This is a genomic window from Roseibium sp. HPY-6 (genome assembly GCF_040530035.1).
Taxonomy (GTDB): Bacteria; Pseudomonadota; Alphaproteobacteria; order Rhizobiales; family Stappiaceae; genus Roseibium.
Genome location: NZ_JBEWCD010000003.1, coordinates 1 through 113,050, shown reverse-complemented (window position 1 = coordinate 113,050; position 113,050 = coordinate 1). Strand labels below are relative to the sequence as shown.

106 protein-coding genes and 1 tRNA gene (1 of these 107 cut by a window edge) are annotated in these 113,050 nt (G+C 57.4%); 42 read left to right on the top strand and 65 right to left on the bottom strand.

What is annotated here, in order from left to right; translation table 11 throughout:
- Nucleotides 1–411, bottom strand: partial view of a hypothetical protein gene (locus ABVF61_RS26440; protein WP_353996606.1) — the 5' portion only. 81 nt of this gene lie to the left of the window's left edge; only the first 411 of its 492 coding nucleotides appear in the window; the start codon lies at nucleotides 409–411; the stop codon falls past the left edge of the window.
- A gap of 211 nt (nucleotides 412–622) precedes the next feature.
- Between ABVF61_RS26440 and ABVF61_RS26435 the strand changes: the two genes are divergently transcribed.
- Entirely contained in the window at nucleotides 623–1,036 is a 414-nt protein-coding gene (locus ABVF61_RS26435) for an SH3 domain-containing protein (protein WP_353996605.1), read from the top strand.
- Nucleotides 1,037–1,046: 10 nt separating this feature from the next.
- Here ABVF61_RS26435 and ABVF61_RS26430 read toward each other — a convergent pair whose 3' ends face one another.
- Nucleotides 1,047–1,583: a CAP domain-containing protein gene (locus ABVF61_RS26430; protein WP_353996604.1), complete on the bottom strand. Its 537-nt coding sequence runs from the start codon at nucleotides 1,581–1,583 to the stop codon at nucleotides 1,047–1,049.
- 190 nt (nucleotides 1,584–1,773) lie between these two features.
- The gene (ccrA, locus tag ABVF61_RS26425) at nucleotides 1,774–3,069 is read right to left on the bottom strand and encodes a crotonyl-CoA carboxylase/reductase (protein WP_353996603.1); all 1,296 of its coding nucleotides are present in this window, start codon (nucleotides 3,067–3,069) and stop codon (nucleotides 1,774–1,776) included.
- Nucleotides 3,070–3,357: 288 nt separating this feature from the next.
- Between ccrA and ABVF61_RS26420 the strand changes: the two genes are divergently transcribed.
- The 6 genes from ABVF61_RS26420 to ABVF61_RS26395 all read left to right on the top strand — a co-directional run bounded on the left by ABVF61_RS26420 (nucleotide 3,358) and on the right by ABVF61_RS26395 (nucleotide 8,778).
- Nucleotides 3,358–5,355, top strand: coding sequence for a methylmalonyl-CoA mutase family protein (locus ABVF61_RS26420; protein ID WP_353996602.1), 1,998 nt, complete (start codon nucleotides 3,358–3,360; stop codon nucleotides 5,353–5,355).
- 147 nt (nucleotides 5,356–5,502) lie between these two features.
- Entirely contained in the window at nucleotides 5,503–5,883 is a 381-nt protein-coding gene (locus ABVF61_RS26415) for a hypothetical protein (protein ID WP_353996601.1), read from the top strand.
- A gap of 249 nt (nucleotides 5,884–6,132) precedes the next feature.
- Complete coding sequence (locus ABVF61_RS26410) at nucleotides 6,133–7,128, top strand: sodium-dependent bicarbonate transport family permease (protein WP_353996600.1); 996 nt, start codon at nucleotides 6,133–6,135, stop codon at nucleotides 7,126–7,128.
- Between the two features lie 4 nt (nucleotides 7,129–7,132).
- A complete protein-coding gene (locus tag ABVF61_RS26405; RefSeq protein ID WP_353996599.1) occupies nucleotides 7,133–7,444 on the top strand; it encodes a DUF3240 family protein in 312 nt (103 codons plus the stop codon).
- Between the two features lie 134 nt (nucleotides 7,445–7,578).
- Nucleotides 7,579–8,238 carry a carbonic anhydrase gene (locus ABVF61_RS26400; protein ID WP_353996598.1) on the top strand — a complete coding sequence of 220 codons (660 nt, stop codon included), beginning with the start codon at nucleotides 7,579–7,581 and terminating at the stop codon, nucleotides 8,236–8,238.
- Between the two features lie 21 nt (nucleotides 8,239–8,259).
- A complete protein-coding gene (locus tag ABVF61_RS26395; protein WP_353996597.1) occupies nucleotides 8,260–8,778 on the top strand; it encodes a DinB family protein in 519 nt (172 codons plus the stop codon).
- 45 nt (nucleotides 8,779–8,823) lie between these two features.
- Here ABVF61_RS26395 and ABVF61_RS26390 read toward each other — a convergent pair whose 3' ends face one another.
- The 3 genes from ABVF61_RS26390 to ABVF61_RS26380 all read right to left on the bottom strand — a co-directional run bounded on the left by ABVF61_RS26390 (nucleotide 8,824) and on the right by ABVF61_RS26380 (nucleotide 13,317).
- A complete protein-coding gene (locus ABVF61_RS26390) occupies nucleotides 8,824–10,902 on the bottom strand; it encodes a M10 family metallopeptidase C-terminal domain-containing protein (protein WP_353996596.1) in 2,079 nt (692 codons plus the stop codon).
- A 285-nt stretch (nucleotides 10,903–11,187) separates the two neighbouring features.
- Nucleotides 11,188–12,309, bottom strand: a complete 1,122-nt coding sequence (locus tag ABVF61_RS26385; RefSeq protein WP_353996595.1) for a mandelate racemase/muconate lactonizing enzyme family protein — start codon at nucleotides 12,307–12,309, stop codon at nucleotides 11,188–11,190.
- Between the two features lie 3 nt (nucleotides 12,310–12,312).
- Complete coding sequence (locus ABVF61_RS26380; protein WP_353996594.1) at nucleotides 12,313–13,317, bottom strand: isopenicillin N synthase family dioxygenase; 1,005 nt, start codon at nucleotides 13,315–13,317, stop codon at nucleotides 12,313–12,315.
- Nucleotides 13,318–13,480: 163 nt separating this feature from the next.
- Here ABVF61_RS26380 and ABVF61_RS26375 point away from each other — a divergent pair, with 163 nt between their 5' ends.
- Complete coding sequence (locus ABVF61_RS26375; RefSeq protein ID WP_353996593.1) at nucleotides 13,481–14,401, top strand: LysR substrate-binding domain-containing protein; 921 nt, start codon at nucleotides 13,481–13,483, stop codon at nucleotides 14,399–14,401.
- A 62-nt stretch (nucleotides 14,402–14,463) separates the two neighbouring features.
- On the opposite strand, the gene ABVF61_RS26370 is transcribed toward ABVF61_RS26375, so the two are convergent.
- The 8 genes from ABVF61_RS26370 to ABVF61_RS26335 form a co-directional block, all read right to left on the bottom strand.
- Nucleotides 14,464–16,179 carry a methyl-accepting chemotaxis protein gene (locus ABVF61_RS26370; RefSeq protein WP_353996592.1) on the bottom strand — a complete coding sequence of 572 codons (1,716 nt, stop codon included), beginning with the start codon at nucleotides 16,177–16,179 and terminating at the stop codon, nucleotides 14,464–14,466.
- Nucleotides 16,180–16,372: 193 nt separating this feature from the next.
- The gene (locus ABVF61_RS26365; RefSeq protein WP_353996591.1) at nucleotides 16,373–17,266 is read right to left on the bottom strand and encodes a DMT family transporter; all 894 of its coding nucleotides are present in this window, start codon (nucleotides 17,264–17,266) and stop codon (nucleotides 16,373–16,375) included.
- A gap of 3 nt (nucleotides 17,267–17,269) precedes the next feature.
- The gene (locus ABVF61_RS26360) at nucleotides 17,270–18,010 is read right to left on the bottom strand and encodes a TenA family protein (protein ID WP_353996590.1); all 741 of its coding nucleotides are present in this window, start codon (nucleotides 18,008–18,010) and stop codon (nucleotides 17,270–17,272) included.
- 67 nt (nucleotides 18,011–18,077) lie between these two features.
- Nucleotides 18,078–19,112 (bottom strand): aspartate-semialdehyde dehydrogenase, encoded by a 1,035-nt coding sequence (locus tag ABVF61_RS26355; RefSeq protein WP_353996589.1) that lies wholly within the window; start codon nucleotides 19,110–19,112, stop codon nucleotides 18,078–18,080.
- A 106-nt stretch (nucleotides 19,113–19,218) separates the two neighbouring features.
- Nucleotides 19,219–19,356 carry a hypothetical protein gene (locus ABVF61_RS26350; protein WP_353996588.1) on the bottom strand — a complete coding sequence of 46 codons (138 nt, stop codon included), beginning with the start codon at nucleotides 19,354–19,356 and terminating at the stop codon, nucleotides 19,219–19,221.
- Between the two features lie 128 nt (nucleotides 19,357–19,484).
- Entirely contained in the window at nucleotides 19,485–20,234 is a 750-nt protein-coding gene (locus ABVF61_RS26345) for a maleate cis-trans isomerase family protein (RefSeq protein WP_353996587.1), read from the bottom strand.
- A gap of 11 nt (nucleotides 20,235–20,245) precedes the next feature.
- On the bottom strand, nucleotides 20,246–21,388 hold the full coding sequence (locus ABVF61_RS26340; RefSeq protein WP_353996586.1) for a M24 family metallopeptidase: 1,143 nt from the start codon (nucleotides 21,386–21,388) through the stop codon (nucleotides 20,246–20,248).
- Entirely contained in the window at nucleotides 21,381–22,463 is a 1,083-nt protein-coding gene (locus ABVF61_RS26335) for a pyridoxal-phosphate dependent enzyme (protein ID WP_353996585.1), read from the bottom strand. Before ABVF61_RS26335 ends, ABVF61_RS26340 begins: the two co-directional genes overlap by 8 nt.
- 154 nt (nucleotides 22,464–22,617) lie before the next feature.
- Here ABVF61_RS26335 and ABVF61_RS26330 point away from each other — a divergent pair, with 154 nt between their 5' ends.
- Both ABVF61_RS26330 and ABVF61_RS26325 read left to right on the top strand, forming a co-directional pair.
- Nucleotides 22,618–22,950 (top strand): ArsR/SmtB family transcription factor, encoded by a 333-nt coding sequence (locus ABVF61_RS26330; protein WP_353996584.1) that lies wholly within the window; start codon nucleotides 22,618–22,620, stop codon nucleotides 22,948–22,950.
- Between the two features lie 22 nt (nucleotides 22,951–22,972).
- Nucleotides 22,973–23,473, top strand: coding sequence for an arsenate reductase ArsC (locus ABVF61_RS26325; RefSeq protein ID WP_353996583.1), 501 nt, complete (start codon nucleotides 22,973–22,975; stop codon nucleotides 23,471–23,473).
- A gap of 7 nt (nucleotides 23,474–23,480) precedes the next feature.
- Here ABVF61_RS26325 and ABVF61_RS26320 read toward each other — a convergent pair whose 3' ends face one another.
- Nucleotides 23,481–24,680 (bottom strand): multidrug effflux MFS transporter, encoded by a 1,200-nt coding sequence (locus ABVF61_RS26320; RefSeq protein WP_353996582.1) that lies wholly within the window; start codon nucleotides 24,678–24,680, stop codon nucleotides 23,481–23,483.
- A gap of 229 nt (nucleotides 24,681–24,909) precedes the next feature.
- On the opposite strand from ABVF61_RS26320, the gene ABVF61_RS26315 reads away from it, so the two are divergent.
- Nucleotides 24,910–27,129, top strand: a complete 2,220-nt coding sequence (locus tag ABVF61_RS26315; protein ID WP_353996581.1) for an esterase-like activity of phytase family protein — start codon at nucleotides 24,910–24,912, stop codon at nucleotides 27,127–27,129.
- An 85-nt stretch (nucleotides 27,130–27,214) separates the two neighbouring features.
- Here the strand turns inward: ABVF61_RS26315 and ABVF61_RS26310 are convergent, their stop codons facing one another.
- Entirely contained in the window at nucleotides 27,215–28,090 is an 876-nt protein-coding gene (locus tag ABVF61_RS26310; protein WP_353996580.1) for a LysR family transcriptional regulator, read from the bottom strand.
- A 148-nt stretch (nucleotides 28,091–28,238) separates the two neighbouring features.
- On the opposite strand from ABVF61_RS26310, the gene ABVF61_RS26305 reads away from it, so the two are divergent.
- Both ABVF61_RS26305 and ABVF61_RS26300 read left to right on the top strand, forming a co-directional pair.
- On the top strand, nucleotides 28,239–28,808 hold the full coding sequence (locus ABVF61_RS26305) for an NADPH-dependent FMN reductase (RefSeq protein WP_353996579.1): 570 nt from the start codon (nucleotides 28,239–28,241) through the stop codon (nucleotides 28,806–28,808).
- A complete protein-coding gene (locus tag ABVF61_RS26300) occupies nucleotides 28,805–29,266 on the top strand; it encodes a hypothetical protein (RefSeq protein ID WP_353996578.1) in 462 nt (153 codons plus the stop codon). The genes ABVF61_RS26305 and ABVF61_RS26300 overlap by 4 nt, the downstream gene beginning before the upstream one ends.
- A 30-nt stretch (nucleotides 29,267–29,296) precedes the next feature.
- Here ABVF61_RS26300 and ABVF61_RS26295 read toward each other — a convergent pair whose 3' ends face one another.
- Nucleotides 29,297–29,791 carry a cytochrome b gene (locus tag ABVF61_RS26295; protein WP_353996577.1) on the bottom strand — a complete coding sequence of 165 codons (495 nt, stop codon included), beginning with the start codon at nucleotides 29,789–29,791 and terminating at the stop codon, nucleotides 29,297–29,299.
- The gene (locus ABVF61_RS26290; protein ID WP_353996576.1) at nucleotides 29,788–30,198 is read right to left on the bottom strand and encodes an antibiotic biosynthesis monooxygenase family protein; all 411 of its coding nucleotides are present in this window, start codon (nucleotides 30,196–30,198) and stop codon (nucleotides 29,788–29,790) included. Before ABVF61_RS26290 ends, ABVF61_RS26295 begins: the two co-directional genes overlap by 4 nt.
- Nucleotides 30,199–30,265: 67 nt before the next feature.
- On the opposite strand from ABVF61_RS26290, the gene ABVF61_RS26285 reads away from it, so the two are divergent.
- Nucleotides 30,266–30,715 (top strand): MarR family winged helix-turn-helix transcriptional regulator, encoded by a 450-nt coding sequence (locus ABVF61_RS26285; RefSeq protein ID WP_353996575.1) that lies wholly within the window; start codon nucleotides 30,266–30,268, stop codon nucleotides 30,713–30,715.
- Between the two features lie 81 nt (nucleotides 30,716–30,796).
- Nucleotides 30,797–32,692, top strand: a complete 1,896-nt coding sequence (locus ABVF61_RS26280; protein WP_353996574.1) for a methyl-accepting chemotaxis protein — start codon at nucleotides 30,797–30,799, stop codon at nucleotides 32,690–32,692.
- A 27-nt stretch (nucleotides 32,693–32,719) separates the two neighbouring features.
- On the opposite strand, the gene ABVF61_RS26275 is transcribed toward ABVF61_RS26280, so the two are convergent.
- Together ABVF61_RS26275 and cysK are read right to left on the bottom strand one after the other, a co-directional pair.
- The gene (locus ABVF61_RS26275) at nucleotides 32,720–34,831 is read right to left on the bottom strand and encodes a winged helix-turn-helix domain-containing protein (protein WP_353996573.1); all 2,112 of its coding nucleotides are present in this window, start codon (nucleotides 34,829–34,831) and stop codon (nucleotides 32,720–32,722) included.
- A gap of 195 nt (nucleotides 34,832–35,026) precedes the next feature.
- Nucleotides 35,027–36,013: a cysteine synthase A gene (gene cysK, locus ABVF61_RS26270; RefSeq protein ID WP_353996572.1), complete on the bottom strand. Its 987-nt coding sequence runs from the start codon at nucleotides 36,011–36,013 to the stop codon at nucleotides 35,027–35,029.
- 302 nt (nucleotides 36,014–36,315) lie between these two features.
- Here cysK and ABVF61_RS26265 point away from each other — a divergent pair, with 302 nt between their 5' ends.
- Nucleotides 36,316–37,209: a DMT family transporter gene (locus ABVF61_RS26265; protein WP_353996571.1), complete on the top strand. Its 894-nt coding sequence runs from the start codon at nucleotides 36,316–36,318 to the stop codon at nucleotides 37,207–37,209.
- Between the two features lie 29 nt (nucleotides 37,210–37,238).
- Here the strand turns inward: ABVF61_RS26265 and ABVF61_RS26260 are convergent, their stop codons facing one another.
- From ABVF61_RS26260 to tsaD, 12 genes are all read right to left on the bottom strand, one after another.
- Nucleotides 37,239–37,628 (bottom strand): VOC family protein, encoded by a 390-nt coding sequence (locus ABVF61_RS26260; RefSeq protein ID WP_353997323.1) that lies wholly within the window; start codon nucleotides 37,626–37,628, stop codon nucleotides 37,239–37,241.
- A gap of 5 nt (nucleotides 37,629–37,633) precedes the next feature.
- On the bottom strand, nucleotides 37,634–38,053 hold the full coding sequence (locus tag ABVF61_RS26255) for a hypothetical protein (protein WP_353996570.1): 420 nt from the start codon (nucleotides 38,051–38,053) through the stop codon (nucleotides 37,634–37,636).
- A 237-nt stretch (nucleotides 38,054–38,290) separates the two neighbouring features.
- A complete protein-coding gene (leuB, locus tag ABVF61_RS26250; protein WP_353996569.1) occupies nucleotides 38,291–39,403 on the bottom strand; it encodes a 3-isopropylmalate dehydrogenase in 1,113 nt (370 codons plus the stop codon).
- A gap of 139 nt (nucleotides 39,404–39,542) precedes the next feature.
- Entirely contained in the window at nucleotides 39,543–40,307 is a 765-nt protein-coding gene (locus tag ABVF61_RS26245; protein ID WP_353996568.1) for a sulfite exporter TauE/SafE family protein, read from the bottom strand.
- A 5-nt stretch (nucleotides 40,308–40,312) separates the two neighbouring features.
- Entirely contained in the window at nucleotides 40,313–41,107 is a 795-nt protein-coding gene (locus ABVF61_RS26240; RefSeq protein WP_353996567.1) for an AlbA family DNA-binding domain-containing protein, read from the bottom strand.
- 265 nt (nucleotides 41,108–41,372) lie between these two features.
- The gene (locus ABVF61_RS26235) at nucleotides 41,373–42,548 is read right to left on the bottom strand and encodes a M20 aminoacylase family protein (protein WP_353996566.1); all 1,176 of its coding nucleotides are present in this window, start codon (nucleotides 42,546–42,548) and stop codon (nucleotides 41,373–41,375) included.
- Nucleotides 42,549–42,689: 141 nt separating this feature from the next.
- Nucleotides 42,690–43,349 (bottom strand): class I SAM-dependent methyltransferase, encoded by a 660-nt coding sequence (locus tag ABVF61_RS26230; protein WP_353997322.1) that lies wholly within the window; start codon nucleotides 43,347–43,349, stop codon nucleotides 42,690–42,692.
- Between the two features lie 18 nt (nucleotides 43,350–43,367).
- Nucleotides 43,368–43,793, bottom strand: a complete 426-nt coding sequence (locus tag ABVF61_RS26225) for an EVE domain-containing protein (RefSeq protein ID WP_353996565.1) — start codon at nucleotides 43,791–43,793, stop codon at nucleotides 43,368–43,370.
- Nucleotides 43,794–44,084, bottom strand: a complete 291-nt coding sequence (locus ABVF61_RS26220) for a YciI-like protein (RefSeq protein WP_353996564.1) — start codon at nucleotides 44,082–44,084, stop codon at nucleotides 43,794–43,796.
- A 77-nt stretch (nucleotides 44,085–44,161) separates the two neighbouring features.
- Nucleotides 44,162–45,169, bottom strand: coding sequence for an NAD(P)H-dependent glycerol-3-phosphate dehydrogenase (locus ABVF61_RS26215; protein ID WP_353996563.1), 1,008 nt, complete (start codon nucleotides 45,167–45,169; stop codon nucleotides 44,162–44,164).
- A complete protein-coding gene (locus tag ABVF61_RS26210) occupies nucleotides 45,156–45,632 on the bottom strand; it encodes an NUDIX hydrolase (RefSeq protein WP_353996562.1) in 477 nt (158 codons plus the stop codon). The genes ABVF61_RS26215 and ABVF61_RS26210 overlap by 14 nt, the downstream gene beginning before the upstream one ends.
- A 139-nt stretch (nucleotides 45,633–45,771) precedes the next feature.
- Nucleotides 45,772–46,842 (bottom strand): tRNA (adenosine(37)-N6)-threonylcarbamoyltransferase complex transferase subunit TsaD, encoded by a 1,071-nt coding sequence (gene tsaD, locus ABVF61_RS26205; RefSeq protein WP_353997321.1) that lies wholly within the window; start codon nucleotides 46,840–46,842, stop codon nucleotides 45,772–45,774.
- 132 nt (nucleotides 46,843–46,974) lie between these two features.
- Between tsaD and hemC the strand changes: the two genes are divergently transcribed.
- Nucleotides 46,975–47,901, top strand: coding sequence for a hydroxymethylbilane synthase (hemC, locus tag ABVF61_RS26200; RefSeq protein ID WP_353996561.1), 927 nt, complete (start codon nucleotides 46,975–46,977; stop codon nucleotides 47,899–47,901).
- 4 nt (nucleotides 47,902–47,905) lie between these two features.
- The gene (locus tag ABVF61_RS26195) at nucleotides 47,906–48,622 is read left to right on the top strand and encodes a uroporphyrinogen-III synthase (protein WP_353996560.1); all 717 of its coding nucleotides are present in this window, start codon (nucleotides 47,906–47,908) and stop codon (nucleotides 48,620–48,622) included.
- A gap of 108 nt (nucleotides 48,623–48,730) precedes the next feature.
- Here the strand turns inward: ABVF61_RS26195 and ABVF61_RS26190 are convergent, their stop codons facing one another.
- A complete protein-coding gene (locus ABVF61_RS26190) occupies nucleotides 48,731–49,360 on the bottom strand; it encodes a hypothetical protein (protein WP_353996559.1) in 630 nt (209 codons plus the stop codon).
- On the opposite strand from ABVF61_RS26190, the gene ABVF61_RS26185 reads away from it, so the two are divergent.
- The 3 genes from ABVF61_RS26185 (at nucleotide 49,344) to ABVF61_RS26175 (ending at nucleotide 53,002) form a co-directional block, all read left to right on the top strand.
- Nucleotides 49,344–50,693, top strand: coding sequence for a COG4223 family protein (locus tag ABVF61_RS26185; protein ID WP_353996558.1), 1,350 nt, complete (start codon nucleotides 49,344–49,346; stop codon nucleotides 50,691–50,693). The genes ABVF61_RS26190 and ABVF61_RS26185 overlap by 17 nt on opposite strands.
- A 77-nt stretch (nucleotides 50,694–50,770) precedes the next feature.
- Nucleotides 50,771–52,732, top strand: a complete 1,962-nt coding sequence (locus ABVF61_RS26180; protein ID WP_353996557.1) for a heme biosynthesis protein HemY — start codon at nucleotides 50,771–50,773, stop codon at nucleotides 52,730–52,732.
- 194 nt (nucleotides 52,733–52,926) lie between these two features.
- A tRNA-Thr gene (locus ABVF61_RS26175) sits at nucleotides 52,927–53,002 on the top strand.
- Nucleotides 53,003–53,119: 117 nt separating this feature from the next.
- On the opposite strand, the gene ABVF61_RS26170 is transcribed toward ABVF61_RS26175, so the two are convergent.
- From ABVF61_RS26170 to ABVF61_RS26155, 4 genes are all read right to left on the bottom strand, one after another.
- Nucleotides 53,120–53,608, bottom strand: coding sequence for a universal stress protein (locus ABVF61_RS26170; RefSeq protein ID WP_353996556.1), 489 nt, complete (start codon nucleotides 53,606–53,608; stop codon nucleotides 53,120–53,122).
- Between the two features lie 204 nt (nucleotides 53,609–53,812).
- Nucleotides 53,813–54,127 (bottom strand): non-heme iron oxygenase ferredoxin subunit, encoded by a 315-nt coding sequence (locus tag ABVF61_RS26165; RefSeq protein WP_353996555.1) that lies wholly within the window; start codon nucleotides 54,125–54,127, stop codon nucleotides 53,813–53,815.
- A 53-nt stretch (nucleotides 54,128–54,180) separates the two neighbouring features.
- Entirely contained in the window at nucleotides 54,181–55,212 is a 1,032-nt protein-coding gene (locus ABVF61_RS26160; RefSeq protein ID WP_353996554.1) for a fatty acid desaturase, read from the bottom strand.
- 2 nt (nucleotides 55,213–55,214) lie between these two features.
- Nucleotides 55,215–55,970, bottom strand: a complete 756-nt coding sequence (locus ABVF61_RS26155; RefSeq protein WP_353996553.1) for a class II aldolase and adducin N-terminal domain-containing protein — start codon at nucleotides 55,968–55,970, stop codon at nucleotides 55,215–55,217.
- A gap of 111 nt (nucleotides 55,971–56,081) precedes the next feature.
- On the opposite strand from ABVF61_RS26155, the gene ABVF61_RS26150 reads away from it, so the two are divergent.
- Together ABVF61_RS26150 and ABVF61_RS26145 are read left to right on the top strand one after the other, a co-directional pair.
- Entirely contained in the window at nucleotides 56,082–56,975 is an 894-nt protein-coding gene (locus ABVF61_RS26150; protein WP_353996552.1) for a LysR family transcriptional regulator, read from the top strand.
- Nucleotides 56,976–57,380: 405 nt separating this feature from the next.
- Nucleotides 57,381–58,049 (top strand): hypothetical protein, encoded by a 669-nt coding sequence (locus ABVF61_RS26145; protein ID WP_353996551.1) that lies wholly within the window; start codon nucleotides 57,381–57,383, stop codon nucleotides 58,047–58,049.
- On the opposite strand, the gene ABVF61_RS26140 is transcribed toward ABVF61_RS26145, so the two are convergent.
- The 8 genes from ABVF61_RS26140 to ABVF61_RS26105 all read right to left on the bottom strand — a co-directional run bounded on the left by ABVF61_RS26140 (nucleotide 58,050) and on the right by ABVF61_RS26105 (nucleotide 66,676).
- Nucleotides 58,050–58,838 (bottom strand): crotonase/enoyl-CoA hydratase family protein, encoded by a 789-nt coding sequence (locus ABVF61_RS26140; RefSeq protein WP_353996550.1) that lies wholly within the window; start codon nucleotides 58,836–58,838, stop codon nucleotides 58,050–58,052.
- On the bottom strand, nucleotides 58,835–59,695 hold the full coding sequence (locus tag ABVF61_RS26135) for a hydroxymethylglutaryl-CoA lyase (RefSeq protein WP_353996549.1): 861 nt from the start codon (nucleotides 59,693–59,695) through the stop codon (nucleotides 58,835–58,837). Before ABVF61_RS26135 ends, ABVF61_RS26140 begins: the two co-directional genes overlap by 4 nt.
- 177 nt (nucleotides 59,696–59,872) lie before the next feature.
- Complete coding sequence (locus tag ABVF61_RS26130; RefSeq protein WP_353996548.1) at nucleotides 59,873–61,504, bottom strand: acyl-CoA synthetase; 1,632 nt, start codon at nucleotides 61,502–61,504, stop codon at nucleotides 59,873–59,875.
- A complete protein-coding gene (locus ABVF61_RS26125) occupies nucleotides 61,491–63,485 on the bottom strand; it encodes an acetyl/propionyl/methylcrotonyl-CoA carboxylase subunit alpha (RefSeq protein ID WP_353996547.1) in 1,995 nt (664 codons plus the stop codon). The genes ABVF61_RS26130 and ABVF61_RS26125 overlap by 14 nt, the downstream gene beginning before the upstream one ends.
- A complete protein-coding gene (locus ABVF61_RS26120; RefSeq protein ID WP_353996546.1) occupies nucleotides 63,485–64,000 on the bottom strand; it encodes an O-acetyl-ADP-ribose deacetylase in 516 nt (171 codons plus the stop codon). Before ABVF61_RS26120 ends, ABVF61_RS26125 begins: the two co-directional genes overlap by 1 nt.
- Before the next feature lie 3 nt (nucleotides 64,001–64,003).
- Entirely contained in the window at nucleotides 64,004–64,432 is a 429-nt protein-coding gene (locus tag ABVF61_RS26115; protein WP_353996545.1) for an ASCH domain-containing protein, read from the bottom strand.
- Nucleotides 64,433–64,437: 5 nt separating this feature from the next.
- Nucleotides 64,438–66,045, bottom strand: a complete 1,608-nt coding sequence (locus tag ABVF61_RS26110; protein ID WP_353996544.1) for a carboxyl transferase domain-containing protein — start codon at nucleotides 66,043–66,045, stop codon at nucleotides 64,438–64,440.
- A 1-nt stretch (nucleotide 66,046) separates the two neighbouring features.
- Entirely contained in the window at nucleotides 66,047–66,676 is a 630-nt protein-coding gene (locus ABVF61_RS26105) for a TetR/AcrR family transcriptional regulator (protein WP_353996543.1), read from the bottom strand.
- A 184-nt stretch (nucleotides 66,677–66,860) separates the two neighbouring features.
- On the opposite strand from ABVF61_RS26105, the gene ppk2 reads away from it, so the two are divergent.
- Nucleotides 66,861–67,769: a polyphosphate kinase 2 gene (gene ppk2 / locus ABVF61_RS26100; RefSeq protein ID WP_353996542.1), complete on the top strand. Its 909-nt coding sequence runs from the start codon at nucleotides 66,861–66,863 to the stop codon at nucleotides 67,767–67,769.
- Between the two features lie 105 nt (nucleotides 67,770–67,874).
- Entirely contained in the window at nucleotides 67,875–68,882 is a 1,008-nt protein-coding gene (locus ABVF61_RS26095; RefSeq protein WP_353996541.1) for a Gfo/Idh/MocA family protein, read from the top strand.
- Between the two features lie 70 nt (nucleotides 68,883–68,952).
- Here ABVF61_RS26095 and ABVF61_RS26090 read toward each other — a convergent pair whose 3' ends face one another.
- From ABVF61_RS26090 to infC, 3 genes are all read right to left on the bottom strand, one after another.
- Nucleotides 68,953–69,750 carry a calcium-binding protein gene (locus ABVF61_RS26090; RefSeq protein WP_353997320.1) on the bottom strand — a complete coding sequence of 266 codons (798 nt, stop codon included), beginning with the start codon at nucleotides 69,748–69,750 and terminating at the stop codon, nucleotides 68,953–68,955.
- A 217-nt stretch (nucleotides 69,751–69,967) separates the two neighbouring features.
- A complete protein-coding gene (locus tag ABVF61_RS26085) occupies nucleotides 69,968–70,291 on the bottom strand; it encodes a hypothetical protein (RefSeq protein ID WP_353996540.1) in 324 nt (107 codons plus the stop codon).
- 90 nt (nucleotides 70,292–70,381) lie between these two features.
- On the bottom strand, nucleotides 70,382–70,921 hold the full coding sequence (gene infC, locus ABVF61_RS26080) for a translation initiation factor IF-3 (protein ID WP_353997319.1): 540 nt from the start codon (nucleotides 70,919–70,921) through the stop codon (nucleotides 70,382–70,384).
- Between the two features lie 301 nt (nucleotides 70,922–71,222).
- Between infC and ABVF61_RS26075 the strand changes: the two genes are divergently transcribed.
- Nucleotides 71,223–71,666, top strand: coding sequence for a translation initiation factor IF-3 (locus ABVF61_RS26075; protein ID WP_353996539.1), 444 nt, complete (start codon nucleotides 71,223–71,225; stop codon nucleotides 71,664–71,666).
- Here the strand turns inward: ABVF61_RS26075 and ABVF61_RS26070 are convergent.
- The 4 genes from ABVF61_RS26070 to ABVF61_RS26055 form a co-directional block, all read right to left on the bottom strand.
- Nucleotides 71,663–72,037, bottom strand: a complete 375-nt coding sequence (locus ABVF61_RS26070; RefSeq protein WP_353996538.1) for a YkvA family protein — start codon at nucleotides 72,035–72,037, stop codon at nucleotides 71,663–71,665. The genes ABVF61_RS26075 and ABVF61_RS26070 overlap by 4 nt on opposite strands.
- A 249-nt stretch (nucleotides 72,038–72,286) precedes the next feature.
- Complete coding sequence (locus ABVF61_RS26065; RefSeq protein WP_353996537.1) at nucleotides 72,287–73,447, bottom strand: glycerate kinase; 1,161 nt, start codon at nucleotides 73,445–73,447, stop codon at nucleotides 72,287–72,289.
- A gap of 150 nt (nucleotides 73,448–73,597) precedes the next feature.
- Nucleotides 73,598–75,475 (bottom strand): SLC13 family permease, encoded by a 1,878-nt coding sequence (locus tag ABVF61_RS26060; protein WP_353996536.1) that lies wholly within the window; start codon nucleotides 75,473–75,475, stop codon nucleotides 73,598–73,600.
- A gap of 130 nt (nucleotides 75,476–75,605) precedes the next feature.
- Entirely contained in the window at nucleotides 75,606–77,294 is a 1,689-nt protein-coding gene (locus tag ABVF61_RS26055; protein WP_353996535.1) for an acyl-CoA dehydrogenase family protein, read from the bottom strand.
- 163 nt (nucleotides 77,295–77,457) lie between these two features.
- Between ABVF61_RS26055 and ABVF61_RS26050 the strand changes: the two genes are divergently transcribed.
- Nucleotides 77,458–78,357, top strand: coding sequence for a YihY/virulence factor BrkB family protein (locus ABVF61_RS26050; RefSeq protein ID WP_353996534.1), 900 nt, complete (start codon nucleotides 77,458–77,460; stop codon nucleotides 78,355–78,357).
- A 3-nt stretch (nucleotides 78,358–78,360) separates the two neighbouring features.
- Here ABVF61_RS26050 and ABVF61_RS26045 read toward each other — a convergent pair whose 3' ends face one another.
- Nucleotides 78,361–79,236, bottom strand: a complete 876-nt coding sequence (locus tag ABVF61_RS26045; RefSeq protein WP_353996533.1) for a DMT family transporter — start codon at nucleotides 79,234–79,236, stop codon at nucleotides 78,361–78,363.
- 439 nt (nucleotides 79,237–79,675) lie between these two features.
- Between ABVF61_RS26045 and ABVF61_RS26040 the strand changes: the two genes are divergently transcribed.
- Nucleotides 79,676–80,860, top strand: coding sequence for an NAD(P)/FAD-dependent oxidoreductase (locus ABVF61_RS26040; protein ID WP_353996532.1), 1,185 nt, complete (start codon nucleotides 79,676–79,678; stop codon nucleotides 80,858–80,860).
- 46 nt (nucleotides 80,861–80,906) lie between these two features.
- Here the strand turns inward: ABVF61_RS26040 and ABVF61_RS26035 are convergent, their stop codons facing one another.
- From ABVF61_RS26035 to secA, 7 genes are all read right to left on the bottom strand, one after another.
- On the bottom strand, nucleotides 80,907–81,704 hold the full coding sequence (locus ABVF61_RS26035) for an alpha/beta fold hydrolase (protein WP_353996531.1): 798 nt from the start codon (nucleotides 81,702–81,704) through the stop codon (nucleotides 80,907–80,909).
- 72 nt (nucleotides 81,705–81,776) lie between these two features.
- Entirely contained in the window at nucleotides 81,777–82,958 is a 1,182-nt protein-coding gene (locus tag ABVF61_RS26030) for an adenylate/guanylate cyclase domain-containing protein (RefSeq protein WP_353996530.1), read from the bottom strand.
- 68 nt (nucleotides 82,959–83,026) lie between these two features.
- Complete coding sequence (locus ABVF61_RS26025) at nucleotides 83,027–84,532, bottom strand: glycosyltransferase family 39 protein (protein ID WP_353996529.1); 1,506 nt, start codon at nucleotides 84,530–84,532, stop codon at nucleotides 83,027–83,029.
- A gap of 38 nt (nucleotides 84,533–84,570) precedes the next feature.
- Nucleotides 84,571–85,002 carry a GtrA family protein gene (locus ABVF61_RS26020; RefSeq protein ID WP_353996528.1) on the bottom strand — a complete coding sequence of 144 codons (432 nt, stop codon included), beginning with the start codon at nucleotides 85,000–85,002 and terminating at the stop codon, nucleotides 84,571–84,573.
- The gene (locus ABVF61_RS26015; protein WP_353996527.1) at nucleotides 84,992–86,023 is read right to left on the bottom strand and encodes a glycosyltransferase family 2 protein; all 1,032 of its coding nucleotides are present in this window, start codon (nucleotides 86,021–86,023) and stop codon (nucleotides 84,992–84,994) included. The genes ABVF61_RS26020 and ABVF61_RS26015 overlap by 11 nt, the downstream gene beginning before the upstream one ends.
- 135 nt (nucleotides 86,024–86,158) lie before the next feature.
- Complete coding sequence (locus ABVF61_RS26010) at nucleotides 86,159–87,928, bottom strand: B12-binding domain-containing radical SAM protein (RefSeq protein WP_353996526.1); 1,770 nt, start codon at nucleotides 87,926–87,928, stop codon at nucleotides 86,159–86,161.
- A gap of 424 nt (nucleotides 87,929–88,352) precedes the next feature.
- Nucleotides 88,353–91,127 carry a preprotein translocase subunit SecA gene (gene secA, locus ABVF61_RS26005; RefSeq protein ID WP_353996525.1) on the bottom strand — a complete coding sequence of 925 codons (2,775 nt, stop codon included), beginning with the start codon at nucleotides 91,125–91,127 and terminating at the stop codon, nucleotides 88,353–88,355.
- 266 nt (nucleotides 91,128–91,393) lie between these two features.
- Between secA and ABVF61_RS26000 the strand changes: the two genes are divergently transcribed.
- The 4 genes from ABVF61_RS26000 to ABVF61_RS25985 all read left to right on the top strand — a co-directional run bounded on the left by ABVF61_RS26000 (nucleotide 91,394) and on the right by ABVF61_RS25985 (nucleotide 94,387).
- On the top strand, nucleotides 91,394–92,257 hold the full coding sequence (locus ABVF61_RS26000) for a peptidylprolyl isomerase (RefSeq protein WP_353996524.1): 864 nt from the start codon (nucleotides 91,394–91,396) through the stop codon (nucleotides 92,255–92,257).
- 149 nt (nucleotides 92,258–92,406) lie between these two features.
- Nucleotides 92,407–93,648 (top strand): bifunctional glutamate N-acetyltransferase/amino-acid acetyltransferase ArgJ, encoded by a 1,242-nt coding sequence (argJ, locus tag ABVF61_RS25995; RefSeq protein WP_353996523.1) that lies wholly within the window; start codon nucleotides 92,407–92,409, stop codon nucleotides 93,646–93,648.
- Nucleotides 93,649–93,730: 82 nt separating this feature from the next.
- Entirely contained in the window at nucleotides 93,731–94,132 is a 402-nt protein-coding gene (locus ABVF61_RS25990; RefSeq protein WP_353996522.1) for a (deoxy)nucleoside triphosphate pyrophosphohydrolase, read from the top strand.
- 42 nt (nucleotides 94,133–94,174) lie between these two features.
- On the top strand, nucleotides 94,175–94,387 hold the full coding sequence (locus ABVF61_RS25985) for a Flp family type IVb pilin (RefSeq protein ID WP_353996521.1): 213 nt from the start codon (nucleotides 94,175–94,177) through the stop codon (nucleotides 94,385–94,387).
- A 50-nt stretch (nucleotides 94,388–94,437) separates the two neighbouring features.
- Here ABVF61_RS25985 and ABVF61_RS25980 read toward each other — a convergent pair whose 3' ends face one another.
- Entirely contained in the window at nucleotides 94,438–95,325 is an 888-nt protein-coding gene (locus ABVF61_RS25980) for a class I SAM-dependent methyltransferase (protein ID WP_502950020.1), read from the bottom strand.
- A 150-nt stretch (nucleotides 95,326–95,475) separates the two neighbouring features.
- Between ABVF61_RS25980 and ABVF61_RS25975 the strand changes: the two genes are divergently transcribed.
- From ABVF61_RS25975 to ABVF61_RS25960, 4 genes are all read left to right on the top strand, one after another.
- Nucleotides 95,476–96,261, top strand: a complete 786-nt coding sequence (locus ABVF61_RS25975; RefSeq protein ID WP_353996519.1) for a ComF family protein — start codon at nucleotides 95,476–95,478, stop codon at nucleotides 96,259–96,261.
- Between the two features lie 107 nt (nucleotides 96,262–96,368).
- Nucleotides 96,369–96,626 carry a glutaredoxin 3 gene (gene grxC / locus ABVF61_RS25970; RefSeq protein ID WP_353996518.1) on the top strand — a complete coding sequence of 86 codons (258 nt, stop codon included), beginning with the start codon at nucleotides 96,369–96,371 and terminating at the stop codon, nucleotides 96,624–96,626.
- 48 nt (nucleotides 96,627–96,674) lie between these two features.
- Nucleotides 96,675–97,529 carry a carbon-nitrogen hydrolase family protein gene (locus ABVF61_RS25965; protein ID WP_353996517.1) on the top strand — a complete coding sequence of 285 codons (855 nt, stop codon included), beginning with the start codon at nucleotides 96,675–96,677 and terminating at the stop codon, nucleotides 97,527–97,529.
- Nucleotides 97,526–98,053 (top strand): DUF1178 family protein, encoded by a 528-nt coding sequence (locus tag ABVF61_RS25960; RefSeq protein WP_353996516.1) that lies wholly within the window; start codon nucleotides 97,526–97,528, stop codon nucleotides 98,051–98,053. The genes ABVF61_RS25965 and ABVF61_RS25960 overlap by 4 nt, the downstream gene beginning before the upstream one ends.
- A 69-nt stretch (nucleotides 98,054–98,122) precedes the next feature.
- On the opposite strand, the gene ABVF61_RS25955 is transcribed toward ABVF61_RS25960, so the two are convergent.
- From ABVF61_RS25955 to ubiG, 3 genes are all read right to left on the bottom strand, one after another.
- Nucleotides 98,123–98,629, bottom strand: a complete 507-nt coding sequence (locus tag ABVF61_RS25955; protein ID WP_353996515.1) for a hypothetical protein — start codon at nucleotides 98,627–98,629, stop codon at nucleotides 98,123–98,125.
- Nucleotides 98,630–98,850: 221 nt separating this feature from the next.
- Nucleotides 98,851–99,549 (bottom strand): alpha/beta fold hydrolase, encoded by a 699-nt coding sequence (locus ABVF61_RS25950; RefSeq protein ID WP_353996514.1) that lies wholly within the window; start codon nucleotides 99,547–99,549, stop codon nucleotides 98,851–98,853.
- Nucleotides 99,546–100,307: a bifunctional 2-polyprenyl-6-hydroxyphenol methylase/3-demethylubiquinol 3-O-methyltransferase UbiG gene (gene ubiG / locus ABVF61_RS25945; protein ID WP_353996513.1), complete on the bottom strand. Its 762-nt coding sequence runs from the start codon at nucleotides 100,305–100,307 to the stop codon at nucleotides 99,546–99,548. The genes ABVF61_RS25950 and ubiG overlap by 4 nt, the downstream gene beginning before the upstream one ends.
- A 199-nt stretch (nucleotides 100,308–100,506) precedes the next feature.
- On the opposite strand from ubiG, the gene ABVF61_RS25940 reads away from it, so the two are divergent.
- From ABVF61_RS25940 to clpB, 6 genes are all read left to right on the top strand, one after another.
- Nucleotides 100,507–101,757, top strand: a complete 1,251-nt coding sequence (locus tag ABVF61_RS25940) for an aspartate kinase (RefSeq protein WP_353996512.1) — start codon at nucleotides 100,507–100,509, stop codon at nucleotides 101,755–101,757.
- Nucleotides 101,758–101,828: 71 nt separating this feature from the next.
- A complete protein-coding gene (gene ptsP, locus ABVF61_RS25935) occupies nucleotides 101,829–104,096 on the top strand; it encodes a phosphoenolpyruvate--protein phosphotransferase (protein ID WP_353996511.1) in 2,268 nt (755 codons plus the stop codon).
- Nucleotides 104,097–104,305: 209 nt separating this feature from the next.
- The gene (gene prfA, locus ABVF61_RS25930; protein WP_353996510.1) at nucleotides 104,306–105,379 is read left to right on the top strand and encodes a peptide chain release factor 1; all 1,074 of its coding nucleotides are present in this window, start codon (nucleotides 104,306–104,308) and stop codon (nucleotides 105,377–105,379) included.
- Nucleotides 105,380–105,381: 2 nt separating this feature from the next.
- On the top strand, nucleotides 105,382–106,236 hold the full coding sequence (gene prmC, locus ABVF61_RS25925) for a peptide chain release factor N(5)-glutamine methyltransferase (protein WP_353996509.1): 855 nt from the start codon (nucleotides 105,382–105,384) through the stop codon (nucleotides 106,234–106,236).
- A 312-nt stretch (nucleotides 106,237–106,548) separates the two neighbouring features.
- Nucleotides 106,549–107,319, top strand: a complete 771-nt coding sequence (locus ABVF61_RS25920) for a DUF4167 domain-containing protein (protein WP_353996508.1) — start codon at nucleotides 106,549–106,551, stop codon at nucleotides 107,317–107,319.
- A 209-nt stretch (nucleotides 107,320–107,528) separates the two neighbouring features.
- Nucleotides 107,529–110,126, top strand: a complete 2,598-nt coding sequence (clpB, locus tag ABVF61_RS25915) for an ATP-dependent chaperone ClpB (protein ID WP_353996507.1) — start codon at nucleotides 107,529–107,531, stop codon at nucleotides 110,124–110,126.
- Between the two features lie 100 nt (nucleotides 110,127–110,226).
- Here clpB and ABVF61_RS25910 read toward each other — a convergent pair whose 3' ends face one another.
- Complete coding sequence (locus ABVF61_RS25910; RefSeq protein ID WP_353996506.1) at nucleotides 110,227–112,206, bottom strand: peptidoglycan DD-metalloendopeptidase family protein; 1,980 nt, start codon at nucleotides 112,204–112,206, stop codon at nucleotides 110,227–110,229.
- Nucleotides 112,207–113,050 lie beyond the last annotated feature (844 nt).

The window sequence follows — 113,050 nt, the reverse complement described above, 5'->3', positions numbered from 1 at the left end:
GAGAAAATTCAGTTCATGCGGATGATTGGATCGGGCAAAAAGCTCCGTTGACCTTGCAAGTGAGGTCAGGGACGCCAAAAGCGCCCGCAGACGGTACAGCGTGTCATACTGCCCGTCGCCGGTGGCTACGATAATCAGCTTTTCAAGTTCCCCCCCTTTTGCAAACAGATGATATCCCGAGGCATGGCTTTGTTTTGAATGCTGGCTTGCCAAACCGATTACAAAAGCTGCGCGCGACCTCTTCCTGGCATCGCGTGAAACGGGGAGCTCCGAAATATAGACTTCCCGGGTCTGTGGTTCGGGATAGTAGTAGCCAGCATGCGCGTCAAACGCTCTTGCCGTCGGTAAATACATCAGTAGCGTGGCGGCGGACACCGCGAGTGCGAATGCAAGCTTTTGAAAAAACGCCATCTTGAGCTCCCCCCGCTTTGTCACTCGCTCATAGTGAAGCCGATAGAGACGTTCAAGGGCAAGGAGAAACTGATCCCGCTGCCACGAAGAACGCTGACTTCGGATGGAAGCGCTATATTTTCGCCATGTTGTCTACCCACATCTGAAGCGTGTGTGGGCTTGGAGCCCGGCAACACTCATGTTCCGGGCACAGGTTATTCGGAGATAAAATATGATAATCCGCTTGCCGCTGGCGCTGGCCGCCGTGGCTATGATGGCGATTCCGGCCGCTGCTCAATCCGGCCCCGCAATCGCCTATACGACGGCAAACCTGAACATGCGTGCTGGCCCGGGAACGAACTACCCCGTGATTACGACGGTGCCACAGGGTGGTGGCGTTACGGTGTTCGGATGTACGGCGAATTTTTCGTGGTGCGATGCTGCATTTGCCAACGTGAAGGGCTGGGTGTCCGGTAAATACCTGAGCTACGGCGTTCAGGGGAGCTATTACGGCCGTCCGATTCCGAGCGCTGGTGTTTATATCGGCGTGCCGCGCTACCAAAACAATTATCCGATCTACAGGCGCCCGCCGCCGGTTGTCCGGCCTGTCCAGCCAATCTACCCCCGCTACCCGCGCCGCTACTGACAGCGCAGATTTAGCTGCCCGGTTTTGGTGCTGCCAAGACCAGTGACCAGAACACCTTATGCTTGGCATTGGGCGAATACGCCGTGGCGATGCCAAGCCGGGTCGCGTCGCCTGTCAGCAGCACCTGGTTGTGGTTCGGAGACTCCCTCCAGCCGGAAAAGGCTTCCGCGAATGTGCGGTACCCCGCACTGACATTCTCTGCAGCGGCGGTCTTGGGTTCGCCGATAGATGACATGCGCGTTGCCAAAAGCTGGTCGGAGGCCAATGATGCCTGAACCGACCCGGCCGCTGCCATGGCTTCCGCCTGAGATCTGGCGATCGCGTTGAGCTGGGGATCCGGGCTGACGGCTGAAAGCCCGTTATTCACCCGATATTGCGATATCATCTGTGCCGCGGTTGCTGCATCGACCTGCCCGTCCGCGCGCGCAAGATCCTTGTAGAAGGGCGGTGTCTGAAAACGTTCGCTCTGGCAAGCGACAACGGAAAGCACCGCCACGGCGGCAAGTGCGTATTTTGCGGCATGGAGACCGGACTTGGCGGCGATCAACAGAGGAATTTCCCCGTGACAAGTGATTCGGACAGGTCCCATTGGTAATGCGGTCACATCGAAGCAGAAATGGGGCAGAGGCGAACTGATCTGTGGTCAACGAAAATGGCCAGTCCCGTGTCGGGGACTGGCCAGGCTGTACAAGACGTCGAGAGGCATTGCCCTCGCGCCTTTCGGGGAGCTTCTTAAGTCAGCGCTTTCCTGCGTCGATAACGTCCTCAAGGGTGCGCAGGCCGGTCGTGGGTGCCGACACAAGGACCGACATGTTTCCCGGGGCGTGCTGGTTCTTCCACATTTTCGTGTGTGCCTTCGGGATCTGGTCCCAAGGGAACACTTCCGACATGTAAGGATCGATACGCCGCTCGATCATCAGCTTGTTCGCGGCTGCAGCCTGTTTCAGGTGCGCAAAGTGTGAGCCTTGCAGACGCTTCTGGTGCATCCACATGTAGCGAACATCGAACGTGCAGTTGAACCCGGAGGTTCCCGCACAGATCACCACCATGCCACCCTTTTTGCAAACAAAGGTCGAGATTGGGAACGTCGCTTCGCCGGGATGTTCAAAGACAATATCGACATTGTTGCCCTTGCCGGTGAATTCCCAGATTGCCTTGCCAAACTTTCTGGCTTCCTTGAACCACTCGGCATATTCGGTTGAGCCGACCTTCGGCAACTGACCCCAGCAACTGAAGTCCTTGCGGTTGATCACACCCTTCGCGCCAAGATCGAGAACGAACTGCCGCTTGTCTTCATCCGAGATAACGCCGATCGCGTTCGCGCCGGCCGCCGTAATGAGCTGGATCGCGTAGGACCCGAGACCGCCCGAAGCGCCCCAGACCAGAACGTTCTGTCCCGGCTTGAGTTCGTGCGGGTGGTGGCCGAACAGCATCCGGTAAGCTGTTGCAAGCGTGAGCGTATAACAGGCGCTTTCTTCCCAGGTGAGGTGCTTTGGCCGCGGCATAAGCTGCTGTGCCTGCGCACGCGTGAACTGGGCAAATGAGCCGTCTGGCGTTTCGTAACCCCAGATGCGCTGCGTGTTTGAGAACATCGGGTCGCCGCCGTTGCACTCCTCGTCGTCGCCGTCGTCCTGATTGCAGTGGATAACAACCTCGTCGCCCACTTTCCAGCGCTTGACCTTGTCTCCGACCGCCCAGACGATCCCGGAGGCGTCCGATCCGGCAATGTGATACGGCGCGCCGTGACCATCGAACGGACTGATCGGTTCTCCGAGACCGGCCCAGATGCCGTTGTAGTTGACCCCGGCAGCCATCACCAGGACCAGGACCTCATGGCTGTCGAGTTCCCAGGTCGGTACGACTTCCAACTGCATTGCATCTTCAGGAGCCCCGTGACGCTCACGGCGGATCGCCCATGCATACATGTTTTTCGGGACGTGACCGAGTGGCGGGATTTCACCGATTTCATAAAGGTCTTTCACCGGAGCATCCTCACGCGTTCGGTTGTCATTGGCTTCGGCTGTAGCTGTCATTCATCCCCTCCCAGGGCTTTAAAGAAGTGCGCGCTTGATTTCGCAACTGCACAAGGCTCGAACGTCTCGAAACCCTGTTTTGCGCAACTATTGTTCAAAAACGAGCTTCGATCTATACGACTATTGCTTAACTTGCGTTTTAATGCCAAGCATATTTTGCATTGCACAGAAGGATTTCGCATGCGCGTAATTTTGTGCACACTACTGCCGGACAGGGAGATCCGGGTGTTTCTGGAACTGCGAAAACGAATAAGGCAGGCAGAATAAGGTCTTAGGAGGACTATCGGTATGAGCCATGCAGGTGAGAAGGCAACGGAACGGGATCGGCCCTGGATTTTCCGTACCTACGCAGGACATTCCACAGCCGCGGAATCAAACAAGCTTTACCGCGGAAATCTCGCCAAAGGGCAAACGGGATTGTCCGTCGCCTTCGATCTTCCAACCCAGACCGGTTACGATCCGGATGACATGCTGTCCCGGGGTGAAGTCGGCAAAGTCGGGGTGCCTGTCACGCATCTTGGCGACATGCGGACGCTTTTCGACGAGATCCCGCTTGAACGCATGAACACGTCAATGACGATCAATGCAACGGCCCCGTGGCTGCTTTCGCTTTACATCGCGGCAGCCGATGAACAGGGCGCCGACCGAAAACTGCTCTCCGGAACGACCCAGAACGATATCATCAAGGAATACCTTTCCAGGGGGACTTACGTGTTTCCGCCGGCGCCGTCACTGAAGCTGACAACCGACGTCATCGCCTGGACCTACTCCAACATGCCCAAGTGGAATCCGATGAACGTCTGCTCCTACCATCTGCAGGAGGCGGGAGCCACGCCGGTCCAGGAACTCTCCTTCGCGCTGGCAACGGCCGTTGCGATCCTTGATTCCATGAAAGCAAGCGGCGCCATCCCCGAAGAAGACTTTCCGAAAGCCGTCGGCCGGATCTCATTCTTCGTGAACGCAGGCATGCGGTTCGTGACCGAAATGTGCAAAATGCGGGCGTTTACCGAACTTTGGGACGAAATCTGCCGGGAGCGCTACGGTGTCGAAGACGAACGCTATCGCCGGTTCCGATACGGTGTGCAGGTCAATTCACTCGGCCTGACCGAACAACAGCCGGAAAACAACGTTTACCGGATACTTGTTGAAATGCTCGCGGTGGTGCTGTCGAAAAACGCGCGCGCGCGCGCGGTCCAGCTGCCTGCCTGGAACGAAGCGCTCGGTTTGCCGCGCCCGTTCGACCAGCAATGGTCGCTCAGGATGCAGCAGATCATGGCCTACGAGACAGATCTGCTCGAATATGCCGATATTTTCGACGGTTCCGCTGAAATCACGAAAAAAGTCGATGCGCTAAAGGATGAGGCGCGGGAAGAACTGGCCCGGATCGATGCCATGGGCGGCGCTGTTGCGGCGGTTGATTCCAGTTACATGAAGCGTCAGCTCGTCGAAGCCAACTCAGCGCGCCTTGCCGCTATCGAAGCAGGCGAGCAGGTCGTCGTTGGCGTCAACAAATGGACAGAAAGCGAACCGTCGCCGCTTGCTACGGGAGAAGACGGCGCGATCCTGACCGTTCCTGAACACGTGGAACAAGAGGCGGTCGAAAAGGTGAAAGCCTGGCGCGAAACACGCGATAGCGCGGCAGTTGCGGCCGCCTTGTCGGATCTCAAGGCGGCCGCGCAGGAAGGCCGCAACGTTATGGAACCATCCATCGCCGCCGCGAAGGCCGGTGTCACAACAGGCGAGTGGGGGCGGACCTTGCGTGAGGTGTTTGGAGAATACCGAGCACCCACTGGCGTCGGGCAAGCCGTTCGCGATGATGCTGGTGATCTTGCGACAGTGCGCGAAGATGTCGACGCCGTTTCGGAAAAGCTGGGCAGACGGCTGAAGTTTCTTGTCGGTAAGCCGGGTCTGGATGGGCATTCCAACGGCGCGGAGCAGATTGCCGTTCGCGCACGCGATTGCGGCATGGAGGTCGTCTACGAGGGTATCCGGCTGACGCCGGCTCAGATCGTCAATGCAGCGGTTGAAGAAGATGTTCATGTCATCGGTCTTTCAATCCTCTCAGGGTCTCACCTGGCGCTGGTTCGCGATGTTATGGATCGTTTGCGTGCGTCTGGAGCCGACGATATTCCCGTTGTTGTCGGCGGGATCATTCCGGATGAGGATGCAGCGCAACTGAAGGCAATGGGTGTTGCCGCCGTCTATACGCCAAAGGATTTCCAGCTGACCGATATCATGGCGGACGTCGTCAAGATCGTCGGTAGCGCAGGAGAACAGGCCGCCTGAAAACCGACTCGCCAAGCAAAGGATCAGAACACTTTTCTCGCATGCGGGACAATGAGTTAACCTAGCGTAAAGAATTGTTAACGCTTTGTTGAGACACTGTGCCAGTTCCGCCAGAAGGCGGAGTTCTCTGACGGCCAGGAGGCCACAATGGCGACGACGATCGACAGGCCGCAATCGGCCCAGGTCGTGGCGCATGCGACAGAGTATCCTACGGACAAGGACGGCGACGGGACCGGCTATGACCGTAGAGGCAAGCGTAACAGTGCGCAGCGACACGATACCGACACCGGCAGCTCCGCAGACGGGCCAGCCGTTCTGATAGATGCCCGGCAGCACAACAATCACACTCTGGACGGCGTGGCGGCTTATCGCGCTGCTGCCCTGCAGGCAATGGAGCCTGACATTGACCGCGGTCCGGTTCATCCTATGCGGATTTCATTGGAAGGCATTGCGCCCTCCGACATTCGCCATGCCTATGAAGATCATGCGGAAGCCGATGAACCGCATGCGGTGAACGTCGCAACGTAAGCCTGGGCAGCGCGTCAATTGCGGTTTCCCGGTGCCGGGAAATCGCCTCTGACCGAATGGTCGCTGTTGCGGGCAAAGCCGCTTTTGCGTCTATCGCCTGAATACCTCGTTTGGACTATGACGTCTCACTTCGATTTCGCTTGAAGTGCCTGACAAAACGTACCATATCCGGCCAAATACGTATTCTTACGTAGCGCGCTTACCAAAACACGACAGCGCGATGCGAGTGGGTTAAGGGCACGACGGATCTTGGTTGAGACAATTCTTTCCTTGGCGGCGGAAAACCTGCTGTCGCCGATCATCCTCTTCTTTGCGCTCGGGCTCGGGGCAGCACTTGTACGATCGGATCTGTCGGTTCCGGAAGCGGCGGCAAAAGCTATTTCGATTTATCTGCTCTTTGCCATCGGTTTCAAAGGGGGGGTCAGTGTCAGCGCGCATGGCGTCGACTCGACCCTCTTGCTCGCCCTTTTGGCGGGTGTGATTCTGTCTTTCGCCATTCCGTTTGCCGCATTCGGTCTCTTGCGTGTCATGACACGGCTCAGTGCGGTGGACGCTGCCGCCGTTGCGGGTCACTACGGCTCGATATCGATTGTGACCTTCGTCGCCGCGACTTCGGTGCTGCAAAGTCAAGGCATTGCCAGCGAAGGATATCTCGTTGCTGTAGCGGCAGCGATGGAAGCGCCGGCCATATTGACCGCTCTTTGGCTCGCAGCCCGATTCTCCACTGCCGATGCAAATGCCGAGCGCGCAAAGGGAAGCAAGGGACTTCTCCGGGAAATTCTTCTCAACGGCTCGATCGTGCTTCTGGTCGGATCGTTTTTCATCGGGTTTCTGTCCGGTCCGAAGGGTCTTGCCGAGATTGAAAGTTTCATCGTTTCACCATTCAAAGGCGTTCTGTGTCTCTTCTTGCTCGACATGGGCCTGGTCGCGGGACGCGGATTGCGCAGCAGCGCGGGACTACTGCGCCCGGGTCTGATCCTCTTTGGTGTTCTGATGCCAGTTATCGGGGCTGTTGCCGGATTGCTCGCGGGAAGCATGATCGGCCTTTCCGTTGGTGGCACCATGCTGCTGATGACGTTGAGCGCGTCAGCGTCCTACATCGCAGTTCCGGCAGCGATGCGCGTTGCGCTGCCTGAGGCCAACCCGTCAATCTATCTGACAATGTCGCTCGGGGTTACATTCCCCTTCAATCTGACAATAGGAATTCCGCTTTATTTGAGCATCGCCCAGGCAACGGGAGGATAAGTCCATGGAGATGAAAGACGCTAAACGAGTGGAAATCATCATCGAGGCGCCGATGGAAAACCGGCTGACCGATACTTTGGAGGAGGCAGGCGTGACCGGCTTCACCATTCTTCCGGTCATGGGCGGCAGCGGCCGCTCAGGGCGGTGGAGCCGTGAAGGCCAGGTCTCACGCGCAGGCGGGATGGTCGCGATCATTTGCATCATCCGGGCTGAGCGCCTTGATGAGTTGCTGGATGCGGCGTTTGCTGTGGTCGAGCGGCATATCGGCGTCGTGACGGTTTCGGACTGTTCGGTGCTGCGCGCAGAGCGATTTTAGCTACACATAGGCGGCACGAGCCGACAGGCGGCACGGTCCATAGTCCTGTTGGCCGATTTGCAATCGCTCGGGCAGGTGATTAAGAAGCTCCTCGTGAGGGTACGCGCATCTTGCGTTGCCAAGGAGGACTTTCGTTGACATTTCCTGCCCCCCTTCTGGAAGGCTATGGCCGGTATCTGAACAAGGGTTTTGTGCGCTACAAGGAGACCCATGAGCGTCTCGCGGTCTATGGTCAGAAGCCCGATGTCCTCGTGATTTCGTGTTGCGACAGCCGTGTTACGCCGGAAGGAATCTTTCACGCCGGGCCGGGTGAGCTGTTTGTTGTTCGAAACGTTGCCAATCTCGTACCTCCATATGAAGACGCTCAAGGTCAACACGGCACGAGTGCCGCCATCGAATTTGCGGTCAACGGACTGAAGGTCAAACACATTGTTGTCATGGGGCATGGCCAGTGCGGGGGTGTGAAAGCGTTTCGTGAGAACGCGAATGATCCTATGGCGACAGGAGAGTTCATCGGGCGCTGGATCAAACTCCTTGAGCCCGCCGCCATCGCGATGGCCTGCATGCCCGTGGACAAGTCGGATGATCCGCAGCTTGCCATGGAGTATGCCGGTATCCGGCAGTCCCTTAAGAACCTGATGACTTTTCCGTTTGTCGAAAGATCTGTTCAATCCAAAGCACTCACGCTGCATGGTGCGTGGTTCGATATCGGTTCCGGCGAATTGCGGCTGATGGATCCGGAAAGCGAGAGGTTCGAGCAGGCATTGCCCGACGCCCTGAAGGCCGGAGCCTGACAAACTATCGGGAGATTACGCATGTCTCAGGATCCCGTTCTTTTTCAGCGCATGGCCAAATACAATGCCTGGATGACGGAAAAGGCCTACGTCGCGGCCGGCAAGATGAGTGATGAGGACCGCAAGGCGGATCAGGGTGCTTTCTTCAAATCCGTTCACTCAACGCTCAATCACATCCTCTTTGCAGATCGGGTCTGGATGAGCCGGTTCTCGGAAACGTCCTATGCGACCAACGGCATGGGCGTTGACATTTACGATGCGTTTCCCGAATTGCGGTCGGCGCATCTGGAGATGAGCAGGGATATTCTCGCGTTTGCCGATCAGCTCACACCGGACTGGCTTGACCAGAATATGACCTGGACCAGAAGCACCGATGGTGTTTCCCGTCAGCGTCCCCGCTGGCTGCTTGTCTTGCACATGTTCAACCACCAGACACACCATCGCGGCCAGCTGTCGACACTCCTCACCCAGGCGGGCATCGATATCGGCGTAACAGATTTGCCGTTCATGCCCGATCTGATCGATGAGTTTGGTGGCTAAGGTTTATCCATGTGTGTCTGCTGATCCGTCAAACGCGCAGATGATTCATGTGAACTCGAAATCACCGGCCGAGAATTCCGAGCCGTCGGCGAACTCATACCGCTCGATTTGGTTTCCGAGATCATTGATGGTGACCTTGCCGGTCCCGTTGTCCCATGTCAGAAGAAGTTCCGATCCGTTGACAATCGATGCGTCAATGTCTTCGGGCGTGAGGTCATCGAAGACCAGGTTATCCGCACCTTCGTTGATCAGTTCTTCAACATAGGTCCGTCCGCTGCCTGACGAAATGTGGTAGGTATCGTTGCCTTTGCCGCCATAAAGCAATTGTTCGCCGGTCGTAGAAAGGCCGGGGTCGAGCAGATCGTCCCCCGCTTTTCCAAACAGGATATCGGTGCCTTCGCGACCGAATAGCTGATCGTTCCCGCCACTTCCGCGCAGGTCGTCACTGCCGCCGCCGCCGTCCAGACGATAGTCGACCGTCGGATCGTTCCCATATACGCGGTCGTTTTTCCAAGCGCCCACAAACGCTTCGAAGCCATACCAGGAAAGCCCGACGGTGTTGAACTTCGAGCCGTACTCAATCATCAGAGTGTCGAAACCGGGGCCGCCAATGTCGCGTGGTTTGTGGTCGTCCCAAAAGACCTTGCCGCTGGCATAGTAGATCGTATCGTCACCCTCCTGTCCGAAGAGCTGGTCGTGGCCCCAGATGCCACCCCGCAGCAGGTCGTTTCCTGCTCCTCCCGTCAGAATATCATGGCCGATTCCGCCAAGAAGCGTGTCATCTCCGGCATCCCCAGTGAGAATGTCATTGCCGTATCTGCCTTCCAGGATGTAGTCGACGGTCGGGTCGTCGCCGATCGCCTGATCGTCACCACCGCCGCCCCAGAAATGCTCGATACCGAATTGAGACAGACTGTCGGTCTGAAAGCTGGAATCGAGCCATATTATCAGCCGGTCGTAGCCTGGTCCGCCGAGATCGACCGGGGCGCCGTCCTTGAAGAAAACGTCGTTGCTCCGGCCCATGATGGTGTCGTTGCCCGGCCCGCCCATCATGAGGTCCGAACCGGTCCAGCCACTCAGGAAGTCGTCGCCCCTGCCGCCGATCAGGATGTCGTCGCCGTCATAGCCTACCAGGAAGTTATCAGCCGAATTGCCAATGATTTCATCGTTTCCGTTGCCGCCGTAGGCCCGTTCGATGATGGTACCCCGGGCGATCGTCAAATTGCTCTTGCCACCGGCAAAATCCGATGTGGCCTCTTCATTGAGGTCGATGCGCTGGTCGCCCTCATAGCCGAGAAAGCGAATGAGATCGTCGTCACCGGCATCATATATTGTGGCCGTCGCATCCGGGCTTATTTCGTAAAAGCCTCTTTCGCGGTAGTCGCCATACACGTTTGCACCATAAATCCGATAGTCGAGTTCGTATTCGTATTCCGGTTTTCCGTAAAGGTTCTGCACCGCCAGAATGTCGGCGATCATCGGTGTTACGGGAAAGGCGAAACTGGCATCTATTGCCGTGTTGTCCGTCTGGCTGAACGCGGACATCACGGAAGTTTGCCAGGAGTCGTTGGCGTAGTGATTGTCTAGTCCATAGGTGGCTGCATCGCCGTAGTTTCCTGCATGCCCGAGACCGAGTGCCTGTCCGACCTCGCGCAGAAAGGTGAAGTAGCCGAAGCCGGGGATCTCCGTGCCATGCGTTTCCAGAAAGGATTGCGGAATGTTGATTTCGGACGACAGAATTTTTCCGCCATTGACCTCGGATGTGGTCGAAACATCGGTGCTTACATTGCTGAATGAGATTTGAGCACCGCCAGTAACAAACGCAAAATCCAGATCGGCTACCTTCGACCATTCCGTGAATGCTCGCTGGGCCAGGGCCTGTCCATCTTCAGTCAGGCTGGTGACGTCAACGGTCAGTAAATTGTCACTTTCTGTGTCGAACGCGCGCCGAGCGCCGCCTTCGAACTCCCAGTAGCCATCTGTTAGTTGAGCCGCGATCTGGTCAAGGGTGAAGTCTGGCAGAGAATTGGCGCTGTCGCTTTGCTGGTGGCTCGATTGGTGCGGCAGGTCGTCCATCATTTCAGCTTGGGGAGCCCGTTCAGATCCAACAGAAAGTGTTGACATGGTGCGCGATGTCCTGTGGTCATGAAACGTTCTTCCGCCGCGAAACTGAGTCAATGTCAGCTTCGAGGAAGATTTTGCGCCGCGATAGGAGTGACAATTATTTGTATATTTATTTTTTTACTATTTTAAGGCTTAATCAAGTGGGAATTTTTAAAGTAATCATTCCGTATTATCGAGGCAATAATTATTTAATTTTGAAGTAAATTGAAAAAATATTCTGTGCTTCCGTTCAAAGTGCTGCGCATTCTGAAGCTTCTCAAAAAGCGTGGCTGCTCGCGGCGTGTCTCAGTTCCAGCTCATGACCGGGTCGCCAAGTGAGGTGCGATCAACCGTCACTCCGAGACCTGGCGCACCGGGTGCCAAAACGCCGCCGTTTTCAATCGGTGCGTCGAATTCGGCCAAGTGACGTGTCACCATCACTCTGCAATCGAGAATACAGCGCAGGTTCTTTTCCGGTACGGTCTGGCCAAGTTGCGCAATTGCAGCAAAGGCGACTGCCGATCCAACGGTGTCCTGCACGCTGATTGTCATTCCGGCTGCGCGCGCCATGTCCCTATGGCGCCGGCCAGGGGTCAGGCCGCCTGCCTTTGTGATTTTCAATCCGATACCGTCGCACAGATCCAGCGAGAGTGCCTGAATGATATCTGCGTCGGTCTGTGCAAGCTCATCCAGAATGATCGGCACTTCGCACCTCGCGCGAAGTGATTGCGTCTCACGCAAGGTCGCGCAGGGAGCTTCCAGCACAAAATCCAATCCGGCTGGCAACAGGCTGAGCATCCGCAAGGCCGATTCGGGTGTCAGGCCACCATTGGCATCAACGAGAAAGAATTCACCCGGTTGTCTGTCTGCCAGCGAAGCCTCGATCCGCGCGGCATCAAGGGCAGGACCGCCAACGCGGTCGGCAGAACCGATCTTTATCGAGTGCCCCAGAAACCCTCTGGACCGGTGCTCAGCGACATGCGCGCGCATGTCTTCCGGCAGTGCGGCCGGAATTGACGAAATCACCGGCATGCGCCGCGCCGTGGAGCCTCCCAGCAGCATCCAGCACGGCATTCCCGTTGCCTTTCCCAGAATATCCCAGGCAGCGACATCGAGTGCGGCCTTGGCATGTGCATGGCCCGACAGTGCCCCGTCCATAACATCGTAAAGACGATCGACCTGACGACAGTCCTGTCCAATCAGGTGCGGGGCAATTTCGGCTATGCCGGCGCGAGCGCCCAGGGCGTGTGCCGCAATGTAAGTTGCACCGAACGGGGTGGATTCTCCCCAGCCTTCGAGCCCGCATTCGGTCTCCATCCGGACGATGGTCGCGTCAAAGACTTTGTATTCTCGGCCAGCAGACAAACGGTAGGTGCCGCCCGAATAGGGGAGATCGGCCTGAAACACATCGATGCGCTTGATCTCCATTTATCACGCAGGGATCTTCTGGAGGTGCGGATAGCTTTGGACGAAACGTCCGAATTTGTGAGCTCCGCAGGTTACGGCCTGGTATCGGGCGGGATTGTCCTTGGACACACATGACGGCAACGGCGCGAATTCGGCGTCATAATCCGCGTCAATGAAAAACGGGATAGAGTATCGCTCGCGTCCACTCGTGTTGACCACCCGGTGCAGGTTGGCAAGGTATCTGTCGTTCGTCAGACGCTGCAACAGATCGCCGATGTTGATGACGAATGTGCCGGGGATCGGCGTGCCCTCAACCCATTGGCCATCCCGGTTCATGACCTGAAGTCCGCCGACATCATCCTGAGCCAATATTGTGAGGTTGCCGTAATCCGTGTGGGCTCCGATGCCGATAATACTCTCGTCAACGATGCCGGTCTGGGGAGGATAGTGCAGCAGACGTTGAATGCTGATCGGGCGCCGCATCTTTTCTTCGAAGAAATCCGGCGCAAGATCAAGACTGCGTGCGATGCCGGACAGGATGATCATCGACAGGCGTTTCATTTCCTCGTGGTAGAGATAGACCGCGTCACGAAAACCTGGTGCGCTGGCTTCCGCCGGCCATGGATTGGCTCCGAAGAAAGGGCAGTCCGGTTCCGACTCCGGCCCAATGTCAAAACACTCCTTGAGGTCCTTGGTCTTTTCAGGGTCCGTGTTTTCACCAAAGGGCTCGATATAGCCGCGCAGCGTCTGACCCGATCGGGAGACATGCAGTTTCTTCTTTTCGCTTTCGGGCTGGTCAAAAAACGCCTTGGCCTTCAAAAACGCGTTCTCGACCACCGTTTCCGCGACGCCGTGGTTTTTGACATACATAAAGCCCGCATTTGCGAGCGCCCAGCCAATTTCCCTGGCCACCTTGTCGGGGTCGCTGCCATCCAAAAGCGGGGCGATGTTAACGACAGGGATCTTGTCAAAGGACTGGCGCGTGGCGCGCAATGCGTCATCAAGCATTGCGATTTCTGATGTCGACATTTGGCTTCCTGTCTGTCTCCGGTTTGGTGCTGCCTTCAATTCTCCGTTTTCCGGAGATCCTGGCAATGACAAAAAAATTTTTGATGACTTAGAAAAAATAAGCCAAGTTCATGGAAACTCGCCTAAGTTTTGGAATGTCCGACAAGAATGGAATGAGTTGAATTTGCCTCAGAGACCATACGAACTTCCCCCGTTAAACGCGCTTGTGAGCTTCGAGGCGGCGGCACGTCATGTCAGTTTCAAATCGGCAGCGACCGAACTTAACGTGACACCCGCAGCCGTCAGCCATCAGGTGAAAGCCCTGGAGCAGCACTTGAACTGTGTGCTGTTCCGCCGTCACCATCGGGGTGTAGAGCTTACTGAGACCGGGGCGTATCTGTTTGTCTCCCTGCAGCGCGGATTTGAAGAAATCAGTGATGCGCTGGGTCAGCTCAGGGCGCGCGCTTCCAAAACATCTGTCACCGTCCGGGCAACCACGGCAATGAGCGCACTCTGGTTGACACCCAGGCTGGCGCAATTCTGGAAATCGCATCCGCGCATATCCGTTTCCCAGATCGTCAGCGATACGGGCAGTGACAGCAGCGATTGCGATATCAGCATTCACTATGGCGATATGTCCGGCGAAACAGGGTTTTGCCGTTCGCTCTTTCATGACCGGATTTTCGCGTTGGGCAGTCCGCGATTTGCAAGGCAAAACAAGATTGACAGCGTTGAAGATCTGGCGGGCCTGCCTTTGATCCATCTGGATTCCGCCGGTACAGACTGGACCGACTGGCAGGACTGGTTTTCAGCGCTTGGATTTCACGGTTCGCTGCGGAATTCGCATCGGGTGAACAACTACGTGATTGCTCTTCAGGCCGCCCAGGACGACATGGGCGCCGTGCTGGGCTGGGACGGGCTAACCCGTTCGTTTGTGGAAAGCGGTAGACTGGTGGAGCTGGTGCCCGAAGCGGTTCCGTCACCACGTGACTACTATGTCAAACTGCACCCGCGTGCATCGGAACAAGCCAGACTGGTGTTCGACTGGCTGGCCGCTTCATCCAATCGTGGAGACCGGAAAACGGTTGGCAACGAGCCGGGATAGGCCTTTTTCGTGCGCGGAAGCTAAACGCTCCCGCGCATTATGGATCGCGACAAAACTGCCCGTCAGGCGGCGGCCACGTTGCGGAGGAACGTTTCGACTTCCTGCTTCAGCTCATCGGTGCGTGACGACAGCAGTTCGGATGCATCCAGTACCGATTGAGAGGACTCTGATGTCTCGTTCACGGTGCCCGACAGGTCGGACATTCTGGAAGACACAAATGTCGTGCCTTCGGCTGCTTTCTGAGCGTTCTGGGAAATCTCGCCTGTTGCGGATCCCTGTTCACCGACCGCCGAAGCGATCGTGCTGGTGTAGGAATTCACTTCTTCCATGATCGTCGTGATCTCCGCGATCGCACTCACCGACTCCTTCGTTGCATCCTGGATAGCGGTGATCTGGGCTCCGATTTCCTCGGTCGCCTTTGACGTCTGAGTGGCGAGTTCCTTGACTTCGGCTGCAACGACCGCAAAGCCTTTACCGGCTTCACCCGCGCGCGCGGCTTCAATCGTGGCGTTGAGGGCCAACAGATTCGTCTGTTCGGCAATCGCCTGGATCAAAGTTACGACCTCACCGATTTTCGAAGCCGAAGAGGCAAGCCCTTCGACCTTCTCGTTGGTGACGCGTGTCCCTTCCGTTGCACGGCTGACAACTTCGGTTGTCTGGGCGACCTGACGGGAGATTTCGCCGATGGATGCGGACAGTTCCTCGGCAGCGCTGGCGACCGTCTGAACGCTGGACGTCGCATCATCGGCTGAGTTGAGGGTTTCGACCGCGCTGGAGGCGCTTTGACCTGACAAGTCGGACAGGCGTCCGGCGGTGCTGCCCAGGCTCTGGACAGTGTCGTCGACCGAATTCAGTACATTCGACACATTGTTGCGGAAGGTTTCAATGAGTGACTGAACAGCGTTTTGTCTGTCGACGGTTGCCGTTTCCGTGTCCCTTTGCTGTTCGGCAAGGGACAGTCGTTCCACTGCCCTGCTTTTCAAAGCGTTCACGGCTTGCGCTAGGGTGCCGATCTGATCTGTGCGTTCTTTAAATGGTACCTCGCCGTCAAGGTTGTCCTTGGCGATCTGTGCGGTGATCTCAGCAAGTTCGGTGACAGGACTCAGCTGGCGGCGGATAGCGAAAATCAGCAGAAGGACGGAAATAACGACAACGGGCAACGCCAACATCGCATAGCCGCTCATCAGTTCCCATACGTTCGCCTGAACAGCAGCCTTTTCAACGCCGGCATAGAGAATGCCTATGATTGCGCCCGAGTTGGAGAAGATCGGCTGGTAGACAGTGAAATAGTCCTTGCCAAGGATCGTTGCCTGACCGTGAAATGTCTTGCCGCTGGTCACGACGGGGTAGACTGCACCGTTCTTGCCGAGCGGTGTTCCAACAGCGCGTTTACCGTCACCCTTGATGATGTTTGTCGTTTTTCTCCAGAAATCTTTCGTCTCGGGATCCCATGCGAAAACGGTTGCCGTTTCACCGGTCATTCTGCCGATCGAATCGATCATGTCATGGTTTTCAAAGGTAGGTATCTCGGCCAGTTCGATCCGGGTGACACTGCCTTCCGAACTCCAGTTGACGCTCGCTTCGTTCACGCGTTCCTGAAAGATCGTCGCCGCGACGCGCAGATTCACGTCCTGTTTTTTCAGTGCCGCCGTCTGGGCCTGGCCAAGTGCGACCTGGTAAAGAATAATGCCAACCACGACCATGGAAATCGTCAGCACGCCACCCGAGACGATCGCCAGTGTGGACGTCACGCTCAAACGAGCAAAAAGATTTGTCATGAAGTACCCCTATTGCCTCTGGTAGGGGTTTTCACTGATTCGCGTAAATTTTGAGCAAACTCATTCTATCTATTCGTGTTATTTGTAAGTACACACCTAAAAATAATAAATACTTGATTTTGCTTGGATGATTTGCCTTTCTCTCGTCGTCATTTGCCGCAAGGATGAAAATCCTCCGCGATTTTCTTCGAGCCTAGACGATGAACAGCAATGCACTGCCTGACACGACCAGTGCTGCCCCCGCCCAGGCGCCGGCGGCCGGGACTTCCTTCGTGCGCCACCACATCATTGGCAACATCACTGCAGGGGTCGTCGCGGATAGAGTGGCAACGATGCCGACCTCGCCGCCGGACAAGGCAAAGAGTATCAACGTCATACCGATCCCCATGCCGAGCAGGCCCGATATCGCGATGATGCCGACGACCCGAAAGGTAAATTGACCTGCAGGCTTGACCCAGCTGACCGGCAGCCTCGTCAGCAGCACAAGACAGAACGCCGCCACGCCAACACGGATGCTGGAAGCTGCGACCGGATCAGCGCCGGTTTCCATAACCGGACGTGCGATCAGGGAGCCGACCGACTGCGATAATGCTGCTGCCAGTCCGAGGATGACACCGATCCAAAGCGGTCCCTTGATGCTTTCCCACTTGTGCAACTGGGATTTACGCTTGCCGAAACGAATGGCCAGCAACACGCCCAGAAAGATCAGCAGGATGCCGATTGTCTGAAGGCCGGTCAGATCTTCATCCAGGATGATCCAACCCAAAATGGCGGACATGGGTGCGTTCAGCGAAAAGAGCATTGCGGTCCGGCGCGGGCCCATCCGGTTCAGGGTCAGAAAGAGGGCGGTGTCGCCCATGAAGATGCCAATGACGCCGGACAGGATCAAAGGGATCAGATGCGCACTTCCAATTGTGTCCCACCCGCCGGCTATGCCCACCCAGACGCAAAGCATGATCGTAACCATGACCATGCGGGTGCAGTTGAACGCGATCGCACCGAGATGCTGCGCGGGTGCGGCGGACAAGAGACCGGTCAAAGCCCAAAGCGTAGCGGCTCCAAGAGCAGCGGCTTCATAGACGTACATGCCCTAGTCCCGCGGGAGCCTGCCGGTGATCTCCGGTCCGGCGCCCGTCCAGGCCGCTTCGAAAAATGCGTCTTCCAGGATACACATCTGGCGGAAGAGGCCAGCGAGCGTTTTCTGCTTCTCCTGGGAGAGGGCCGGGCCGATTTCGTCCAATTCGGAGCGGATCCAGTTCACGAAGGCTTCGAAGCCTGGAACAGCGTGAAGATCGATCCATTCCGTGAGGTAGAATTTCACTGAGCGGGGTTTTTCAGCCTCGCGTTTGCCCCATGTGAGATAGCACCATTCCGCACAGAGCAGGCAAGTCAGACCTTCGGCATAGGAGCCTTCGCCGGAGGACGTCAAAAGGAGATCCGCAAACGCCTTGGTGACCGGACCCTGCGCCGCCTGTTCGTAGACATCGGGGGACACACCAAGCGCATCGAAAGAGCGCAGGAAATAATCGTTTTCTTCCGATGTCAGCAGTGCCAGAAAGGCTGACAGCCGTGACTTGGACCGCATGCTGGGTGCCTTGGCAACAAGATACCCCAGCGTAGAGGCCAGATCCGTGATGAAGGTGTAGTCTTCGATCAGGTATCGGACATAGGCGTCGTCCGGCATGGTGCCGTCGCCGATGGCGTGGGTGAAGGCGTGACCCGTCGCGCTGGACCAATAGGGCTCAGCGCCTGCTGCCAACCAGTCGGTGAAGGACGCTTCCGGCGAAGACGTCAGGAAGTCCTGATAGGACCCATTGAATGGCGAGGGCATAGCGGAGCCATGCTTTCTTGAAGAGGAAGAGAAGATGCGGACGCCGGACGACGTCCGCAGAAAGATATCAGGCGGCCGCCTTTTTCGGCGTGATCAGACCGCGATTGACCAGCACTTCGGCAATCTGGATGGTGTTCAAAGCGGCGCCCTTGCGCAGGTTGTCGGATACGACCCAGATGTTCAGGCCGTTCTCGACGGTCGCGTCTTCGCGGATGCGCGAGATGTAGGTCGCGTCTTCACCGGCGGCTTCATACGGCGTCATGTAGCCGCCGTCTTCATGCTTGTCGATCACCAGGCAGCCTGGTGCTTCGCGCAGGACGCTGCGCGCCTCGTCAGCGGAAATCTCGTTTTCGAACTCGATGTTGACGCTTTCGGAGTGACCGATGAAGACCGGAACGCGCACGGCCGTGCAGGTGACCTTGATGCTCGGATCGAGCATCTTCTTGGTTTCCGCCAGAACCTTCCATTCCTCCTTGGTGTAACCGTCTTCCATGAAGACATCACAGTGGGGAATGACGTTGAAGGCGATCCGCTTCGGATATTTGTTCGGCTCGATCGGGTCGTTGACGAAGACGGCGCGGGTCTGGTTGAACAGCTCCTCCATCGCCTCTTTGCCGGTGCCGGAGACAGCCTGGTAGGTGGACACGACGATACGCTTGATTTTGGCATGCTCGTGAAGCGGCTTCAGGGCCACGACCAGCTGCGCCGTCGAGCAGTTCGGATTTGCGATGATGTTCTTCTTGGTGAAACCGGAAATGGCATCGGCATTCACTTCCGGAACGATCAGCGGCACGTCGGCGTCGTAGCGCCAGGCGGAAGAGTTGTCGATCACGACGCAGCCCTTGGCCGCGATCCGAGGCGCCCATTCCTTGGAGACGGAGCCGCCAGCGGACATCAGGCAGATGTCGGTGTCGGAGAAGTCGAAATTCTCCATCGCCTGAACCTTCAGCGTCTTGTCGCCGAAAGATACTTCCGTACCCTGGGAACGGCGGGAAGCGAGTGCGATGACGTCATCGGCCGGAAAGCCGCGCTCGTCCAGAATGTCCAGCAGTTCACGGCCGACATTGCCCGTGGCGCCTGCAATTGCGATCTTGAAACCCATTTTCGGTCTAGTCCTTGTCCGTCTCCCCGCTTCACCGGCTGCCCCGAAGAAGGCTTGCCGGCTCTGGGCGCCTCCCATCCCCGGGGAGGCGGGATGAGCGGCACCGTCAAGCGGTGGTCTTGGTTGTCTTTGTTGTGCGTTTGAAAGCGGTTACGGCAGCCGAACGGGTCTCGCCGCGCAGGAATGTTGCGCTGGCAAGAGCCTTGGACATCATATCCAGAATGTCGGCGCTGAGCCGGTTCATCGGGTGCTCGCAATCGTCAAAACTTGAGACGGCGGTGTTTTTGCCCGGAATTCCTTGGAAGTCAACAAGGAATGCGGTGAAAATCTGTTTTGCGGCTTCTGCCGCCAAACACTGTCATCTCGCTGCGATCATGTTTCGCGGTTGAAGAGCCGTCCTAGCGCCTTGCCGCGGGTGTCGATACCGGCCAGCGTCATCATGTGCCAGGCAAGGGCCACGTTCGAACTGATAACCGGTTTGTTCAGAGCACGTTCGCATGCCTCGATAACGGGAAATGTGCGCAAATTGGTACAGGAAGCGAAGACGGCATCGACTTTTGGATCGTCTCCAATTGCACAGATTGCGTCTTGTACGGATCGCGCTTCGATACGTGCAACCACAGCCTCTTCGGACTGGCCGAATGAGCCGATCTTTGCCGGTTCAAGTCCTTCCCGCCTTAGCAATCCGCATACGGCCTCGGTGACGTTGGCTATATAGGGCGAGACAACGCCGATCCGTTCGACTCCAAATGCCTTCAAAGCGGCGACGACAGCAACAGCCGGGTTTGTCACGGATGCGCCCGGATGAGCCTTCCGGATTGCGGCTTCCACAGCCCCGGACCCGATCACGGTCGAGGCAGATGTGCAGGCATATCCGATAACGTCCAGCGGGCGATGACCAGGCAAAAGTGCCGCCGCGCCAGTCAGGTTTTCCTTCATTCGCATGAGAGTTTCTTCGGTGACTTCCGGATCGCTGGCAATGCGGGAATGGTAGAGAACCACCCCGTCCTGATCGAACAGCGGGCGGAATTCCTTTTCGATCGTTTCATCGGCCTGCAAGACGATCAGACCGAGAGCGGCCTTTTTCCCCAGACCCGTGTCACAGTCGAAATCCAGCCGCACATCGCTCTCCTTCAATCCGGGATCACGGGAATTTCTGCAGAGGCGGGCGTGCTCAAGAACTCGGGCGCACCGGCTCGAATGACAATATTTTCCTCGTGCACCATCATCTTGTCGTCGCGAAGACCAATGCCCGGTTCCAGCGTAAGAACCATGTTCTCCCTGAGTTCCGTGCTGTCAAACGCTGTGATCGACGGCGTCTCAGTCAGCTGCATTCCGAGCCCGTGTCCCAGGCGCCCGACGTTGCCGGGATCTTGGGCAAGAACATCGGTCATTGCCTTGAAGAGATCCGCACAGGTCTTTCCAGGACGCGCGATTGCGGCGGCGGCAGCGACGGCCTGAACCAGTTTTTCGTGCGCTGCTCGAACGTCGTCGGTGGCATGGCCGATTGCGAAGTTCCGGTCGAAGTCGCAGAAATACCCATTCCTGGTCGCGCCGGTATCGAGCATCAAAACGTTACCTTCCGCAAGAGGACGGTCGGTCGGGGGTGAAATAACGTCGTAATAACCCCCCGGACCGGCCCCGCCCACCAGATAGGGCACATCGTCGGCTCCCTGCTGCAGGAGCTCGATTTTGAACTTTCGAAAGGCTTCCCTGAGCGGTTGTCCTTCATGAAACAGGCTTCCGGCATTGGCGAATGCGGCCGAACCGATCCTGCAGATCCGGCGCAGGAGATCGATTTCCTTGTCCGATTTGACCATGCGCAGTTGCATCATCAACGGCGATGCATCTGCAAAAGACGTTTCGGCAAGTTCGGACTGCAACTCTTCAAAGTCCTGCATCGGCATGCGCAGCGAGCTTTCCCGTCCCATCGGCAAGCCGATGCGCCGGTAAGTTTTAAGACTGCTCGCCAGAACCGAGATACCTTCGTCAACAGGATGAGGCGCTGAAAACGTCCGGATATCGTCAATCCAGGTGGACGCCATCAGCGGAGCGCCGATCTCGGGGATGATTGCAATGGGCTTTCCGTCTTGCGGAACGATCAGGAACCATGGCCGGGTCGGGCTTTGCCAGAACAGGGTCCTGAAGCCGGTGAAATAACGCATTTCAGGCTCTGTCGTGAAAAAGAGCGCGTCAAATCCCTCTTTCCGCATTGCATGCTGCGCGCGCTCCAGCCGTCCCTCATATTCGCTTTCTGGGAAGTCCGGTTCAGCCATCTTCCGGCCCTTCCGAGAGATAGCAGAGCACCCTGGAGTCTGCTGTCAGGCCCAGCTCTTCAAAATGACTGCGTGCGTGATGAACAGCGCAGAGACTGGCAGCGCCAGACGGGGTCGTCTTTAGTCCGTTGCCGTCAAGCCAGGCAACAGTCTCTTCCGCTTCGGCGTCCGTGACTGTTGAGAAAATATTTGCTTCTAACGCGAGGTAGCGCAACGCCAGATGAGAGGGTTCCTTGCAATCCAACCGGCCCATGTTTGAAACAGGGCCCGGTGCCAGGACAGGCTTGCCCGCGGATATGCTCGCCAGCAAGGCGGGAGCTGCCTCGGGTTCGACAACGACGATCGTTACGTCCTCGCCCCAGCTCGTGCGTGCGCTCGAAGCACAGGCAGCAGCAAGCCCGCCGACGCCAGCCTGCAGAAAGACGTGGGTTGGTGGTTCGGGGATCTGGCGCGCGATTTCTTCGCCCATTTTCAGGTAGCCCTCCATGACATCGCGTCCCGGCTCCGTCATGCCGGGCCATGTGCTGTCGGATAGAAGGTGCCAGCCGTTTTCGGATGCCTGGCGCTCGGCTTCCGCCATGCTCTCTTCGTAGATCTCGCCCGCGCGGGCGACCCTTGCACCTTTCGCCCGCAGCCTTTCAGCGAAGGCTTCGGGGACTGTATTGGCGACAAAAACAACAGCATCGGCGCCGAAAATGCGGGCTCCTTCCGCAAGCGACAGACCATGATTGCCCGCGCTGGCGCAGACGAAGGTCATGCCTTCCAACGCGGTGTTGGGATCGGTCACTTCGCCGGACTGGATCCTGGTGAATGCCTGTTTTGCAATCGCGTAGGCGGCCCCAAGCGCCTTGAAGCTGCCGAGCCCGAGTCGCGCGCGTTCGTCCTTAATAAACAGCTTATCGATGCCGAGCTCATTTGCGAGTTCGGGGCGGTTCAGAAGTGGAGAGGTTTGAAGGCCGGTAACCTCGGCAAAGAACCCGGATTGCGGACCGAGCGATCTCGAAATGTCTCCGGAAGCGAACTCAGGTTGATCTTCAAGGCCTGTTCCGAGCCATTCATTTTTGATTGTTTTCATTGCGCCCCCTTCACCGTCTCAAGCGGCAGATCAACAGGTTGGAACAAGGAACACAAGGCAAACCGTGCGGATGCCGGTTTCTGAACAAGGATTGTTTTGGCCTGAAGTCGAATCTCATCTTGCAGTGTGTTAATTAATCAATATATCATGATTTATGGATATAAATGATGCTCTCAGCTCGTTCAGTGCGCTGAGTCAGAAAACGCGGCTCGAGGTTTTCCGGTTGTTGATCAATGCGGGGCCGGAAGGAATGAGCGCGGGTGACATCGGAGAAGCACTGAACGTGCGTCAGAATACGATGTCGGCCAACCTGTCGGTGCTCTTGCAAGCCGGTTTGGTGCGCAACGAACGGGAAGGGCGATCGATCAGATACTTTGCGAATCTGGAAGGTATCAGGGATCTACTGACCTATCTCATGGCCGATTGTTGCGGCGGTCATCCGGAACTCTGCGCCCAGGTAATTGAAGCCATCACCTGCAGAAAATAGCAGACAGCACGAGGAGGAAACGATGTCCGAGGGTGTTTACAACGTTCTTTTCCTTTGTACTGGAAACTCGGCCCGGTCGATCATGGCCGAAGCGATCCTCAACAGAGAGGGACAGGGGCGGTTCAAGGCTTTTTCGGCCGGGTCCAATCCTTCTGGCGAGGTGCGTCCGGAAGTGATCGCATTGCTCAAGAAACTGAATTTCAAAACAGACGAGGTGCGTTCGAAAGACTGGAGCGAATTTGCCGACCCGGGCGCACCAGAAATGGATTTCGTATTCACGGTCTGCGACAACGCTGCAAAAGAATCCTGCCCGGTGTGGCCCGGTCAACCTATGTCTGCACACTGGGGTGTTCCGGACCCCGTCAGCGCGGAAGGCAACGAAACAGAGCATCAGGTTGCCTATAACGAAGCCTTCCGGATGCTCAATAACCGGATTTCGATCTTTATGAACCTGCCGATGTCTTCCCTCGACAAGCTCTCACTTCAGGAGAAATTGGAAGAGATCGGCAAGTCGCAGGGCTAAATCTAACTTAGGCGGGCGCCTTCGCCTGCGGTTCAGGACGCAGCGTCAGGAGTGCGAGGACAAAGGCGATCAAGGCACAAGCTGCCACGGCACCGACCAGCGGCAGGGCTGTCCGGTCGAAAAACGGGCTGCAAATGAGGATCATCAGCCCGCCTGCAACCATTTGTAGCGTGCCGCCAAGCGAAGACGCCATGCCGGCATGTTCGCCGTGTTCCTCGAGCGCCATCACCATGGTTGGAGCAATCACAAGGCCAAGGCACGAGTTGCCAAGAAAAAACAGGGCCATCAGGACCAGCAGGTCGTCGAACCCGAGCCAGACCAGCCCGAAGAGTGATGACGTGGCCAACGCAAACCCGCAAACGGCCCAGAAGGCAACGCGGCCCATGCCGTATTTCTGGCCGAGACCGGCGGCAAATTGCGAGGCTGCGAAAAAGCCCACGGCATTGACGGCAAACACCAGCGAGAACCCGGTCGGTGAGAGCGCATACTGGGTCATGTAGACCATCGGTGCCGAGGCGATGAAGACGAAGAAGCTCGCAAGCGCAAAGCCGCCAATCATGGTCAGACCCATGAACCTTGCGTCCTTGATGAGGTAGATTGAGCTGCGGAGAAGCGCTGCCGCATTGATGCGGCTACGCCGGTCGGCAGGCAGCGTTTCCGGCAGCCGCAGCGCGGTCAGGATCATCGCAAGCAGTGCGATCAGGGCCAGGGCGCCGAAGATCATGCGCCAGCTGGCAAGAGATATGATTGCGCTTCCCGTGATTGGCGCCAGCAGGGGCGAAATGCTGATCACGAGCATGACAAGGGCCATCAGCCGCGTCGCTTGAGTGCCGGTGTGCAGGTCCCTGACGACGGCCCGCACAATCACCATTGGGGCCGCGGCACCGAGTGCCTGCACAAACCGGCCGAGCATCATCATTGTGATATCCGTCGCAAAAGCGCAGATCAGCGAACCGGCGATAAAGACCAGAAGTCCCATAAAGATCGGAGGTCTGCGCCCAAGCCAGTCGGCAATGGGGCCATATATGAGCTGCGCAACGCCGAACGCGATGAAGTAGACCGTGAAGGTCATGTGGGCGCCGGCATCATCCGTTCTCAAATCCTCAACGATCTGCGGTGTCGCCGGAAGATAAAGATCGATAGCGAATGGGCCAACGGCAGCCAGCAGTCCAAGGACCAGGGCCGCGCGAACGAATCCGATCTGCATGAGTACATCCAAGAGTGAGGGACGCGCGGTGCGCGCAAGCAATCCAAGCCTGCAACCTGAGAGGAATCACCGATGTTGTCCAGTGTTTTTTAGGGAAACCGCCTGATATCCGGCCGCATTATTTATTCGTGGGGGTGTCATCTAAGCTTCATGGAAATGTCACCGTTCTTGTAATGTGGCCCACTAGCTTGCGCGCACCTCAACCCAAAAAACTGTGGGAGCTAGTGCAATGTCAGACCTTCGCGGACGTTTTTTGAAAAGCGTCAGCCTTTCCGTTCTGGTCGGTCTTGGAGCCGTTTCGGCGGCACAGGCGGATTATTTCGAACGCATCAACACCTACCCCGTCTACAAGACCCTTCCGGACGGTGCGGACAAGGCGACCGAAACCGTTGCAGAAATCATTTATGCCTCCAAAGACGGACGGACGCTGGCATTCACGGACAGCCCGGGCGATTCAATCGTGTTCGTCAATGCTGCTAATCCGCTCAACATTCAGCCGATGGCCCGTGTTGACCTCGGCGGCGAACCGACATCGGTTGCCGTTGGCGACAAGGCGGCCTATGCCGGTGTGAACACCAGCGAAGACTTCATCAATGCGTCCGGTCATCTTGCCGTTATCGCCCTGAACGAAATGGGCGTGACGGCCAAATGCGACGCGAAGGGTCAACCGGACAGCGTTGCTATCTCACCAGACAGAAAATTCGTTGCGATTGCGATCGAAAATGAACGGGACGAGGACCTGAACGACGGTGTCATCCCGCAAATGCCCGCCGGTCATCTCGCCGTATTCGACCTTGACGAAAATGGCGTGCCGACCAATTGCGATGCCGTGCGCATCGTCGACCTGACCGGCCTTGCCGAAGTCGCACCGACCGACCCGGAGCCTGAGTTCGTTTCCATCAATTCCCAGAACCAGGCGGTTGTTACGCTTCAGGAAAACAATCACATCGCCGTTGTTGATCTGGCGAGTGGTGAAGTTGTCGCAAACTTTTCGGCCGGTGCGGCAACCGCCGAAAATGTTCCGGTGAAAAAGGCGCGCATGAGTGATGCTTCCGGGAGCAGTGAGAATGTGCTGCGCGAGCCGGATGCCGTTGCCTGGATCGACGACGAGCGCTTCGTAACCGCCAACGAAGGTGACTACGAGGGCGGTTCTCGCGGTTTCACCATCTGGAGCGCCAAAGGCGACGTCCTTTTCGACAGCGGCAACCAGATGGAACATCTGGGCATGTCCCACGGCCACTACCCCGCCAAACGTGCGCACAAGAAAGGCACTGAACCGGAAGGTGTCGCGGTCGGGTCGTTTGGCGGTGAAACGCTGATCTTCGTCAATTCGGAGCGCGGTAATTTCGTTGCCGTTTACAAGGATACCGGCGGCGCGCCTGAGTTCGTCCAGTTCCTGCCGACCCATGTCGGTCCGGAAGGTCTGCTGGCAATCCCGAGCCGCGACCTCTTCGTCGTCGCCAACGAGGTCGACAGTGCAGAAGACAATGTCCGCTCGCACATTTCGCTCTACAAGTTCGGCGCCGAGACACCTTCCTATCCGTCTGTTGTTTCCGACATGGATCCGGAAAAGGGCGCGCCGATTGGCTGGGGCGCCATTTCCGCGCTGGCGGCTGATCCGTCCGATGCAAACAAGCTCTATGCTGTCAGCGACAGCTTCTATGATGATGCCCGGATCTACACCATGGACATTTCGTCCAAGCCGGCAAAGATCACATCCTACGTGACGGTCACCGGCTTTGATCAGGAGAGGCTCGACCTTGAAGGGATCGCGGTTGCCAGGGACGGCGGCTTCTGGCTGGCTTCCGAAGGCCATCCGAAAAACGAGCGCGAGCATCTGCTTCTGAAAGTCGGAACGGATGGTGTCATCTCGGAACAGGTCACGCTTCCGCAGAGCCTGATCGATCAGGCGAAGCGCTTTTCCTTCGAAGGTGTTACCGAATTCGAGATGAACGGCCAAACCCTGGTGGCTGTTGCCGTTCAGCGCGAGTGGAACGACGACCCGAAGGGGTACACCAAAATCGCGATCTACAACCCGGCGGACAAGTCCTGGGGCTTTGTGCACTATCCGCTCGACGCTCCGAAGAGCGCTGCTGGTGGCTGGGTAGGTCTTTCGGAAATCGTTTCACTGGGCGAGGGTGACTTCGCCGTTCTGGAACGCGACAACAAGGGCGGCGAGAATGCGGCGATCAAGCAGATCACCGTCATCTCTCTGAAGGACGTCGTTCCGGCGGAGCATGGCGAAACGCTTCCGGTTCTGAAGAAGCGCTATGCGATGGACATTCTGCCGGCGATGGCCGAGGGCAAGGGCTGGATACTGGACAAGCCTGAAGGACTGGCTGTCACAGCGGACGGCAAGCTCATCCTCGTGACCGACAACGATGGTGTCGATGATGCTCCGGGCGAAACACAGCTGATCAATCTCGGCCCGGCATCGCGCCTGAACTAAGCCGGCTTCCGGCTCACGAAACTACTACAGAGACCCGGCAGCAATATTCTGCCGGGTCTTTTTGCCTCTTGGAAAGTCAAGCCTCTCAATTGGAGTTTTGGCTGTTGTCTTTTCTGACAAAGCGCAGAAATGCCTGGATTTTCGCGGTTCGGTGAAGATCGACATGCGTTACGATCCAGACATTTGCCGCCCACCTTATCCTGGGCGGCAGGATTTCAACGAGCTCCGACCGGTTCTGAGCTTCGTGTTCAGGCAGGAAACCGAGGCCAAGACCCGCGCACACGGCCTCAAACTGCACCGGTACTTCGCTCGTTTGCAGTGACAGTGAAGTTTGCGGAACGTGCGTGCGCATCCATTTCGAATAGGGGTGCGCCGTCGGACGGCTGACCGTTCCGACGAACTCATGGCCCTCGAATGCCCCGTTCTCCGGATATCCGAAGCGTTCGATATAGTCCCGGCTCGCGTAAAGACCGAAACGGATCTGATAAAACGGAAGAACGACGTAATCGGTGACATCAGGCTTCGGTCCGGCGCGGAACGCGATATGCGCTTCACCGTGTTCGAGCTTTGCAAGTCGTTCTTCCGCGACGAATTCCACGGCTATTTTCGGGTGCGCAATGTGGAATTTCCTGATGGCCGGAATGATCAGTGACGCAATGCCACCGAGAGCTGTAATCGTCAATTCACCTGACAGGAGACCGGCGCGGCTCCGGTTGCGGCCCTCAAGATCTTTGAACATGTCTTCGGCCCGGCTCGCCACTTCAAGCATGTCACGACCCGCGTCGGTGAGGGCGTAGCCGCGGGCATGACGGTGGAAGAGCGTTGTCCCGAGTGCATGTTCCAGCGCTTCAATGTGACGGTTGACAGTCGCGCGATGGACCCCGAGTTCGCTTGCAGCGGCGCTGACGGTGCCTGTTTGAGCAACCAGCATTGCCGTTCGAAGTTCGGTCCAGTGTTTCATCGTCGCAGCCTTTTACTTGTGCGCGCTGATCGCTCATTTGGTGCGCGAAAGCCGCTATTGCGCGCAGCGATGCAGCATAACACCTTATCGCACGGGACAGAACCAGAGCACGTCTTGGGACGTTGCTTAAGGGCGATGAGGTCTAGGAATGCGATTGCTGGCATTTGCGGCGACAAACAGCCGTCAGTCGATAAACCGGCAGCTCGTCGAACTGGCCGCCCTTCAGTTCAAGCGGGATATGCGCACCGATGCGCAGATCGAGTTTCTTGACTTGAATGATTTCGAGATGCCGATTTACTCCGTTGACCGGGAGAAAGAGCGCGGTGTGCCGCTGCCGGCACGCGTCTTTTTTGAAAAAATAGGTAAGGCGGATGCGCTGCTGATCTCGTTCGCGGAACACAACGGATTTGTGACGGCGGCCTGGAAAAACCTCTTCGACTGGATGAGCCGGATAGACACGAAGCTCTGGCAGCACAAGCCCATGGTCATCCTGGCTGCAACGCCGGGACCGAGAGCCGGTGCCAGCGTCTTGCAAAGCCAGGAACTGCTGGCACCCCATTTCGGCGGCATCCTTCGCGGGGCTGCCGGAATAGGCCGATGGGGAGATGCCTATGACCCGGGAGCTGACAAGCTCATCAATGAAGAGGATCGTATCGCGCTCACCTCGGCTTTGGCGGCGATTGCAGAAGAACCCGTTCACGAGAAGGACCCAAAATGAAACCGGAACACAAGATCGCGTTGAAAGTCGCTTCCATCCTCTGGGTGATCTGGGGTGCGGTCCATGTGCTTGCCGCAATCTTGATCATCCCAGTCGACCCTCAAACGGCAATCGGAAACATCGCTGACGCCGTCGACAAGGCGACGCTGGTCGGGGAGTATCCGGAACCCCTGTCCGGCATCCTGTCGCAACATGGCTGGAACCTTGGCTGGTTTGGTGTGACCACAATCATCGGTGCCGTGTTCATCTGGCAAGGCAACATGACGGCGATCTGGGTAACAGCGCTTGTCGGCGGGCTGGCGGATGTCGGTTATTTCGTCTTCATCGATTTGCCCGGTTACGCCAATTTCATTCCTGGAACGCTCATGACACTCGTCTCAGGGTCTGCGGTCCTGCTCAGCGGCTGGGTTTGGGTCGCAAACCGGCGCTTGCAAGCGCCAGGGAGTTCTGCCCCATAAGATCGGCGGGCAATCCTTTACAGACAGGCATCAGGGTTTTTCCAAACTGGCTTCCCGACGCCAATGCCAAAGGGCGGCGGCGACGTGCAGCCCGATGAGACCAGCCAGACATATGGCCGCACCGTGGTGCAGATTGCGCGGCGGCAGTTCGGCGAAAACGCGCAGGTCTACGAGCTTCCCGCTCACGATTACAGGGAACGATCCTGAGAGAGCAATCATCGCGGCTCCGCTTGCCAGAAGGGCAAGCGGGACCAGTCGGAGAAGCCCATGCACCATGTTGGCGCTTACAGCCTGAATTTTGGAATGAACAGGAAATCTTTGTTCTGGAGCGCCTTTCACGAGCCAGAGCAAAACGCGTATCAGTGAAAGAAAACCGGCCAGCGCTCCCAGGCCGATATGAAGTTGCATCGCAATCGGCGAAAGGGTGCCGGAACGTGTCATCAGGAAGCCAGAGCAAAGAGCGGCAAGTCCAAGGACCGCGATGAACCAATGGAGGGTCCGGCTGAAGGATCCTGTCCCGTTCATTTTTCCAGGCCTCCGTCGCTGCGGACGACCTGGAATAGCGCAGCATGAAACACGGTCCCATTCATCTCCTTGCCAAGACTGCTTTGCCGCATTTTCGAAATGGCCGCGTGAAAAGCTTCTGGGCTTTCCCATTTGGCCATATTGATCAGCTGAAACCTGGCACCCGGATCAAGTGCCTGATGCAGACTTGTCGAAATGTAGCCGGGCTGCTGGCGCAGGAAGTTTCTGGCTTTTTCCCAGGAGCCGATCGTTGCATCGATCCGGTCCTTGGGGACCTCAAAGACATTGATCAGCGTGACGGGTTCGCTTTGTGTCAGGTCGTTGGCCATGGCAGGGGCTCCTGAGTGGGTGTTGGTAAGGGCCAGGATCGCGAGAACGAGTGATTTGCTGCGAGTTCGTTTTGTCATGTTTGCCTCATTTATATAGCAAGCTATGTTTAATTATATAGTATGCTATTTATCGTATATGCAAGACATGACGTTCGAAAAAGATTCCTCAGCCGGTTATCTCGCCAACCACATGGCGCGCCTTTTTGCTGCCGGGCTTCATCGGCGGATAAAGCCGCTCGGATTGTCTCCCGGCGTGTTTCCAGCGCTCATCGCGCTTTGGACCAAGGAAGGCCAGACGCAGAAGGCTCTCGTTAAACTGCTGGATATCGAGCAGGCGACACTGGCCAATACGCTGTCACGCATGGAGCGGGACGGACTGATCGTCCGCCGGGCAAGCGAAGACGACGGCCGCGTGCAACAGATCTTCCTGACGGAAAGGGCAAAGTCGCTGGAGAAAGATGCACTGGGTGCAGCGACACTGCAGAATGCGGAAGCTCTTGCGGATTTCACCGAGAATGAAAAAGCACAATTTCTCGAGTTCATGCGCCGCGCTATCGCTGCCATGCAAGGACTTGAAAACAGCGGGAACAAATAAGCGCGGCGTGTTTCGAATTTATTGGTAATTTCAGCTTAGCTTTTCTCTCAATGCGTCCCAATGCGATTCGGGAGATTTCCATTGACCATCCGCAAAAGACTGTTCCTGCTGGTTTTTGTCCTGACCTTGCCGATCGTTGCCTGTGCAGGTTGGATCATCATGTCGGCCTATGACGATCTGGCGCGGGACAGTGCCAAGCTTGCGGGACTTCCGGCACTGGACGCGGTCTGGACATCCTCGGTCATGAAAAGCAGCAACGGATTGCCGGACGGTGTCCTTTCAAACTATCCGCTCTGTGCGCCCGAGAAGCTGCCGGACAACGCGGTCAAAACCCTGTCGGCAGGGCATCGGCTTATTGTCTGCATCGGTGAAAAATCGGGTGTTCGGGCAAACCGCTCACCGGAAGCAAATCTTCTCGCAGGGCTGGTTGCCGGGCAGCTTTCCGATCTCGTTGTGCGCACAAACGCAGTCGTGCGGAACAGCGACAAACTGTCCGAGAAGCAGGAGCTCAGCCATTTCGATACAATGTCTGTGCTGGTCGGTGCGGGGCAGTTCAAGGTTCTCGCAGATGAAATCAGCGGACTGACAAAAGGTGACAACACGGTGCTGTCCGGTGACGGAGAAACACCTTTCGCCAATGCCGCGAAGACATACCGGCAGGCCAGCGGGAAGTTCCAGGGTGCGCTTGCCAAAGTCGCCTCAAAAGTGAGCCAGGGCGCGGATGGCACGACACTTGATCTCGCACCTCTGCGCGAGCGGCACACTGCGTTTCTCGCAGCGATCGACGGCTTGCAAGAGGTCAGTGCCGTTGAGCTTCAAACCCGTCTCGAAGCAATGGTTTCCGGTTCAAAAATCCGGATGTGGGCTGTGGCCGCTGCCCTGGCCGTTGTGTTTGTCATCGCATTCGGTGTGGCGTGGCGCTTCAGCAGTTCCATCCTCTATTGCATTCACTCCCTCAACTGCGGCATTCGCAACCTCGCCGATTCCGATGGGTTGGAAACAGATCTGCCCTTCTCCTATGGACACACGGAAATATCTGAAATCGCGCGGGCCGTCGGTTATTTTCGGGATCGGACGATTGAGCTTACAAAAGAGCGGCAGCGCCTTGAAGGTCAGGCTGCTGCCGAACGCCAGGCGCGCGTCGAAAAACTTATTGAAGACTTTCGTTGCCGCGTGACCGACCTGCTCGAGGATGTCGATAATGCGCTCGGACACATGAAAAACACGTCTTTTACCCTGGAGGACGTCGCGCAGAATGCGGATCAGCGCGCGCGTGCCACGGCAGCTGCGTCTTCGGGCGCATCGGAGAATGTCGATGCGGTCGCGGAGGCGGCAGAAATTCTGGCCAACGATATCGCCGCGATCAGCCGGCGGGCGCAAGATGCCACGGATATCGCACAGGCCGCGAACCAGAATGCCGCGGCTGCCAACGCGGAAATCGAGAGCCTGGCGGAAATTTCAAGATCGATCGGCGAGATCGTGTCGCTCATCAACGCAATTGCCGACCAGACCAATCTCCTCGCGCTCAACGCGACCATTGAAGCAGCACGGGCTGGCGATGCAGGAAAAGGATTTGAGGTGGTCGCCGGTGAAGTGAAGACCCTCGCCGGTCAGACCGCATCTGCGACGGAGCAGATCAGCGAGCAGGTTGCGCAGGTTCAGGGGCGGACAGGCCGTGTTGTGGAGGCAATTGAAAAAATTATTGCCGACATCGGCGAAGTGACGGGCTGTACCACGCAGATTGCCGATGACCTGGAAGCCAGGCGGCAGTCGACTGATACGATCAAAGGGAATGTGCTAGAGGCCGCTGACCAGACACGTTCGGTTGTCGGCGATATGGCGCAGGTTGAAGAAATCGCACAGCAGTCAAGCAGCGCGGCTGCCGATATGGGAAGCCGTACAGGAGATGTTGTTGGCCGCACCGAGGACCTGCGCAAGGAGATCCGCGAGTTCCTGAACGATGTTGCCGCAGCATAGTGATCCAGATCGCGGCCGTTGAACGGATCAACTGGATTCAGCAGTTTCTTTGAGGCCGGCTTTGCGCAGGCCTTCGACATAGGTTTCGATCTGTTCTTCCTTTTTGAGATAGAACAGATGTTTTCGGGCAAAATCGACCGAGAACTCGGGCTTAGATCTTGTCAGGTCAGCAACGGCGCGAGCAGCCTGTTTCTCTTCCCCCAGCAGTCCAAGAGCGGCAACGAGGTGGGCCTGAGCCCAGTATTGCGCGTTCGGGGTCTGCACCGACTTGCGTGCCCAGGAGACTGCTTCCTGAAACTCGCGGCGGAAGAGATGCGCCAGTGAGCGATAGGAATAAAACGCCCACCGGAACGGATCGTGCGGACTGAGCCGGATTGCAATTTCAAACTGCTCGATCGCCTCGTCGAGCCGCCCTTCGTAAGCCAGTGAATCGCCCAGCCCACAATAGGTCACCGCGAGATAGGGGTTCAGATCGACCGCATGTTCGAGCGCGTCGATTGCCAGTTCATATTCGCAACGTGCCAGATAGACCCGTCCGATCGTGAAGAAACTGTTCGCGTCCTGATCGTCCAGTTCCAGCGCGCGCTTGGCGGCCGCCAGGGCTTCGTCCATGCGCTCGTCGTCCGGGGCGGCGTCAAAATAGACCATGCTGAGGACAATGGCGTAGGCCAGTCTCGAATAGGCGCTTGCGAACTCGGGATCGAGCTCGATTGCGCGGCGAAGAAAGTCCTGGCACCTTTGATTGGCGTCGCTTGTGAACTTGTAGAATTCGGCAACACCGAGCTGATAGAGATCCCAAGCCCCCAGGTTTTTGCGGGGCCGCCTTTCCGCCTTCCGTTGTTCGGTCATGCCAAGCTCGGATTCGATACGCGAGGCGACCAGCTCGGTGATTTCGTCCTGCAGATCGAAGATATCCGTCATGTCCCGGTCGAAGCGTTCCGACCACACATTGTTTTCGCTGTCCGCGTCCACCAGCTGAACGGTGGTACGGACCCTCTGACCTGCCTTTCTGACACTGCCGGTTACGATGTAATCGGCACCAAGTTTTTCGCCGATGACCCTGATACCGTCCGATGAATTGCGGAAGGAAAAGCTTGAATTGCGTGCAATCACGGTCAACCAGCGGTTCTTGGAGAGCGCTGTGGTGATGTCCTCGGTGATCCCGTCCGCCAGATAGTCTTCTGAAGGTTCCGTGTTCAGGTTGGCGAACGGCAATATGGCGACGGATGGTTTCATCCTCGCCTGTTTGTAGATGTCCGGCTCCGGTGGTGGTGGATCGTTCCTCACCGGAGGACTGTCCGTTGAAGCCATAGGAGCGACAAATCGAAAGCCGCGGCCGTGGATCGTGCGGATGGTGTGCTGCGAGGTTCCGTCGTCCCCCAGCACCTTCCTGGCCATCTTGATCTGACTGCTCAATGCAGAATCGGAGACAAACCGCTCGCCCCAGAGTTTCGAGAAAATTTCGTCCTTTGTGACGGTTCGCTCGCAATTCTGGGCAAGATAGGAAACCAGATCGAATACCTGGGGTTCCACCGCAACCGTCTCGCCTTTGCAACGCAATTCGAACAGGTCCGGATCAAGCTCAAAATCACCGAACCTGATCCGACCGGATGAGGGCTTCGTTGCGCCGACATCGACGCTATAGGCTTCAATGGGTCGGCTGATGTTCTTCACCTGCTGTTCGCCCAATGGGGTGAAGTGCACCGGAACCCGGCCGCTGACATGGTCGAAAACCTGTTTGGAAAGGACAATCGACCCCGGTCGCGCAATGGTTTCGAGGCGCGCCGCGACGTTGACGCCGTCGCCGTAGATATCGTTACCTTCCACGATCACGTCACCCAGATGAATGCCGATTCGAAGACTTAGTTGCGGCGCGTCGCCATTGCTTCCAGTCGTGCCCGTCAGGTTACGCTGTATCTCAACCGCTGCCTGAAGTGCTCCGACAACGCTGGTAAACTCCGCCAGCGCGCCATCGCCCATCAGTTTGACGATGCGGCCCGAATGGCGCTCAATTGCCGGTTCGATCGTACCGGAGCGGGTATCGTTCAGTTGCCTGAGCGTCCGCTCCTCGTCGCGCTCCATCATCCGGCTGTAGCCGACCACATCCATCGCAACAATTGTTAAAAGTTTTCGGTCCATTTCCGTGCTCTCAATGAATTGGCTGAATGCAATGAAGCGTAATATTTCCTGTAGTATTCACTGTGATGATGGTTTGGTCGAAGTCTATACTTCGGTGTTCCTGATGCCGGTTTTCTTACGGAAGAGTTTCGCTTTATCTGACGTAATGTCAAACCGGCAGTCAGGATCTCATTGCTTAATTTTTGAGCTTTGTTGTTAATCTTCAAGGCCCTGGAAGAGGGCGGTCGACAGATAACGTTCGGCAAAACTCGGCAGAATGGTCACGACTGTTCGGCCCTTCATGCGGTCCCGCCGCGCAACGCGGAGCGCGCAGCAAAGCGCGGCACCGGAAGAGATCCCTCCCGGAATCCCTTCTTGAATCGCCAAGGTCCGCGCCGTTTCCATGGCGTCCTCGTTGCTGACCGTCATGACCTCGTCGATGAGGTCGGTGCGCAGGACGTCCGGAACAAACCCGGCGCCTATGCCCTGGATCATGTGCGGAGAATGCGTTCCGCCGGAAAGTACCGGGCTGTTTTCCGGTTCGACGGCAACGATCCTGACCTCGGGGTTGCGGGCCTTCAGCACCTCGCCGACACCGGTCAATGTGCCGCCGGTGCCAACGCCGAGAACGACGGCGTCGACCACGCCATCGGTGTCGCACCAGATTTCCTCGGCTGTCGTCTTACGGTGAACATTCGGATTTGCCGGATGTCCGAATTGCCAGGGCATCACGGCCTTGTCTGTGTTGGAAATGATTTCCTTTGCCTTTTCGATGGCAGCGCTGATCCCCTTTTCGCGAGGTGTCAGCACAAGTTCTGCGCCAAAAAACTTCATCATCTTGCGCCGCTCGACGGAGAAGCTGTCCGGCATGGTCAAAATGCAGCGGTATCCTTTTGCGGCACAGGCAAATGCCAGGCCGATACCAGTGTTGCCGGACGTCGGTTCGACGATCACGCTGCCCGGGCCGATCGTTCCGTCGGCTTCCATGGCTTCGAGCATCGCGACCGCTATCCTGTCCTTGACGCTCGAAACGGGATTGAAGAATTCGAGTTTTGCGAGAACCTCGGCCTTGCAGCCGGTTTCGCTGGCCATGCGGCCAATGCGCACGAGCGGCGTGTTCCCAATCGTTTCCAGCAGACTGTTATAGACACGTCCCCTGCCGGGCCGGTCGAACGTCAGTCGGGATCCAGGTTGATGTTGCATGCATATATCCTTCACTTGGCTGTACTTGGTGCCATGCAAATCAGATAGCCGGGTGGTGGATGCAGCGCTTGGACCTCTCCTGGAGAGAGCGTGGAGATTTCATGAAGAGATGCTGGATTCGCACACTCCCGGCCAATTTCCAGCGGTCAAGTTGCGAGCGCGCAGCAATCGGTTGCATTCGGGCCGAATGGCTTTATTGAGGAGCCAAGTCTCTTTTTCCGGAACTGTCAGGGGTGGCAAACACCGGCTTGCGCGGGAAAATTCCTACTATCGCGGTGCATGTTCAGAAGGTGGACAGCAATTTGAACAGTCAGTCCTCGTTCGTTCCGAACCGCAATCTCGGAATCGCGAGCGCCATTGGTGTCCTCTTTATCTGGTCCGGCTTCATCGTCTTCTCGCGGGCGGGCGTAACGACCAGCCTGACACCGTCCGACATGACAGGGCTCAGGTTTCTGGTGGCCGGATCCATTACGCTTCCGTTCCTTTTCAAATGGTGGCCGCGGCATCTTCCCTGGCACGCCGTTTGTCTGATGTCTTTTTGCGGGCCCGGCGCTTTCTATTCAATGCTGATGTACTGGGGGCTGAACGAGGCGTCGGCGGCCTATGCCGGTGTTTTTGCGAACGGAGCTCTTCCTATTTTCACGGTCATTCTGGTGGGGGTTTTTGCGGCGACCTTGCCGGACAGGAGACAAATCATCGGAATTACCGTGATCGTTGCGGGCGCGGTCCTTTTGGGGAGTGCGGGCTTCCTCACCAGCGGCAAGAATGTGGCCGTCGGAATAGGTCTGTTCCTAAGCGCGTCCGCGGTGCTTTCGGTCTATATTTTCGGTGTTCGGCAATGGCAGGTGACACCGCGTCAGGCGCTTGTTCTCGTCAACGTGCCGAACGCACTCCTGTTCGTGCCGATCTGGCTGTTCCTGCTTCCGTCCGGCCTGGAAGACACCAGCATGGCAATGATTGCGTTTCAGGCGGCCTATCAGGGGCTGGGTCCCGGCTTCGTCGCCGTCATTCTCTTTGCCTTGGCTGCAACGCATCTTGGGCCGACGGCAACCGCCGGGTTTTCCGCCGCCGTGCCGGCATCAGCCGCCGTATTGGCGATCCCGGTCCTTGGTGAGATCCCCGATATCCGGGAGTGGATCGGGATTGTGATCGTCACGGTTGGCTTGTCCCTGCTCGTGATGAAACGCAGCGAATAAGCAAGTGTTTCAGCATGGATTGCCGCCGGTCAGGCGTGTTCGATCAGATCCCAGTTGTTGCCGAACGGGTCCTGGAAGACAGCCACCTTGCCGTATGCTTCTTCGCGCGGAGCTTCCAGAAAGACGACACCGTTTGAGACCATGGCCGCATGATCACGGTCAAAATCATCGGTGTTGAGAAACAGGAACACGCGCCCACCAGCCTGGTTGCCAATGGCGGTGGCCTGTTCGTCATCGTCGGCTTTTGCCAAAAGCAGGCGCGTTTCAGCGCTGCCTCTGGGTGCGACGAGCACCCAGCGTTTGGTCTCGCTGAGCTGTGTGTCTTCAACAAGATTGAAGCCGAGCTTCCCGACATAGAAGGCAATCGCCGTGTCGTAATCCGGCACGACAAGCGCGACGGCACCGATCATCTGTTTCATTTCGCTCACTGTGCCTTGCGATAGACGGATGTGTTGGTGAAGCTTGCAACGTCGACTAGGTGAACGGTCTGGGTGACCGTCAGCGTCCGGCCATCCTCGGAGAGCTCCCGGTCTGCTTTCATGATCGTCAGACCTCCGCGCCGAGCTTCGGACACCAGGTTCCGGTCGCCCTGGAATACCAGCCGCATGGCATCGACGAGGCCGCTTTTGCCGAGCTTGACTTCCGGACCGTCCGGGACGGCCTCGAACGTATCGCTGCTGTCTTCACCCTCAGCCGAGATCTGGCTCATGGTGAAGCTCACCATGCCGAAATTGTCTTCAATCCGAAGCGTCGCACTTTGCGGCGGGTCTCCCTGCTCGAACTCGCTTTCGTCCGCGTCGAGGATCCAGGTGCCAAGAAAGGGGGCGATTTTGTCGTCGATCATGTGAGCGGCCTTGGCTCGGTGTGAATGCGTGCCGGCGATTTTGTACCCGGCAACAAACTGACCATCGTCTTCCCGGACGCTGCGTTGCGGAGATCCGGGAATGGCGGGTCGAAGGTGACGGGCGCTCCGATCCCTGCGCGCTTTACACGTGACCGGGATGACGAAGATAGCTCGTGCCAACAGAATAACCGCCCCCGGAATACCCGCGGGCGGTTTGATTTGCAATCAATGCGCGGTTCAGGCGGTCAAAGCGTTCAGCTCGGCAACGATGACATCACCCATCTCGGCAGTGGTGACGATCTTGTCGCCGTCCTTGGCAATGTCCTTTGTCCGCAGACCTTTTTCCAAGGCTGCTTCGATCGCCTTTTCAACCTTGTCGGCGGCTTCGATCTCTTCAAAAGAGTAGCGCAGCGCCATGGCGAAACTTGCGATCATCGCGATCGGGTTGGCAGCGCCTGTTCCAGCAATATCCGGGGCCGAACCATGAACCGGCTCATAAAGTGCCTTGCGTTTCCCGGTAACCGGGTCCGGCGCGCCCAGGGACGCGGATGGTAGCATGCCGAGGGAACCGGTGAGCATGGCGGCGACGTCGGACAGCATGTCCCCGAAGAGGTTGTCGGTGACGATCACGTCGAACTGCTTCGGCCAGCGCACCAGCTGCATGCCGCCGGCATCGGCAAGCATGTGTTCCAGCTCGACATCGTTGTAGCCTGCCTGATGCGTGTCGGTGACGACCTCGTTCCACAGCACGCCGGACTTCATCACGTTCCGTTTTTCCATGGACGTGACTTTGTTGTTGCGGGTGCGGGCGAGTTCGAAGGCCACCTTGGAAATGCGCTCGATTTCATAGGTGTCGTAGATCTGGGTGTCGATGCCGCGCTTCTGGCCGTTGCCAAGATCGGTGATTTCCTTCGGTTCGCCGAAATAGACACCGCCGGTCAGTTCGCGGACGATCAGGATATCGAGGCCTTCAACCACTTCAGGCTTGAGAGAAGACGCATCCGCGAGCGCCGGGTAGCATATCGCCGGACGCAGGTTCGCGAAAAGCTGCATTTCCTTGCGAAGGCGCAGAAGTCCGGCCTCAGGGCGGACATCGTAAGGAACCTTGTCCCACTTGGGCCCGCCGACGGCGCCGAAGATCACGGCGTCGACTTCCAGTGCCTTGGCCATGTCCTCGTCGGAAATAGCCTGTCCATGCTTGTCATAGGCCGCGCCGCCGACATGACCTTCGGTGGTTTCAAAAGACATATCGCTGTTCTGGTTGAACCAGTCGATTACCTTTTCCACTTCCTTCATGATTTCAGCGCCAATGCCGTCGCCCGGCAGAAGTAGAAGACTGTGAGAGGCCATGGGCGTTCCATCCTGCATTATTGAAAACTGTTCGCGCTGAGTTACCGCGCCTTGCCTTGTCTTTCAAGGCAAAGCCAGTTGCGATTTACTCAAGAGACGCTGCCGGTTCGGTCAAGCATGACCTGATTGACGGCGTCTTTCAGATCAAACCTCGAACAGCCTGCCACAGAAGGTTGAGCGCCAAAGCCGTCATGACCCATTTGAATCCGGTCTTGAAGGTCGCTTCATTCATTTTTCCAAGCAGCTTCGAGCCGGCCAGTGTTCCCAGAAATCCGCTCAGGATCATCGCGAGGATCAGGCCGGCCCAGGGTGCGAATGCGAAGCCGAGCGCACCGAAGGCAATGATCTTGAAAACATGCATGACGAGGGCTGTCACAGCCTGGTTTGCGACGAAGCCGTGACGGGTGAGGCCAAGGGTCGACAGTACCGCGCCGCCAATGGGGCCTGCAGCGCCAAAAAACATGGAAAGAAATGTAGACGCAAAACCGGCCGCAGCCATTGCGCGTTTCTGGGCCTTGCCGAATTTTGGTGGTCTGCCCCAGACGACCCACAAGACGAACGCGCCGATCCCGGCTCTGAGCGCAGCAGATGGCAGTTCCACCGCTATCGCACCGCCAATGCCTGCGCCAAAAATTGCGCCTGCGGTGAACCACGCGACGATCAGCCAGTCGACATGTTTCAACTGAACCAGAGCGCGGCCGCCGTTTGATCCGATCTGCACGACACCGTGAACCGGGACGAGCGCGCTCGTTGGCATCAATGTGGCCATCACCGCAATCAGGGCAATGCCACCTCCCAGTCCGACTGCCGCGGTGAGGGCGGACGTGAAGAAACTCGCGACCACCAGAACGCAGGTCGCAATGAAGCCGAGTTGCTCGGGAATGATCGTTGTCAGAAAGTCCATCAGGGTCAGGCCCAGCGCGATCTGGCGTAGTTCAATGCCTCGCGGACGTCGAGCTGGCGGGTTGAATTGCCGCTTCTAACATAAAAGACGGATGACCTGCCTTCTTCCATATAGACCGCGCGGGGCGCCGGCCGGATGATGATCATTGCAACATCCTTTTCGTCGACTCTCGCGAAAACAGTATGAATGGACGGACAAAGATCACCGCCGAGGTTCTTGGATACAATGTCATTGATGGTGCGCTCGAAGGAATCGAGGTCAGGGCTTTTCAGTGTCGAGAGGTCCTTGTCGAGACCGAGCGGTTTGCCGTCGTCGTCGACACCGACCAGCAAGTGGCCGCCGTCTGTGTTGAAAAAACCGGCAATCGTCTTGGCTATGACCTTTTCCAGGCCCCTGTTGATGCGGTCTTCTTTTACGTCCCAGCGGAGGGTTGATTTGAACTCGACGGTATCCGTTTCCCCGCGTTTCATAAGATCCGGGATCACGGTGGTCTGTTCGTCGCGCAGAGACTGGTAGGCCTGCGAAGCCCGCAGGTAGTTTCGGCTGAAAACTCCGAAAGCCAGTCCGACAATCGCGCCGACAAGCGTATAGGCAATCGCGACGTCGAGGTGCCGCGGTAACAAGACCAGCCACAAGCGGGCCGACAGAAACTCCAGAACATTTGGTGCGGTGTCAGAAAAGCGGGACAGTTCCCACCAAACCACAACCAGGTTCAGCGGGTGGATGACAAACACGCCCACAAACGCACCGACCAGCACATAGGTGGCCAGGAAGGAGAGTTTGAAAGGGGAAAGTGCCATTGCGAAACGCCCAAAAGAAAAGCCGGTCGGAACCGGCCTCAGTCATATAGCGAATCCCCGCTGACGTCATCCCGTTGAAAGCCGGTCATGAAAACCACTGACGGCGACCCCCTTGTCGCAGGTCCATCACATTGACAATTGTCGCTAGGGATAAAACGACCCGGCCTTGCCGCCTCGACACCACACCGGGACGCTAACTCCGGAAGACTGTTTTCGATCAGATCATTGACTTGCCAAGGGCTAAAAAACCTGCTGTCGGTTTTAGTCAGGCGGCCTTCGCCGGAAGGGCTGTCTCCACGAGTTTTACCCAGTACGAGCAGCCGACCGGGATGAGCTCATCGTTGAAGTCATATTCGGGGTGGTGCAGACCGGCGCTGTTGCCGTTGCCTGCAAAGATGAAAGCACCGGGCCGTTCTTCAAGCATGTAGGAGAAGTCTTCCCCGCCCATCATAGGTTCAATGTTCCGGTTCACCTTGCCATCGCCTGCAATGCCTTCGGCGATAGCTGCGGCGAAATCGGTCTGTTCGTCGTGATTTGACGTGACCGGGTATCCGCGCCGGAACTGGAGTTCCGCCCTGGCGTCAAATGCCTCAGCAATCGACTTGACGATGTTGCCCATGCGCTGTTCGGCGAGATCGCGCATTTCCGGGTTCAGGCTTCTGACAGTGCCACGCAGAACGGCTTCCTGCGGGATCACGTTAAACGCGTTGCCGGCATTAAACACGGTAACGGAGACCACGACGGAATCGAGCGGGTCCGCGTTGCGGCTTGCGATCGTCTGCAGAACAGACACCATTTTTGAGCCGACAATAACCGGATCGATGGTCTGATGCGGCTTGGCTGCATGTCCGCCCTTGCCGGTGATGGTGATACGGAACTCGTCGGTTGCGGCCATGATCGGCCCCTTGCGGATCGCAAACTCGCCGACCGGCATGCCGGGATAATTATGCATCCCGTAGACTTCGTCCATGGGCCAGCGGGTCATCAGGCCGTCATCGATCATGGCCTTCGCACCCGCACCGCCCTCTTCCGCCGGCTGGAAAATCACAACCACCGTGCCGTCGAAGTTCCGCGTCTCAGACAGATATTTCGCTGCACCCAGCAACATGGCTGTATGACCGTCATGGCCGCACGCATGCATTTTTCCGGAGACCTTGGAGGCGTAAGGTTTTTTGGTTTCCTCTTCGATTGGAAGCGCGTCCATGTCCGCACGCAGACCAACCGCTTTGCCTGCGCCGCCGTTCCGGCCCTTGATCACGCCCACGACACCGGTTTTGCCGATCCCGGTCGTGACCTCGTCCACGCCAAAACTCTCCAGCAACTCAGCGACTTTTCCAGCCGTTCTGACTGTTTCATAGAGAATTTCCGGATTTTCGTGGAAATCGCGGCGCCAGACGGTGATCTCGTCAGCCAGATCAGCAAGGCGGTTAACGATGGGCATGAAGAACTCCTGAAAATACGGCGAGGTGACTTTGAGCGGCTAACCTATCGCAAGAACGGCAAAGGGGAAGGCCCGGCAGGTGAAACTTTTGATTTTTTCCGCAGTTTGCAAAATTACTGCGCGAAATTGTCCAAAACAGGATCAGGTTTCCCGGACACGGTAGATGCGGGTTCTTTTGATCTCGTTGTCTTCCAGAGCGCCGATGACCTTGACCGAATAGTCCGCCAGTTCGACAAGCCGTTCGCGGGGCAGGTAGGATCGACCGGGATCGCCAACAAACACGCTGATATCCGCCGCGTTGAGGCGGTCAACAAACCCAACAACCTTTTCGGCCATCTGCTTGTCGTAGAAAACGTCTCCGCAAAAGACAACGTCGACGTCAGGCAAGGGCTCTGACGTGATGTCGGCGGCCTGTCGTGTAAGATCGACGCCGTTCAAAGAGGCATTCAGGCGTGTCGCCTCCAGCGCAAACGGATCAATATCAACGGCGTGGCAACTTCGCGCGCCTGCCTTCATTGCGGCAATGCCGACAAGTCCTGATCCACAAGCGAAGTCCAGAACCGCTTTGCCGGCAACAAGCTCAGGCGTGTCCAGTATATAACGCGCCAGGCCCTGGCCACCCGCCCAGGCGAACGCCCAAAACGGAGGTGGGAGCCCAAGTTCTCCCAGCTCCTCTTCGGTTTTTTGCCAGAGCTCCATCGCCTCGTCGGCAACATGAAGACTTATCTCCTCAGCGTGCGGTACCGGCTTGATCCGTGTTTCCCGCAAGATGAATTCGCAAGGGTCTTCGATGACCGGCATGGCTTTCACAGGGCCTTCTCAGGCAGGTTTTTTCAGTCCGCCCATCTTGCAGACGATCTTCCATTCATTTTCTGTGACCGGTTGGACGGACAGGCGTGTGTTTGCAACCAGCGCCATCTTTTCCAGGCTCGGTTCAGCCTTGACGTCGGCAAGGGTGACCGGCTTTGGCACATCGCAGACGGCTTTGAAATCGACACATTCCCAACGCGGGTCATCCGTGGTGGTGTCCTGATGGATTTCGCTGCACACCTCCACGATACCGACAACTTCCTTGCCGATATTGGAGTGATAAAAGAAAGCCTTGTCGCCGATTTCCATGGCCCGCATGTTGTTGCGCGCCTGGTAGTTCCTGATGCCGTCCCATTGTTCTCCGGCATCCCCCTTGGCCTTTTGCTGCTCCCAGGACCATTTGTCCGGTTCGGATTTGATCAGCCAGTACTGCACTTAAGCAACCTCCGGGTTCTTGATCACCCAGTTCCAAGGGCGAATCTCGACGCTTTCGAACAGATCAGCCTTGGCGTAGGGATCTTCCTGAGAGATGGCAAGCGCCTCGTCCCGGTTCGCTGCCTCGATGACGACCAGCGATCCCGTCATGTTGCCGTCGTCGTCCAGGAACGGTCCGGCAGCCTTGAGCCCGTTGCCGAGGCTCTTCAGAAACGCGATATGGTCGTTGCGATTGTCGAGTCGCGTTTGTAGTGCACCGGGCTTGTCGGTGCAGATCAAGGCATAGAGCATGAATGAGATCCCTGGTTGAAGACGCTTGTCCGAACCTAGGGCCGAGTTGTCACAAACTCAATGGCGGAAAAGGCCCTTCAAAGGCTTTCCGTTTCCGACTTCAACGGACGCGCCATCAAAGTGTTGAGAGCGTCATCGATTGAAAGATCTTCATCGATCATTCGGGCGACCGTTTCGCAGATCGGGACATCAATCTCGTGTTTTTGGGCCAGTTTGACGGCAACCCTTGCCGAATAGGCGCCTTCCGCCAGCTTGCCCCCGGCCGCGATCAGTTCCGAGGCCTTGAAACCTTCCCCGAGACGCAAGCCGAATGAGAAATTCCTCGACTGAACCGAGGAGCAGGTCAGGACGAGGTCGCCAAGGCCCGAAAGGCCGGTCAGTGTTTCGCCCTGTGCCCCCATGGCGGTGCCAAGACGGGTGAGTTCTGCGAACCCGCGCGCTGTCAGGGCGGCCTGGGCGCTGGCCCCCAGTTTTCTCCCGACAACGGCACCGCAGGCGATCGCGAGCACATTCTTAAGCGACCCACCGATCTGCGCCCCGAGAATGTCAATGGACGCATAGGGCCGAAAGCACGCGGACTGAAGTGCCTCGCACAGGCTGAGCGCAGTTTTTGCTGAATTTGCCGCAACGGTGACTGCCGTTGGAAGGCCACGGGCAACGTCGTCGGCAAAACTCGGACCGGAAAGCACGCCCGGTTCAACGCCCGGAAGTTCTTCGCTCAGCACCCGCGACAGGAGCTTGCCTGAGGTCTGCTCAATCCCCTTTGCGCACAAAACCACAGGACCGCGCACAGCGCCGGTCTTTTTCAGTCCAGCCAGGATAGCGCGTGTCGTCTGTGCAGGCGTCACCAGCAGAATCGCGTCCGCCTCCGCAACATCCTCAAGGGAAGTTGTCGCGTTCAGGTCCTCATCGAAAGTAATCCCGGGCAGGTACTTAAGGTTCTGCCGTCTTGCGCGGATGTTGGAGACGGTATCCGCATCGCGCGCCCACAGTCTGACATTTCGTCCTGCACGGGCGGCCGTCAGCGCCAGCGCTGTTCCCCAGGCCCCGCCCCCGACAATGCCGACCGTCTTAATGGCGCCCATTGATCTGCCTTTCCACGCGCGTCCGTAATGTTTCAAGCTGTGCTCCAAACCCTTGAAAAAAGCGGGTCTCGGCGGGAGCATCGACTGCGAACAAATCGATCCAGAACAGATGGAACCGGATTGGCGGACCACCTGCGCTGGGTGAAGTTTCGAAATGTTCCCATTCCGCGGCCGGTTTTTCCGGGATGTGTCCGTGAAAATGCCGCCGCCGATGCAATCCATCGAGACAATCGGGCACATTTTCAAAGATCCTGTCCTGGTCCGCGAACGATTCGAGCGCGATATCCAATGAAAGTCCGGTTTCTTCGGAAAACTCGCGCCGAGCTGCCTGCAGATAGCTTTCACCAGGATCCAGCGTACCGCCGGGTACCTGCAAGCCAACATGCGGATGATCGGGTTCTGAAAACACCAGGAGATCCGTGCCGCAGGTCAGGTAAACGTAAGCCTTATGATAGACGTGCATGCGGCGAGGATCCTTTGCTGAAGGGCTCTGCTTCCTAGCAGGCTCCCTGCACGCGCAAAAGGGCAAGTTTGTGATCGGGGCGCAAATTCGGTGATGAAAAAGGCGTTCGCGTCGACCAGGCCGCGCCGATAAGGCGCTGTCAGGCCTTCGCGCCCTTTTTTCCAGCTCCGAGAATCCCCGCCCGTTCCGGGTCCAGGGGCCAGCGCGGGCGCGGGGAAACGTTCATGTCGTCTACCGGGCCCAGCTGCAGGCGTTCAATGCCGGCCCAGGCAATCATGGCGGCGTTGTCTGTGCAAAGCCGCATTGGCGGCGCGACAAACCGCGCACCTGCCTCCTTTGCAGCACCGGTCAGTGCAGCACGGATTTCCTGGTTAGCCGCGACCCCGCCAGCGACGACGATAACGGGTTCTGCTTGCGGATGCCTTTCCCGGAAGAGCTGGAGCGCTGATTTTGTGCGGGCGGACAGCACATCGGAAACCGCGCGCTGAAAAGCGGCGCACAGGTCTGCGACGGTCTGTTCGTCCACCGGTTCCAGTTTTTTGGCCTGGGTTCGAAGCGCCGTTTTCAAACCGGCAAATGACATGTCGAGGCCCGGCCGATCAAGGAACGGCCGCGGCAGCTTGAAACGTTGAACATCGCCTTTCTGCGCCATCTTTTCCACTTGAGGCCCGCCGGGATAGGGCAGGCCCAGCAGCTTCGCGGTCTTGTCGAACGCCTCGCCTATGGCATCGTCGATCGTCGTGCCGAGGCGTTCATAGTCGCCAACGCCGCGCACAAGCAGAAACTGACTGTGCCCCCCGGAGACCAAAAGCAGAAGGAACGGAAAGCTCAGATCGTCGGTCAAGCGGGCCGTGAGCGCATGGCCCTCCAGATGGTTCACGCCGATCAAGGGCTTGCCCGCTGCCATGGCGATTGCTTTCGCGGTCATGAAACCGACAATGACGCCACCGATCAACCCCGGCCCGGCCGTTGCTGCGACCGCATCGATGTCTTCCCACGCGCAATCAGCCTCTTTCATCGCCTCGGCGACAATTCTATCCAGGATCTCGATATGCGCACGGGCGGCGATTTCCGGAACCACACCTCCGAATTCAGCATGCTCGTCGATTTGCGCGCGAATGGTGTTGGACAGAATCTTCCGCTCGCCGGGTCCGCACACGACCGCCGCCGCCGTCTCATCGCAGCTTGTTTCAATGCCGAGTACGGTCAGATTGGTCGCATTGTCTTTTAAGTTGACTGAAGTCATTGGTTTTGCGAGCGCAGCCTGTGATAGGACATAGGGGCGAATTCCAAACAAGTCTCCGGCGAATTCTTGCCGGGCGTAACATCCGGACGGTAAACCTTGCAACCAAATCCTTTGCGCATCGGAACCAGGGGCAGCGCACTTGCGTTGGCGCAAGCTCACGAAACCCGCGATCGCTTGATGGCGGCGCATGGCCTTGCCGATGAGGCGTTTGAAATTGTCGTCATCAAGACATCTGGTGATCGCATTCAGGACCGGCCTTTGTCGGAAGTTGGCGGGAAAGGATTGTTCACCAAGGAAATCGAAGAAGCGCTGCTCGACAAGCGGATCGACATTGCCGTTCACTCCTCAAAGGACATGCCGACGCATTTGCCCGACGGGCTTGCGCTGACAGCGTTTCTGCCACGCGAGGATGTTCGCGACGCGTTTTTGTCACCCAAGGCAACATCTCTCAACGACCTGCCCGAGGGGGCCGTCATCGGCTCCAGTTCCCTGCGCCGCCAGGCCATGATCAAGCGGATCAGGCCGGATATTGATGTGGTCATGTATCGCGGCAATCTGCAGACAAGGCTTCGCAAGCTGGCCGAAGGAGAAGTCGATGCGACGCTGCTGGCCGCTGCGGGGCTCAACCGGCTGGGTCTAGAGCAGGAGATCACGAGTCTCCTTGACACGAACGACTTTCTTCCAGCCGTCGGACAGGGTGCAATTTGCATCGAGAGCCGTGAGAACGATGCGGCGACCCTTTCCATGCTGGCGGCAATCCATGACCCGGATACGCAGATCCGCCTCGACGCCGAACGTGCGTTTCTTGCGGTTCTGGACGGCTCTTGCAGAACGCCCATCGGCGGGCTGGCGACGCTGGATGGCGGCCGGCTTCACTTCAAGGGGATCGTTTTGAAGCCGGACGGCAGCGAAGCGCATGAGGCGGAAGAAACCGGCGCGGTCGAAGATGCGGTCAAGATCGGTGTTTCGGTTGGTGAGGCCCTGAAAGAGCGCATGGGACCGTCCTTTCTTGCAGAAACCTGAAGGGATGCGTTTTCTTGTCACACGGCCGCAACCTGAATGCAGTCGAACGGCCGACAGGATCCGGGCGAAGGGCTATGACGCCGATGAAGCGCCGATGCTGGTCTTTTGCCCGAAGCCACCGGAGAAATTTGATCTTAGCAATGTATCGGCGCTCGCGGTCACGAGCCGACGGGCGATTGATGTGATCGCAGACCACGCTCAGGCTGAGGATTTCAGGCAGTTCCCTGTTTTTACCGTCGGGGATACAACTGCGGCGGCAAGCAAGAGCGCCGGGTTCGGCACTATCTTTTCAGCTGGTGGTGATGTCGCATCGCTTGCAAAACTGATTGTCAGCAAGCACATGCAGATTGGTACAGGCACGGTGCTCTACCCTGCGGCACAGGATCGAAGTGGTGACCTGGAGGAGGTGTTGGCGCAGGCAAACATCGAATGCCGGACTGTTCCGGTCTACAAGATGAATGAAGCTGTAGACTTTCCCGGTCGTGTTGAGGAACGGCTTCGAGCCGGGTCTTATGACGGCGTACTGATCTATTCGAAACGAACGGCAGCAACACTGATGCATTTGCTTGGGCAGCGCGGTCTGGATCACATTATCTCCAATTTGCGGATTTACGCGATTTCGCAGCAGGCGGCTGAACCGCTTTCCGACTACATGAAGGTGGAAGTTGCTGAAGACCCTTGTGAAAATGCGCTACTGGAACTGGCCTTAGGAGAGTGTTAACCAGATCCGGTGGAGTCCTTGTTTTGCAGCGCGCAAAAGACTGTGCCGCAGCGCTACCGCTTCGCCTTGAGGTGTGTATAGTGAGTGACCGGAAGGTTCAGGAGGAGACTAGATGACGACGGACAAGAAATCTTCTGGCGGAACGTCCTCTTCAGGCGGAAGCGGATCCGGCCCGACCGACAAGCCGGGCAGCAGCGCAAAGCCGTCAACCAATACCGGCTCCAAACGGCCGGTGACGATCGACCTGACAGCGGAAAAAGTGAATGAAAAGGCGGGAGCATCCGCAACTGGGTCTGCGTCCGGCAGCACTCCAAAAACTGGCAGTACGACTACGCCAGGCAAAAAGCCTTCAGACTTGAAGCCGGAGACCGCAAAGGCGGATCCGTCCAAACCTTCAGCGACGACGGCATCTTCATCCACAACATCGAAGAGTAGCCCGGCCTCATCGTCCTCTCCAACGGCCGCATCGTCTTCCAGCAGCGCCCGGACAACAGCGGGACCTTCGTCAACCTCAACCAGTCCGCGGTCCGCGACCTCAAGCGCAAGTTCCAGTGCGACACCAAAACCGGGGCCGACATCTTCCTCTTCCTCCAAGCCGGCGAGTTCTGGCAGCGCATCCGCTTCCAAAACTGCCGCGCCGTCCTCCAGGCCATCCTCTTCCTCGACGTTTTCAAATCCGCCGGCTGCCCAGGAGCGCGGCGGTGTCGGTGCATTCGGCGTTTTGATCGCTGCGGTCATTGGCGGCATCATTGTCCTTGGGGGTGGTTTCGGACTTCACCAGGCCGGAATTCTCAAGTTGACGCCTGAGCAGGATCAAGAGCTTGCCGGTGCCTTGTCCGCTGCAGAACGGAAAATCTCGGACCTTGAGCAAAAACTTGAGGAAGTCGGCGCCTCGGCGACGGATCAGTCTTCAGGGCAGGCGTTGTCAGCACTTGAAGCCAAGGTGACATCGCTTGAGAATGATATTCAAAATGCGGTCTCTTCCGCATCCGCCGATGTCACGCCTGCGATCGATGCCCTGAAAGAGGACATTGCGACCCTGCGAAGCGATGTCGCCTCGACTGCAGGCGCCGGCGGCGCCGCTGGCTCTGTCAATCTCGAGCCTCTTGAAACGCGGATCGACGCGCTGGAATCAGCGTCTTCGCAGCAGTCCGCTGTCGATCTGACGCCTCTGGAAGACAGGCTCTCCAAGCTTGAAAGCGAAGCCACATCGACGACAAGCACGGCTGACACGCTGTCGGGCTCCGTATCCGGTCTGGAAACCGAGATGAGCGGATTGAAGACCCAGTTCGCAGACGTTGAAAACCGGCTGCAAAACGCGGAAGCCACCGCCAAGGCGGCGCAGACCGCCGTATCGACATCAGACGTATCGCTCAAAACGCTGGCGGACAGCCAGGCGCGGGCAACGGAAACCCTGTCCAGCCTGTCTTCCGACATCAATTCGGTGGGGGCTGCCAACACCGCGGCGCTTGAGACAATCCGGGCGGAACTTGATGCGATCTCGAAGCGATTGCAGCATGTCGAAAGCACAATGGGGGATGCCACTGCCCGTGAGGTTGCAGCGCGCGCGCTGTCTGTCTCCGCACTCAAGTCGGCCGTCGACTCGGGTCGTCCCTATGAAACGGAACTTGCTGCGGTAAAGGCGGGGCTGCCGTCCGACATCGATGTCAAGGCGCTTGAAGCTCACGCCAAGACAGGCGTTGAACCGGTGTCTGTCCTGATCGCCCAGTTCCCTCCTGTTGCGCGCGAGATCTATCAGACATTCTCAGAACCTGATCATTCTGAGGACGTCCTGAACAGTCTGCTTGCGAGCGCGCGGTCGATTGTGGCTGTCAGGGGACCTGGCGATGCCGACGGCACGGGCCCGGAAGCCTCTTTGCGGCGCATGGAGAATGCTGTCTCCAACGGCAATCTGGAAGGCGCCATTTCGGCGTATCAGGACTTGCCTGATGCTGCAAAGGCTGCCGGTAGTGAATGGATCGCCCGCGCCCAGGCGCGCGTCGAAGTCGACAGTCTGACCGACAAGGCTTCACAGGAAGTGCTGAATGCACTTGCTGCGAACGACAGTTAAGCGGCAACCGGTTTTATGGTGATCGCGCAGTTGATTTTTGAGCCGGATCCGCCCGGCGACGCTTGGGAGCAAGCTTCATGATCCGCGTCTTTTTCTTCTTTTTGCTGCTGTTCCTGCTGGCATTGGGCTTTGCCTGGATGGCGGACCTGCCGGGCACGATATCCGTGAGCTGGAACGGGTATGTTTGGGAACAGCCGCCGGTGATTGTCGCGCTGGTGGTTGGCATATTGCTGGCAGTGTTCCTGTTCGCAGTGTGGGTGGTTCGCGTGATTTTGAAATCACCACAGATCGCCAATCGTTTCTTCAAGCGCCGCCGCAAGGATAAAGGTTATGAGGCTCTGTCCCACGGACTGATCGCGCTTGGAACGGGAAATGCGAAACTGGCACGGCGCTATGGTCTGGATGCTGACCGGCTGCTGGCCGAGGAACCTGCCGCCAAACTTCTCCTGGCGCAGACCGCACAGCTCGCTGGCAAGGATGATGAGGCCCGTCAGCGGTTCGAAGCCATGCTGGACGACCCGGAAACCAAAGCGCTCGGGTTGCACGGTCTCTTCGTTGAGGCGGAGCGCCAAAGGGAGCCTGTTGCCGCAAGACACTATGCTGAAGAGGCTGCCAAAACATCGCCCGGGCTCGAATGGGCCGGCAAGGCGGTTCTCGGCTACCAGGCAGTTGCGCACCATTGGGACGAAGCCCTCAAGACGCTGGAGCGCAATTATGCTGCCAAACTTCTGGACAAAAAGGCCTATCGTCGGCAGCGCGCCGTAATTTTGACTGCCCTTGCCCAAAAGCTTGAGGGCGGCGAACCGGAACGCGCCTATTCGCTGGCCAAGGAAGCGCATGGACTGGCGCTCGACCTTGTTCCGGCCGCCGTTTTGACGTCGCGTCTTGCAACGCGTAGAGGCGATATCCGAAAGGCGGCAAAGGTTCTCGAGGCAACCTGGCGGCTTTCTCCTCACCCGGAGCTTGCCGAAACCTACGCACATGTTCGCACGGGAGATTCTGCTGTCGACCGGCTGAAACGCGTCAAATCCTTGTCAGCGCAGCGCGCCAATACGCCTGAGGGAGCAATCGCTGTTGCCCGGGCCGCGCTCGAGGCGCGCGAATTCCAGGACGCGCGCACGCACCTGAAAAAGCTGTTGCAGTCCGAGCCGACACGCGGTGCATTCCTGCTGATGGCCGAGCTTGAAGAAGCCGAGCACGGCGACAAAGGCCGCATGCGCGATTGGCTGTCCAGGGCGGTGAAAGCGCCCCAGGACAAGGCCTGGATTGCAGACGGCATCGTGTCAGCGGAATGGCAACCCGTGTCACCCGTGACTGGAAAACTGGATGCGTTCCAGTGGAGCATTCCGACCTCTGGTTTGGACGAGCAGGGAGAACTTGTCGAAGACAGCCTGTTCGAGGCACCGGTCCTGCCCGCCGCGGTTCCATCTGCGGCATCCGAAGAGCCCGCACCCGCAGAGCCGTCTGCCGACGCGGTTGCAGACGAGCCGAAGACTGTTGACCTGAAAGCCGAACCAGTCAAAGCCGAGACCAAGCCGGCTCCAACAGCCTCAAGCGATGCAATGCCGGCCGGCACTGCGCCCGCAAAGGACACGAGCTCAAAGCACGGCTTTGAGGGAACAACGGATGACGTGCGCTTCAGTCCCGCTTTGAGCGATCTTCCTGACGGGGCGCCGAAGGCGACCAGCCCTGAACCCGCGAAGGACGTGGCGAAAACGGATACTGCAAAGGCAGCGGAGACGGACAAACAAGCCGCTGCTGATGACAAAAAGGCAGACGCAAAGACCGATTCTTCCGAGACTGAGAGCGGGGAAGGTACCGAACCGAAGAAGGAAGGATCGGAGCCGGAGGCCTCCGGCGGGGAGCTCTCTGAGGAAAAGGCCGGTGACAAGAAAGCAGAAAACGGCAAGGCCGAAGCCGTTGACGATTCTGACGGACCGATCCAGTTTCCGCTCAAGCGCATGCCGGACGATCCTGGCACGGACGATGATGAGAAAGAAAAGTCCGCAAAGGCCTCTCGCCCACGCTTTTTCAACTGAGTCGAAGGGCCGATTTTGCGCCGTTGGCTGATCTCTACGAGGATGCCGGATTTCGTACAGCACAAGATGTGGTCTTCAAGCACGAAGCTGCGTGAAGGCTCTTGCATCTGACGCCAAGCTCCGGTAATTAGCGGCCCACTCGATACGCATCGAGCGGGCGGGCACCAAGCACGCCGACCTGACTTTCAGGATACGCCGCTGTAGCTCAGTTGGTAGAGCACGTCATTCGTAATGATGGGGTCGTAGGTTCGAGTCCTATCAGCGGCACCAGTTTCAGAATTGTCCTGCCCGAAGGCATAGGCGCGAACGGATTGCACCGGAGACATGGCTTGCAAGAGCGTGCCGAAGGGGTTGCTTTTTCGCTTCAGCCATTCGTTGCCGGGGCGCTTATTTCACGGAAATGCAGGTGCAGTTGGCGCGGTTGAAGATCTCCTGGGAGACGCTGCCGAATGTCGAGCTTTCCGAATGCGTTACCCCGCGGGTGCCCATGACGATTGTGCCTGCTTCGATTTCTTCCAGCACTTTGAGGATCTCGTCCGCCGGTTTCCCGTCCAGGATGTCCATGGTTTCAAACGCGATGCCATGGCTTGATGCCTTTTCGGCGAAGTGATCGAGGATTATCTGGCCGATCTTGTGCAGTATCTTGTCTGGAGCCGGTCCAAGATTTGCCGAGATCGCCTTGTTCAGGATCTGGTGCAACGGCTTGTCGAACTGGCTGGAAATATCCAATGCCATCAGGTCGTTGGCATCCTTTCCCCTAAGCAGAACATGACAAATATAAAGGCGGCCCTGATACTTGGCGGCCAAATCCGAAGCGATCCTCAGTGCTTTCATCGAGTGGATGGAACCGTCTACGGGTATCAGGATCTTGTGCATGTCACGTCCGGTGATCTTGGAATCGGCAGTCAATACTATGATTAATTCGCCCGGAGATGAAAGTCGCCAAAAGAACTGAGCTTCAGGCCAGCTTGATTTCTCTGAGGCGGCATTGCGGACCTGCATCTGAGAGGCTTCTCAGCCTGTCCGGTAAATCCCTTTGAACCCGATTAAGTCAGCTGTTGCCTGACAGTCGTTGCGTTTTCACTCTGCCAGGAGAACAAGCACGCGTCCGTTTTTCACCTTGACCGGATAGGTCGTCAGATCGGTGTTGACCGGAGCGGACAATGCCCTGCCGGTTTTGATGTCGAAGCGGCCGCCATGCAATGGGCATTCGATGACACAGTCGATCACAAGCCCTTCTTCGAGGCTTTCGTCCTCATGCGTGCACATCAGGTCCGTTGCGAAGAAACCCTCTTCCGTGTTGTAGATCGCGAGCCGCTTTCCGTTGTGGGTCCAAGCGATCAGATCTTCCTTGTCTATATCACCGGTGGCACAGGCGTCGATCCAGGTGGTCATGGGGGTCCTTCACATTTCTGGCGTGCGGTCAGACGGTCGAGTACCGGTTTCGGTTACATGGTGCGCCGTGCAACGCGCTGGATAGCGCCACCGTCGGTGATCATGTGTGGCGCCTGCCGGATGCTGGTCGCCCGGGTAGACAAACCGAGCGACCGGCGGACCGTGACCACCAGAACTTCCCAGTTGGTCCGCAAGAAGCCCGGGTCAGGGTCAGGGATCTGATCCTTCACCGCCTGCGATAGCGCGGGCAGGGCATGAAAGGGAACCTGCGGATAAAGATGGTGTTCCACATGATGGCTCATGTTCATGTAGAGGAAATTGGCAATCGGCCCGCCCCGAAAGGACCGCGTGCTTTCAAGGATCGAGGGCGAGTTCTCCTGAAGTTCGACATGTTGCACCAGGGTGAACAGGAGCATGACCGGTGCTCCCAGAATACGCGGCAACACCAGGAACAAGACCGGCCACCAGACACCGAAGAACGGGGCTGCTGCGATCAGTGCATAGATTGCCAGCATGATCCGCGCGTTCCGGGTCATCCTGGACAGTTCTCCAGGATCCGGTGTCACCATTTTGATCGTGTCGGTGTAGCGCTTGACCGCCAGGTTCACGAATGCGGCGGCGTGAAAACGCAGCAGCCCGAGGCCGGCAATTTCTGTCAGCCACCCGCCAAATCCCATTGGCGTATCGAAAGGCATCTGGCTGTCCTTGCCGACGTGCCAGGTGTGGGTGTGGTGATTGGTGTGCGTGTAGCGGCGATGAAGCGGTTCTTCCATGTAGATAAGCGATGTGATCCACAAGACGGTCTCATTCAGCCATCTGGTGCGAAAGGCGGTGCCGTGCGCCGTTTCGTGGCTCATGGCGTAGCTCGGGACAGTCAGAAGGATTCCGTGAATGAGCATGGCGGGCCAGACCCACAAAGTGCCGAGCGTCCACCAGACCAACGCGCCAGTCAGGACAAGTCCGCAGAACCATTGGGCAAGATAGATCAAGCCTGGCCGGTCTGAGCGGGCGGCAATGGACTTGAGCGCCTTCTTGTCCAGGCGGACACCCGAGGAAGCCGCATTTGTCGGCACGTAGTCGGGCACCTTCAGCTCGCGTAGTCGGAGTTTTCGCTGTCGAGAATGGCTTTGAGCTCATTCAGATGGCGTTCCGACTGACCCGGATAGTCTTCAAGCTCCTGTGCCGTCTTCTCGGCAATATCATGCGGAAGTATCCTCAGCGGCTGTCCCGTCTGCAGGGCGCGGATATAGGTTTCGGCAGCGCGTTCGAAATAGAAGAGACGGTTGAACGTGTCGCCGACCGTGTCGCCGATAATCAGGACGCCGTGGTTGCCCATGATCATTGTCTTGACCTTCGGGTCAGTCAGCAGCGCAGCGCAGCGCGCCCCTTCATCGTCAAAGGCAAGCCCGCCATAACCCTCATCGACGACCTGACGCCCGTAGAAAGTCGCCGCATTCTGATCGATCGGAGGCAGGGTGCTGTCCTTCAGGCACGCCAGAACCGTGGCATGGATCGAATGCACATGCATGACGCAGCGCGCGTGCGGGCACAGCCGATGAATGGATCCATGGAGGCCCCAGGCCGTCGGGTCTGGTGCGTCCGGGCCTTCCATGGTCGACGGATCGTTTGCATCGAGAAGCAACATGTCCGAGGCCTTGATGCGGCTGAAATGCATCTGGTTGGGGTTCATCAGGAACTGTGTGCCGTCGTCATTGACGGCAAGGCTGAAATGGTTGGCGACAGCCTCGTGCATATTCAGCCGCGCGGTCCAGCGGAACGCCGCTGCCATATCGACGCGCTCCTGCCAGTGGGTGAGATTGCTGTTTTCGGCGATCTGCAACATGTCACGTCTCCCTGGTCCGGTTCCCGCATCCTCTCAAGCTTTAAGGATGCTGACAATCAATCGATTCGAAGTTATGACATTAAGAAAATTAATGCATGGGTTATGCGTCCAATGTCACAGTCCAACTTGCCTCCCCTGACCTGGCTGAGGGCTTTTGAAGCCTCGGCGCGACACCTCAGTTTCACGCGTGCGGCAGCTGAACTTCATTTGACCCAGTCAGCGGTCAGTCAGCACGTGCGAAGCCTTGAATCCTATCTCGGCCGGGATCTCTTTTTAAGGAAGACACGGGCACTGGAGCTGACAGAGGATGGCGGCAACTACCTGCCGAGCCTGCGCGAGGCCTTTGATCTCATTGCCAGCAGCACGCAGGCGTTCATTGGCGCGGACAAGGGAACCAATCTCACACTTCAATGCAACATGGCATTTTCTGTCTTCTGGCTCGCACCGAGACTGAAACAGCTTTATGAGGCATATCCCTGGCTTGTCCTGAACATCGTGACGCCGATCTGGGATCCGGAGCGCCACGCCTCAAACGCGACGATCGAGATTCGCTTCGGCCGTCCGGAAGAGATGTCCGCTACCGCAAGGTGCCTGGCGACGGACAGGTGCTTTCCGGTGTGCTCGCCGGACTATCAAGAGGGCGCTCCAGACCTTGAAACCGCAAAGCTATTCGACTGCGCAGGCACGACGGCCACATGGAGTACGTGGTATAAGACAAGGGGAGAGACCTTTCATCGCGATGACGAGGTTAACCTGGCGTCGACTTACGTCATTGCCATTGCGGCAGCCATGCGAGGGGCCGGGCTGTCTATGGCGCATGACCTGCTGGTGCGGGATCTTCTGGAAGACGGGTCGCTGGCAAGACCGTTTCAGCATTCAGCGCCACTTGCCGAAGCTTACTTTCTTTTCCCGCCATCCGCGCACGCCCAGATGCCGGCCTCGGAGGCGTTCTTGAACTGGATCGGTGAAGAGTTTGGGAGCAACCCGCTCAAATCCGCCAGATGAACACCACGGCAGCGTCCAATTCATTCACGAAAGTCATATATTTATATCAATCAATCAGCCCGTCTTTCTGAAAATTGGTTCTAAATTTAATCTAGTTTTGGTGTGGACATTTGCCAAACCGGTTACATTGTTTCTGGATAGATTCATCTCATTCTTGATTTAATTTCGCTCAGTTGATTCAATGTAAGAATCAGTAAGTCTCCCCAGTTTGTTACGGATCCGCTGTTTTTAAGCATGGAGAGCGGTTTGGGCAAAACGGCCAAAATTGAATTTATACGGCGTGTGATACCATTAAGCCTTAGCGTCCTTGCGATCGTTGGCGGCTTCTTCTTCATATCGTTCTTGAGTGGCCTTGTATGCCTGTTGGCGGCGGCCGGAATTTACGCTGCCCTCCCAAAACCGTCGATGCCTTCAGGCGCAGTGAAGCCCGTTTCCAAACCTTCCGTCATGGTTCTGGACGCGATCGGTTTTGGTCTTGGGATTGTTTTCTTTTCCATCGCCATTCTGGGAATGGTGAGCGCGACGGGTGGGCTGGCGCTTGCTGCCCTTTTGGCTCTTGTTCCGGCGAGCGCGTCCTTCCTGTTCTTTGCAGTGGCGGTGCGGCAGGAAACGTCCTGGGTCCGCTTTTTCGGCAATGGGTTTGAATTTACCCAGTTCGGGCAGCGCGCGCGTGTTCCCTATGAAGAGTTGAAGCAGGTTGACGTGCGGCTTTGGGAAGCGTCAGGCTGGGTTGCCTGGTTTCAGTCGACGATCGGGTCGATCGGGCACAAGAAGGCAGTCCTGTTGAACGGTGAACAAAGCACCAAGACCCTTGTCTTCAAACACCCCGTCAGCGGCACTTTCACGATATCATCCGAGCTCATTCCCGACCTGCAGCGTATCCTGATTGGTATGGACCGGGCCGGCATCGAGTTGCCGGAAGGCATCAGCGAGTGGCAGCGCAAGAAGATCCGCCGCCGCCGGGAGCGCATGTATGGCGGACCGGAAACCGACGCTGCGAAGCCCGAGGAACAGGTTGAGGTTGCGCGTATTGCGGCTTTGATCGAGCACGCACGGCGACAGGCGACGTCCTGATCAGCCAACCACCCAGGTAGGCTTTCTCTTTTCGAAAAAGGCGGAGATGCCCTCACGCGCTTCTGGTGTCTCCCAGACATCGGCGAGCCGTCGGATCGTATCCTCAATGATGTCAGGCGTAATCGCTGGTCCAAGAGAGCGCGCCAAAGCCTTTGATGCAGCAACCGCCGCGGGCGCTGCGCCCAAATACGGCCTGACCTCCCTTTCGACCGCTGCATCCAAGTCCTCTGCGGACACGACTTTGGCAACAAGATCGAGCGCGTTTGCCTCGACCGAGCCGAAGACACGGGCAGACATGAACACCCGGCGCGCCTTGGCTTCTCCCATCCGTGCAAGAACGTAAGGGCTGATTGTTGCCGGTATCAGGCCGAGCTTCACTTCGGTCAGTCCGAATTTGGCAGTGTCAACTGCAACGACGGTATCACAGATGCTCATCATGCCGATGCCGCCGCCAAAGGCCTGGCCCTGAACGCGGCCGATCAAGGGTTTCGGCAGCTCGTTCAGCGCCTTCAGCATCATCGCCAGTTTGCGGGCTTCAGCCATCCGGGCCTGCCGGTCCGCCTCAAATTGCTCGCGCATCCAACCAAGATCTCCGCCAGCGCAGAAACTGGTGCCTGCGCCTGTGAGTATGACGGCTCGTATTTCAGGATCGGCACCAAGGCGCCCGGCCGCGTCCGTGAGGTCTGAAATCATCATTGCGGAAAGCGCGTTGTGCTTTTCGGGCCTGTCAAGCGTGAGAGTGGCAACACCGCGATCATCCGCCGCGATGGAAATGGTTGCAAAACTCATACTGCGTCGCTCCTCAGGCTGCGTGCGAACTCTGAGACTTCGGCCAGCCGGTCGGTTCGAATGCCCGTCTCAAAGCCCTTGCTTTCCACGAGTGCAACAACCGCCTCCGTTGCGACATTGCCTTTGGCACCGGGCGCATAGGGACAGCCTCCCAGTCCGCCGACTGCACTGTCGAAAGTGCGCAGGCCGCGTTCGAGGCTGATCTCAATATTCTCCAGGGCGCGTGCCTTGGTGTCGTGATAGTGGCCCGCCAGTTTGTCTGCCGGTACGACTTCAAGAACGGCATCCAGCATTCTTGAGATGGTTTCGGGCGTGCCGGCTCCGATCGTATCGCCAAGCGAAATTTCATAACAGCCAAGTTCGAACAGAAGCCCGGCGACTTCGGCCACCTTTTGCGGCGGGGTCGGGCCGTCATAGGGGCAATCGGTGACACAGGATACGTAGCCGCGCACCGGCATTTCATCATGATGCGCCTTGTCGAGAAGAGGTTTGAAGCGCTCAATGCTTTCGGCCACCGAGCAGTTGATGTTCTTTTTCGAAAAACCTTCGGACGCCGAGCCGAAAATCGCGACCTCGTCGGTCGATGCCTTGCGGGCGGCGGTATAGCCTTTCACGTTCGGTGTCAGAACCGAATAGACAACGGCGGGATGACGGTAGATGCTCTCCATGACCTCCTGGGCGTCGGCCATCTGAGGCACCCATTTCGGGCTGACGAAACTGGTCACCTCGATCTTGCGGAGGCCGCAGTCCGACAGCCGGTCGACGAGCTCGATTTTCTGCTCTGTCGGCACGAACCGTTTTTCGTTTTGCAGGCCGTCGCGCGGGCCCATTTCAAAGATGGTGACGAATTCGGACATCGGTGTACTCATATTGCAGAGAGAATTTTGGTTATAAGCCTGCCCCGACTTGCCGGCCCGGCCGAACTTAGTGAGGGCCGGGAGCCAGTAAACCGCAGCATCTGTGAGGGCTGTAAGACTGGGCGCTTACTGGAACCCTGCCTGCACAGGGATGACACTTCAGGATTTTCCACATTGTCATCCTTCCTGCTCAGCATGCGCTCTGAGTTCCTTCCGGATTACCTTTCCGGTTGTCGTCATCGGCAGGGTATCCACGAAGGCGACTTCGCGTGGATATTCATGAGCGGCAAGGCGGGTCTTGACGAAATCCGCAATCTCCTTGCCAAGAGCGTCGGTCGGCTCGAAGTCTTCTTTCAAGACGATATAGGCCTTGACGATTTCGGTACGCTGCGGGTCCGGCTTGCCGACTACACCGGCCAGCGCGACAGCGGGATGTCGAATGAGACAGTCCTCGATTTCGCCGGGTCCGATCCGGTAGCCGGAGGACGTGATGACATCATCGTCCCGGCCGACAAAACGCAGCCAGCCTTCATCGTCCTCAAGCCCCGTGTCACCTGTCAGCAACCAGTCGCCTGCAAACTTCTTCTCCGTTGCCTCGGGGTTGTTCCAGTATCTCAGGAACATGACCGGATCCGGACGTTTCACGGCAATGTTTCCAAGCGTATTCACAGGCAGGATGGTACCGGAATTGTCCACGACCGCCACGTTGTGGCCGGGCACTGCACGTCCCATGATCCCAGGGCGGGCTTCCATGACACGGCTGCAGCTGGAGACGATCATGTTGCATTCAGTCTGGCCATAGAACTCGTTGATGGTCAGCCCGAAGGTCTTGCGGCCCCAGGCAATCAGCTCGGCGCCGAGGGTTTCGCCACCGGACGCAACGGAGCGCAAATCAAAATGCCAGCGGTCGCCTATGTCCGGAACCTGCCGCATCATTTTCAGGGCGGTTGGCGGCAAAAAGGTGTTTCGGATCTTCTGGTCCTCAAGAAGTTGAAAGGCCGCCTCCGCTGTGAATTTGCCGAACCGGCAGGCGACGACGGGAACACCCAAATAAAGCGCCGGCATGAGCACATCGAGCAAGCCGCCGATCCATGCCCAATCAGCGGGCGTCCAGATCCGATCACCCGGCTGACCGAAAAAATCGTGGCTCATTTCGACACCAGGCAGGTGACCAAGCAGGACCCCGTGCGCATGAAGCGCGCCCTTGGGCTGGCCCGTTGTGCCAGACGTGTAGATGATGAGTGCTGGGTCGTCGGCGGCTGTCTCGAACGGCGTGAAAGTGTCCTGGTGTCCGGCCATGTGGCTGGCCAAATCCTGTGCGGTGCCGTCATCGCCATCGACACAAAAAATGGTGGTCAATTCCGGCAGGCGGTCGCCAAGCTTCGATAGTTTTGCGGCGCCGCTCGCATCAGTGATCACCACTTTCGCGCCAGAATCGCGCAACCGGTACTCCAGTGCCTCTTCCCCGAAAAGCGTGAAAAGAGGGATCGTGATCGCACCCAGTTTCAGTGCGGCAATATGTGCAGAGGCCGTCTCCGGGCGCTGCGGCAGAAGCACTCCGATCCGGTCACCCGGCAGAACGCCGCGGTCGGTAAGGAGATTGGCCAACTGGTTCGACAGTCGGCGAAGGTCAGCGTAGCTGTATCGGGCCGTATCACCGTTCTCTTCGACATAGACCAGCGCTTCCCGATCTGCTTCGCGTTCCGCCCAGGCGTCACACACGGCAACGCCCATGTTGAACTTTTCGGGGATGTTCCAGCGAAATTTCCGGGTCAGGTCCTCATAACTTTCCGCCTCAGGCAGCAGCATCTGCTTCCTCCACGAGTGCCAGCAGAACCGTGCCGTCGGTGACCTGTTCGCCCTCCGCCACGAAGACGTCACCAATCACGCCGTCGCGCGGAGCCTTGAGCGTGTGCTCCATCTTCATTGCTTCGAGAATAACCAGGGGCTGGTCCTTGGAGACTGTGTCGCCGCTAACTGCCGACAGAACTTTCACAAGGCCCGGCATGGGCGCGATGACCTGATCGCCGGCACCTGTCGCGTCATCGTCGCTGCCAAGCATATCCGGTAAGCCGATGGAAAAAGCGTGACCGTTCTGGAACACGGCAAGACCATAACCACTGTTCACGACCACAGCGCTCGCACGATGGCCTTCGCAGTCGTAAGTTATCGTGTCATCATCGACTTTGACGATCGTGTAAGTTCGCTCTCCACTTGCCAGGTGAACAACAAAGCGACGATTTCCAAGTGCACGGACTTCAATGTCGAGCCGATCTCCAACGATCTCCAAAAGAGCAAATTGCCGGGATGCGCTCCAGATGCGCCATCCGGCAAGCGTTTCGAAAGGATCATTCCCGCTGGACGGCCTGGTGAGCCCAAGCGCGGCAAGAGCTGCAAGTGCAACAGCGTCTTCCGGGACAGAGGGCTCTTCGACCAGCTCTTCCAGGTCGCGATCGATAAGCCCGGTATCGACATCTCCGCTCGCGAACCCCTTGTGTCTGCAAAGTGCCGCCAGAAAGCCTGCATTCGTGACACAGCCTGCGACTTCCGTTGCTTCCAGTGCTGCCAGAAGTTTGCCGAGGGCGGCGTCTCTTGTCGGGCCGTGGACAATTATCTTGGCGATCATCGGATCGTAAAAGGGCGTGATTTCGTCACCAGCGCGAACACCGCTGTCCACACGCGCGCTCTTTTCCGGCAAGGAAAGATGGTCCAGCGTGCCGATCGCGGGCAGAAAGCCTTTTGGCGCATCTTCGGCATAAAGACGGGCCTCGAACGCCCATCCGCTGAACGCCAACGCATCCTGGCTTTTGGGCAGTGTTTCACCAAAGGCAACGCGGATTTGCCATTCGACCAGATCCTCCCCGGTGATCATTTCAGTTACCGGGTGTTCGACCTGAAGTCTGGTGTTCATTTCCATGAAATAAAAGCGGTCAGCGCGCAGCCCTTCCGAAACATCGGCGATGAATTCGATCGTGCCAGCGCCCGAATAATCGATCGCTTTTGCAGCCTTCACGGCGGCGTCACCCATGATCTTGCGCATTTCGTCCGGCATGCCGGGCGCCGGGGCTTCCTCGATGACCTTCTGGTGGCGCCGCTGCAGGGAACAGTCGCGCTCGAAAAGATGCACGGCATTTCCGTGGCTGTCGCCGAATACCTGGATCTCGATATGACGCGGTTTGGTCAGGTATTTTTCGATGAGGACGCGGCCGTCGCCAAAACTGGCTTCCCCTTCGCGTTGCGCGCCTGACAAAGCGTCCAGAAAATCCTGCGGATCGTCGACGCGGCGCATGCCTTTGCCGCCGCCTCCGGCGCGCGCCTTGATCAGCACCGGGTACCCGATTTCGCCGGCTTGATCTTTCAAGAATGCAGGATCCTGGTTGTCGCCGTGATAGCCGGGCACGACTGGAACACCGGCCTGTTCCATCAGCGCCTTTGCGGCGTCTTTCAGGCCCATGGCCCGGATGGATTTAGCACTGGGGCCGATGAAGGTAATGCCAGCCTTTTCAAGGGCTTCGACGAAGTCCGGGTTCTCCGAAAGAAAACCATAGCCGGGATGTACCGCTTGTGCACCGCTTTGCCTGCAGGCCTCGATGATCTTGTCGATCTTGAGGTAGCTTTCAGCGACCGGCGCGGGACCGATCCGAAAGGCTTCGTCTGCCGCTGCCACGTGTTTGGCATTCGCGTCAGCATCCGAAAAGACGGCAACAGTCCTGATCCCGAGTTTCTTTGCGGTCGCCATCACCCGGCAGGCGATTTCACCGCGATTGGCGACGAGGATTTTCTTGAACATCAGTCTTCTTTCCTCTCAAGCGCTGCCTGCAGACAGGCATGGCTCCGATCATCAAATGCAACAAGCGTGACGGTTTTGATTTCAGGCAGGCCGGCCAAGGTGGCCCTGACGGTTTTGACTGCAATATCGGCCGCCAAATCTGCCGGATAACCGAAGATCCCCGTCGAGATTGCCGGAAAGGCAACTGTTGCGCAGTTGTTGGCCGCTGCCAGGCGGAGACTTGTCTCATAACAGCTTGCGAGAAGAGCGGGCTCGCCTTCATTGCCGCCCCGCCAGACCGGGCCGACCGTGTGAATAACGTGCTTTGCCGGCAACCTGTATCCGGCGGTGATTTTCGCCTCACCCGTCTTGCAGCCGTTCAAGAGCCGGCATTCCTGGACGAGCTCTGGCCCCGCGGCGCGGTGGATCGCGCCGTCGACACCGCCACCGCCAAGCAGAGAAGAGTTGGCCGCATTGACGATGGCGTCGACCTCAAGCTGCGTGATATCTCCGATATGCGTCTCGATCCCGCTCATGGCTTATTTCTCACGCTGCACTTCCTGCAGATCCCGGACCACCCTGAAACGTTCGCAGACCAGCCACATTTCAGGATCAAAGCCGCCATTCCGTTCGAAAAAGGCCTGATGGTCCGTCCGCCATCCCGCCAGGTCATCGTTCTCGCCTTCTGCCAGGGCGAAATCTTCGGGAACATCGCAAAACCGCATGGTTTTGACCTCAAGCGTCTCAATGACAAGCGCCGGCGTTCCGTCCCAATCGAGCGCTATGTCCATGCGCCCCACCTCCGGCATGGTTTCCTCGCCGGTTTCAAAATCGCGCACCGCGCCGCAGGTTGCGGTTTTCGTGCCGGCCCGGACAAGCGCGATCAGATGGCCGCTCAGCTCTTCTCCGTCGCCGAACTTGAACGTCGCAGCGCCAGGATAAATCTCCTTGAGGTGCTTAAGATCCATCTTAATCACATCCTGAAGAGACCGAAGCGGGTGTCTTCGATCGGCGCGTTCAGGGCCGCCGAAAGGGAAAGGCCCAGAATGTCACGCGTTTTGCGCGGGTCGACGATGCCATCATCCCAAAGACGTGCCGTGGCATAAAGCGGATGCCCCTGTTCTTCGAACTGGTCGATGATCGGCTGCTTGAACGACTGTTCTTCCTCCGCCGACCAGCTTCCCCCTTTCCGTTCGATGCCGTCGCGGCGGACCGTTGCCAGAACGCCGGCCGCCTGCTCACCTCCCATCACCGAAATGCGGGAATTCGGCCAAGTCCAGAGAAAGCGCGGCGAATAGGCACGTCCGCACATGCCGTAGTTTCCGGCGCCGAAAGATCCGCCGACGAGCATCGTGATTTTCGGGACGGACGTGGTGGCGACCGCCGTTACAAGTTTGGCGCCGTCCTTGGCGATGCCGCCGCTTTCATATTTCCGGCCAACCATGAAGCCGGTGATGTTCTGCAGGAACACCAGCGGCACCTTGCGCTGGGAGCAGAGCTCAACGAAATGCGCACCCTTGACCGCGCTTTCGGAAAAGAGGACGCCGTTGTTGGCGATGATACCGACCGGCATGCCGTGAATATGAGCGAACCCACAGACCAGGGTCGTGCCGTAGCGCGCCTTGAACTCATCGAACCTTGATCCGTCGACGACACGGGCGATGACTTCCCGGATGTCATACGGCGTCTTCAGATCCGCAGGGACAACGCCAAGGATTTCCTCCGGGTCGTAAAGCGGGTCCTCGGGCGTCTCCAGTGCAGCCTGCGCGGTCTTGGACCGGTTCAGGCTGGCGATGGCGCGTCTTGCGAGCGCGAGCGCGTGCGCATCGTCGCGTGCAAGATGGTCGGCAACACCGGACAGGCGCGTGTGAACATCACCGCCGCCAAGATCTTCCGCCGAGACTTCCTCGCCCGTTGCCGCTTTCACAAGCGGGGGGCCGGCCAGAAAGATCGTGCCCTGGTTCTTGACGATGATGGTCTCGTCCGACATTGCCGGAACATAGGCACCACCCGCGGTGCAGGACCCCATGACAACGGCGATTTGCGCGATGCCTTTTGCCGACATGTTGGCCTGATTATAAAAAATCCTGCCGAAGTGATCCCGGTCCGGAAAGACTTCGTCCTGATTGGGCAGGTTGGCACCGCCTGAATCCACGAGATAAATGCAGGGCAGGTTGTTTTCCAAGGCGATCTCCTGCGCGCGCAGATGCTTCTTGACCGACATCGGATAGTAAGTGCCGCCTTTGACCGTCGCGTCATTGGCGAGGATCATGGCTTCCTGGCCTTCGACCCGGCCGATGCCCGCGATCATTCCGGCAGAGGGTGCGGCGCCTTCATACATGTCGTGGGCAGCAAGCATGCCGACTTCCAGAAATGGAGATCCGGGATCAAGAAGGCGCGACACGCGCTCCCGGGGAAGAATTTTGCCGCGGGAGACATGGCGGGTGCGCGCAGTCTCGCCGCCGCCATCCAGCGCCGATCGCGCTGCAGTCCGCACGGCATCCATCGCTGTTTCGTGTGCGGCCTTGTTGGCCGCAAAGTCACTGCTTCTGGATGACAGGTTCGATTTCAGGATGCTCATGTCATCCGTTCTCCCTTTGCAGGTCTTTTTCTTCCGGTGCCACCGCTTTGCGCACCATCGTCAGGTAGAGGTCTTCGATCTCGGTTTCGCCGAGCCGACCACCTTCCCGGTACCAGGTCGGGATGCCGGTGAGCATTGCAATTATGGCTCTCGTCGTGACCTTCGGATCCTCGACGGCGTAGCGCCCGGCAACTGAACCTTCTTCGAGGATCGACGTCAGAATGGCCTCATATCTGCGTCGCTCCGCCTCGACGCTCTTGAAGTTCTCCGGTTCCAGATTGCGAAGCTCCATGTAGGAGATGAAGACCTCGTCCGCGCGCTCAAGGTGATAGCGAATGTGAAAGCGGACAAACCGCTCGAGCGGATCCATGACTGCAGGAAAATCTGCCGATCGCCATGCTGCCAGCAGGTCGGCCATGTGGGTCAGCATCAAGTCTTTCAGAATGTCCTGCTTGGTTGGGAAGTGGTTGTAGAGCGCTCCGGGCCGGACGCCGACATCGGTCGCGATCTCACGCATGGAAACCGCAGCGTAACCGGTGCTGGCAAAGCGTTTCAGAGCGGCTTTCCGCACACGGTGCGCCGTCTCCTGCCCTTTGGAACGGGACGCTGACCTTTCCGCCGACATAGACATTTGCTCCTCCTGCTGAAGTATATAAATGAACGTTCATTCATTTTCAAGTTACGTCAACTTTTGAGTCGCCTTTGAGGGGGATCAAGGACTGCGAACTGGCACAACTGTCAAAAAACTTACATGGTTAAGCTGTTCACACTCTTTCTGAGATTCGCCGTTCGAGACGATTCATGAGGACCGATTGATGACCGAAGAAAGCGCAAAGAGTTGGGTTGAGGCCGAATGGGCAGATTCCCTTGATGAAGAACTTGAGATGGAAATCGACGACAATCTGGTCGCGAAGGATCTTCAGTTCATCTCCGACAAAAAGCACAAGTCACCGATCGACCGGAACACCTATTTCCACGAACTGCTCAGATTGCAGGCCGAGCTGGTGAAGCTGCAGGACTGGGTCCAGCATACCGGCGAAAAAATCGTTGTGGTCTTTGAAGGCCGCGACGCGGCCGGGAAGGGCGGGGTAATCAAGCGCATTACGCAACGTCTGAACCCGCGCGTTGCCCGCGTCGTTGCGCTTCCAGCGCCGACGGAGCGTGAAAAGTCGCAATGGTACTTCCAGCGCTATGTCCCGCACCTGCCGGCTGCGGGTGAAATCGTTATGTTTGACCGCTCCTGGTACAACCGTTCCGGTGTTGAACGCGTCATGGGATTTGCAAACGAAGACCAGGTCGAGCAGTTCTTCAACGATGTTCCCGAATTTGAACGCATGATTGTCCGCTCCGGGGTCCGGCTGATCAAATACTGGTTCTCGATCACGGACGAGGAACAGCAGCTGCGCTTCCTGATGCGCATCCACGATCCGCTGAAACAGTGGAAACTGTCGCCAATGGATCTGGAATCCCGCATTCGCTGGGAAGACTATACCAAAGCGAAGGAAGAGACCTTCGAGCGTACCAACATCCCGGAAGCGCCGTGGTTCATTGTGGAAGGCAACGACAAGAAGCAGGCGCGCCTCAACTGCATCAGCCATCTTCTGTCGCAACTGCCTTATGAGGAGGTCCCGCACGATCCGGTCTCTTTGCCGGAGCGCCGGTTCAATCCGGACTACGAACGCAAGGTTTTGCCGGAACATCTCTATGTGCCCGAGAAATTTTGACAGCATGTAGCCGGTTATAACCGCATCGACCCACTTCCCGGCCTTGCAGGCCGGGATTTTTTCGTGCCAACTGACGCGTGTGCCTAGGGAACGGGAGAAACAAGAATGGACAGCAAAAAGGTCCGCTGGGGAATCATATCAACCGCCAAGATCGGCCGCGAAAAAGTTATTCCCGGAATTCAGGTTTCACAAACCGGGATCGTTACGGCCATCGCCTCGCGCGACGCCGAGAGGGCGGGCGCCGCTGCGAAAGACCTCGGTATCGAAAAGGCGTACGGCTCCTACGAAGAGCTTTTCGGCGACCCTGACATCGATGCGATTTACAACCCGCTTCCAAATCACATGCACGTGCCGGTGACCGTGCAGGCTGTTGAAGCCGGTAAGCATGTTCTGTGCGAAAAACCGATTGCTCTCAGCGCCGAAGACGCCGCGACGCTTCTTGAGTTGCCGAAAGACCGTCTTGTCGCCGAAGGTTTCATGGTGCGCGCGCACCCGCAATGGATCCGGGCCCGCGAGATCGTGCGTTCGGGAGAGCTTGGCGATCTACATGCGATCCAGGGCTTTTTCAGTTTCTTCAACAACGACCCGGACAATATCCGCAACAGGGCCGATATGGGCGGCGGTGCCCTGATGGACATCGGGTGCTACACCATGCTTGCCGGCCGTTACTTCTTCGAAGCCGAACCGGAGCGGGTTGTCTCGCTGATCGACCGTGATCCGGACTTCGGGACAGACCGTTTCACCAGTGCGATCATGGATTTCGGCGCAGGGCGCCAGCTCACCTTCACAGTGTCCACGCAGTTGACGGCGCATCAACGACTACAGCTTGTCGGAACCCGGAAACGTCTTGAAATCCCGATCCCGTTCAATGCACCTCAGGGCGAGACATCGGAGTTGCGGATGGATGACGGGTCGGCGCTCGGTGATGCGTCGATGACAACTGAAACCATCGCGCCCTGCGATCAATATGCTGAGCTGGCCGACGTGTTCGGGCGCGCGGTCCTGGGCGAAAAGGTCATGACGTATGGCGTCGAAGATGCGCTTCAGAACATGAAAATCATCGATGCGATTTTCGCGTCCGCTGAAAAAGGCGGGTGGGTCGACATCGTTTAGAAATGGCAGCATGTAGCCGGTTGTTGCCAATTTTCGGCATTTGCCGCTGGAAGACTGCGCGCTCGGGCCATCAGAAGAAAACGATGTCGTCCGAGCCCACGGTGGCGATCGCTGTGCCTTCCAGAAACACCTCATAGAGTGTTTCGATTTCCAGTTCCGCCTCGCCGAAATGGGTCTCGGTAACCTTGACCCATGTACCGGTTTTGCCATCGACGGTACCTGTCTCGGTTGACCAGTTCGTTGTGTCCTTGTCGTAGACCTGAAACTCCATCACATCATCATCGAGGTCGAAGTCCATGATCCTGTCGAAGTTCGCGTGACGGCCACGGCTGTCGCCAAGATTGAAAATGAACGTGTCGCTTTCAGTTCCGCCCCAGAGTTCGTCACTGCCGGCACCGCCAACGATTGTGTCGGTTCCGCCGTTCCCGGATACCACGTCGTCGCCCGCGCCGGCGATCAGACTGTTGCCGGCGGCCCTATGGTCACCAACGATTATGTCGTCGTGGCTCGTTCCGATGACCCGTTCGATGTTCTTGATTGTGTCGAATTCCCAGGGTGCATCTGTTGCCTGCGCGATCGCAAAGTCCAGAAGAACCGTGATGCCTTTGTTCAGGCCGAAATAGCTGACCGTGTCGTAATCCGCGCCGCCATCGATCACATTGTGGTCTAGTTCCCCGAAGAAAAAGTCGTCGCCTTCTTCTCCGTACATTTCATCGGCGCCTTCACCGCCGACGAAAGTGTCGTTTCCTTCGCCGCCATGAAGAAAGTCTCTTCCGCCGCCACCGTTGAGCCCGTCATTCCCGCCATTGCCATACATGGTGTCGGAGAATTCGTCTCCGAAAATGTAGTCGTTGCCTTCCGATCCTATGAAGACCGCAGTCCATCCCTTGTCTTAAGTTATCTGGTCCGGCTTGGCGTACTGATAGTAGGGATTGAATTGCAGTTGTGCCCTGATCTTGATTGGCGCTGTAATTGCAAACATCTTGTGCCACCCGGTCTTTCCGCATTGCCGGAAAGATAAGCATCATTCGCTGGGTGGTCTGTTATTCAAGTCACAGTTTACCTTGCTAGGTCTATCGGTCGACCTATGGCGCGAGTTTTCCTGTGGCGACGACGGTTTCGAAATACTCGACCTTCAGGTCGAATGACTTCAGCAGTTTTTGAGTGCTCGGCTTCACGACGGCGTCGTCAAATGCTCCTTTTTCAAAGTGCGCCGCCGACTCAAGATCCGACCAGAGACTTGTGACCACCAGTTCATGATCGCTGCCTTTGACCTTGACAGCCAGGGCCGCGCCCAAATGGCCCGGCAGCTCAGCCATCTCGACGAATGTGGTTCGTTCCAGGTGGTCCGCATAATGTGCCAGAACGTCTTCGCTGCCAGCGACGGCTCTCCACCAACGTATGATCATACCGTCGATCCTCGATCTTGTTTGCGTTTCCATTCAAAACCAAAAAACCCCGCCGGAGCGGGGTTTAAGCAGTTTAGCTGTCTGTTTCGCTTACTTCAGCGGAGCCAGAACCATCACCATCTGGCGGCCTTCAAGCTTCGGGGCCGACTCGACCTTGGCAATTTCAGAGGTTTCTTCGCGAACCTTGTTCAACAGATTCATGCCCAGATCCTGGTGCGCCATTTCGCGACCGCGGAACCTGAGTGTGACCTTCACCTTGTCGCCGTCGTTGAAGAACCGCAGCATGTTTTTCATCTTCACGTCATAGTCATGCGTGTCGATGTTCGGACGCATCTTGATCTCCTTGATCTCGACGGTCTTCTGTTTCTTACGGGCTTCAGCAGCTTTCTTCTGGGCCTGGTATTTATACCTGCCATAGTCCAGGATCTTGCAGACGGGGGGATTTGCGTTCGGCTGGATTTCTACGAGATCCAAACCCGCGTCCATTGCGATATCCATCGCTTCTTCTGTCGGCACGACGCCGCGGTTGGCGCCTTCATGATCAATCAACTGGACTTCGCGAACGCGAATTTCGTGGTTTGTGCGCGGGCCTTCCTTTGTGGGAGGCGGGGCGCGGAACGGACGGCGAATGGTCGCTAACTCCTCTATCGTTTCAACCTGGCACCAGGCATTGGCTCTTCAAGATGCACAAAAGACCTCGGAACTCATGTACCAAGGCCTCTGTTGCGTTTGTCCTAGCGCCATCCCCTAAATTCCTGCGAAACCGCCGAAAAGTCAACCGAAATAAGCGGTTTTGAGTCTTTCCGCTTGTTCGCGCAGAAGGGGTTCCTGTCTTTATGATTGGGCTGCTGCGATCGCAGCCAAGTGTTGTATTTTAAGGGATGATACCTCACTTAGGGATTGGTCGGGAAGTTTAAAAGAGGGATCTCTCGTGGACGGCACAAAGTTTCTGGTTCAACTCCTGAAAATCGTCTGCGGCTTCATTTTCGGGCTGATCGCCTCTGGTTTGTTTCTGGCCTGGGGTTTTTTCCAGTCCGTGCATCCCGGCGAAGATCCAGTTGCGTTTGGCGCCATGATCGGAACCGGGCTTATCGGCGCAAGTGCTGTCGGTGCAGCAGCACTGGTCCCGGCAGGCATTGTGATCGCAATTGCCGAATTTGCGCGCTTCAAAGGGGTCGTGTTTCATCTCGCCGCTGGCGGAGGCATTGCATTTCTGCTTTGGACCCTCGGTTCAGCCGGTCAGAATGCGGATTTCAGGCCCGGCAGCGTCATTGCGCTTGCGGCCGGCTTTTTGGCAGGACTGGTGTACTGGGTTATCGCCGGACGCACGTCCGGGTGCTGGTTGCCTCCAAGGCAGGTAGAAACCCAGTCTTAGAGATCTCCGTCCTTCAGGGCTTCCTTGGCAGCGTCATAGTGATCATCTCGCATATGGCCGCGAACCATGGCGATCGCCGCCATGAGCACAGTTGCATCGTCGCCAAACCCGACGCCGATCAGGAAATCCGGAATGGTGTCCAGAGGAAGTACGAAATAGGCGAGTGCGGCAATGACCGTTACACGGACTTTGGCGGGGGTTGCGGGATCGAGCGCACAGTAATATCCGGCGACCACATCTTCCATGAAGGGTATTTGCCGGGCCGCTTTCTTTGCCGTTGAAAGCAGTTTTTCCCTGACGGACTTTGTCTGTTCCTCTTCAGGTCCGAGGTACTCGGGCTCGAATCCCAGATCTTCAAAAGTCGTGTTCATAGGCCTGCTCTCTTGTCCCCGATAGATGTAAGATAAGCGTTGAGACGCGCTGGTTCAACTTTTGCGCATTCTTGCCTTGGGGGCAAAGACGCCCTTGTGCTGTCGACAATTAGTGTCCCGCAGCCTGCAACAGAGCATTGTGTTCGTGAACGAAAAAAGGCCGCCGCCGGTTCGGATTCGCATTTCCCGAAACCAGCAGCGGAGTCGTAACTGTCTCTATTATTGTTGTTTTTATTCTTTGATGTAGGGTCAGGCGGCTTTCAGCCGCGCGCCGACCATGATCATCCTAAGTGCGTCTTCGCTGGCGTTTCTGAGCAGTTTTCTTGCTTCCAGGATGGCATCCTCGAGCGAGCACGGGCGTTTGAGAATAGACGCGAACGCGTCAATGCCGGTATCAAGGGTTGTGCGTACGCCGGTTCCTATCGTCCCCGCCAACGCAATCGTCGGAATGTCGCGTTTCCGCGCGCGCTGAGCGACTTCGCAGGGAACTTTCCCGTAGGGGCTCTGCCCGTCGAGCGACCCTTCCGCCGTGATGACAAGATCCGCCGAAGTCAGCAATGCATCGAATTCAAGATATTGCATGACGATGTCGAAACGCGGGTGCAGGGTTGCCCCGGCAAAAGCCATCAGCCCTGTGCCGAGCCCGCCGGATGCACCGGATCCGTTTTGCAATCCAAGATCCAGGTCGAGGTCTCTGTTCAACAAGAATGCATAGATCTCCAGGGCTTCTTCCAGCGCCTGAACCTGCGTCGGTGTCGCGCCCTTTTGGGGTCCGAAGACCCGAGCGACACCCCGTTCACCCAAAAGCACGTTGTGCCAGTTGACCGCCGCGTCGATTTGCGTATCGGCGAGCCGGGGATCGATGCCGGACACGTCGATGCGGGACATGCCTGCCAGTTCGAGACCGCCGCGTCCGATTTCGTTGCCATCCTTGTCAAGCAGGCGGGCACCGAGCGCCTGTGCCATGCCGGCGCCGCCGTCATTGATGCCGCTGTCACCGCATCCGACAAGAATGCGCTCCGCGCCAGCGTCCAGTGCGGAAAGAATGAGTTCACCGACACCGTAACTGGTCGTCAGGGTCGGATCTCTCTGATCGCGCGGCACGAGACTCAGCCCTGCGGCCGCGGCCATTTCGATGACAGCTGTTTTCGAACCTTCGCTACCGAGCAGGCCGTAGAAGCTGTCGACGGTTTGGCCAACAGGGCCCGTTACCGCAACCTTGTGCAGCGTGCCCGAAGTGGCGTTGACCAGGGCCTTCGTGAAGCCTTCGCCACCATCGACCATCGGTGCCTTGAGGATGCGGCAATCCGGCAGGGCCCGGTGGCAGCCTTCGGAGATTGCTTCCACGACATCGTTCACGTCGAGTGATTCCTTGAAGCCTGACGGGGCAACCAGAATGTTCAGCGGCATGATCATCTCCTTTTTGTTCCTGTAAGTGAAAGGAGAACGAGCCAGGCCCCGAGTTATTCCGCAGCATTTGAAACTTTCGGTGGCATATACAGAAAGGGCCCGGCGTGATGCCGGACCCTTAATAATTCAGCACAGTTTTGCGACGTCGGATCAGGGTTTCTGTCTCGGAACAGGCGTGATCATTTCGCTCATCGATCCGCTTTTCTGAAGAGCGCCAGAGCACAGGCTCGCCGCCTCGCGAACGTGTTCGCTCCTCAGATTGATTTCCGCAATGGCAACGGAGTGATCGCGCAGATAGACCATGTCTTTTTTCCGGTAGATCTCCTTCACGGCGGATTTTTCAACCGGATAACCCGCTTGACGCAATCGGTTCCAGACATGCCACCAGCCGGCCGCCCACATAGTTTCGTCGCGGATCGTTCCAAGCATCAGGACTTCAAGATGGTGAGCGGAACAAAGAGCTCCTTCCATCGGTTGAGGACGGAGACTGTCGTGTGCCGCCAATGATGTAACCTCAAACGGGTCTGCATGCAGGCCCTGATGTTGCACGATCGGATTTTGTTCGGAGAGGACAGGCATCTGGACTGGCCAGACGAAGATGGCAAAAACGGTTATGACAGCGACTTTGAGCGGCAAGAGCGCCAGCGCAAGCTTCATCAGGTCACTCTGTTCGAAGTGATTTTCCCCGACAGACCGGAATATGGCGATGGGCTTGGCGCTTGCCACCATGGTCTGGCAGAACCCGGTGCCGAGAACAGTTACCAGGATGAGGGTCGCGGTGTCGTGGCCGAATTCGGCCAGGGGAAGCGCCAGCGCCGGAATAAGTACAGCCGCGCGGGCACTGCGTGAGTTGATGACCAGATGAGCTGCCACCGAGATGAGCACGACAAACAGGATTGTCAGCTCACGATTGTGAAGGGCGTCAGCTGGCAGAATGACCAAGAGCCTGTCTGCAAGCCATTTGCTCTTGCCGGTCGAAACGACGGCCTGCGCGATGACCAGGGTAGACGCGAGGAAAACCAGAAGCTCGGTTTCCACGTTTCGAAACAGTTCCTTCGGCTTTTCTTCCGTTAGCAGCGGCGTCACCACCAGCGCAGCGCCAAGACAGGCGATCACTGCGGTGCCGAGCCCGTGCCAGCCGGTGGTGGACCAGGCAATGACCATGACGGAGAGGACGAACAGCAATCTTTTCTGCCTGACGCTGAAGGGCCCGGTTGGCGCATCGTCCTTCGTTGACAGCCGCGTACTGCGCTCGCTTGCGGGTACAAACAATTGAAGGATCAACAGCGTGGCCCCGTGCGTGGAAAGCAGCGCGATGGGCAGCGCAAGCATGATCCATTCGAAGAAAGAAATGACAGTTCCCGTCGATGTGCGGATTGTTTCCACCGCGACGAAATGGGCTCCGGCACCGATCAGTGACCCGCCTGCCGACAAGAGGATCGCGCTTGGAAACAGCAAAGCGAGGGCCCGCCGCAGATTTCCGGTCGGCATTGCCGGGAGCAGGCTGACGAAGACGGGAACAAGCAGGGCCGCGCGGCCAGAAGTCGACGGTACAAGGAAAGCAGTTGCAGTGATGACGAAGGTCAATCCGTGAAAGAGACCGGAAACCGATGAAAACCGTCTTGTAACAGCAAATGCCAGCCATTGCGTGAGGCCGGACGATTTGATGGCGGCGGCAATCACGAAAGCGGCAATCAGCAACCAGACAATTTCCGTCCCAAGGGCCTGGTAGAAGCGTTCCTCCGGAAAAGCGCCGGTGAGCACCAGCCCTACCGCCGCAAACACCGCAACGACGGAGTCGGGTATCGGTGTCAGTGTCCAGCCGACGATCGCCAGACCAGTCAGGAGAAACGCAGCCGCCGCTTGTTGCGGCATGCCATGTGGCGCAAGGAAAACAAACCCGGCAAGCACCGACGCAATCAGAACTGCGATTGCCGTGTTGGGTGCAATTCCAATCAGCTTGCCAAGCAAAGGATCTATGACAGCGGGCATCCGGGCCCGGCGAATGGCGGTGGCTCGGTCGGGCATTTCGTTGTTCTCCTTTGTTTGCGGGTGTGGAGAACAACGAAACTGGCTAAGGAATTATTCCATTATCTTTCAAGAGAGGCAGACGCTTCATGCGCAGTTTTCAAACACAAGCGGCGTCTGTCCAGCCTGATCAGGCATTGCCGCGCGTTTCGAGAAGGCGCCGAGCGATCACCTGCGCCTGGATCTCAGCGGCACCTTCGAAAATGTTCAAAATGCGGGCGTCGCACAGAACGCGGGAGATTGCGTATTCCAGCGCAAAGCCGTTGCCGCCATGGATCTGCAAGGCATTGTCCGCAGCAGCCCAGGCGACACGCGCACCCAGAAGCTTGGCCATCCCGGCCTCCAGATCGCATCGCTTGCCGGAGTCCTTTTGCCAGGATGAGAAATAAGTGAGCTGCCGGGCGATCATCAATTCGGCGGTCATGACCGCAAGCTTGTCAGCAACGCGCGGAAAGTGAATGAGCGCCTTGCCGAACTGAATGCGTTCTTCGGCGTAGCGTAACCCAAGTTCCAGGGCTGATTGTGCGACGCCGAGCGCGCGTGCGGCCGTTTGGATGCGGGCGCCTTCAAAGGTCTGCATCAGCTGCTTGAAGCCTTCGCCCTCGACCTGACCGAGCAGGTTGTCGGCTTTGACCTCGAAGCCGTCGAATGCGATCTCATATTCCTTCATGCCGCGGTATCCGAGGACCTCGATCTCACCGCCGCTCATGCCGGCGGCCGGAAAGGGATCCTCGTCAGAGCCGCGTGGTTTTTCGGCGATGAACATGGACAGGCCCTTGTATCCGGGTGCATCCGGATTGGTGCGGGCTAAAAGCGTCATTATATCGGCGCGAACCGGATGCGTGATCCAGGTCTTGTTACCCGAGATTTTCCACGTGTCTCCATCCTTGACCGCGCGCGTTTTCAGAGATGCCAGATCCGAACCCGTATTCGGTTCCGTAAAGACAGCCGTCGGCAAAATCTCGCCCGACGCGATCTTGGGCAACCAGTGCTGTTTTTGCTCCTCCGTACCGCCGCACAGGATCAGCTCTGCGGCAATTTCCGACCGCGTTCCAAGGGAGCCGACACCGATATAGGCGCGTGAAAGTTCTTCAGAGACGACGCACATGGCTTCCTTGCCGAGCCCGAGCCCGCCATATTCCTCCGGAATGGAGAGGCCGAAAACGCCGAGTTCGGACATCTGATCGATGACCTCGAGCGGAATGTACTCGTTTTTGAGGTGCCACTCGTGGGCGTTCGGAACAACCGTATCTTCGGCGAAACGCCGCATCTCGTTACGGATCTGTTCCATGGTTTCGTCGAGACCTGGATCGCCGAATGTGGACTTTCCGGCCTGGTCCCGAATGAGTGTTGTAATTTCTCCGCGAATGGACGGGGTATTGCCTGCCTCGATCAGTGCGTCGATTTCAGCGGTTCGGTAAGCACCGGCTTCGCCTGCCGTGATGCCGAGATCCGAAAGCCGGACGAACTCGCCCTGGTTCATAGGGATGCCGCCGAAGATCTGGGCCAGATACTCGGCAAAGCCGAGCTGGACGATCCGGTCTTCGAGAGTACCGTATTTTCCCTCGCTTCGCAGGCGCGTGGCATAGGCATCGAGTTGGCGCAACGATTCGACATATGTGGCAAGCCATGCAAGGCCGTGCGCGGCGCGCTGTTCCTGTTCCATAAGTCTGGAGGACACCCGCCCGTTTTCACTCACAAGGACGCGTACGCGCTGCGCTGCGTCATCAAGCAGATTATCAAGCGTGCCGACGATGGACGCGGTTTGTTCTGTCAGGCTCTCTGGCGTTTCTGCCGCCGTCAGGGCTGCAGTGGGCATTGGCAATCTCCGTTTTCATTTGTTGCGCAAATGCGCTTGTTGTTGAAGCTATGTTGCGTTGCACATACCAATTTGTCGAGCCGGAATTTCTTCTTCTTTCGGAGGGGGCAGAATTCGCGGCTCCGCTCTTGACTGACAAGGATGCCGGAGGCCAGATCAGATCATGGCTGTGCGGCAGACATTTTCGGCAATTTATTCGGTTCTCAAGGACGCGATCGGGCACTTCGCCCGCGATGACGGCTTTGCGATGGCCAGCCACGTGGCGCTTTCCGGATTGCTTGCGATCTTCCCGCTGTTGATATTCATTGCCTCCCTTGCTGCCTTCTTCGGCATGACGGGGGCGGCCGACACGGTGTCGGATCTTGTCTTCGATGCGTGGCCTGAAACGGTGGCTGCACCTGTCGTGCGCGAGATACACAACGTTCTTACCGTCCGGCGTGGTGATCTGCTTACCTTCGGCGCGATTGCCGCATTCTGGTTCGCCTCAAATGGTGTCGAGGCTTTGCGAACGGCTTTGAACCGCGCCTACAGGCAACAGGAGCACCGCTCGATCGTCTTCCTGAGGCTGCAATCCCTTGGCCTTGTGCTTTTGGGGGCGGGCATCCTGCTCGCTTATACGTTTCTGGTCGTTTTGGCACCGCTGGCCATCGATGCGCTGCAGGCCTACGTGCCGAAGGTCGAGGCATTCCTCCTGTCCATTAACGTCGCGCGCTATTCACTCGCCGGCTCCCTCCTGATTATCGGGCTGTTCGTCACGCACTGGCTGCTGCCGGCGGGGAATCGCTCGTTTCGGGACCTGTGGCCGGGCGTGTTGGCAACGCTTGTGATGTGGATCGTCGCGGGCAGTGCGTTTGGTGCCTATCTGGCGAGTTTTGCCAACTACGTCTCCACATATGGGGGCCTCGCCGGCATCATGACCGCGCTGATTTTTCTTTATATCTGTTCGCTTGTTTTCATTCTTGGCGGTGAACTCAATGCCGCGATCTCGCGCCAGCGGAGAGTGCGCGCGCGCCTGAAGGCGCGGGGAGAGCCGGGAACGATGCCGGAAGCGGCTGGGGAGTAGGTTCTACGCTTTCCGGGCGGATTGCCTGATCATGAGAACGGCGGCGATAATCAGCGCCATGCCACCGACCTGAACGAATGTAAGTGTTTCATCAAACAGGAAATAGCTTTCGACAGCAGTGGCAACGGGCACGAGATAGAAAAGGCTCGCAACCTGCGAAACAGCGCCCTCACGTATGAGAAGCATGAGCAGAAGAATAGCCCCGACCGACAGGACGAGCACAAGCCAGACCATTGCAAATACCAGTTCGCCGGACCAGGTGATTTGCCAGCTTTCGAAAAGCGACAAGGGCGTGGTGATCATGAGGGCGCCGACATACTGCCATATGGTTGCTGTCAGCAGATCGGTGTTGGGCACTAAACGTTTTTGGTAGACCGTGCCGAGGCTGATTGCCGCGACGGAGAAAAACGCAGCGCAAATCGTGATCGCCGTAATGCCGGTGCCGGTGATGTCAAATTTGGGTCCCAGCACCAGCACAAGACCGCCGGCGCCAATCGCCATGCTGATCCAGTGGTTCCTCGATACCGTTTCGTTCAAAAGCACGACTGCAATAAGGGCGGTCAGAACCGGCTGAAGGCCGACGATGATAGACGATGCGCCTGCCGGCATGCCTTGTTTGATCGCCCAGAAAATACCGCCCAGGTAAATTCCGTGCACCAGCATTCCGGTGACCAGACAGTGAATAATTGCCAGGGGCTGGATGGGCCAGGACCTTGCCAGGAACAGTGCGAGTACGATCAAAATCGGCAGGACGGAGAAGAAACGCACCGTCAGAAACACCATCGGATCGATGTAAGGTGCTCCGAGCTTCGAGCCGACAAATCCGGTGGACCACAACAGAACGAAAATGACCGGTGCGGCTTTCGTCAGAAACTTCAAGGGAACCTCGACCGGAAAGGGGCTGGCAGGTGGTGCGTCCTGTCTTGAAACGCGGCAATGTTCAACAACTTTGAAACGCCTTTCGGCATTCAGGGGACATACGCCCGTGGCGTTCGGATCGCAATCACCTTTTCAGATACTGTCGAGACAACTGGTGAAACAAAGGGATCCGGTTCTCAGCCTTTTCACAGACGTTGGGTCCGACACGGAACGTGCGCAATAGTCAGAAAACGATTGCAGAAGTCGGCCGAGCTTGACGATCCCCAGAACGTCTTGAACCGGCGGGATATCGCCGGCTTTCCAAATGCAGGGCGGGGAGCACAAGGCTCGTTCTTCCTATGCTTTCGGGATCAGAACCATAGCGGCGTTTCGCCCTTCTGGCGGAGCGATAATCTTCGTGCTAGTGACGGAAGACCATGCGTGAAAAAGGCGAAACGAAATGCAGGAAGAAATCGTCATCATTGGTGCCGGACAAGCCGGTGCTCAGCTTGCGCATTCGCTTCGGCAGGGCGGTTTTGAAGGTCCGCTGCGTCTGATCGGAGACGAACCGCACCCCCCTTATCAACGCCCGCCTCTTTCAAAAAAGTATCTCGCTGGGGATGTGGGTGCCGAAGGACTCTGGCTGCGCCCTCCTGCGTTTTTCGAAACCAATCAGATTGACCACATTCCCAACTCCAGAGCTGTTTCGATCGACCGTTCTGCAAAAAGAGTTCAGCTGGAAAACGGCGATACGCTTTCCTATGGCAAACTGGTGCTTGCGACCGGAACGAACGCGCGCAAGATCCCACTAGCGGGTGCAGACAAGACAGGCGTCGTCACGTTGCGTTCGATTGCAGATGTCGACGCCATTCGCGACGGGCTGAAGACGAGCAACAGCATCGCGATCATCGGTGCCGGTTACATCGGCCTGGAAGTTGCAGCCGTGGCAAAGGCTTTGGGCAAAACCGTCAGCGTCATCGAGGCGCAGGACAGGCCGATGAAACGGGTCGTTAGTCAGGCTGTTTCGGACTACTTCTCGGGCCTGCACAGGGAAAAGGGTATTGATCTGCATCTTGAAGCGGCCATCGAATCACTTGTCGGAGACGACAAGGTCACGGGGGTCAAGCTGGCCAACGGGAACGTCATCGAGGCCGAACTGGTACTGATCGCCGTTGGCGCGGAGCCGAACGATCATCTGGCAGGTGAATCCGGGCTGGAAATCGACAATGGTGTTCTTGTGGACGGATCGGGCCAGACCAGCGATCCGCATATTTACGCCGTTGGAGACTGCACAAGGTTCTATTCGGGTCGATATCAGCGCTCGGTGCGTATGGAGAGTGTCCAGAACGCGATCGATCAGGCCAAGGCTGCGGCGCAGGCCCTGCTTGGCGAAGAAGTCGATTACGATCCGCTGCCGTGGTTCTGGTCCGATCAATACGATGTCAAACTGCAGATAGCCGGCTTATCGGAAGGGTATGACGATACCGTTGTGGTCGGCTCACCCGAAGACCACAAGTTCTATGTCGCCTATCTGAATGAGGGCCAGTTGATCGCCGTCGACAGCGTCAATTTCCCCCGCTCGCACATGCTTGCGCGCAGAGTTATCGGTGAAACCTGGCGCGAGGGCCTTTTACCGGACGCCTAAGGGTTGCCGCTCCAGTTCGCCTTTCCGTTCAAAGTCAGTCGGAAGCTCAGTTCACACCTGCGTTTTGCAGGATGAGCCTGGTGACTTCCTTCGGAATTTCCAGGTGAGGCATGTGGCCGACGCGTTCGAAAATATGCGTTGCGACGATGCCGGGGAGCTTGTGTGCCTGGCGCGTTGGCAGGACCCTGTCCTGTGTCCCCCAGATGACCTTGATCGGCATCGGCAGCGCCGCCAATTCATCTCTGGGAAGGGTCTTCTGTATGGTGCCGTCGATTATCTCGTCTGCGATGGCTTCCAGCGTTGCCGTTGCTCCCGGCTTGCTGCGGCTTTCCGCGGTCGTCTTTGCCAGATACTTCGGAAGCCGGAACTCCCAGCCGAAAAACTGCTCGAGCAGAACCTCCATTTCGGCTGCACTGGTAGCGGCCGCATAGCGGCGCAGCAGGCGATGATTGATTTCCGGTCCGAAACCACCGGGCGCAAGGAGCGTTAGGCTCGACACGTATTCAGGATTGCGCAATGCGACCAAAGCCGCGATTGCCCCTCCCATTGAATGACCGACGAGGTGGATCTTCGTCAGTTCAAGATGCTCAAGCGATTGGGCGACCGCCTTTGCCGCAACACCGGCATTACCGACGCGCGGCCAATCCAGCGCCTGCCCGTGACCTGGCAGATCGAAGGCCAGTGACCGTTTTCGTCCCGACAGCGCAGTTTGAATGTTGAGCCAGGTCTGCCGGTCACCACCGAACCCATGCAACAAGACTATTGGCGAGCTATCGATCTGACCTGATTGTTCCTGGTCGTTGAATGGCAGGTGAAGCGGTGGCGTTGGACGTATATCGGTCATGTTCTCTCTGAAACGGATGAAATTTGTTTTCTTGTGGCAGCACGGGACTATGGATGCGCTTTTTGTGTGTCCTCATTCAAGTGCGAACAAAGGCTGCGGGTCGGTAAAGCCGCTCAGCTCAAAAGATCCGACCGGACGGGCACGTTCGCCGCAAAGCCGGGCGACATCCTCCGTCATCAGAACATCCGAACCTTCTGACTTGGTCAGGCTTTCGATCCGGGCAGCGGCGTGTACCGTTTGACCGATAACGGAAAAGGTCAGTCTGCTCGGAACGCCAATGTTTCCAAACATGACAGAACCGACCGAGAGCGCGACCCCGGCTTTCATGGGCAGGACGTTCGATGGGTCTTCGTTGATTGCGATAAGACGTTTGCGCGTCTCATCCGCAGCCTGAATTGCATGGGCACCGGCTTTTTTCAGTCCCTGGCCATCGAGAGGAAAAACGCCAAGCACGGCGTCTCCGATGAAGTCGAGAACTTCGCCCTGATTGTCCAGTACTGCGCCGGCCGTTGCCTCAAAATAGGTGTTAAGCCACGCGAGATAGGCATCCGGTCCGAGCGCTTCTGCAATTGCCGTTGATTGGCGCATGTCGCTGAAGTAGATCACGGCGTCGACGGTCTCACCGTCGCCGTGCCGGATTTGACCGTTCAGCACCTTATTGCCGGCGTTCTTGCCCAGATAAGTCTCCGCAATGGTTCGGCTTATCTGGCTTTCGATCGTCGCCCGTGCGGCGAGCGCGAGCCGTTTTTGTATGTATTCTATCGCCGACAGCGCTTCGTCCGAAAACCCGTTCTCCGCACGGGTCGCCCAGCTGACGATGATCCCGGTGGTCGGATAGTCTTCGTTGGTGACAGGCAAATCGAACCGCGTCGGGAGAACTAGGTAGTCTGTGTATCCCGTGGCGCTCAGACGAGTGAGGAGCGGAAATTCCTGCGGCGCATTTGAATTTGTCAGGCGGCGGCGGAAACGTGGTTCCTGGTTGACCAGAACGGCCCGCACCGGGCTTCGGAGCCAGTCTTCGGTTTCTTCTTCGGAGTGGGCGATCTGATCGTGCTGAAGTTCAGCGCCGCTTTCCCAAACCACGACTTCGGCTTCAATGAGCGGGTGCAGTGTTGACCAGGCCATCATTGCACGGTCGATCGGGACATCGCACTTGCGCATCCGTTCACACATTTGCGCAAACATTTTGGCCATGTCCGGTGAGCCAAGCGCCTGACCGATCAACCAGTCTTCGATGTCGTCGATTTTCGCCATACTAATCATGACGCCAAGTTAGTGTCCTTTTGCTGCCGTTTCCAGACGGGCGATGGCTGGCCCCTCAACTACCCGGCGGGTGTTTCTGCGACCACACCGGGTGGAATGATCAACCAGTTTACGATGACGTCCGGGATGTCAGCTGCACTCTGATAGCGGAAGGTTTTGCTGCCCTGGCGGATGGCGTCCGGATAAAACCGGAGCAACTCGTTCAGCGGTGCCTCCCGGTCTCCGCGCCAGACAATCATCAGGCCGTGCTTTTGAACGTCTTCAATGTCAATCCATGGGCTTAGCGTCTGGCTATGCAGGTAAAACATGGAGGGGCGTCCCGGCGCGTGAAGCGTGACGTTCGCCGCGGACCACATGTCGCCGGCAACATAGCGAAGGTCTGTCTTCTGGTTCTCTTTCCAGATCGCCGCTAGGTCTTCGGCAACAGACTTTGCCGGATAGTGCATGCGTGTCTGCTTCTTCTTCCAGTAAGGCTCCAGCACAGCCTGGCCAAAGATCACCGTCAGGAAGACAGCCTGGATCGCGATGGCCGCCACGAGGGCTCGCCTGGGATGAGGCCAGAGGCCGGGAAGCGACAAAAAGCGGACGGCAACAACACCGGAGAGCACAAACATCGGCGTGCCCCACATGTGTTCAAACTCGTTGCCGGTCAGCGCTGAGGCGAGCAGCACGACGATCAGGGGAACGAAAGCAAACCAGAGTAAAAAGCGATCGCCATGTTCAACCAGACAGGTGTCGTCCTTCTTCAGCTCTGCACGAAGATGTTTGAGCTGATACCAGCCAAGGCCAGCCGTAATCACGAGGAACAAACCGGCGTGGTTGCCGATCTGGGCGAACAAAAAGTTCAATGGATTGAACACGTAGTCGAAGAGCGAAGCTGCGGATTTGCTGCGGCTGGCCGCATATTGAATTGTCAGGAAATCGGTCTGCAACAGCCATAGGATGTGAGGAACTAGCAGGACGGCACAGGTCAGGGCACACAGCCACGGGCCAGGCGTTCTGAAAAGGCGGCGTGCATCAGCGAATACAAGCGCGTAAAGGCCGATGGTTCCTATGAGAAGAATGACGAAGTACTTGGTGTAGAGGCCAAAGGCGGCAACGGCTCCCAACAGTAACCAGTCAAGGAGGCGGCTGTTTTCCTGAACGCGCAGAAACAGCAGGATCATTGCGCTCCAGACAGGAATTTGCAGGATGTTGGGATTGAACTCCGGCATTGGCAAGGTGAAGTAGAACGTCACGCTGGTGAGAACGACCGCCCAGAATGCCTGCCAGCTGTCCAGGCCCACGCGGCGGCTGATTTTCCAAATGAACAGATATCCCAAGGCGGCGGATATCGCGCTGAGCCAATACCCACCGAAATAGTGTCCTCCGGTCAGCCGGTATGTTGCCTCGAGCAACCAGGCTTGCATGGGAGGATGTTTTGTGTAGCCGAGCTGTAGCTCGCGTCCCCAGGCAAAACCCTCGACAACATCCAGTGGCGGACCGGGAAAGGTCAGCGTGGGCACCAGCGCATAGAGCAGCGACAAACCGGCGGCATAAACGAGCGCAGCGCGTGTTGCTGTCATTCTGTTTTCCCTTTTGCGGTCGCTTGAACCGTGTTTCTTCAGGAGGCTGCCGGATGATGGGCGAAGGCCCAGAGCCTGGCGCCAACAAAGGAAAACGCCGGCACCACGGCAATTGCGAGCCAGAGGCCGTAGATCTCGGGCCAAGGGGCAAATGCAAGCCAGATAGCAAGGATTATGGAATTAAGCGCGAATCCGCTGATGGAGATGATCAGGAACCGCGTCATGGTTTTCAACATGGTTCCCGCCTGCCTCAAGTGATTGAAGCTCCAGTAATAGTGTCCGCTGAAGGAGACCGTGAAGGCTGCGAGAAAGCCGCAGACATTCGAAGGGACTACAGCGAGAAGCTTCGTTTCGAACAAGACCGAGGCAACAACCGCATGCGTGAGCGTGGCGAGAATGCCGATAATCGCGAATTTTCCTGCCGCAGCACCTTCGGTTTTCAGGGTTTCGCGATTCACCTTAGCCAGCATCTGCGCCCTTACCGGTCTCTTCGTTTTTTTGTTGTTCGCCTTCGATGACATCCTGCAGGATATAAACCGGACGCTGCTTGGCTTCGTTGAAAAGGCGCGCGATGTATTCCCCGATCATTCCGATCGATAGAAGCTGGACACCCGAAAAGAACAGGAGCGCAACCATCAGGGAGGCATAGCCCGGAAGGTCGACACCAAAAATGGATGTGCGGACTGTGAGATAAATTGCGTAGGCAAAAGCTCCGAAGGAAATTGCTGCGCCGCCGTAGAACCAAACGCGTAGCGGCAATGTCGTGAAGCCGGTCAAGCCATCAAGAGCGAAATTCCAGAGCTTCCAGTAATTGAATTTTCCGCTCCCGGCCTTTCTGGCTGGCCGTTCATAAGGAATCGCCATGGCCGGAAAACCGACCCAGGCGAACAGTCCCTTCATGAACCGATTGCGTTCGGGAAGCCGCAGGAGCGCGTCGATGACCGCCCGGTCGATCAGGCGATAGTCACCGGCATTGGCCGGCATATCGATATTCGCCAGCTTGTTGAACAGCTTATAGAACATGTTCGCGGTAGAGCGTTTGAGCACCGTGTCGGACGATCTGTCGACCCGAAGACCGTAGATAACGTCATATCCCGCGCGCCAGCCGTCCAGCATCTGCAAAATCAGTTCCGGTGGGTCCTGAAGATCGGCGTCCATGATGACGGTTATGTCTCCGCGCACCGCCTCCAGGCCCGCGGACAAGGCAGCTTCCTTGCCGAAGTTCCGTGACAGGCCGAGCAACCGGCCCGGAAGACCGTTTTTGAGTTTTTCGGACAGAAAATCAGCAGTCGTATCGCGGCTGCCGTCGTCGATGAACACGTACTCGTAAGCAAGTCCTGTTTTTTCGAGGACTGGGCGCGTCGCTTCAAGAAAATCGCCTATCACGTCTTCTTCGTTATAGACGGGAACAATCACGCTCAGCAAAGGATTCGCCGGTCTTGCTGTCTCCCGACGCGAGACGTAGATTTTTGAGGAAGCCGTCTTGTTCATCAAGGTGTCAGGTCTGAATCGAGGCAAAGATGCTTGGCGCAACCTGCCGCAATTTCAGGAAAAAGGCCAGCCCAAGCTGTGTCCGCCGGACACCGTTGCACAGGTAGTCGCCAGGTGCTGTGCAAACTGTTGCACTCACGCGGAGACCGTTTTCTCCCTGGGCTTTGTTTTTCCGAGGATCTCCTTTTGCCGCTTTGCCTTCGCGACGGCCTCCTTGGCGGCGTCGTTTAGAGTGAAAATCTCTAGATTTTCACTCTCTGCGTCCGTTACCGGCTGAATGGCGAAATCCGAGTAGTTTGCGCCTTGAGGATCTTGTTGGATCCGCTTTCTCAGCCGATGGATTTTCCATCCGTATTGACCAAAGCGGAGGTATTTCACAAGGCTTTCATATGCAAAGGCAGGATAATGGATAACTGCTGGCCAGCGCTTGAAGCCCGGTCTGCGCTGACGCCGATCCTTGTATCTGAAATAGCCGCATTGTTGTGGATGCACACCCTCGAAGCGCATCGCACCGTAAATCTGCAGGCAGAGCCGCCACACCCTGACAGGCTTGATGCCATATGCCACATTCCGGCGCATCAGTGTCTCGACATGCTCGTCCGTGTAGTACCAGTCCCAGATGTCCCTATAGGTCTGCTGCCAAAGCTCCGCACTCATGATCGGGTGTTCGCACGTCGTGTGTTCCAGGTCGTACCGGTTGAGGTCGGGGTCGAGCCATATTCCCTTTTCGTAGAGTTTCTGATGGTCCTCGGAGCCCGGCAATGGGGTGAGCATGGTGAATTCAAGCATGTCGACGGGCAATTCCCGCTGAATGATCTCGATATCACGGCGGATGCTTTCAGGTGTGTCGTTCGGTAGGCCCATGATGAAGCCCGCATAGGTCATGATCCCGGCCTCTTTCCAGAGCTGAAACATCTTCCGGTATTCGGTGATGCGGTTCTGCCCCTTCTTCATGTGAGCGAGGTTTTCGGGGTTGATGCTTTCCAGCCCGATGAACACATGAGTGCAGCCGGCGCGCGCCGCCTTGTCGACAAAGCCAGGCAAGCGATGCGCAAGCGTGTCGATCTGGATCAGGAAATGAATGCGGATCCCATCCTGTTCCTTCAGCTCGATAATGCGGTCGAAAATCGGCTCCCAGTTCTTGTTGCGGGCAAAGTTGTCGTCGGTGATGAAGAAGGACGTGATGCCCTGCGCGTGGTTGGCCCTGATCAGCTTCTCGATATCGTCAGCGTCGCGCCAGCGCGATTTCCTTCCCTGTACGTTGATGATCGTGCAGAAGGAGCACTGGAACGGACACCCGCGTCCCGCGTCGAACGAGGAAAGACTGCCATCGTATTTGCGGACAATGGACTGAGGCAACAGGGGCGGCACCTGCTGTTGCAGTCCTGGCAAGTCGTGCATCACGTTGTAGACAAGCTTCAAACGGCCATCCGCCGCTTCTTTGAGCAGAGCCTCGAAGTGCTCTTCGGCTTCTCCAGCGAAAAGAACCACTCCCATGTCGATTGCTTCCTGCAAGTCGCTGGGAATGTCCTTCAACATGGAGAGGCATCCGGAAACATGAAAACCGCCCATGATGACGGTCACGTTTTCCTGCCTGAGCTGCCGGGCAATATCAAGTGCCCTTGGAAACTGGTTGGACTGAACGCCCACCAGACATACAATCCCGCGACCGTCTCTGGTCTTCTCGATGATCTGGCGGAGCGGGACGCGCATTGTCATTTCATCATAGGCGCCAACGGCAATCTCAGTGTCCGCACCGAGGACCGTGCGCGCGGCACAATCCTGCGCAATGGCGTAAAGACAAGCCATTGAATTTGAAGGGATCCAGGCTTTCCACCATTGCAAGACATAGCCGTCATCGTCGTAATGGGACGGCTTGATGATTTCGATATGAAACTTACCCATTCTGCACGGCCTCGCTATCGCGTATGGCTTTGCAGCTCCACAGGACGCAGCACTTATTGGTCTTGTTGTCGCCTAAACCGAGAACCCAAACCCACATGTTCCGTTGGTGACGTAAGGTAATGCATGTTCCTTTCCGACACAACAATTTGCCTCAAGGGCTTCGCTACTCTCGAGCAGTTTGAGTTGTTCTTGTCGTGCGATCTTTTTGAAGTTGTATTGAGCCAGTAACTAAAAGACATGCGTTCGAACGGGGGCACGGCAAGAACCAGCGGGTTGAAAATCAATGGTACGTCGGGTGGCGCCGCATGAAGTGATCCCCTGGCCCGATGTGACATCTCGAAGCCGTATCGTGTCCGAAGAGGTGCAGACGAAAAAAGCGGCGCACTATGGCGCCGCTTTGAGATTTTCGTTCAAAGTAGCTCGATCAGTTGAGCGCGCCGTGGCAATGCTTGTATTTCTTGCCTGAGCCGCAAGGACACAGCTCGTTCCGGCCGACTTTGCCCCAAGTCGAGGGATCTTGCGGATCCCGTTCACCAGGAGGTACTGGCCTGAGCTGCGCGTCGGCCACCGCCATCTCATCTTCCCCTGTTGTCGGGTTGATGTGGTGCGCATGCATTTCGGGTTGCTCCGGCATCTGCGGAGGCTGTTCCGTTACAAGTTCAACACGCAACAACTGCGCAGTCGTCATCTGGCGAAGCTGTGCCAGCATGGACTCGAACAGTGTAAATGCTTCTGTCTTGTATTCCTGGAGCGGGTCACGCTGTGCGTAGCCGCGGAACCCGACGACGGACCGCAGATGATCAAGATTGGCCAGGTGTTCGCGCCATAGATTGTCCAGCGTCTGGAGCAATATTGCCTTTTCGACCTGACGCATGATGTCTGGCGTGTATTTGGCAACCTTCTGAGCCATGGCCTCGTCGGCCGTCCGGCGCAGGCGGTCTTTCACTTCTTCTTCGGCAATGCCTTCTTCTGCCGCCCAGTCCTTCACCGGAAGATCCATGTTCAGGTATTTCTGGACTTCCTCTTGCAAGCCATCGGTATCCCATTGTTCCGGATAGGCCTTTTCGGGAATGTGAGCGGCGACGAGATCATCGATCACGTCGTGGCGCATGTCGGTCACGGCATCCTGGATCGCTTCGCCGTCCATCAGTTCGATGCGTTGTTCGAAAACGACTTTCCGCTGGTCGTTCATCACGTCATCGAATTTCAGAAGGTTTTTGCGGATATCAAAGTTCCGGGCTTCAACTTTCTGCTGGGCCTTTTCAAGCGCCTTGTTGATCCACGGGTGGATAATGGCTTCGCCTTCTTCCAACCCGAGCTTCTGAAGCATGGAATCCATGCGCTCGGATCCGAAGATGCGCATCAGATCATCTTGTAGCGACAGGAAGAACTTCGAGTGCCCCGGATCACCCTGACGGCCCGAGCGTCCGCGAAGCTGGTTGTCGATCCGACGGCTTTCATGCCGCTCCGTCCCGATGACATAGAGCCCGCCCGCATTCAAGGCCTTGTCCTTGAGGGCTTCGACCTCCGAACGGATCTTGGCTTCCTTGGCAGACCGCTCCGCGCCTTCCGGCATGTCTCCAAGTTCCATTGCAATCTGCATGTCGGCATTGCCGCCGAGCTGAATATCGGTGCCGCGGCCGGCCATGTTCGTCGCGATGGTAACAGCGCCGGGCAGACCGGCCTGAGCGACGATGAATGCTTCCTGCTCGTGGTATCTAGCGTTCAGAACCGAGAAGATCTTCGACTTGCCGCCGTCCTTCTTCTGGGCGGCCGCGAAGGCCGCAGGGTCGCTAAGATCAATCTGCTTGTAGCCGTGCTTCTTCAGAAGTTCGGCTAGAAATTCCGATTTTTCGATCGAGGTGGTACCGACCAGAATGGGTTGTCCGCGCTCCTTGCAGTCGTCAATAAGCATGGCGATCGCATTGAACTTTTCCTGGACGGTCCGGTAGACCTCGTCGTCGTCATCAATGCGCTTCACGGTCACGTTGGTTGGAATTTCAACGACTTCAAGCTTGTAGATGTCCGCAAACTCGTCAGCTTCGGTTGCCGCGGTCCCGGTCATGCCCGCAAGCTTGTCATACATGCGGAAGTAGTTCTGGAACGTGATCGACGCGAGCGTCTGGTTCTCGGGCTGAATACGAACCTTTTCACGCGCCTCTAACGCCTGGTGCAGGCCTTCCGAGAACCGGCGTCCGGGCATCATCCGGCCGGTGAATTCATCGATGATAACCACTTCACCGTTCCGGACGATATAGTCCTTGTCGCGCTGGAACAGCTTGTGCGCCTTCAGAGCCTGCTGGAGGTGGTGAACGATCGAGACGTTTTCCACATCATATAGGGAGTCACCCTTCAAGAGTTCTGCTTCCCTCAGCAGTCCCTCGAGCTTTTCGTTGCCGGCTTCCGTGAACGTTGCAGAGCGCTGCTTCTCGTCGAGCTCGTAGTCTTCTTCTGTCAACAACGGGATGAACGCATCGACCGTGTTGTAGAATTCCGAGCGGTCTTCCAGGGGGCCTGAGATGATCAGTGGTGTTCTTGCTTCATCGACCAGGATCGAGTCGACCTCATCGACGATCGCAAAGGAATGGTCGCGTTGAACCATCGACGCCCGGTCGTGCTTCATGTTGTCGCGCAGATAGTCAAAGCCGAACTCGTTGTTCGTGCCGTAAGTGACATCCGCTTCGTAGGCTGCACGGCGCTCATCGTCTGAAAGGCCATGGGTAATGCAGCCGACGGTCAGGCCGAGGAACTTGTAAACCTGCCCCATCCATTCGCTGTCGCGTTGGGCGAGATAGTCGTTCACCGTGACGACGTGAACGCCGTTTCCGGTCAACGCATTCAGATAGACGGGTGCGGTCGCGACCAGTGTCTTGCCTTCACCAGTGCGCATTTCGGCGATCTGGCCGGAATTGAGGACCATGCCGCCAATGAGCTGGACGTCGTAATGCCGCTGCCCAAGCGCACGCTTTGCCGCTTCCCGCACTGTCGCAAAGGCCGGGACAAGAATGTCCTCGATGCTCGCGCCATTTTGCAGTTGGCTGCGGAAGTCGTCCGTGCGTGCCTTCAGGGCCTCGTCGGACAAGCCCTGAACCTCCGGCTCGAGGGCGTTGATTTCGTCAACTCTTGCCCGGAATGTCTTGATCTTCCGGTCGTTCGCCGAACCGAAAAGCTTACGTGCTAATGCGCCAAGGCCGGCCATGTGGCGGTCCTTCCCTACCAGGCGGCACCAACTGGCAATCTGGTGCCCGCCCATGAAATCGTCTCAATTGCTGTACACGTTGCCGCCAAGTGCAACGCGCTGGCCGGTTAACGCGGCCGAAAAGATGCCATCCCGGCCCAAAGCAGGGACGCCCGACAGATAAGAGGGGGCTCTATGCTTGTCAACGCCGCAGGAATAGGCAAAGTACCCACGCCCTCCGGAATGAGGGGATTAAAATTACCGATCCTATTTGTAAAGGACATCTCATGTTCCGAATTTCGATGCGCAGGCCGGCCCAGGCTGTTGCCGTATCCCTCCTGGCCATGACGCTCGGATCCGCCTCCCTCAGTGCCGCAGAACCCGGTGATGTGGTTGCCAAAGTTGGAGATGCGGAGATCACGGAAGCCGATATTGCTTTTGCCGCACAAGACCTTGGCCAGCAACTGCAGCGTTTTCCGCCGGATCAGTGGCGCGCGATCCTGCTTGACGTCGTTGTTGACATGGAGCTCATTGCACAAGCGGCACGCCAGGACGGACTGGACGAGGATCCGGAATTCAAGAAGCAGGTGGAGTTCCTCGAGTTGCAGGCACTGCGCAACGCTTACATCTCCCAGAAGATCGACGGAAGCATAACCGACGATGTGCTCAGCGCTGCCTATGAGGAACAATTCAAAGACTACGAGGGTCCTGAGGAGATCAATGCGCGTCACATTCTGGTGAACGACAAGGCTGAAGCCGAAAGTCTCATCAAGGAACTGGATGGCGGTGCTGACTTCGTCGAACTCGCCAAGGAAAAGTCGACCGGTCCGTCAGGTCCGAATGGTGGGGATCTCGGTTATTTCGGAAGGGGACAGATGGTCAAGCCTTTTGAAGATGCCGTATTTGCCCTTGAGGCCGGTGCCTACACGAAAGAGCCCGTCGAAACCCAGTTCGGTTGGCACGTGATCAAGCTCGAAGACAAGCGCCGGCAGGAGAAGCCCGCGTTTGAACAGGTTGCCGGAGAATTGCGTCAGCAGATCATGCGTGAACAGTACGAGGCAAAGATGGCAGAGCTGAAAGATGCGATCGCCGTCGAAATTCTTGATGAAACGCTCGAACTGCCAAGCGAACAAGACCAGGCGTCTGAGTAAGACCGGGCCGGTCCCGACGCAAACCCGGCAGTTGCAGCTGCCGGGTTTTTCTTGTGTTGCGGCGTGATTTCGACGTTTGGAAAAGACTTGCGCTTGCCAGATCCGCTGCTTAAGGACACCTGAAAGTTCAAACAACCGGGACAGCTGTCATGTCGACGACCGTTTCACCGCTCGCTCCAAAGTACTACCCCGACATGCCGGAGATTGCCGGCGTTCAGTTTTCAACTGCGGCAGCGGGCCTTAAATATGCAGGCCGGACAGATGTCTTGCTCGCAACTCTTGCCGAAGGCACTACGGTTGCGGGCGTTTTCACCAAGTCTCGCTGTTCGTCCGCTCCCGTCGACTGGTGCAAAGAACGGCTTGAAGGCGGGACAGCGCGTGCGCTTCTCGTCAATTCCGGCAATGCGAACGCCTTTACCGGGAAAAAGGGCAGGGCTGCCGTCGATTTGTCCGCCGACATTGTTTCAAAGGCTCTCGGTTGTTCCGTCGACGAGGTTTTTCTGGCGTCGACGGGCGTGATCGGCGAATCGCTTCCGGCGGAGAAATTCGAAAAGGTCGTCGACGGTCTGTGCACGGATCAGGATGCGGGCGCCTGGCTGGAAGCGGCCAAGGCGATCATGACGACGGACACCTATCCGAAGGTTGCCACGAGCAGCATCGATCTGGACGGCCAATCCGTGACGATCAGCGGGATCGCAAAAGGCGCCGGCATGATTGCGCCCGACATGGCGACCATGCTGTCCTTCATCTTCACGGATGCGGCGATTTCCCAAAATGTGTTGCAGGCTCTCTTGAGCGGAGAAACCGGCGGCAGCTTCAATGCCATAACCGTCGACAGCGATACCTCGACTTCTGACACCGTTCTTTTGTTTGCGACAGGTGCCGCGGAAGCGTGCGGTATTGCCCCCGTGCTGACGATGGAAGACCCGAGAGTGGATGTGCTGCGGGCATCCCTGAGGGACGTCATGCAGGATCTGGCCCAGCAAATCGTGCGCGATGGTGAAGGTGCGCGGAAGCTTGTCGAAATCAGTGTCGAACGGGCCGAGAGCGATGTCTCCGCGAAAACCATCGCGCTTTCGATCGCGAATTCACCTCTGGTGAAAACTGCCGTTGCAGGCGAGGATGCGAACTGGGGCCGCGTTGTCATGGCTGTCGGGAAGGCCGGTGAACCCGCCGACCGGGACAAGCTGGCGATCTGGTTTGGTGATGTGCGCGTCGCTGTTGATGGCGAACGGGATCCCGACTACAGCGAAGAGGCCGCATCAGCGGTGATGAAGGCTGAAAATATCTCCATCCGTGTGGATCTCGGACTTGGTGAAGGTCACGCAACCGTTTGGACCTGCGACCTGACAAAGGAATATGTCGCGATCAACGGCGACTATCGCAGCTGATTAAATTCCGCATTTCTGACAGGGCAATGCCGAAGGTGCTTAACAAATTCCTGCGGTGCATTCTAGAACTGGACCATTTGCAATGACCAAGATCGTGCTTGTCGCGGCCTGCGCACTCGTGGACGTTGACGGCAGAATACTGCTCGCACAGCGCCCTGAAGGCAAATCAATGGCAGGATTGTGGGAATTTCCGGGGGGGAAAGTCGAAGCCGGCGAACGACCGGAGGAAACCCTTATCCGGGAACTTGGTGAAGAGCTCGGAATCGAGGTTAACGAAGCATGTTTGGCCCCCCTGACTTTTGCAAGTCACACTTATGAAGATTTTCATTTGCTCATGCCACTTTACATTTGCCGCAGGTGGGAGGGTGTTCCTATGGGTAAGGAAAACCAGGCCCTGAAGTGGGTGCGCGCGATCAGACTGAGAGACTATCCGATGCCGGCAGCAGACGAGCCTCTCATCCCACATCTGATCGACGCGGTGTAAGGTAGCAAGGCAACAGTCCCAGGCGGGGCGGGAGCGTTTGAATTGAAAAAAGAGCAAAAGAAAGACGGATCGGTCAAACGGCTGACAACCCGATTTTTGAAAGACAGAAGCGGTGCGACGACCATGGAGTATGGAATGATTGTCGCCCTGCTCGGGACAATCATCATCCTCGGGCTTGGCCCGATCGGCACAACAATGCGCGATGATGTCTTTGGAAAAATCTCCAGCACGCTCGACGATTCAACCAAGGAATAAGTGAGCACCGGTCACATTGATTGACACTCTGTGCTCGCACCGTCTGAGCACTAGACCTTTTGTTCTTTTACTCCCAATGCGTCAGCCAGCCTTGACTTCGCCGATCCGGGACTGAGTGGCTTTTGTTGACTTTCGTGCGGGGCCCACCCCGACAGGGTTACCAAGGCAAAACTTGCCCTAATGCGGCCATCACCGTCAGCGTGGTTTTCAGCGTAAATCTCTGCCGCCCTAAGAAGTGTTGTCCTTGATAGAGGGTGCCTGGCCGTCTGGCTCAGGATCGACGTTGCGCCCGTATTGCGCAGATCTTTCAAGAGCGCGAACATGTTGTCGTAGCGCACAGTAAGCGTATCAAGATCCGTGACAGGCAGCGCAAACCCGGCACGTTGCAGCAAGCTGCCGAGATCACGCGTGTCGGCGAACGGAAGCACCCGTGCGGCGGCGCCGCCGGTGCATTCAAGTTCTGCCCTCGTCAGGCTGTCTCGCAATTCAGTCAGCGTACCCGCCCCCGGTATCACGGCCAGAAAGAGGCCATCCGGTGCAAGAGAACGCCTGATTTGCACCAGGCTGCCGGGCAGGTCGTTGACCGCGTGAAGTGTCAATGCAGACACGATCAGGTCGCAGGATTGCGGTTTGAGCGGAATGTAGGCGTCGTCGCATACCAGATCCGGGGATGGCAAAGAGGGGTCCGGAAAGAAAAGGTCCGCCCTGATTGTCCTCTCCGCTTTTCCCGAGCCGGAGATAGCCTTTGAGATCAGGCCAGTGTGGCCGCCGAGATCGACGGCGGTCTGAAACCTGCGGCTCACAAGGCGCAGCCTGTCCTCAAGGTCATGCGCGACCTCAGCGAGAAGAAAGTCTGCGCCAGGTGCTGCAAGCCGCAAGGCGCGCTCGCGTCTCATTCTGAACAAATCGCGATCAAAAAGTTTGGGTTGTGCGCTCACTTAGTAACTCAGCGTTGTCAAGTCGAGTGATCCGTCACTTAGGACAGTTGCGTTTTCAGGTCAAAATCGTCCTCGAAACAAAATTGGTTTTATTCTTGCGAAAACACTTATAGGTTGTTTTTTCATGTTTTGCTGTTCAGGATTTGTTTGTTGATTTCCCTGCGCGAAAAACTTGCCCACGTTCCATCGGCGACTGCGCGCGGTGTTCTGAATGTGCTTCTGCCCCTGCGGTGCATGTGCTGCGACACCCGCGTCGGCTCGGAAGACGGGCTTTGCCCGGTGTGCTGGAACAGTATGCCTTTCATTGAAAAACCGGTTTGTCACCGGCTTGGCATCCCGTTTTCCTACGATGTCGGCGAAGAGGCGTGGAGCCCGCGCGCGATTGCATCACCACCGGTATTCGACCGTTTGAGATCCGTCGCCTTTTACGAAGGATCGGCGCAGAGCCTCGTGCTGGCATTCAAATTTGGCGGTCGGCGCGAACTGGCCCGGCCCATGGGAAAATGGATGGTGTCCGCCGGACGGGAGTTTTTGAGCCCAGACAGTCTGATTATACCGGTGCCGCTGCACTGGCTGCGGCTCCTTTCCAGACGTTTCAACCAATCCGCCGCACTTGCCCAGGTGATCGCCAAGGAATGTGGTGCCGCCTATGAGCCAGACCTGCTGACGCGGCACAAACGAACAAGGCAGCAAGTGGGGCTCACGGCCAAGGAACGCCAGAAGAATGTCCGGTCAGCCTTCCGGATTGCGGCAGGACGCTCAGGTGATCTGGATGGCCGTCACGTTGTTTTGATCGATGACGTGATGACGACAGGGTCGACAATTGCCGCCTGCACAAAAACCCTTCTGAGTGCGGGGGCCTCCTCGGTCGACGTGCTTACTTTCGCGTTGGCGGATCCTTCAAGAAGTGACCAGGAGGAGACGGCAATTCTCTGACGAACTTCATTCCCGCTTGTGTTTCCATAAACGGCACGCATATATCGCCCGACTTTGATTGACGCCGTTGATGCCAGCGGCAAATGATTTGGAAAAGGATCCGACCGATGCCAAAGGTGGAAATCTACACCCGCCAATTGTGCGGGTTTTGCACCGCTGCCAAGCGACTGCTCGACAAAAAGGGTGTTGCCTACAAGGAATATGACGCGACTTTTGACGGTGGCCTCCGCAAGCAGATGATCCAGAAAGCAAACGGGCGCTCCACGTTCCCGCAGATCTTTATCGGCCAGACGCATGTGGGTGGGTGCGATGACCTGCACGACCTTGAGCATCAGGGCAAACTGGACGCCTTGCTGTCTTCCTGATTAAGTGTCGGATCAATCACACTCTTTCACGGACCGTGAGGCGATCGAATGGCCACCCTTGTTGCGGCTTGCATTCAGTTGCGGAGCTGCAAGTCCATCCCGGTGAATACGGAAAAGGCGGAAAACCTGATCAGGGCCGCAGCGGCCGAGGGCGCGAGCTACATTCAGACACCTGAAATGTCGAATGTCCTTGTCCGCAGCCGTGGCGAACTGCTCGAACGCATATCGGTGCTGCCCGAGGACATGTTCCTTCAGATGGGCTGTCGGGTTGCGTCGGAACTTAACGTGCATCTTCATATCGGTTCGCTCGCGGTTCTTTTGGAAAACGGGAAAGTCGCAAACAGGGGCGTTCTGATAGGACCGGATGGCAAGGTCGCTGTCCGCTACGACAAGATCCACATGTTCGATGTCGACCTGCCGAATGGCGAAAGCTGGCGGGAATCGGCAACCTATGAACCCGGAAACGAGTCCTTGGTTGCCGATCTGGGCAGCATCAAACTGGGCATGGCGATTTGTTACGATGTCCGTTTCCCGGAGATTTTTCGCGGGCAATCGCGCCTGGGTGCGGAAATACTGACAGCGCCGGCGGCGTTCACGCGGCAGACTGGCAAAGCCCACTGGCATGTGCTACAGCGCGCCCGCGCGATCGAAAACGGCGCATATGTCGTTTCGGCGGCGCAGGGGGGTGCCCACGAAGACGGGCGTGAAACCTACGGGCACAGCATTGTCGTGGACCCTTGGGGCAAGATCATTGCGGAACTGGACGGTGAAGAACCCGGGTATGTTCTCGCGGAGATTGACAAGCAAGCCGTTGAAAAGGCACGCTCCCGCATTCCCGCGATTGCAAACGAACGCCAGTTCGCATGCAAGGTAACCAGGACACTTAAGGAGGAACCGGCTTGATCAAGTACTCGCTTGTTTGCGATGCCAAACACGGTTTCGAGGGCTGGTTCCGGAATTCCGAAGATTTTGAGTCCCAGCGCGAGCGTATGCTTGTCGCTTGTCCCGTCTGCGGATCGATGACAGTTGAAAAAGGGCTGATGGCGCCGGCCGTGTCCACCTCCCGCCGTAAGGAAAAGCTCGTCCCGTCGCAAGTTGCCGAGACTGCCGCAGCCAATACGGCGTCGCTGCAGGCAAAATCCGCAGCAGCAAGTCCGGTTAGTCCTGCGCCTCAACCCAACGCGCTTCTTCCGACGGATGTTCAGCAGAAAGAGATCCTGGAAACCCTACGGCAGGTACGTTCCAAGATCATCGAGAACTCCGAAAACGTCGGCACCGATTTCGCCTCCGAAGCGCGTAAGATACATTTCGGCGAGTCGGAAGAAAGAAGTATTTACGGTGAAACAACGCCGAAAGATGCAGCGGAACTTCTTGACGAAGGTATTTCCGTCTTTCCGCTGCCAGAACTTCCAGAAGACAAGAACTGATCTCGTACATCAATCGCTTACACGGCGCGCGTAGCGTGCGATCTTGTTCCGTCAGGATTTGAGCTGTTCTCAGCTCTTCTCAGAGGCCGTGCGACGTGAGCGTGTCTTTGGGGCAGCCGGTTTCTTGTCTATCAGACTTTCTTCGGCGGCCTTGCCCAGCTCACCGACGCTTTCCAGCGCCGTTTCGTTGAGTTCTTCCACCGCAGCAGCGTTTTCGCTCACGCTGATCCTGAAAAGTGCGGCCTGTTTTTCGAAGTGGTCCTGATATTCCGTAGCCATTTTTGAATAGAAGGCCTGAAGCGTCGCCATTGTCTGCTCAGGCGCGACACACTGGCTCAGGGATTTTGCGCATTCGAAGTCTTCATGCAGGCGATGGCTGACAAATTCCATGTGGTCGTCGAACGCCTTTTCCGCGTGCGACCACATTGTGTTGCCCATTTTCTGGAAACTGGCGACTGCCTTGGCCTCCATCCGGTCCTCGCGTTCGGCAAAGGCCCAGTTTGTGAAAGCGGGCATGGGCCAATCAACTTTCAATGCAGTGAAATCGAATGCTCCGGTGTTGCGTTTGGTCGGCATGAGGGGTCCTCCGCTTGGTTGCGTTACAAGCGATGTGAGCTCACACTGCGCCGGGCCGCGTCCTCGCGGGCCAGCGTTTGAGCTCAGAGCATCTTCAGCTCGTGCTGACTAGCTCTCAATCAGCGTGCGGTAATTCTAACTGCGCTGCAAGACGGATCATTGACAGGGATCAAAAAATTTCACCTCGTCTTTTCAAAAACGGAACAAATCTCCCGTCGACCTTATGTGGAGTTAAGGAAGGCACTGAGTTCCGCAATTACTCTTTGAGGGGCTTCCAAAGTGGACAGATGCCCGCAGTTCTGAATCGTCACCATATGGCTGTTCGGGATCAGCTCGTGAATTTCGGCTGAAAGGTCCGGTGACAGCAAGCGATCACCGTCACCTGTCAGCACGAGCGTCGGGCAATCGATGTCGGTCAAAGAGGGTCTGGAGTCGATCCTGGCGGCGATTGCGCGTTGTTGTCGAACGAAAGCATCCGGACCGGTTTGGGTGGCCATTTCCACAACGACCGATCTCAAGGTTGCGCAACTCTCGTTTTTCTCATGTACGAAGCCCGGAAAAAGGAGATCGGGGATCTTTTCGAAGCTCTTTTCGGTCGCCAGTCTGACGAGCGTATTTCGGCGTCTTGACTGTTCGTTCGTGTCCGCGCGTGCGGACGTGTTCAAAAGCGAAAGTTTGCTGACCCGTTCTGGCGCAACCCGCATAACTTCCATCGCGATATAGCCGCCCATCGACAGACCGATGAGCGCAAAGCGATCCGGTGCGGCGTCAAGCAGGCGTGCGGCGACAGCACCAATACTGACGTCGTCCCCGATGTTTGCGACCATGATCGGGTGATCCGCAAGGGCAGTGATCTGAGGAGCAAAAAGCGCCTCGGTGCATAACAAACCCGGCACGAAAACAATTGGATCGGCCGTCAAGTCCGGTCTGCTCGTTCGGCGAGCAACATGTAGTTCACATCCATGTCGCGGGAGCGGGACCATACATCTGTGACCGGATTATAGCTCACACCCGAGCGGTCGATTATGTTCAGACCCGCTAAATTCAAAGGACCCTCAATCTCAGAAGGTCGCACCAGCTTCTCATAGGAATGGGTGCCTTTGGGCAGCCAGCGCAGGACGTATTCCGCGCCGACGATTGCCAGAGCATATGCCTTAAGCGTGCGGTTGATGGTCGCAATGAACATGAGGCCGCCCGGGCGCACCATGCTGCTGGTCGCCTCGAGAAACAGGGGCACATCTGCCACATGCTCGACCACTTCCATGTTCAGGACGACATCGAATGTTTCACCCGCAGCAGCAAGATCTTCAGCAGTTTGCGCCCGGTAGTCTATCTCCAGGCCTGAACTTTCCATGTGCAGCCTGGCGATCTTGATATTCGTTTCGGAAGGATCTGCGCCCACGACGTCCGCACCAAGGCGCGCCATCGGCTCACTCAAAAGTCCGCCGCCGCAGCCGATGTCCAGAAACCGCAGGCCTTTGAACGCATCGGCCGCCTTCGGGTCCCGATCGAACTGCCGGCAGACTTCCTGCTTGATGTAAGCCAGGCGAACCGGATTGAATTTATGCAAGGGTTTGAACTTTCCAGTCGGATCCCACCACTGGTCGGCCATTGCCGAGAAGCGGGCAACCTCGTCCTCGTCGATCGTGCCTTTGGTCTGTTGAGCCTTGCCTGTCATCGGACGATCCTTCCTAAGCCTGACGCTGCCATATGTTGAGCGGGTCCATTGTTTAGCTGTCGTTCAGTGTCTTTGACCATATGTCAAGTAAGCGCAGCTTGCGCGGAGTTGCAGCAACGCATCGCAGCCTGTATGCATGTGCGCCGATCCTGGCGGAGCGTGCAGCGCTTCAAGACACGACAAACAGAATACGAGTGGTATGGCCCGACTGGTTTTAAAATTTGGGGGGACTTCGGTTGCCGATCTTGATCGCATTCGAAACGTTGCCCGCCATGTCAAACGGGAAGTGGAAGCCGGCCATCAGGTTGCTGTGGTCGTTTCGGCGATGGCCGGACAGACCAACAAGCTGGTGGAGTTCTGCCGTGACGCATCACCTCTTCACGATGCGCGGGAGTATGATGCAGTCGTTGCATCCGGTGAGCAGGTGACATCCGGCCTTTTGGCGATCGTGCTGCAGCACATGGGCGTGAACGCGCGCTCCTGGCAGGGCTGGCAGGTTCCGATCAAGACGGACGAGAACCATGGCGCAGCCCGTATTCGCGAGATAGACGGCGGTTTTCTGACTGAACGGCTGGAGCAGGGCCAGGTTGCCGTGCTTGCCGGATTCCAGGGAATTTCTCCGGACAACCGGATCGCGACTCTGGGTCGCGGTGGGTCGGACACGAGCGCGGTGGCAATTGCCGCGGCCATTGAGGCCGACCGCTGCGATATTTATACAGATGTCGATGGGGTCTACACGACCGACCCGCGGATCGTTCCCAAGGCGCAACGTCTGGAACGTGTCTCGTTCGAGGAAATGCTTGAAATGGCATCGCTCGGCGCGAAAGTTCTTCAGGTCCGATCCGTCGAGATGGCGATGGTCCATAATGTCAGGACGTTCGTGCGCTCCAGCTTCGACGACCCGGATGCGCCTCAGGCCGGAAAAGACGGTCTTCCGATTGGTACCCTTATTTGCGACGAGGATGAACTCGTGGAACAGCAGGTTGTCACCGGCATAGCATATGCCAAGGACGAAGCTCAGATCTCTCTCCGTGACGTGGCCGACAAGCCAGGCGTCGCCGAATCCGTGTTCGGCCCGCTGGCCGACGCCCATATCAACGTGGATATGATCGTTCAGAACATATCACCGGACGGCAAGACGACGGACATCACCTTCACTGTTCCGGAAGGCGATTTTGAACGCGCCAAGAAGGTTCTGGACGACAACCGCGAGGAAATCGGCTTCCAGAATGTTGAAGGGGCGATCGACGTCGTCAAGGTATCGGTGATCGGCATCGGGATGCGGTCGCATGCAGGTGTCGCTGCGCAGTGTTTCAAAGGCCTTGCGTCCAAAGGCATCAACATTCGGGCGATCACGACCTCTGAAATCAAAATTTCCGTACTGATTGATTCTGCCTACGCGGAACTTGCGGTGCGGACTCTCCATTCGCTATACGGGTTAGACGGATAGTTTAACCGGCGGGCGGCTCCTACAGGTATGGTACGGGAGCGTGCCTGAAGCGGAATTCAGACGGGGGCGCAATGCGCAGCAACCTAGCCGGACCGCGCCTATTGCTCCGCAGGCTCCGCGAAGTCATGGCGGAACCGATTACGGCGCAAGAGCGACTCGACAAGATTGTCGTGCTGATCGCCTCGAATGTCGTCGCAGAAGTGTGTTCGGTTTACATACTGCGTGCGGATGGCGTTCTTGAGCTTTATGCGACCGAAGGTCTGAACAGAGAAGCGGTGCATAATGCCTCGCTGCGCGTCGGCCAGGGTCTCGTCGGTTTGATCGCGGCCGAAGCCCGTCCCCTGAACCTGCCAAACGCCAGCGCCCACCCCGGCTTTGCCTACCTGCCTGAGACTGGCGAAGAAGCCTACAATTCGTTCCTCGGTGTCCCGATCCTGCGTGCAGGCCGGACGCTGGGGGTGCTTGTGGTTCAGAACCAGTCGCACCGGACATACCTGGAAGACGAAGTCGAAGCGCTTCAGACCACCGCGATGGTAATCGCCGAAATGGTGGCCGCCGGGGAACTGGAAGCGATCGCGCAGGAGGCGACGGGCCTGGATTTGTCGAGGCCGATTACGGCAACGGGATCTGGACTGTCGGAAGGCGTTGGCCTTGGTCATGTGGTTCTTCACGAACCGCGCGTTGTCGTCACAAATCTGATTGCGGAAGACACCGATCAGGAGACCGCCCGTCTGGAAGGCGCGATCAACCGGCTCAGGCTTTCGATCGATGATTTGCTGGCAAGCGGTGAAATTGCGGCAACGGGCGAACACCGCGAAGTTCTCGAAGCCTACCGCATGTTCGCCTATGACCGTGGCTGGATCCGCAAGATAGAGGACGCGATCAAAAACGGGCTGACCGCCGAAGCGGCGGTGGAAAAGGTCCAGAGTGACACGCGGGCGCGAATGCTGCGGCAAACGGATCCTTACTTGCGCGAACGCCTGCATGACCTGGACGACCTGGCGCACCGGCTGATCCGCGAGTTGATGGGGCGCGAGCATGGCCCCGGGACCGGAGACTTGCCACAAGACGCGATCATTGTGGGCCGCAACATGGGCGCGGCGGAGCTGCTCGATTATGGGCGGGACCGGATACGGGGCCTGATCCTCGAGGAAGGCGGTCCTACCAGTCACGTTACCATCGTCGCCCGGGCACTTGGCATTCCAACGGTCGGGCTTGTAGATGACATCGTTAGCCTGGCGGATGCCGGCGACGCCATCATCGTCGATGGCGATACGGGCGAAATTCACCTTCGGCCGGCTGTCGACCTTGAAAACGCCTATGCCGAAAAAGTCAGGTTCCGGGCACGGCGCCAGGCCCAGTATCGCCGGCTCCGGAGCAAACCTTCCGTCACAAAGGACGGCGTTGAATTCTCCCTCCAGATGAATGCGGGCCTTCTCATCGATCTTCCGCATCTTGAAGAATCAGGCGCTGCCGGTGTCGGGCTCTTCCGGACGGAGCTGCAGTTCATGGTTGCATCGTCGTTCCCGAGAATGCGCGAACAGCAGGCCCAGTACAGCCAGGTTCTCGATGCGGCAAATGGCAAGCCGGTCACATTCCGGTCTCTGGATATCGGCGGCGACAAGGTTCTACCCTACTTGCGCTCGATCCAGGAAGAGAACCCGGCCATGGGATGGCGCGCGCTCCGGCTAGGCCTCGACAGGCCTGGTGTTCTGCGCACGCAAATCAGGGCGCTTCTGCATGCGGCCGCCGGGCGTGACCTCAAGCTGATGTTCCCGATGGTGGCGGAGGTCGGCGAGTTCCTGAGCGCCAGGGCGCTTGTCGACAAGGAAATGAAGCACCTGCGGCGCCACGGTCACGCAGTCCCCGAAAATATCCGGCTTGGGGTGATGGTTGAGGTTCCCTCTCTCCTGTTTCAGCTGGACGAACTGATGACATATGTCGATTTCGTCTCTGTCGGTTCGAATGATCTTTTCCAGTTTTTCTGTGCGGTCGATCGTGGCAACACGCGTGTTGCGGAACGGTTCGACACCCTGAACGTTGCATTTCTGAGAGCCTTGAAATCGATCGCGGATGCCGCACATAACAATCACGTCCCGGTCACCTTGTGCGGTGAACTGGCAGGCAGGCCGCTGGAGGCAATGGCGCTTGTCGGTCTCGGCTATCGCGACCTTTCCATGTCGCCGGCTGCACTTGGACCCGTCAAGGCGATGCTGCGAACGCTGGATACCGGTCGATTGTCCGCACGGCTGCTGCCGCGCCTGGAATCGGGCCACGGAGACAGCAACATACGCGATGTGCTGAAACGCTTTGCCGCCGAAACGGATGTCGCCCTTTAGGCGCCCGTTGCCGCGCGCAGTGCGCACTAGCTGATGTCTCGAGACACTGATATGTCAGAAAGTGAATCGAACTAGGGGATTCGGAGCCGAGAAGGCCGAAATACCCGCGACGGGCAACACCCGAAACCGTGTTGCGATGAGTTGGAAATAATGTCGGTCCTGGGCGTTGATGCCACTGACCTCGACCGGATCTAGGAGACCCTGCGCGTATGCTGGCGCGTCACAGACTTGATACCCTTTTGGACCGATTTGCCGAGATTGAACACCTGATGTCGGCAGGACCTGAGCCCGCAGCCTATGTGAAACTGTCCCGCGAATACGCCGGTCTTGAACCACTGGTCACGAAAATCCGGGCCTTGATCAAGGCTGAGGACGATCTTGCTGGTGCCCAGGCCCTGATTGCGGATCCGGACATTGACGCTGAAATGCGCGAACTTGCCGAACTCGAGCAGGCCGAATTGTCTGCCAGCGTTGAAGAGCTGACGCAGGACGTGCGCATTGGTCTTCTTCCCAAGGACGAGGCCGACGCGAATGACGCGATCCTCGAGGTCCGCGCCGGTACGGGCGGCGACGAAGCTGCCTTGTTTGCCGGTGATCTTTTCCGCATGTATCAGCGTTTCGCCGAGCTTCAGGGATGGAAGGTAGAAATCCTGTCAACCAGCGAAGGAGAAGTCGGCGGATTCAAGGAAGTGATTGCGTCCGTCTCGGGCGATAACGTCTTTGCACGGATGAAGTTCGAATCGGGCGTTCATCGGGTTCAACGGGTTCCTGCAACCGAATCGGGAGGACGTATTCACACTTCCGCGGCGACGGTTGCGGTTCTGCCGCAGGCCGAGGATGTGGATATCGACGTTCAAGAAAGCGATCTGCGTGTCGATACGTTCCGGGCGTCCGGCGCGGGTGGCCAGCACGTCAATACAACCGACTCAGCCGTCCGCATCACGCATCTTCCGACCGGTATCGTCGTCGCAGTTCAGGATGAACGATCGCAGCACAAGAACCGGGCCAGGGCAATGCAGTTGCTGCGTGCCCGGATCTATGACGAAGAACGCGAGCGGGCAGCCAGCGAGCGAACTGAAGCGCGTCGCCTTCAGGTCGGTTCGGGGGACCGCTCTGAACGAATCCGAACCTATAATTTTCCGCAGGGGCGCGTCACCGACCACAGGATCGGGCTCACGCTTTACAAGCTCGAGCAAATCATCGCGGGAGACGGGCTCAACGAAGTTGTCGAGGCCCTGATCGTCGACCATCAGGCCAATCTGCTTGCCTCAGAAGACGCCTGACGATGCGCGTCGGGGAGCTTTACCGGGACGTGCGGGACCGGTTTCGCGCCGCTGGTCTGCCCACTGCGGATTTGGATGCCAAAATCCTTGTCAGCACGGTCCTGGAAATAAATACTTCGGCTCTGGTTCTCAATGAAGACGATGAGGTGGACGACGGCACAAGCCAAAACATCTTCGCAAAGGCCGAGTTGCGCATCTCGGGAATGCCTGTCGGACGGGTTCTCGGCGAACGCGACTTTTACGGTCGCAGGTTTCTGCTGAACCCGGCGACGCTGGAACCAAGGCCCGATACCGAAATTCTGATTGATGTGGTGCTGGCAAGAACACCACCGGGCAAAGCGTCAATGATCTGGGATGTTGGAACCGGATCGGGTGTGATTGGCGTGACGCTGCTGGCTGAATTGCCCTTGAGCCTTGTGGTTGCGATCGACATTTCTGAAAAAGCGCTTGGTTGCGCGCAGAAAAATGCACGACTGCATCAGGTGGAAGAGCGCTTCCATCCTCTTTGCGCCGACTATCTCGGCGCTTTCGGGCAGAACCCCGGAACCGGGCCGGACTGGATCGTGAGCAACCCACCCTACATCCGCAAAGATGTCCTTCGCGAACTGGATCCGGAAGTCATCCGACATGATCCTGTTCTCGCGCTTGATGGCGGCGAATCCGGTGTGGACGCCTATGTTGCCATTGTTCGCGATGCGGCGCGTCTTTTGCCCAAAGGAGGGCAAATTGCGCTCGAGATCGGATATGATCAGGGCCTGCCCGTGGAAAAACAGTTGCGGCATCATGCCTTTGGAGCGATTGAAATCATTAAGGATCTTTCCGGAAACGACCGCGTGGTCACGGCTTGCCGGTTATAATTCAACTGTTTTGATCCAATCGCGAAAAAGCACTTGGAAATCGCAACGGAAACGGTTAGGTTCGACTTGCCGAAACCGGAGATGTTAACAGCGTTTAGCGGGGCATACGCATCCGGCAGCATGAAGACGAAACACGCTATCTGCGCTAAGGAATCTGCTGCGAATCGGGCTTTCCGGTGTTTTGGACTGTCGAAGAGAAAGACGAAAGCGTTGGCCAGTGGCCTGTTATGCGTTGCGTGTGTTTTCAAAGACAGCCGCTAACCAGCATTGTTGGTTTCGGTGTGTATTTCGTATCGGTTTAAAGTAATTCCGATGTTGGGTCAGTGTTTCGCTGACCGCCGTTCCGCAAGAGAAAACGGCAGGATGAGACCAGGAAATCAAAGCAATAAGCGTATGCGCGGACGGGGCCGCAAAGGTCCTAATCCGCTAACCCGGACTTACGAATCAAACGGTCCTGATGTGAAAATCCGCGGCACAGCGATGCATATTGCGGAGAAGTATCAGCAGCTGGCCCGAGATGCTCAGGCATCTGGCGACCGCGTGATGTCCGAAAACTACAACCAGCATGCAGAGCACTATCTGCGCATTGTCGCGGCCGCACAGCCGCAGCAGCAACCATCGACCCAGCCGGCTAACCGTGGCGAATCCGAAGAACCCGCTGAAAATGCGGCGCCGAACGGATCCGGTGCGCCGTTGAACGGTTCTGAACGTCCGTCGCAGGAACGGGCAAATGCCGATGGCGATGTCGTCGATGCAAACAGTCCTCAACCGTTTATCGAAGACATGCCCGTTATTGACCAGGAAGGACAGGTCAATGGCGCTGGGCAGAAGGCTGATGCCGAGGACACTGACGCGGACGAAAAACCGCGCCGCAGAACCCGCACGCCAAGGTCGCGCGCACCGCGCCGTGCTGCATCTGATACAAACGCTGAGGCATCGTCCGAAGCCGCGTCAGATGCGGGCGAGACAAATACCGATAGCGCAGACGAAGAGCAGGCCAAGCCCCGGCGACGGACAACACGGACGCGCCGCGCGAAAACCAGTGATGACGCGCCTGCAGAAACGGCCGCCGTCACTGAATAGCATGGCATTCCTGCGAAGTACCCGGAAACGGCGCCTGGTGGGCGCCGTTTTTGTTTTGTGCTTTTCAGTGCTCGGGCCTTTTGTGATTAAAATGCAACACTATATTAGGTGGGCAGTGCTGAAGAAGGCTGCGCGGATGCCCGTGACCGGGGTCCGTATCCAACAACGTTCCCCACGCTTCGGGTGGTGCGAGCGGGTAGGAGGTACATATGAATTTGGAAAAATACACTGAGCGTGCGCGGGGCTTTGTTCAGTCCGCTCAGACCTTTGCTCTTGGGCGGGGCCACCAGCAGTTCGCGCCTGAACACATTCTGAAGGTTCTTCTGGATGACCCGGAAGGCATGGCGACCGGTCTGATCGACAGAGCGGGCGGTCAGGCGAAGGCTCTCAAGGGGGATCTGGAAGGCATTCTGGACAAGATGCCGAAGGTTTCGGGCGGTTCCGGCCAGCTTTATATGGCACAGCCGACGGCACGGCTTTTCGAACAGGCTGAGAAGATCGCCGAGAAGGCAGGCGACAGTTTTGTCACTGTCGAGCGTCTTCTGCTGGCGCTTGCTACGGATACCGGCAGTGAGGCCGGCAAGCTTTTGAAACGCCACGGGGTTACGCCGAACGCGTTGAACGAGGCCATTAATCAGCTGCGTCAGGGTCGGACGGCCGATAGTGCAACGGCTGAAAACCAGTACGAAGCTCTCAAGAAATACGCCCGGGACCTGACGGAAGTTGCCCGGGACGGCAAACTCGACCCGGTTATCGGACGCGACGAAGAAATCCGTCGCACGATCCAGGTGCTGTCGCGCAGAACCAAGAACAATCCCGTGCTGATCGGCGAACCCGGCGTCGGCAAGACCGCGATTGCGGAAGGCCTGGCGCTCAGGATCGTGAATGGTGATGTCCCGGAATCTCTCAAAGACAAGCAGTTGCTCGCACTCGACATGGGCGCATTGATTGCCGGTGCGAAATATCGCGGTGAATTCGAGGAACGGCTGAAAGCCGTGCTGTCTGAAGTCGAGGCAGCGGCGGGCGGCATCATCCTGTTCATTGACGAGATGCATACGCTTGTCGGTGCCGGCAAGGCCGACGGAGCCATGGACGCCTCCAACCTGCTCAAGCCTGCACTTGCGCGGGGAGAGTTGCACTGTGTCGGCGCCACGACGCTGGACGAATATCGTAAGCATGTGGAAAAGGATGCGGCTTTGGCCCGCCGATTCCAGCCGGTGTTTGTTACGGAGCCGACGGTCGAGGATACTGTGTCGATCCTGCGTGGGATCAAGGAAAAATACGAACTCCATCATGGCGTCCGGATTACCGATTCTGCGATTGTTTCGGCGGCTAACCTTTCCAACCGGTACATTACGGACCGCTTTCTTCCAGACAAGGCAATCGATCTTGTCGACGAGGCGGCAAGCCGCTTGCGCATGCAGGTCGATTCAAAGCCGGAAGAACTGGATGAACTTGACCGCCGGATTATCCAGCTCAAGATCGAGCGCGAGGCCCTGAAAGTGGAAAGCGATGATGCTTCCCGTGACCGGCTTGTCAAACTGGAGCAAGAGCTTACCAATCTGGAAGAGCAGTCGCAGGCGCTGACGAACCGTTGGCTCGGCGAGAAAGAAAAGCTCAATCTGGAGCAGAAGATCAAGGAGCAGCTCGAGCAGGCACGGACGGATCTTGAAATCGCGCAGCGGCAGGGCGATCTGGCCAAGGCTGGCGAACTGGCCTACGGCGTGGTTCCGGATCTGGAGCGGCAGCTGACCGAAGCTGAGGAGTCTGAGGACAAGGACGCTATGGTGGATGAAGCCGTTTCGCCCTCTCATATCGCACAGGTCGTGTCGAAATGGACCGGCATCCCGGTTGACAAGATGTTGGAAGGCGAGCGGGAAAAGCTGTTGCGCATGGAAGACGTGCTGGCAAATCGTGTGGTTGGTCAGGCAGAGGCCATTCATGCGGTTTCGACGGCTGTCCGCAGGGCCCGGGCAGGTCTTCAGGATCCGCACCGGCCGATCGGGTCTTTCATGTTCTTAGGGCCGACCGGTGTCGGCAAGACGGAACTGACGAAGGCACTGGCGAGCTTCCTGTTCGACGATGACAGCGCAATGGTGCGCATCGACATGTCGGAATATATGGAAAAACACTCCGTTGCCCGGCTGATCGGTGCACCCCCCGGCTATGTCGGTTACGAGGAAGGTGGTGCTCTTACGGAAGCCGTGCGCCGCCGGCCCTATCAGGTCGTGTTGTTCGACGAGATCGAAAAGGCTCATGGCGATGTCTTCAACGTGTTGCTGCAGGTCCTTGATGACGGCCGGTTGACCGATGGTCAGGGCCGGACTGTCGACTTCCGCAACACCTTGATCATCATGACCTCCAATCTGGGGGCCGAGTATCTCGTCAACCAGCCCGAAGGTCAGGACAGCGATGCGGTCAGGGACGAGGTCATGTCAGCCGTGCGCGGGCATTTCCGGCCCGAGTTCCTGAACCGTCTGGATGAAATTGTCCTCTTCCACCGTCTGCAGCGCTCGCAGATGTCGGATATCGTCAGGATACAGCTGGAACGTCTTCGCGCTCTGCTTGCGGACCGCAAGATTGTGCTGAACCTGGATGACGGTGCTCTCGGCTGGTTGGCCCAGAAAGGCTATGACCCGGCTTATGGTGCCCGTCCGCTGAAGCGGGTCATTCAGAAGGACGTTCAGGATCCGCTGGCGGAAAAACTCTTGGCCGGTGATGTTCTCGACGGCCAGACAGTGGACGTTTCTGCAGGTGCGGACCGGTTGATTTTCCAGGTCGCCGAATCGGAAAGCGCTGCTGCCTGAGCGTCACCGCCTGAAAGAACGTGAAAAAACAAAAGCCCGCGGGGACTGCCGTTTCCGCGGGCTTGATCGTGTCGGGGCAAGCATTCACCCGGTGCGATTGTCAGTTGACCGCCGAGGCAACGCGGGACGGTTTGCGTGCCCGGTCGAGAAGCGTTTCGACCCGGTAGCGCTCGGTCTCAAAGCTGGTGCGCATTTCGCCTTCAAGTGTTCGGCCCTTGGGAAGCTTGATCCTCATAGGGTCGACATAGCGGCCATTCACAAGAACTTCGTAGTGGAGATGCGGACCGGTCGAAAGCCCCGTTGAGCCGACATATCCAATGATCTGACCCTGGGTTACGCGCGCACCTTCGCGGATGCCCTTCCCGAAGCCGGTCATGTGGCTGTAGGTGGTGACATAGCCGTTGGTGTGACGCAGCTCCACGCGCCGTCCGTAACCGGATGCCCATCCGGACTTGACCACGGTGCCGTTTCCTGCGGCGATAATCGGTGTCCCACGCGGTGCCGACCAGTCCACGCCACGGTGCATGCGGGTATATTTGAGGATTGGGTGCCGGCGCATTCCGAACCCGGACCGGAATTTCCCACCATTCAGCGGTTTGCGCACGAGGAATTTCTTGGCACTCTGTCCGGATGCATCATAGAAATCCGTCACGCCGTCGTCGGGCGTGCGATACCGGTAGAACTCGCGTGTCGTGTTGCCGGTGTTGAGCGCTGCATAGAGGATTTTGGGCGGTGAACCGTCGTCGCCAGGCGTGAAAAACAGCTCAAGCGCGTCTCCCGGCTGAACCCGCGAATTGAAATCAACGTCGAACGAGAACATGCGCACAAGGTCATCGATGATTTCCTCGGGCATCTCCTGTTCAAGCGCTGTCTGATAAAGACTGTCATAGATCGCCGGCGTCGGACCGCCATAGGATACGCGATCAGCCTCGGCGAAGGCGTCTGCAAGGAAGGTGCTCGGCTGTTCGGCACGGATGTAATTGCCGTTATCGGATCGGGCTACTGTCGCCTGATGCTCGGTGTCAGTATAAAGCGACACACGCTCCGTGCGCATCTCTTCTAGATTTTCAGGTGATGGCGCGTACGCTATGCGCAGGCGCTGACCGTCTTCGAGTTCCGTGATCCCGAAAAGAGCGGCGAAAGACGATGCAATTTTCCCGGCCTCGTCTTCGCTGGCATTATAGTCGAGGAGTAGGTCTCTCAAGACCTGGCCTTCCGAGATCGGGATGATGTTTTCCTGCATGCCAGCAAACCGGATCTCTTCGTCGCGTTTCGAGACAAAGGACACGTTTTCCGGTGTGATCCTAACGGCGTATCTTTCCAGATCAGGCTGCAGCGCAAGATTGAAGTCGAAGCGGCCAGGGTCGACAAGCGTCTGGGCTGCACTCTCAACGGAATTGAGTGCGAGCGAACGCGCGGATTCCCGCACGCTTAATTCAACCTCGTTTTCCGACGGTGTCCTTTGCATATCGATAAGTGGGCTCGACGTTGGAAAGGGAGCGAGGCTGATGCTGACTTCGTTTTCCAGTTTTGCACCATAGAGCGAGTCGGCGATCTGAGCGGTTGCCGTGTCCGTCAGTGCGCTGCCTGAGGCATCGTCCTGTTTGTCGGCGAACATGTTCAACGGATTGAACGCCGGTATCAGCGCGGCGAGGTCCGGATCCTTGCGCGTGGCCAACGAGGCGCTCACGAACACATGGGGTTTGACGCGAATGTGGTCCTTGTCTCCGACACGTGCGACAACATTCACGTCGATTGTATTCTTGCTGGAATACTCCGCCGCGGTCTTAAGGACCCTGTCGCCCTTGCTGCTGCTCCCGTCCGACAGTGAAACGCCTGCGAAAAAGGCGTCTGCGGATGGCGCTGCCTCAACGGTGTATTGCCCGTCAAGAGCCGCCATGAGCGCGCCGCCCATAAGAACCAGGGATGTGAAACCCGTCAGTACCGTGCCTGCAAGCCAGCGCAGGGACACCTGACGTTTGTCGGACATTCCGCTGCGGCCCTCATAGCCGCGAAGGGGAGGTTCGTCTCCCAGTTCGATGCGCGTTGCCTGTGCACTATGGAAAGGGCCAAAATGCATTTATACCTGTCCGGTCCTTTATTCGCTCTGTGTCAGGTCGTTCTAAATCAGGTCAGAGCCTCGCGGCAGTTTAGGAGGAGATACGGCCAATCGCCATAACACTCCAGATCCTGCTTCATGCAGTGTTTGGTCTAAAACGTCAATTGTTTATGCACGGTGACCCCACCTCAGAACGCCCGAAATACTGTGCCTAGTTCCTGATTTTGACGGTTCTGTGATTTCAAGGCTTTTTTGCTTAATGCGATGCTAAACAGTACCTTTGGCATGTTTGGTCCGAGGCACTCATGAACAGGACCGCTGACTGCTTTGCCTCTAACATGGTCTCATCTATTTCATTCGCAGTTTTTGATCCATCTCAAGAATGCTGCATTGCGTCAATTTTCTACCCCGGCCTTTACCGGGTTTTTGCCTTCTGTCAGGTCTTTGGAGATGGCATAAAAATGGGCCCTTTCGAAATATGTAAATGGCTTGAAACATAATGGTTGGTGAGCTCCAAAGCTCTGAATTTGTTTATCGATTTCGAACCACTTTCATTCTGTGAATCTTTTTTGACAAACGCTGTTGACTCATGTTCGGGCCCTGCGTATAACGCCCTCCATCGACGGCGCAGCCGCCGCTTGGCGCTCCTTGTCGTCGACATTACCGGACATATCAGTTTTGAAGACCTGGAAACGGGTGCAAAACGAGGCGTCTTTGGTCCAGCCTTTTTGGCGGCATTCGTTTCAAACGAATGGTTCTTTGACAATTTGATATTGAAGGAAGGGAAGCGTAGGCGGCGTTGTCCTTGCGATGTCTGGCAGAGATGCTGGGTGTTTTAAGGAGTTACGCAGGTACGCTGATCTTT

Excerpts from the sequence above, each read along its gene's own strand:
- ABVF61_RS26435 (WP_353996605.1), top strand. The coding sequence starts at position 623 with ATGATAATCCGCTTGCCGCTGGCGCTGGCCGCCGTGGCTATGATGGCG.
- ABVF61_RS26360 (WP_353996590.1), bottom strand. The coding sequence starts at position 18,010 with ATGCCCTCGCCATTCAATGGGTCCTATCAGGACTTCCTGACGTCTTCG.
- ABVF61_RS26180 (WP_353996557.1), top strand. The coding sequence starts at position 50,771 with ATGATCCGCGTCTTTTTCTTCTTTTTGCTGCTGTTCCTGCTGGCATTG.
- ABVF61_RS26155 (WP_353996553.1), bottom strand. The coding sequence starts at position 55,970 with ATGTTGCAGATCGCCGAAAACAGCAATCTCACCCACTGGCAGGAGCGC.
- argJ (WP_353996523.1), top strand. The coding sequence starts at position 92,407 with ATGTCGACGACCGTTTCACCGCTCGCTCCAAAGTACTACCCCGACATG.
- ABVF61_RS26315 (WP_353996581.1), top strand. The coding sequence starts at position 24,910 with ATGTCAGACCTTCGCGGACGTTTTTTGAAAAGCGTCAGCCTTTCCGTT.
- ABVF61_RS26015 (WP_353996527.1), bottom strand. The coding sequence starts at position 86,023 with ATGAACAAGACGGCTTCCTCAAAAATCTACGTCTCGCGTCGGGAGACA.
- ABVF61_RS26300 (WP_353996578.1), top strand. The coding sequence starts at position 28,805 with ATGAAACCGGAACACAAGATCGCGTTGAAAGTCGCTTCCATCCTCTGG.
- ABVF61_RS26295 (WP_353996577.1), bottom strand. The coding sequence starts at position 29,791 with ATGAACGGGACAGGATCCTTCAGCCGGACCCTCCATTGGTTCATCGCG.
- ABVF61_RS26290 (WP_353996576.1), bottom strand. The coding sequence starts at position 30,198 with ATGACAAAACGAACTCGCAGCAAATCACTCGTTCTCGCGATCCTGGCC.
- ABVF61_RS26110 (WP_353996544.1), bottom strand. The coding sequence starts at position 66,045 with ATGAGCATCCTGAAATCGAACCTGTCATCCAGAAGCAGTGACTTTGCG.
- ABVF61_RS26140 (WP_353996550.1), bottom strand. The coding sequence starts at position 58,838 with ATGAGTTTTGCAACCATTTCCATCGCGGCGGATGATCGCGGTGTTGCC.
- ABVF61_RS26260 (WP_353997323.1), bottom strand. The coding sequence starts at position 37,628 with ATGAAACAGATGATCGGTGCCGTCGCGCTTGTCGTGCCGGATTACGAC.
- grxC (WP_353996518.1), top strand. The coding sequence starts at position 96,369 with ATGCCAAAGGTGGAAATCTACACCCGCCAATTGTGCGGGTTTTGCACC.
- ABVF61_RS26310 (WP_353996580.1), bottom strand. The coding sequence starts at position 28,090 with ATGAAACACTGGACCGAACTTCGAACGGCAATGCTGGTTGCTCAAACA.
- ABVF61_RS26130 (WP_353996548.1), bottom strand. The coding sequence starts at position 61,504 with ATGCTGCTGCCTGAGGCGGAAAGTTATGAGGACCTGACCCGGAAATTT.
- ABVF61_RS26255 (WP_353996570.1), bottom strand. The coding sequence starts at position 38,053 with ATGATCGACGACAAAATCGCCCCCTTTCTTGGCACCTGGATCCTCGAC.
- ABVF61_RS26235 (WP_353996566.1), bottom strand. The coding sequence starts at position 42,548 with ATGCCCATCGTTAACCGCCTTGCTGATCTGGCTGACGAGATCACCGTC.
- ABVF61_RS26325 (WP_353996583.1), top strand. The coding sequence starts at position 22,973 with ATGTCCGAGGGTGTTTACAACGTTCTTTTCCTTTGTACTGGAAACTCG.
- ABVF61_RS26230 (WP_353997322.1), bottom strand. The coding sequence starts at position 43,349 with ATGCCGGTCATCGAAGACCCTTGCGAATTCATCTTGCGGGAAACACGG.
- ABVF61_RS26245 (WP_353996568.1), bottom strand. The coding sequence starts at position 40,307 with ATGGACTTTCTGACAACGATCATTCCCGAGCAACTCGGCTTCATTGCG.
- ABVF61_RS26105 (WP_353996543.1), bottom strand. The coding sequence starts at position 66,676 with ATGTCTATGTCGGCGGAAAGGTCAGCGTCCCGTTCCAAAGGGCAGGAG.
- ubiG (WP_353996513.1), bottom strand. The coding sequence starts at position 100,307 with ATGACAGGCAAGGCTCAACAGACCAAAGGCACGATCGACGAGGACGAG.
- ABVF61_RS26060 (WP_353996536.1), bottom strand. The coding sequence starts at position 75,475 with ATGCCCGACCGAGCCACCGCCATTCGCCGGGCCCGGATGCCCGCTGTC.
- ABVF61_RS26010 (WP_353996526.1), bottom strand. The coding sequence starts at position 87,928 with ATGGGTAAGTTTCATATCGAAATCATCAAGCCGTCCCATTACGACGAT.
- ABVF61_RS26040 (WP_353996532.1), top strand. The coding sequence starts at position 79,676 with ATGCAGGAAGAAATCGTCATCATTGGTGCCGGACAAGCCGGTGCTCAG.
- ABVF61_RS26240 (WP_353996567.1), bottom strand. The coding sequence starts at position 41,107 with ATGGCACTTTCCCCTTTCAAACTCTCCTTCCTGGCCACCTATGTGCTG.
- ABVF61_RS25910 (WP_353996506.1), bottom strand. The coding sequence starts at position 112,206 with ATGCATTTTGGCCCTTTCCATAGTGCACAGGCAACGCGCATCGAACTG.
- ABVF61_RS26210 (WP_353996562.1), bottom strand. The coding sequence starts at position 45,632 with ATGCACGTCTATCATAAGGCTTACGTTTACCTGACCTGCGGCACGGAT.
- ABVF61_RS26340 (WP_353996586.1), bottom strand. The coding sequence starts at position 21,388 with ATGGCTGAACCGGACTTCCCAGAAAGCGAATATGAGGGACGGCTGGAG.
- ABVF61_RS26120 (WP_353996546.1), bottom strand. The coding sequence starts at position 64,000 with ATGAGCGGGATCGAGACGCATATCGGAGATATCACGCAGCTTGAGGTC.
- ABVF61_RS26415 (WP_353996601.1), top strand. The coding sequence starts at position 5,503 with ATGGCGACGACGATCGACAGGCCGCAATCGGCCCAGGTCGTGGCGCAT.
- ABVF61_RS26145 (WP_353996551.1), top strand. The coding sequence starts at position 57,381 with ATGCCTTCAGGCGCAGTGAAGCCCGTTTCCAAACCTTCCGTCATGGTT.
- ABVF61_RS26405 (WP_353996599.1), top strand. The coding sequence starts at position 7,133 with ATGGAGATGAAAGACGCTAAACGAGTGGAAATCATCATCGAGGCGCCG.
- ABVF61_RS26385 (WP_353996595.1), bottom strand. The coding sequence starts at position 12,309 with ATGGAGATCAAGCGCATCGATGTGTTTCAGGCCGATCTCCCCTATTCG.
- ABVF61_RS26420 (WP_353996602.1), top strand. The coding sequence starts at position 3,358 with ATGAGCCATGCAGGTGAGAAGGCAACGGAACGGGATCGGCCCTGGATT.
- ABVF61_RS26355 (WP_353996589.1), bottom strand. The coding sequence starts at position 19,112 with ATGGGTTTCAAGATCGCAATTGCAGGCGCCACGGGCAATGTCGGCCGT.
- cysK (WP_353996572.1), bottom strand. The coding sequence starts at position 36,013 with ATGCAACATCAACCTGGATCCCGACTGACGTTCGACCGGCCCGGCAGG.
- ABVF61_RS26320 (WP_353996582.1), bottom strand. The coding sequence starts at position 24,680 with ATGCAGATCGGATTCGTTCGCGCGGCCCTGGTCCTTGGACTGCTGGCT.
- leuB (WP_353996569.1), bottom strand. The coding sequence starts at position 39,403 with ATGGCCTCTCACAGTCTTCTACTTCTGCCGGGCGACGGCATTGGCGCT.
- ABVF61_RS25920 (WP_353996508.1), top strand. The coding sequence starts at position 106,549 with ATGTTGGGTCAGTGTTTCGCTGACCGCCGTTCCGCAAGAGAAAACGGC.
- ABVF61_RS26190 (WP_353996559.1), bottom strand. The coding sequence starts at position 49,360 with ATGACCGCAGCGATCAAAACGCCGAATGCACCGACACCGCCGCGCTCC.
- ABVF61_RS26305 (WP_353996579.1), top strand. The coding sequence starts at position 28,239 with ATGCGATTGCTGGCATTTGCGGCGACAAACAGCCGTCAGTCGATAAAC.
- ABVF61_RS26135 (WP_353996549.1), bottom strand. The coding sequence starts at position 59,695 with ATGTCCGAATTCGTCACCATCTTTGAAATGGGCCCGCGCGACGGCCTG.
- ABVF61_RS26020 (WP_353996528.1), bottom strand. The coding sequence starts at position 85,002 with ATGCTGGCTAAGGTGAATCGCGAAACCCTGAAAACCGAAGGTGCTGCG.
- ABVF61_RS26335 (WP_353996585.1), bottom strand. The coding sequence starts at position 22,463 with ATGAAAACAATCAAAAATGAATGGCTCGGAACAGGCCTTGAAGATCAA.
- ABVF61_RS26390 (WP_353996596.1), bottom strand. The coding sequence starts at position 10,902 with ATGTCAACACTTTCTGTTGGATCTGAACGGGCTCCCCAAGCTGAAATG.
- ABVF61_RS26150 (WP_353996552.1), top strand. The coding sequence starts at position 56,082 with ATGTCACAGTCCAACTTGCCTCCCCTGACCTGGCTGAGGGCTTTTGAA.
- ABVF61_RS26395 (WP_353996597.1), top strand. The coding sequence starts at position 8,260 with ATGTCTCAGGATCCCGTTCTTTTTCAGCGCATGGCCAAATACAATGCC.
- ABVF61_RS26220 (WP_353996564.1), bottom strand. The coding sequence starts at position 44,084 with ATGCTCTATGCCTTGATCTGCACCGACAAGCCCGGTGCACTACAAACG.
- prfA (WP_353996510.1), top strand. The coding sequence starts at position 104,306 with ATGCTGGCGCGTCACAGACTTGATACCCTTTTGGACCGATTTGCCGAG.
- ABVF61_RS26115 (WP_353996545.1), bottom strand. The coding sequence starts at position 64,432 with ATGGATCTTAAGCACCTCAAGGAGATTTATCCTGGCGCTGCGACGTTC.
- ppk2 (WP_353996542.1), top strand. The coding sequence starts at position 66,861 with ATGACCGAAGAAAGCGCAAAGAGTTGGGTTGAGGCCGAATGGGCAGAT.
- prmC (WP_353996509.1), top strand. The coding sequence starts at position 105,382 with ATGCGCGTCGGGGAGCTTTACCGGGACGTGCGGGACCGGTTTCGCGCC.
- ABVF61_RS26165 (WP_353996555.1), bottom strand. The coding sequence starts at position 54,127 with ATGACCACCTGGATCGACGCCTGTGCCACCGGTGATATAGACAAGGAA.
- ABVF61_RS26030 (WP_353996530.1), bottom strand. The coding sequence starts at position 82,958 with ATGGCGAAAATCGACGACATCGAAGACTGGTTGATCGGTCAGGCGCTT.
- ABVF61_RS26215 (WP_353996563.1), bottom strand. The coding sequence starts at position 45,169 with ATGGGCGCCATTAAGACGGTCGGCATTGTCGGGGGCGGGGCCTGGGGA.
- ABVF61_RS26055 (WP_353996535.1), bottom strand. The coding sequence starts at position 77,294 with ATGCCCACTGCAGCCCTGACGGCGGCAGAAACGCCAGAGAGCCTGACA.
- ABVF61_RS26095 (WP_353996541.1), top strand. The coding sequence starts at position 67,875 with ATGGACAGCAAAAAGGTCCGCTGGGGAATCATATCAACCGCCAAGATC.
- ABVF61_RS26350 (WP_353996588.1), bottom strand. The coding sequence starts at position 19,356 with ATGAACCGGCTCAGCGCCGACATTCTGGATATGATGTCCAAGGCTCTT.
- clpB (WP_353996507.1), top strand. The coding sequence starts at position 107,529 with ATGAATTTGGAAAAATACACTGAGCGTGCGCGGGGCTTTGTTCAGTCC.
- ABVF61_RS26050 (WP_353996534.1), top strand. The coding sequence starts at position 77,458 with ATGGCTGTGCGGCAGACATTTTCGGCAATTTATTCGGTTCTCAAGGAC.
- ABVF61_RS26285 (WP_353996575.1), top strand. The coding sequence starts at position 30,266 with ATGACGTTCGAAAAAGATTCCTCAGCCGGTTATCTCGCCAACCACATG.
- ABVF61_RS26170 (WP_353996556.1), bottom strand. The coding sequence starts at position 53,608 with ATGCACAAGATCCTGATACCCGTAGACGGTTCCATCCACTCGATGAAA.
- ABVF61_RS26025 (WP_353996529.1), bottom strand. The coding sequence starts at position 84,532 with ATGACAGCAACACGCGCTGCGCTCGTTTATGCCGCCGGTTTGTCGCTG.
- ABVF61_RS26125 (WP_353996547.1), bottom strand. The coding sequence starts at position 63,485 with ATGTTCAAGAAAATCCTCGTCGCCAATCGCGGTGAAATCGCCTGCCGG.
- secA (WP_353996525.1), bottom strand. The coding sequence starts at position 91,127 with ATGGCCGGCCTTGGCGCATTAGCACGTAAGCTTTTCGGTTCGGCGAAC.
- ABVF61_RS26365 (WP_353996591.1), bottom strand. The coding sequence starts at position 17,266 with ATGTACGTCTATGAAGCCGCTGCTCTTGGAGCCGCTACGCTTTGGGCT.
- ABVF61_RS26330 (WP_353996584.1), top strand. The coding sequence starts at position 22,618 with ATGGATATAAATGATGCTCTCAGCTCGTTCAGTGCGCTGAGTCAGAAA.
- ptsP (WP_353996511.1), top strand. The coding sequence starts at position 101,829 with ATGCGCAGCAACCTAGCCGGACCGCGCCTATTGCTCCGCAGGCTCCGC.
- ABVF61_RS25955 (WP_353996515.1), bottom strand. The coding sequence starts at position 98,629 with ATGCCGACCAAACGCAACACCGGAGCATTCGATTTCACTGCATTGAAA.
- ABVF61_RS26085 (WP_353996540.1), bottom strand. The coding sequence starts at position 70,291 with ATGATCATACGTTGGTGGAGAGCCGTCGCTGGCAGCGAAGACGTTCTG.
- ABVF61_RS26000 (WP_353996524.1), top strand. The coding sequence starts at position 91,394 with ATGTTCCGAATTTCGATGCGCAGGCCGGCCCAGGCTGTTGCCGTATCC.
- ABVF61_RS25990 (WP_353996522.1), top strand. The coding sequence starts at position 93,731 with ATGACCAAGATCGTGCTTGTCGCGGCCTGCGCACTCGTGGACGTTGAC.
- ABVF61_RS26195 (WP_353996560.1), top strand. The coding sequence starts at position 47,906 with ATGCGTTTTCTTGTCACACGGCCGCAACCTGAATGCAGTCGAACGGCC.
- ABVF61_RS26065 (WP_353996537.1), bottom strand. The coding sequence starts at position 73,447 with ATGCCGCTGAACATTCTGGTTGCCCCGTCAGGCTTCAAGGAATCACTC.
- ABVF61_RS26035 (WP_353996531.1), bottom strand. The coding sequence starts at position 81,704 with ATGACCGATATACGTCCAACGCCACCGCTTCACCTGCCATTCAACGAC.
- ABVF61_RS26370 (WP_353996592.1), bottom strand. The coding sequence starts at position 16,179 with ATGACAAATCTTTTTGCTCGTTTGAGCGTGACGTCCACACTGGCGATC.
- ccrA (WP_353996603.1), bottom strand. The coding sequence starts at position 3,069 with ATGACAGCTACAGCCGAAGCCAATGACAACCGAACGCGTGAGGATGCT.
- ABVF61_RS26070 (WP_353996538.1), bottom strand. The coding sequence starts at position 72,037 with ATGAACACGACTTTTGAAGATCTGGGATTCGAGCCCGAGTACCTCGGA.
- ABVF61_RS25940 (WP_353996512.1), top strand. The coding sequence starts at position 100,507 with ATGGCCCGACTGGTTTTAAAATTTGGGGGGACTTCGGTTGCCGATCTT.
- ABVF61_RS26275 (WP_353996573.1), bottom strand. The coding sequence starts at position 34,831 with ATGGACCGAAAACTTTTAACAATTGTTGCGATGGATGTGGTCGGCTAC.
- ABVF61_RS25965 (WP_353996517.1), top strand. The coding sequence starts at position 96,675 with ATGGCCACCCTTGTTGCGGCTTGCATTCAGTTGCGGAGCTGCAAGTCC.
- ABVF61_RS26380 (WP_353996594.1), bottom strand. The coding sequence starts at position 13,317 with ATGTCGACATCAGAAATCGCAATGCTTGATGACGCATTGCGCGCCACG.